This window comes from Streptococcus koreensis (assembly GCF_003627135.1).
Taxonomy (GTDB): Bacteria; Bacillota; Bacilli; order Lactobacillales; family Streptococcaceae; genus Streptococcus; species Streptococcus ilei.
The window spans coordinates 1,761,442-1,876,784 of the sequence record NZ_CP032620.1 but is presented as its reverse complement, the minus strand read 5'-3'; the positions used below and the strand labels follow the sequence as shown (position 1 = coordinate 1,876,784).

Here is a 115,343-nt window from a genome sequence, read left to right as displayed (position 1 = left end):
GACATTCGTGAAGGAGACTCGATTCGTCGGACTGGTAAAATCATGGAAGTCCCTGCTGGGGACGCCTTGATTGGTCGGGTTGTCAATCCTCTTGGTCAGCCAGTGGATGGCTTGGGAGAAATCGTAACTGATACCTTCCGTCCAGTTGAAACACCAGCTCCTGGTGTTATGCAACGGAAATCTGTATCAGAGCCTCTTCAAACGGGCTTGAAAGCCATTGATGCCCTTGTTCCGATTGGACGAGGCCAACGGGAATTGATCATCGGAGACCGTCAAACAGGAAAAACCTCAATTGCCATCGATACTATCTTGAACCAAAAGGATCAAGATATGATCTGTATCTATGTAGCAATTGGACAAAAAGAATCAACGGTTCGGACACAAGTAGAAACACTTCGTAAGTATGGAGCCATGGATTACACCATTGTGGTGACGGCATCAGCCTCACAACCATCTCCACTCTTGTTCCTTGCACCTTATGCAGGGGTTGCTATGGCCGAAGAGTTCATGTACAATGGCAAACACGTTTTAATCGTCTATGATGATTTGTCTAAGCAAGCCGTTGCTTACCGTGAATTGTCCCTTCTTCTTCGTCGTCCGCCAGGACGGGAAGCCTTCCCAGGGGATGTTTTCTACCTTCACAGCCGTTTATTGGAACGTTCTGCGAAAGTATCGGATGAATTGGGTGGTGGTTCCATTACTGCGCTTCCAATCATTGAGACACAAGCAGGGGATATTTCTGCTTATATCGCGACTAACGTGATTTCGATCACAGATGGCCAAATCTTCTTGCAAGATAGCCTCTTTAACTCAGGAATTCGTCCAGCCATTGACGCAGGTTCATCTGTGTCACGGGTTGGTGGATCAGCCCAAATCAAAGCTATGAAGAAGGTTGCGGGGACTCTCCGTATTGACCTAGCTTCTTACCGTGAGTTGGAAGCCTTCACCAAGTTTGGTAGTGACTTGGATGCCGCTACTCAAGCTAAGTTGAACCGTGGTCGCCGGACAGTAGAAGTCTTGAAGCAACCAGTCCATGAACCATTAACTGTCGAAAAACAGGTAGTCATCTTGTATGCTTTGACACATGGATTCTTGGATAGTGTACCTGTTGATGATATCCTTCGCTTTGAAGAGGAATTGTTTGCCTTTGTAGAAGTGCATCATCCAGAAATCTTTGAAACCATTCGTACGACCAAAGATCTTCCAAGTGAAGAAACAATGGATGCAGTGATTACTGACTTTGTCAACCAATCAAGTTTCAAATAGAAATAGGAGTGGCAGATGGCAGTTTCTTTAAATGATATCAAAAATAAAATTGCATCGACAAAGAATACCAGTCAAATTACAAATGCTATGCAGATGGTATCTGCTGCCAAACTTGGGAAGTCTGAGCAAGCTGCCAAGGACTTCCAAATTTACGCATCTAAGGTTCGTAAGCTATTGACCGACCTCTTACATGGACATGAGGCTGAGAATGATAAGTCTAAGTACCATCCATTTTTAAAGAGTCGGCCTGTCAAAAAGTCTGCTTATATTGTCATCACTTCTGACCGTGGACTAGTGGGTGGCTACAACGCCTCTATTCTCAAGTCTGTCATGGAATTGAAGGAAGAATACCATCCAACGGGTGAGGATTTTGAAGTCATCTGTATTGGAAGTATTGGGGCAGATTTCTTTAGAGCAAGAGGCATCCAGCCGGTTTATGAACTACGTGGCCTAGCTGATCAACCAAGCTTTGATGAAGTGCGGAAGATCATTAACAAGACAGTCCAAATGTATCAAAATGAATTGTTTGATGAATTGTATGTCTGTTATAACCACCACGTCAATAGTTTGACCAGTCAATTGCGGGTTGAGCAAATGCTTCCGATCATTGACTTGGACCCCAACGAAGCAGATGAAGATTATATCTTGAATCTGGAGTTGGAATCAGACCGAGATGCGATTTTGGATCAATTGCTTCCACAGTTTGCTGAAAGTATGATTTATGGAGCCATCATTGATGCCAAAACAGCTGAAAATGCTGCCGGTATGATGGCCATGCAAACAGCAACAGACAATGCCAAGAAGGTAATTGATGAATTGACCATTCAATACAACCGAGCTCGTCAGGCAACCATTACGCAAGAAATTACGGAAGTTGTTGCAGGAGCGAGTGCGCTTGAGTAGTTGATTCGATGCACATTTTAACAATACAAAAATAAGCTTGCTTATATGTATGACCAAGCTTAGAAACTTAATAGAATAGGAGAATGACATGAGTTTAGGCAAAATTTCTCAGGTTGTAGGTCCTGTCGTTGACGTAGCTTTTGCTGCGGGCGATAAACTCCCTGAGATTAATAATGCGCTTGTAGTCTATAAAAATGACCAACAAAAATCAAAAGTCGTTCTTGAAGTAGCTCTTGAACTTGGGGATGGTGTCGTTCGCACCATTGCCATGGAATCAACAGATGGCTTGACTCGTGGGATGGAAGTATTGGACACTGGTCGTCCAATCTCTGTGCCTGTCGGAAAAGAAACTCTTGGACGTGTTTTCAACGTCTTGGGAGATACCATTGACTTGGAAGAAGCATTTCCAGAAGATGCTCCTCGTGAATCCATTCATAAAAAAGCTCCATCCTTTGATGAGCTTTCTACTTCAGAAGAAATTCTTGAAACAGGGATCAAGGTCATTGACCTCTTGGCCCCTTACCTGAAAGGTGGGAAGGTCGGCCTCTTCGGTGGTGCCGGAGTTGGGAAGACCGTCTTAATTCAAGAATTGATCCACAACATTGCCCAAGAGCACGGTGGGATCTCCGTCTTTACCGGGGTTGGTGAACGGACCCGTGAGGGGAATGACTTGTACTGGGAAATGAAGGAATCTGGCGTTATCGAAAAAACAGCCATGGTCTTTGGACAAATGAACGAACCACCAGGAGCACGGATGCGTGTAGCCTTGACTGGTTTGACCATTGCGGAATACTTCCGTGATGTGGAAGGTCAAGACGTTCTCTTGTTTATCGATAATATCTTCCGTTTCACCCAAGCCGGATCAGAAGTATCAGCCCTTTTGGGACGGATGCCTTCTGCCGTGGGTTATCAACCGACCTTGGCAACTGAAATGGGTCAATTGCAAGAACGGATTACCTCAACCAAGAAAGGTTCTGTTACATCGATCCAGGCCATCTACGTGCCAGCCGATGACTACACAGACCCTGCACCAGCAACAGCTTTCGCCCATTTGGACTCTACGACCAACTTGGAGCGTAAATTGGTTCAATTAGGGATTTACCCTGCCGTGGACCCATTGGCATCAAGCTCGCGTGCCCTTTCCCCAGATATCGTCGGAGAAGAGCACTATGCAGTGGCTTCTGAGGTCAAACGCGTCCTTCAACGTTACCACGAATTGCAAGATATCATTGCTATCTTGGGGATGGATGAATTGTCTGATGATGAAAAGACCTTGGTGGCTCGTGCCCGTCGTGTCCAATTCTTCTTGTCTCAAAACTTTAACGTGGCGGAACAATTTACTGGTCAACCAGGTTCTTATGTACCGGTTGCTGAAACTGTTCGTGGCTTTAAGGAAATTTTGGATGGGAAGCATGACCACTTGCCAGAGGATGCTTTCCGTGGTGTCGGTTCGATCGAAGATGTGATCGCCAAAGCTGAAAAAATGGGATTCTAAGAAGAGGTGAAAGATGAGTCAAATGAACGTCCAAATCGTTACACCGGATGGACTGGTTTATGATCATCATGCCGCATTTGTATCTGTCAAGACAATTGATGGTGAATTAGGGATTTTACCTCATCATATCAATACCATTGCGGTTTTGGCTGTAGACCAAGTCAAGGTTCGTCGTGTCGACGATGACAAACATATTGATTGGATTGCAGTCAATGGTGGGATTATCGAAGTAGCGGATAATGTCATTACCATTGTAGCGGATTCAGCTGAACGCGCCCGAGACATTGATATTAGCCGGGCTGAGCGTGCAAAATTGCGTGCGGAAAAGGCTCTTGAAGAAGCCAAAGATCAACATTCTGTTGATATGGAGCGTCGTGCAAAAATTGCCCTTCAACGAGCTATTAACCGGATTAATGTCGGAAATCGATTATAAATACAAAAAGAAGTTGATTGGATCGACTTCTTTTTTTCGCATCTTAAGAATATGAAAGGAAACTTTGTCTTATGGTATAATAGAGGTATGATTCAAATGATTTTTACTTTTTGCAGTCACCTATTATTTATTTCTTTTGCCTACCACCTTCTTTCAACAGTGGTTCAGTGGGAGCGTTTTTTAAAGGTAAGTGCTGATACAGCCGTGAAAATTCGTCTTCTTATTCTATTGATCAGCATTAGTTTAGGGTATTTGACCAGTAGCTTCTTTATCAGTGTTTATGAATTCAGTCGGCAGTTGTTTAACGGGAACTTTTAGCTTCTTTTTTGATGAATTTATGGTATGATAGTAGTCGTGACTGAATGAAATGGAGTAATAACGAGTATGGATAAAATTATTGTAAACGGTGGTCAAAATCGCCTAGTTGGAACTGTGAAGATTGAAGGAGCAAAGAATGCCGTCCTTCCCCTTTTAGCAGCAACTGTTTTGGCCAGTGAAGGAACAACGACTTTGACCAATGTTCCTGTTTTATCTGATGTCTTTACCATGAATAATGTCGTTCGTGGCTTGAACACTCAAGTGACGTTTGATGAAGAGACCAATACAGTAGTCGTTGATGCAACTCAACCTTTAACAGAAGAAGCGCCTTACAAATATGTCAGCAAGATGCGGGCTTCGATCGTCGTATTAGGTCCTGTCTTGGCTCGGAATGGTCATGCCAAAGTTTCCATGCCGGGTGGATGTACCATTGGTAGTCGTCCAATCGATTTGCACTTGAAGGGATTGGAAGCCATGGGGGCCAAGATCACTCAAACTGCGGGCTATATTGAAGCAAAAGCAGATCGTCTTCATGGAGCGCATATCTATATGGATTTCCCATCCGTAGGTGCGACGCAAAACATCATGATGGCAGCAACTTTGGCAGATGGAACTACGGTTATCGAAAATGCAGCCCGCGAACCTGAGATTGTGGACTTGGCCTCTCTTTTGAATAAGATGGGTGCTAAGGTGCGTGGAGCAGGCACAGAAACCTTGACGATTGTTGGGGTGGATCGCTTGCATGGCGCGGTTCACAATGTTGTTCAAGACCGGATTGAGGCAGGTACCTTTATGGTTGGTGCAGCCATGACAGGTGGAGACGTTTTAATCGAGGATGCTATCTGGGAACACAACCGCCCTCTTCTTTCTAAGATGCAAGAAATGGGTGTTGAAGTAACGGAAGAAGAAAATGGTATTCGCATTCGCTCAGATGTCTCTAAATTGAAACCAGTGACGGTAAAAACCCTTCCTTATCCAGGCTTCCCGACTGATATGCAAGCCCAATTCACTGCTTTGATGGCCATGGCCTCTGGTGAATCGACTATGATTGAAACAGTCTTTGAAAATCGTTTCCAACACTTGGAAGAGATGCGTCGGATGGGCTTACACTCAGACATTATGAGAGATACAGCCCGCATCCAAGGTGGAGCTAGCTTACAAGGGGCTGAAGTGATGTCGACAGACTTGCGTGCTAGTGCGACCTTGATTTTAATGGGGCTTGTAGCTGAGGGAGAAACCAAAGTTAGCAAGTTAACACACCTTGACCGTGGATATTTTAAATTCCATGAGAAATTGGTGGCTCTTGGAGCAGATGTACGTCGTGTGAAGGAAGATGATGATGAAAACTAAATTAAAAGCAATTGGAAAACAATTGGGAATCGTCCTATTGGTTCTTACTATTTTAGCGATTGTCTTCGCTCTTGGCTTGGTCATTGGATATGGTATCATTGGTAATGGGAAGGATCCTTGGTCTATTCTCTCGCCAGATACATGGAAGGAAATCCTTCAGAAATTTACAGGTAAGTAACTATTTATCAAAAGAGGAGCTTGAGATCGTGATCCCAGGCTCTTTCCAATTCAGTAGAAATAGAGGAAACCATTGTGGCAAACAATCAAAAGAAACCACTTAAAATGAAAAAATCGGGACAAACCTTACTAGGCTTGGTGGTGGCTGCAGCTCTCTCGATCGGCGGGTATTATTTTAGTCATCCCCAGCCAGTCGCTAGTCACTCTCAAGTTCAAACGGTTGTCACTTCGAGTCAACAAGCAACACCGAGTAAGGAACTAGCAGAGAGTGTTCTGACGGATGGTGTTCGTACGAAACTAGGAAAGAACATTCAATGGAACGAAGCGGGCGCTTTCATTATTAACCAGAACAAAACCAATCTGGATGCAGATGTTGCGAGTCTCCCTTATGCAGATACGAAGACAAAGACTGTAAAAGGACGAGAAATCCCAACAGTTGCCAACGCTTTGATGACCAAGGCGACTCGTCAATACCAAAAGAGAGAGCAGACAGATGTAGATTGGACGCCAGCTGGATGGCACCAAGTAACCAATTTAGCTGGGGAATATGACCATGCGGTTGATCGGGGACACCTTCTCGGCTATGCCTTGATTGGCAAGCTTGATGGCTTTGATGCCTCAACGAGCAATCCAAAAAATATAGCGGTTCAAACAGCTTGGGCGAATCAAGCGCGTGATAGTTTTTCGACAGGACAAAATTACTATGAGACCCTTGTTCGGAAGGCCTTAGACAATAATAAGCGGGTTCGTTATCGGGTGACTCTCCACTATGCATCGGATGATGATTTGGTACCAGTCGGCAGTCAAATTGAAGCAAAATCTAGTGATGGTAGTCTAGAGTTTAATGTTTTTGTTCCAAATGTTCAGAGTGGGATTAGTTTGGATTATCGTACGGGAAAAGTAACAGTGCATCGTTAAGCTAAACGGAAAAGAAGAAGCAAGATAAGAAGGATTCGGTTGGCTTTGTAGTCAACTGAATCTTTTTCTTTTCATGACTGCAATCTTTAGTTTATTTTAAGAAAATTAAGGTATACTATGCTCTTCTAGACCTAAACAGAGGTCTTTCCAAGAAAAGGAGGAGCTTATGAGAACTATTATAGCCATGATTCGTTTTCTAATAAGGGCCATTTGGAGTCTTGTTTGGGGCTTGTTTTGGACCCTGGCCCTCAGTTTTGCCCTAGTAGTTGGTGTTCTGTTCTTTAGTGGCAAAACCGGTAGCGGGATAGACGGCGTCAGTCGTGCGGCCCAAACGGTTGTCACGCAGGTGGATGCTTACTTTCATCGAACTGGTCCTATGCTAAGTCAAGGGAGCCCATCTGCTCAAGAAGGCCTAGCAACTGATGGCCATACCTCTACAGGAGCAAGGTGGGATCAGGCAACTGCAAAAGTTTATCTAGATCCTGCGATGGATGAGACCTTTACCCTTGCTTATGAGGAAGCGCTTGAGTCTTGGAATCAGACAGGGGCCTTCACTTTCCAACTTGTCACCAGTGAAGAAGAGGCGGATATCCTCCTAACAGAGATGGATGATAGCACGGTTTCTGCAGCAGGTGAAGCAGAATCCCAGACCAATGTTTTAACTCATCGATTCAAACGTGTGATTGTTCGTTTGAATCGCTATTACCTATTAAATAAGCAGTACAACTATTCCCATCAACGGATTGTGAATACAGCTGAGCATGAACTAGGCCATGCCATTGGTTTGGACCATAATGAGGAAGAGTCCGTCATGCAGTCGGCTGGTTCCTTTTATAGCATCCAAGCGAGGGATATTGAAGCTGTTCGTCAACTATATAAGGAGTCAGAATGATCAAACGGATACTGTATCTTATTCGAACCTTTCCAGAACAAGTGGCACTCTTTGTGTTTAACTCTGGAATCTTTCTTTGGATATCCCAAAAAGGGCAAGTAATTTCCCATGAATTAGGCATTCAACAGGCTTGGGAAAATTATGCTCCTGAGGGAGTCCGTCAATTTTTCGGGAACAATAGGGAAGCTGTTCAAGCTTTCTTCTCCCATTCGGCCATTACTTGGCTGATTGGCTCCATGATTATCCTGCTTGTGATTCGCTTTGTGAAGGGCGTCATCAAATGGGGCTTGTTTTTGCTAGTGATTGGCATCGGGCTTTTCCTAGCCTATCAGTACAGTCAAATGGCTTCCAATGTCTCAGCGATTTAAAAAGTGAAGAAAGGTCAAGCGCGTCTAGCGTTTGGCCTTTTCTTCAATTGTCAATTTGTCAAAAGTAAGGTACAATGAAACTATGATTATTTTACAAGCCAACAAAATTGAACGCTCTTTTGCAGGGGAGGTTCTTTTTGATAATATCAGCCTGCAAGTGGATGAACGGGATCGAATTGCTCTGGTCGGAAAGAACGGCGCAGGCAAGTCTACGCTCTTGAAAATCTTGGTGGGAGAAGAAGAGCCGACCTCAGGAGAAATCAATAAAAAACGCGACCTTTCTCTCTCTTATCTGGCCCAGGATAGCCTCTTTGAGTCGTCTAATACCATCTACGATGAGATGCTCCATGTCTTTGACGATCTTCGTAAGACGGAAAGAACCTTACGGCAGATGGAGCTCGAGATGGGGGAAAAAACTGGAGCCGATTTGGAGAAACTCATGCAGGATTATGACCGGCTCTCGGAAGAATTCCGTCAGGCTGGTGGCTTTACCTATGAGGCAGATATCCGTGCCATTTTAAACGGCTTCAAGTTCGATGAATCTATGTGGCAGATGAAGATTGAAGAGCTGTCTGGAGGGCAAAATACCCGTTTAGCTCTGGCCAAGATGCTCTTGGAAAAGCCAAATCTTTTGGTACTGGATGAGCCGACCAACCACTTGGATATTGAGACCATCGCCTGGTTGGAAAATTACTTGGTCAATTATAGTGGGGCCCTTCTCATTGTCAGTCACGACCGGTATTTTCTAGATAAGGTAGCAACCATTACTCTGGACTTGACCAAGCATTCTTTGGACCGCTATGTCGGCAATTACTCCAGCTTTGTCGAGCAAAAAGAGCAAAAACTCCTGACCGAAGCCAAGAACTACGAGAAGCAACAAAAAGAAATCGCTGCTCTCGAAGACTTTGTTAATCGCAATTTAGTGCGGGCTTCGACCACCAAGCGGGCCCAGTCTCGTCGCAAGCAGTTGGAAAAAATGGAGCGTCTAGACAAGCCCGAAGCTGGGACCAAGTCTGCCCATATGACCTTCCATTCTGATAAGACCTCTGGCAATGTCGTTTTGACAGTAGAAGAGGCAGCTGTCGGCTATGACGATCAAGTCCTATCAGAGCCCATCAATCTGGATATCCGCAAGATGAATGCGGTCGCTATTGTAGGACCAAATGGGATCGGGAAATCGACTCTTATCAAGTCCATCGTTGGACAGATTCCTTTTATCAAAGGAGAAGCCCGTTTTGGGGCCAATGTCGAGGTAGGCTACTATGACCAGATTCAGAGTAAGCTAACCCCTCACAACAGTGTTTTGGATGAACTCTGGAATGACTTTAAGCTAACACCAGAAGTGGAAATTCGCAATCGCCTGGGAGCCTTCCTTTTCTCTGGGGACGATGTCAAGAAAACCGTCGGCATGCTGTCAGGTGGAGAGCGGGCGCGCCTGCTCTTGGCTAAACTATCCATGGAGAATAACAACTTTTTGATTCTCGATGAGCCGACCAACCACTTGGACATCGATAGCAAGGAAGTGCTGGAAAATGCCTTGATTGATTTTGACGGGACTCTTCTCTTTGTCAGCCACGACCGCTACTTTATCAATCGGGTAGCCACCCAAGTCTTAGAACTCTCAGAAGAGGGTTCAACTCTTTACCTAGGAGACTATGATTATTATCTGGAGAAAAAAGCAGAGTTAGAGGCCCTTGCCGCAGCGCAAGCAGAAGCTGTGCCCGCTGCTTCAATGGAAGAAGTCACCAGCAATGATTATCACTTACAAAAGCAAAACCAAAAGGAACTCCGTAAAATCACTCGTCGCATTGAGCAATTGGAAGCGGAGATGGAAGAGCTGGATCAAAAAATTCAAGCCATTACCGAAAGCATGCATAGCACCAATGATGCGGAAGATTTAGTTCAATTGCAAAGCAATCTGGATCAATTGACCATCCAACAGGAAGCGGTCATGGAAGAGTGGGCAGAACTGGCGGAGAGAGTGTAGTTTTCTAATTTGCCTAAGGAGAACATTGTGATGACTGAAAATGATTGGTTTATGAATCAGATTAAAGGTGTGGCCGATATAATTGGTACAACTTTGCGCCTACAGATTCAGAATTTAGATTTGGGGCAGTATGAGGATGAGGAAGGAAGACTCATCAACGGGAATCACTATCTTCAGCAAGTTTTAGAAGAGCAGCGCTTTGCAGAGGCCATTTCTTTTGTTGAAGAGCAGATGAAACGCCTACCTCTTCATCAGTATGATCTATTGGTTGATTGGCTGATTTCTTACTTAAGACAATTAGATTTTACAGTTAAAGAAAATCAAGGATTCTACGAAGGATACTTGCAAGAGTTAGAAAGGTACTTAAAGGAATTTAAGTGGTAATCAAATGGAAGATTTAGGCAAAGTTTTTCGTGAATTTCGAATGGGTAAAAATTATTCATTGAAAGAAGCTGCAGGAGAAGCCTGCTCGACGTCTCAGTTATCCCGCTTTGAATTGGGCGAGTCGGATTTAGCTGTCTCGCGTTTCTTTGAGATATTAGATAATATCCATGTGACGATTGAGAATTTTATGGATAAGGCCAGAAATTTTCAACACCATGAACATGTGGCCTTGATGGCCCAGATCATTCCTCTTTACTATTCAAATGATATTACTGGTTTTCAAAGGCTTCAAGAAGAACAACTTGAAAAGGCTAAAAGTTCGACCAATCCCCTCTATTTTGAATTGAACTGGATCTTGTTACAAGGGCTGATTTGCCAGAGAGATGCCAGCTACACGATGAAGCAAAGTGAACTGGAAAGGGTGGCGGATTATCTCTTTCAAACGGAAGAGTGGACCATGTATGAGTTGATCCTCTTTGGCAATCTTTATAGCTATTATGATGTGGATTATGTCACTCGGTTTGGTAGAGAAGTGATGGAGCGTGAAGATTTCTACAAGGAAATTGGTCGCCATCGAAAACTGGTCTTGATTCTAGCTCTGAATTGTTACCAGCATTGTTTAGAACACCGTTCTTTTGAAAATGCTAGTTATTTTGAAGCCTATGTTGAAAAGATTATCGGCAAGGGAATTAAACTCTACGAACGCAATGTCTTTCATTACCTCAAGGGATTTGCCCTCTATCAGAAGGGACAAAAGAAAGAAGGCTGTCAGCAAATGCAGGAAGCCATGAATATTTTTGATGTGTTGGGACTACCAGAGCAGGTAGCTTACTATCAAGAACACTTTGATAAATTTGTAATAGATGAATGTTCCTAAATAAGCAAGAGATAAAGGAGATTTTATGAATCGACATGCGGTCCAATTAATTAGTCGTGGAGCGATTAACAAAATTGGAAATATGCTTTATGATTATGGGAATAGTGTCTGGCTGGCCTCAATGGGGACTATAGGAAAGACGGTATTAGGAATCTATCAGATTTCTGAGTTAGTGACAGGGATTCTCGTGAATCCTTTTGGAGGAGTGATTTCAGACCGTTTTTCTCGTCGCAAGATTTTGATGACGACCGACTTGGTGTGTGGACTCCTTTGTTTGGCGATTTCTTTTATCAGAAATGATCGTTGGATGATTGCGGCCCTGATTTTTGCCAATATTGTTCAGGTCATTGCCTTTGGTTTTTCTCGACCTGCCAATAAAGCCATTATTACAGAGGTGGTAGAGAAAGAAGAGATTGTAACCTACAATGCGCACTTGGAGTTGGTCTTACAGGTTGTTAGTGTCAGTTCACCTGTCTTTTCTTTCCTAGTTCTACAATTTGCCAGTCTCCATGCGACCCTCTTACTAGATGCGCTGACCTTTTTCATTGCCTTTGTCCTAGTGGCATTCCTTCCGAAAGAAGAAGCTAAGGTTCAAGAAAAGAAACAGTTTACGGTGAAAGATATTTTTTCTGATATCAAGGAGGGGTTAGACTATATCTGGCATCAGAAAGACATCTTCTTTCTCCTCTTGGTGGCTTCCGGCGTTAATTTCTTTTTTGCAGCTTTTGAGTTTTTACTTCCCTTTTCGAATCGACTTTACGGAGTCAAGGGGGCTTATGCGACTATTTTAACACTGGGTGCAATTGGGTCTATTCTAGGAGCACTTGTTGCCAATAAAATTGCATCAAGTATGAAAATTCTCCTGTTTTTACTGATTATGGCGGGGGTCGGAGTGTTCATGATGGGCTTGCCTCTTCCGCCTTATTTTTCCTTTTCGGGAAATCTGGTCTGTGAATTTTTTGTGACCATTTTCGACATCCACGTTTTTAGTCAAGTGCAAACCAAGGTGGAAGATGATTATCTGGGGAGAGTCTTGAGCACGATTTATACTTTGGCTGTTCTTTTTATGCCCATCGCCAAAGGTTTGATGACTTGGTTACCAAGTGTCCAAGTAGAATCCTTTCTCCTGATTGGAGCTGGAGTTATTCTCTTTTCACTCTTTGCTCAGCTAGTAGCTAAGCAGTTTCAATCAAAAGAACAGTAGGTATCCTTTTATAAAATTGCAATCTATTATTTTTCCCAAATAAGGGACAAAATGAAAACCTCTTTCATGAACTGATACAATAGTTTCAGAAAATGAAGGAGGTTTTTTTATGAAGCGACATGCAGTCCAGTTAATTTCTCGTGGTGCGATCAATAGAATGGGAAATATGCTCTATGATTATGGGAATAGTGTCTGGCTGGCCTCGATGGGGACGGTAGGAAAGACAGTATTGGGGATTTATCAGATTTCTGAACTTGTGACCTCCATTCTAGTTAATCCATTTGGAGGCGTGATCTCAGATCGTTTTTCCCGTCGCAAGATTTTGATGACGACCGACATGGTTTGTGGGCTTCTTTGTTTGGGCATTTCTTTTATCAGGAACGATCGTTGGATGATTGCAGCCCTGATTGTTGCCAATATTGTCCAAGCCATTGCCTTCGCTTTTTCTAGAACTGCCAATAAAGCCATTATTACAGAACTTGTAGAGAAAGACGAGATTGTGACTTATAATGCCCACTTGGAGTTGGTCTTACAGGTTATTGGTGTCACTTCTCCCGTGTTCTCTTTTCTTATTTTACAATTTGCCAGTCTCCATGCGACCCTCTTACTGGATGCACTGACCTTTTTCATTGCTTTTGTACTGGTTGCTTTACTGCCGAAAGAAGAAAAGGTTCAAGAAAAGAAAGGGTTTACGGCAAAGGATATTTTTTCTGATATAAAGGATGGATTGCACTACATCTGGCAGCAGAAAGACATTTTCTTTCTCTTGTTGGTTGCTTCCAGTGTCAATTTCTTTTTTGCAGCTTTTGAGTTTTTACTTCCCTTTTCCAATCGACTTTACGGAGTCAAGGGGGCTTATGCGACCATCTTAACCTTGGGAGCTATCGGGTCCATTATCGGAGCCTTGATCGCCAATAAATTTAAATCAAGCATGGAGATGCTTCTCTTCTTATTGATTTTAACAGGAGTAGGAGTATTCATGATGGGCTTACCTCTTCCTCCTCTCCTTTCCTTTTCTGGAAATTTAGTCTGTGAACTCTTTATGACGATTTTTAATATCCACTTTTTTACCCAAGTGCAAACCAAGGTGGAAGGAGACTATCTAGGCAGGGTCTTAAGCACCATTTTTACCCTGGCCATTCTCTTTATGCCCATTGCCAAAGGCTTGATGACTTGGTTGCCAAGCGTCCGAGTAGAATCCTTTCTCCTGATTGGCGCTGGCGTCATTCTCTTTTCCTTCCTAGCCCAACTAGTAGCCAAGCAGCTACCATCAAAAAGTCATTAGATCAGCATGAAAAAAAGCACCGACTGGTGCTTTTTTTGATCTAGACAAACTATTTTACAGAAAACAACCGAAGCGATGCTAAAAAATCAATCGGTGCTTTTGTTTTCGATTTGTTCGATTTTTTCTTCTTTTTCGCTCGACATCTTTTGTCCTAGTTGTTTTTTCGCAGATTTTAATTCATGTTTTAATGAGAAATTTTTTGGAAGGCTGACTAAGAAAGTCACTAGCGAACCGAGAAGGACACAGATCAGAATCAAAATGATGAGAGGGAGTTTAAATTGGACCAGCAAAAAGTTCACAGTCACCGTTTGCATATTGGCCAAGGAAATAATTGCAATGAGCAGTACAGAAATCAGTAGTGTAACATATTGTAGTTTTCGTTTATTCATTTTGTCTCCTTATTCTTCTAATTCAGCCTTGCTTTTCACATCAGCGTATTCTTCTGCTTTTTCAAGGCTTAAGATATCATTGTAAGTCGCTAGGTCGATGTCTTGTCCATATTTTTTCTTTAGAGCAGTTGTCACCAAGCGATAGGCTAAATTGGCGTTACGAGAGAGGATAGGGCCGTGGAAGTAGCTCCCAAAGACGTTTTTGTAATGAACGCCTTCGCACCCATCTTCCTTGTTGTTCCCATTTCCATAGACGACCTTGCCCAGCGGTTTTTCATCCTCTGCCAAGAAGGTCCGACCCTGGTGGTTTTCAAAACCATAGTAGGTTTCATTGAACTCTTCGTTATGGATCTTGATGTCGCCAATATAGCGGTTGTTTTCTTGGTTGAGAGTGTAATGCCCCATAATACCAAGACCTTCAATGCGTTTGCCAGAAGCTTCAATGTAGTACTGACCTAGAAGCTGAAAGCCACCACAGATAGCAAGGACTACACCATCGTCATGAATAAAGCGCTCGAGGTCTTCTTTTTTATCTGGTAGATCTTCTGATACAATGGTCTGTTCGTAGTCTTGACCTCCACCGAAAAAGGCAATATCGTAGACTTCTGGATCAAAGCGGTCTTTGAGAGAAACGATATCCACAGTGACATGAGCACCAAGCTTCTCCGCAACGTACTTGAGCATGAGGATATTTCCATTGTCCCCATAGGTATTCATCAGATTCCCATAAAGATGGGCGATTCTCAATTCGAATTGGTAGGTTTCCTGATCAGGGGATTGTAGTGAAGTGTAGGTCATTAATTCATCTCCTTTCCAATCAGGTGTTCTTGAGCTAGAAGTTCACGGAATTCTAGCATGGCCGTATAGGTGGCTAAAATATAGGCGTGAGGGGTTTCCTGTTGCTGGATGCGTTGGAAGACCTCTTTTAATTCAGCTATTTCTGTAATCTTTTCAGCAGGATAGCCTGTAACCCGAAGTCGCCGAGCAATTTCAGAGTGGCGCACCCCTCCAGCATTGATCTCTGGAATGTCCATTTGAGTGATTTGTTCAAAGTCCGCATCCCAGATCCAGCTGGTGTCTATTCCGTCAGCATAGTTGGCATTGAGAAGCACGGACAAGCTGAATGGATAAGGTGCTAGCTTGATCATTTCAATAGCCTGCGTCGCACCGACTGGATTTTTGATCAGGACCAAGGTACATTCCTTGTCCCCAATCTTAAAGGTTTCTTGACGACCAAAGACAGCCTTACTCTTGTCGAAACCACGCTTAATGACGTCTGGACTTACTTCAAAATAATGGGCAACAGCAACTGCAGCGAGGGCATTATAAATATTATAGAGGCCCCCAATATTGATGTGGTAGTTTGTCCCGTTGATCTTAAAGTGAGAAGAAGTATTGGTTAGCTCGGTCAATTCATCGACAGCGACTGTCAAAGGAGGACGGTGGAAGCCACAGTGTTCACAGAGGTAATCCCCCAAATTCGCATAGGTATTCAACTGGTAGGTCAAGATGCCATGACATTCTGGACAGACAATTCCTTCTGTATTGTAATGGGCCAACTTGGGAGCAGTTTTTTCTATATCAAAGCCAAAATATTGAACGGTATTTGGTAGGGGAAGGGTATGGAATAGAGGACTATCCCCATTCATCAGAACAGTCGCCTGTGGCGCTTTTTTAATCCCATCCAAGATCATCCGATAAGTCGTGTAGATTTCCCCATAGCGGTCCATTTGATCCCGGAAAATATTGGTGATTACAAACAAGGTCGGAGTGATGTAGTCACAAATTCGAGACAGGCTGGCTTCATCGATTTCAAGAACAGCGATAGGACGACCAGAAGAACCCTTTGCGTTCAAGAAAGTAGTCGTAATCCCTGAAATCATATTGGCTCCACTAGGATTGGTCACGATAGGTCCGAAAGCCTCCTGAAGGATTCCAACAGTGAGAGCTGTTGTCAGTGTTTTCCCATTCGTACCAGTGACAACTACAATTTCGTAGTTCTGGGCCAGGTGTTGTAAAATGTCTTTATCAATTTGAAGGGCGATTTTTCCAGGAAGGGTAGAGCCACGTCCAAGCATGCGCAAGAGGTGACTACTCATTTTTCCGGCAATAAGCCCCATACTAGTCTTAATCTTCATAATTCATATTTTATCACAAAAACCAATAGAAGGTTACAGAAAAATCTGTTGAAACATGATATAATGATGTAGAGTAGTTTGAACGCGCTATCCTTTGCTAGAATCCTTACTTTTGCTAGTAAGCATCCACAATGGTTAGCTGCGCGAAAAGCCTAGAAGAGAAGTGGTAGGTATGAGATTGTGAACATCCAACAATTGTCAAATCCCCAGTATTGGGCCAGTTTATTTCCCACTCCCTGGAGTGTGATTATCAACCTTATTGACATTGCCCTGGTAGCCTGGTTATTGTATTATTTTATAAAAGCCATTGTCGGCACTAAAATTATGATTTTAGTCCGTGGTGTCTTGGCCTTTTTCTTATTTGAGTTAGTTGCCAATATGATTGGTCTGACGACCATTTCTTGGTTGATTAACCAAATCATCACCTACGGGGTCATTGCTGCGGTAGTGATTTTCTCCCCAGAAATTCGGACGGGATTAGAACGATTAGGTCGAGCAACTGAATTTTTCTCAACCAACCAGATTAGTCCAGAAGAAAAATTGGTTCAATCTTATGTAAAAGCCGTTGAGTATATGAGTCCTCGGAAGATTGGTGCCTTGGTTGCGATTCAAGGGAGTAGAACCCTTCAAGAATATATTTCTACGGGGATTCCCCTCGATGCAGATGTTTCGGGTGAACTGCTGATTAATATTTTCATCCCCAACACCCCGCTTCACGATGGGGCAGTGATTGTCACCAATGATAAAATTGCTGTATCTTGTGCTTATCTCCCCTTAACAGAAAGCACGGGAATTTCAAAAGAGTTCGGTACGCGACACCGGGCTGCAATCGGCTTGTCTGAGGTAAGTGATGCCTTCACCTTTGTTGTTTCGGAAGAAACGGGTGGTATCTCCATTGCGAGAAATGGGAGCTTTAGACACGACCTCAGTATCGAAGAATTCGAACAAGAATTGCGTTCCTTCATTATTCCAGAAGATCAAGGAAAAAAAGATTTGAAATCAAGAATTTTTGGAGGACGTATCAAATGATTCCAAAAAGAAAAATTGTCTATATTGTGACATCAGTCTTTTTCTCAAGTCTCTTATTCATCATTGCCACCTCTGTTAATTTCCAGAATAACAGTAGTGCGCGTCAAGTGAGCTCTGAAACTTACACGAACACCTTAACCAATATTCCGATTGATGTAAAATATAACGATAGTAAATATTTTGTTAGCGGGATTAGTTCAGAAGTAACAGTTTTTCTGAAGGGATCTAACCGTGTCGCCTTAGCATCAGAAATGCAGGCTAGTACTCGTAAATTTAAAGTGGTAGCTGATCTTAGCAATCTGAAAGAGGGCCAGCATGAAATCACCTTAAAGGTCGAAGACCTGCCTTCAGGATTGACTGCAACCATCGAACCTCAGAAAGTTACTGCAAAAATTGGTAAGAAAAAAACGAAAAAGTTTGATGTTTCCGTCACGGTACCGGACAAACAAATTGCCCCAGGGTGGAGTCTCTCATATGTTACGTTTTCTGAAGATAAGGTCTCTGTAACTAGCGACCAGGATACTTTAGCCAAAGTTGATCATGTAGAAGCCATCTTCCCTGAAGGAGATCTTTTAAGCAATACCTACACAGCAACCGTCTCCTTGAAGGCAGTAGATAGCGAGGGAAATGATTTACCAGTTATTATCTCTCCATCAGAACTATACATGAAGGTTGAGTTGAAACAGACAAGTTCTAGCTCTTCCTCATCTAGTTCCTCATCAAATAATAGCAATTAATAAAGAATCATCGAAAGGATTATCATAATGGGTAAATATTTTGGAACGGACGGAGTCCGTGGAGAAGCAAACGTCGAATTGACGCCAGAGTTGGCCTTTAAGCTCGGTCGATACGGAGGTTACGTTCTCAGCCAACATGAGAAAGAAACTCCCCTTGTTTTCGTAGGACGAGATACCCGTATTTCTGGTGAAATGTTAGAAAGTGCTCTCGTAGCAGGTCTCCTATCTGTAGGGATTAAAGTTTATAAACTCGGTGTCATCGCGACACCAGGTGTAGCTTATTTGGTTCGTTCTGAAGGTGCAAGTGCTGGGGTCATGATTTCTGCCAGTCATAATCCAGCCTTAGACAATGGGATTAAATTCTTTGGGAATGATGGCTATAAATTAGACGATGACCGTGAACTAGAGATTGAAGCCTTATTGGATGCGGAGTCTGATACTCTTCCTCGTCCTAGTGCGGAAGGTCTTGGAACGGTAATGGACTATCCTGAAGGACTTCGTAAGTATCAAGAATACTTAGTTTCAACTGGAACCCAGCTTGAAGGAATGCACGTGGCTCTGGATGCTGCGAATGGTTCAGCATCTACAAGTGCCCGCCAAGTCTTTGCTGACTTAGGAGCACGTTTAACAGTTATTGGAGAAAGCCCAAATGGTCTCAATATCAATGACCAGGTAGGCTCTACCCATCCTGAGGCTTTGCAGGAGGCTGTTCGAGAGTCTGGTGCAGCCATTGGTTTAGCTTTTGATGGTGATAGTGACCGTTTGATTGCGGTTGATGAAAATGGGGACCTAGTCGATGGTGATAAAATCATGTACATCATTGGGACCTACCTTTCTGATAAAGGCCTCTTAAAAGATAACACCATCGTAACGACGGTCATGTCCAATCTAGGATTCCATAAAGCCTTGGATGCTAAAGGTATTCATAAGGTTGTAACTGCGGTAGGAGACCGCTATGTAGTTGAAGAGATGCGGAAGTCCGGATATAATCTTGGTGGAGAGCAATCTGGTCACGTGATTGTTATGGACTACAATACTACTGGAGATGGCCAGATGAGTGCTGTTCAATTGACTAAGATTATGCAAGAAACTGGACGAACCTTATCAGACCTTGCATCAGAAGTGACCATCTATCCTCAAAAATTGGTCAATATCCGTGTTGAAAATAGCATGAAAGATAAGGCGATGGAAGTTCCTGCTATTCATGCAATTATTGAAAAAATGGAAGCTGAAATGGCTGGGAATGGCCGCATCTTAGTGCGTCCAAGTGGTACCGAGCCACTGCTTCGTGTTATGGCAGAAGCTCCGACTGATGACGAAGTGGATTACTATGTGGATACAATTGCCGCTGTGGTCAAAGATGAAATTGGTCTTGAAGATTAAATAAAGAAGTAAACTCTCCAAGTGAGAGTTAAGGAGGTCAATATGAAATATTTACGTCGAATGATGTGGTCACTAGCCCTTGTTGCCACAGTCCTCTTTTCGAATGCTTTTGTGCAAACGATTCAAGCGTCAGAAGTCCTGTCTTATACACAAACAGCAAGCCTAACCAAGGACAATCAAGTAGTAACCAGTGGAACTACAGTCTTATCAAATGAAAAATTGTCAGCTACCATCAATGTAGCCTTTCCAGATACACAATCCATTCAAGCAGGAGATACCCTGACCTTGTCTTTGCCGAAAGAATTAACCTTCTATACAGCTCTAGAATTTGATGTGGTGGAAGAAGGTCAAACAAATGGTCAGACAGTTGGGAAAGCTGTTGTCAATACAGCAAACAAGACCGTAACCGTTACTTTTAACGATTACTTTGCTTCCCACCCACTCAATAAACGCGTAGCTTTGCGTTTTGATGTGAAGGTGGATACAGAGGTTGTTACAAAAACATCCCCATTGACTTTTAAAATTGGCAATACAGATTTTTCATTAAACTACGAAAAAACAGATGGTCAAGCTGGTGACTATGAAATGAAATATGGCTACCAAGACCAAAAGGATCCAACGATTGTAAAATGGCGGATTATCTTAAATGCTCGTCAAGATATTCTTCGTGGCATGGTCATTAAAGATCAATTTGGAGATGGCTTGACACTGGTAGAAGGTAGTTTCCGTGCGGTTCGCTTTAGTCCAGTAGATGGTGGAATTAGAAACGAAGCCCATATTTTAAGTCTGCCAGTTTTAGATAATTTCAGTAAAAAAGCTGTCTTCGACAAGAATGCAGCTGGTCAGATCACAGGATTTACTATTGAATTTGGAGATAACTACAATTGGCCAATGTATATTGAATACTCTACTAGAGTGGCTCCGGGTACAAAAGTAGGCGATCTAGTTCATAATACTTTGACATGGAAAGCAACCAATTTCCCTGAGCCTCGTAGCTTAACACGCGAAGTAAGATTAGAATCGGGGTCTGGCGAAGGATTGGGTGAGAAAGAACAAACCCCACCGACACCAAGTTCAAGTTCTTCATCAAGTTCAAGTTCTTCGTCAAGTTCTAGCTCTTCGTCAAGTTCATCGTCTTCATCAAGTTCTAGCTCTTCGTCAAGTTCATCGTCTTCATCAAGTTCTAGCTCTTCGTCAAGTTCATCGTCTTCATCAAGTTCTAGCTCTTCGTCAAGTTCATCATCTTCGTTAAGTTCTAGTACTTCATCAAACTCATCATCAACTTCTGTCAAAGAAGAAGAAACTCCAAAAACTGGGAAGAAAAAAGTTCTTCCAAGTACAGGTGAAAAGATGACGCCTGTTATCTTCCTTGTCGGTATCTTGGGATGTGCAGTTGCTATTACAGTATTTCGCTCTAAGAAGTTAACAAAATAATCCTCGTTTTTAAAAGGCTGGAAATTACTCCAGTCTTTTTTAATTGGATGCTAGAAATAAATATGCAAAAGTATGGTTGTAAAAAACACCTGCCATAAATTAGCTATCTTTCTTGTAAAAGGTGGATGTTTGAAAAATGCCCTTTTTCGTGGTAAAATAGGGCTAATGAATTTATTGTAATAGAGGTAAAAAACGTGGCTTTTGGAGATAACGGAAAACGCAAAAAAACATTTTTTGAAAAATTGACTATGCTAGTCATTGTGATTATGTTAATTGTAACGGTTGGAGCAATTTTTGCTGCAGCATTTGGTGCACTATCCTACTAAGAGGATTCCAAGTAGCACTTGGTAATAAAAGGAAAACGTTAAATTATGAGTATGTTTTTAGATACAGCCAAAATCAAGGTCAAGGCTGGGAATGGTGGAGATGGCATGGTCGCCTTCCGTCGTGAAAAGTATGTTCCCAATGGCGGACCTTGGGGAGGTGATGGAGGACGCGGAGGCAATGTTATCTTCGTTGTAGACGAAGGCTTGCGCACGCTGATGGACTTCCGCTATAACCGACATTTTAAAGCTCAAAATGGTGAGAAGGGGATGACCAAAGGGATGCACGGACGGGGAGCAGAAGACCTCTATGTGCGAGTACCGCAAGGGACAACTGTCCGAGATGCGGAGACTGGTAAGGTCATTACCGACTTGGTTGAAAATGGGCAAGAATATATTGTAGCCCATGGCGGACGTGGAGGACGCGGAAATATCCGTTTTGCAACTCCTAAAAATCCAGCGCCTGAGATTTCAGAAAATGGGGAACCAGGTCAGGAACGCGAACTCGAATTAGAACTCAAGGTCTTAGCAGATGTTGGTTTGGTTGGCTTCCCATCAGTAGGGAAATCAACTCTTCTCAGTGTGATTACTTCTGCTAAGCCAAAAATTGGAGCTTATCATTTTACAACCATTGTTCCGAATTTGGGCATGGTTCGGACACCATCAGGTGAGTCCTTTGCAGTTGCAGACCTTCCTGGATTGATCGAAGGGGCTAGCCAAGGTGTCGGTCTGGGTACCCAATTCCTTCGCCACATCGAGCGTACCCGTGTTATCTTGCATGTCATCGATATGTCAGCGAGTGAAGGACGCGATCCTTATGAAGATTACGTTCAAATCAACAAGGAGCTTGAAACCTATAATCTTCGCTTGATGGAGCGACCACAGATTATTGTCGCTAATAAAATGGATATGCCAGAGAGCCAAGAAAACTTGAAAGAGTTCAAGAAAAAATTGGCTGCCAATTACGACGAATTTGATGAATTGCCACAGATCTTCCCAATCTCTAGTTTGGCCCATCAAGGCTTGGACAATTTGTTGGAAGCAACAGCAGACTTGTTAGATAAAACACCAGAATTCCTCTTGTATTCAGAAGAAGATATGGCGCAAGAAGAAGTCTACTATGGCTTTGATGAGGATCAACCAGCCTTCGAAATCAATCGAGATGATGATGCTTCTTGGATCTTGTCTGGTGATAAGTTAGAAAAACTCTTCAATATGACCAATTTTGATCGGGATGAGTCTGTCATGAAATTTGCGCGTCAATTGCGTGGAATGGGTGTCGATGAAGCTCTTCGAGCACGTGGTGCTAAAGACGGCGATATCGTTCGAATCGGTAAATTCGAATTTGAATTTGTTGACTAGTTAGAGATAAAGAGGAGAAGAAGATGGGAGATAAACCTATATCTTTTCGTGATAAAGACGGAAATTTTGTCTCTGCTGCAGACGTTTGGAATGCAGAAAAATTGGAAGAACTCTTTAATAAGTTGAATCCCAATCGTAAGTTACGCTTAGAACGGGAAAAGCTAGCAGCCTCCAGTGAAAATTAGGAATGAGGAGAAGAAAATGGCAAAAACAATTCACACAGATAAAGCACCAGCAGCAATTGGTCCTTATGTTCAAGGAAAAATAGTGGGCAATCTCTTATTTGCAAGTGGGCAAGTTCCCCTTTCACCAGAAACAGGTGAAATTGTTGGTGAAACCATTCAAGAACAAACCCAACAAGTCTTGAAGAATATTTCTGCTATCCTTGAAGAAGCTGGAACGGACTTTGATCACGTGGTGAAAACAACCTGTTTCTTAAGTGATATGAATGATTTTGTACCTTTTAATGAGGTTTATAAGACAGCATTTTCAAGTGAATTTCCAGCACGTTCTGCAGTAGAAGTGGCTCGCTTGCCACGCGATGTCAAAATCGAAATCGAAGTGATTGCAGAAGTATAGTCTCAATAGAAGGAATGCATTCGGGTAAAAGGAATGTTGGAGTGAGAGCCATCGACTGACCAACTGGAAAGATGATGCCCTCCTCCTTTTTTGTAAGGAAAAGGTGATTAGGATGACAGATACAGAAAAAACAATTCAACTGGTCATTGTAACAGGAATGAGTGGAGCAGGGAAGACCGTAGCCATTCAGTCCTTTGAAGATATGGGCTATTTCACCATTGATAATATGCCTCCAGCTCTCTTGCCAAAATTTATAGAGCTGATTCAACTCTCGATGGACAATAACAAGTTGGCTCTCGTCGTGGATATGCGTAGTCGGTCTTTCTTTGCAGAAATTCGCTCCATTTTGGACGAATTAGAGAATCACGAAGGAATTGATTTTAAAATTCTCTTTTTGGATGCGACCGATAGTGAATTGGTTGCTCGCTACAAAGAAACCCGTCGTAGTCATCCACTGGCTGCTGATGGGCGCGTCTTGGATGGGATTACTCTAGAACGTGAACTTTTGGCTCCGCTTAAAAACATGAGTCAAAATGTCATTGATACGACGGAATTAACTCCCCGTAATCTTCGTAAAGTGATTGCTGAACAATTCTCCAGACAAGATAGTCAGCCCGAATTTCGAATTGAAGTCATGTCCTTTGGTTTTAAGTATGGTTTGCCTTTAGATGCGGACTTGGTCTTTGATGTTCGTTTTCTACCTAATCCTTACTACCAACCAGAGCTACGGAATCAAACAGGGCTAGATGATGATGTCTATAACTATGTCATGGATCACAAAGAATCAGAGGAGTTTTATCGTCATCTTTACGAGTTGATTGCTCCCATCTTGCCAGCATACAAACGAGAAGGAAAGTCCGTTTTGACGATTGCAGTTGGTTGCACAGGTGGCCAACACCGTTCAGTCGCCTTTGCGGCACGGCTCGGACGTGATTTAGCTAAAGATTGGACGGTTAATATGAGTCATCGCGACAAAGACCGACGGAAAGAAACGGTGAATCGTTCATGAGAAAACCAAAAATGACCGTCATCGGAGGCGGTACAGGGATTTCTGTCATCTTGAATAGCCTACGGAAAAAGGATGTTGAAATTACGGCCATTGTGACAGTGGCGGATGATGGTGGTAGCTCTGGAGAACTTCGAAAAAATATTCATCAATTGACACCGCCAGGCGACTTGCGAAATGTTCTAGTAGCCATGTCTGACATGCCTCGTTTTTATGAAAAAGTCTTTCAATATCGTTTTGCGGAAGACGATGGGCCACTAGCTGGTCATCCTCTAGGGAATTTGATTATTGCTGGGATTTCTGAAATGCAGGGCTCGACCTATAATGCCATGCAATTGCTTACGAAATTTTTCCATACGACAGGAAAAATCTATCCTTCCAGCGATACACCGTTGACCCTTCATGCCGTATTTATGGATGGGTCAGAAGTCGCTGGTGAGAGTGAAATCGCCCATCATGAGGGCATGATTGATTATGTCTATGTCACCAATACCTATAATGATGAGACGCCGAAAGCGAGTCGAAAAGTAGTAGATGCGATTTTAGAAAGCGATATGGTGATTTTAGGACCTGGTTCTCTCTTTACATCGATCCTTCCTAATCTAATGATTGAGGAAATTGGACAAGCCTTGCTTGAGACAAAAGCAGAGGTCGCTTATGTCTGCAACATCATGACCCAACGTGGGGAGACAGAACACTTTACTGACAGTGACCATGTATCCGTCCTTCATAAACACTTGAAGAAGCCTTTTATTGATACTGTTTTGGTCAATATTGAAAAAGTACCTCAAGAATATATGGACACGAATCGATTTGATGAATATCTGGTTCAAGTAGAACACGATTTTGCAGGTTTAAAATCTCAAGTGCCCCGAGTTATTTCAACCAATTTCCTACGCTTGGAAAATGGCGGAGCCTTCCATGATGGAGAAGCTGTTGTGGATGAACTGATGCAAATGGTACAGGTGATTAAATGAGTTTTACCATTAAAGTAAAAGAAGAGCTCTTGACCCTTCACCGCTTTGAGAAAAGTGAGTTATCTGCTCTGATTAAGATGTCAGGTAGTTTGGGCTTGAGTATGGGGGGCTTAAGTTTGTCTCTGACAACGGAGAATGCTAAGATTGCCCGCCATATCTATGAATTAATTGTAGAGTTTTATCAGGTTAAATCCGATATTCGTCACCACCAAAAAACCAATTTGAAAAAGAATCGCGTCTATACTGTTTCTATTGATGAAAAAGTCGAAGACATTCTTGCAGACCTGCATTTGGCTGATTCTTTCTTTGGTATTGAGACTGGGATTGACCCGAGAATCTTGGAAGAAGATGAAGCAAGTCGCGCTTATCTGAGAGGAGCTTTCTTAGCAAGTGGGACCATCAAGGATCCAGAATCAGGACGCTATCAATTAGAGATTAGTTCGGTTTATTCTGACCATGCCCAGGATTTGGCCAACCTGATGCAACACTTCTTGTTAGATGCCAAGACCATCGAACGCAAAAAAGGAGTTGTCACCTATTTGCAGCGGGCGGAGGATATTATTGATTTCCTCATCTTGGTAGAAGCGAAGCAGGCCTTGGAAGAATTTGAGTCTGTCAAGGTCATGCGAGAGGCGCGCAATGATCTTAATCGAGCTAACAATGCTGAAATGGCCAATATCGCGCGGACGGTTACAGCTAGTATGAAGACCATCAACAATATCGTCAAAATCATGGATACTATTGGATTAGGTGGCCTTCCTGTCGAGCTTCAGGAAGTTGCTTATGTTCGAATTCAGAATCCCGATTATTCCATTCAGCAAATTGCAGATGCCTTGAAAACGCCCTTGACCAAAAGTGGCGTCAATCATCGCTTGCGGAAAATCAATAAGATTGCAGAAGAATTGGATAATTTGTAAGAAAAATCCTTTGAATCATGATTCAAAGGATTTTTCTTATAAGCTAGTCGAGTGGACTGGTTGAACTTTCTTATCTGGATAAATGTAATTAATGGCGTTATTCACTGCTGTAGGAGCTTCGCCTAAGCCGGTTGCAATTAAATCAATTTTCCCATCATAGAAGCAACAATCGCCACAAGCATAGATTCCTTCACGACTGGTCTCCTGTTTGCGATTCACGAGGATTTTATGACGTTGGAGATCCAAGCCCCATTCTTTTAATTTGCCGACTGACGATTTGAAGCCGTAGTTGACAAAGAGTTCATCGATAGGGACTAATTGGGTTTCATCTGATTTGACCTTGGTGATTTCCAGGTGGCTGGCACGGCCATTTTCTCCGATTAAGCGACTAGGAACATAAGGAGTTTGAATAGAGACAGAAGAAGCCTTTAATTCCTCAACGCTATGTTCGAGAGCTCGGAAATTATCACGACGATGGACCAGAGTTGTCGGTGCGATTTTTTCAAAGGCCAGGGCCCAATCGACTGCTGAATCTCCTCCACCTAGAATAGCAACTTGTTTGCCAGTATATTGTTGGATATTTGAAACATGGTAGTGGACGTTCTCAAATTCTTCAGCTCCATCCACTTCTAATGGACGTGGTTTGAAGGCACCACCGCCCATAGCAATAATGACAGCACGACTGAAATGTTGGTCTTTATTGGTTTCAATTAGGAAGTGATCCTCGTTTTTATGAATATCCAAAACAGTTTCATTCAAACAAATTTCAGTCTCGAATGTGTTTAATTGATTGATCAACCGTTTGGACAATTCTTCCCCTGTTAGGTTGGTAAAACCAGGGACATCCAAAATTGTCTTTTCAGGATAGAGAATAGCAGGTTGACCACCTAGTTGAGGGAGGGAATCAATCAATTTTACTTTTACTTGACGCAGATGGCCATAGAAGGCAGCAAAGAGCCCTACAGGGCCACCGCCGATAATGGTAATGTCATAGATTTCAGACATGAGTTCTCCTTTGTGATGTGTAACTAATCCTATTGTATCATAATTCGGAGTTAAATAGAAAGTGGAGGATAATACAAGAATTAAAAAGGATGAATCAAGGGATTAAGATATATTTTTTAAAAATAATGTTCGGTTTATTTACAAGTGTTCGATATTCTGATAGAATAAATTATTATTATTTTTTTATAAGGAGATTATTCAAAAATGCAATTTGATTTTTGGGTTAAAGTTGCGACCGAATTTATTGCAACAGCTTTATTGATTATTTTAGGAAATGGTGCCGTTGCAAACGTTGAATTGAAGGGTACCAAAGGGCATCAAAGTGGATGGCTCGTGATTGCAATCGGGTACGGAATTGGTGTTATGATGCCAGCCTTGATGTTTGGTAATGTATCAGGAAACCATATCAACCCTGCTTTTACGATTGGACTTGCAGTTAGTGGCCTCTTCCCTTGGGAAAATGTTTTATACTACATCGTTGCTCAAGTTCTTGGAGCCATGTTTGGACAATTGGTTGTCGTTGCGACTCACCGTCCATATTACCTTCAAACTGAAAATCCAAACAATATCTTGGGAACTTTCTCAACGATTTCTAGCTTGGATAAAGGAACTCCTGAATCACGTAAAGCAGCAACCATCAATGGTTTCGTCAATGAGTTTGCAGGGTCATTCGTTCTTTTCTTTGGGGCACTTGGCTTGACAAAACACTTCTTCGGTGCTGAGGTTGCTGGTCTAGCTCAAAGAGCAGCGACTGAGCAAGGAGGGATTTTTGATGCTTCTTCAACAGCTGCAAAATTGGCTTTGTCACAAGCACATGCTCCTGGTCTAGGAATTGCTCACTTGGCACTTGGATTCCTCGTTATGGCTTTGGTGACATCACTTGGTGGTCCTACAGGACCTGGTTTGAACCCTGCACGTGACCTTGGTCCACGTTTGGTTCACGCCTTCCTTCCAAAATCTGTCTTAGGTGAACACAAGGGAGATTCAAAATGGTGGTACGCTTGGGTACCAGTTGTAGCACCAATCTTGGCTGCAATCGTTGCCATTGCTCTCTTTAACTTCCTTTATATGTAAGACTAGAACACTTTTCGTAGACATTACGGAAAGTGTTTTTTATCTTTTAATGAGGAAACAGTTTTTTCTAAAGGGAGTAGGGATGAAAGAAAAGAATTTAATAGAAGATAATAGAAGAGCTGATTATTTTAGTTTTCTATATTATTTGCATGAGAAGAAAGTGTTTCATTCGGAGTCACTGGCTGTTCTTTGTCAGTATCTAGTAGGATTGGAATCAGTTAATATCGAGTAACTAAGGGATGTGCGCTGGATAGAAACTCAAATTTTGCGTCATCTGGTCTATCATTTTGATGAGAATGATCTAAGTAAAATTAGTAATCTCCCAATGGATTATTGGGAGGAAGTAGAAGCATTTGAACAAGTAGTATCAAAACTTTATAATCGTTATGAATGAAAGGAATTCAGAAAAGAATGAATCCTCGAATAGATTTGATAAACGTTTAGAGAGTTGCCAGAGATGAATTCCTTTAACTTTTTCTTGACAATCTTTAGAATTCCGTGTAGAATAGAATAGATCTTGAACTTGAAGGGAGTGAAAAACATGTCAAAAACAGTAGTACGTAAGAATGAATCTCTTGACGATGCTCTTCGTCGTTTCAAACGCGCGGTTACTAAAGCTGGTACTCTTCAAGAAACACGCAAACGTGAATTCTATGAAAAACCTTCTGTAAAACGTAAACGTAAATCAGAAGCAGCTCGTAAACGTAAAAAATTCTAATTGAAGACAAGAACAGACCTCGGTCTGTTTTTTGTTTCTCTAGAAAAATCGAAGACAAAAAAACCGACCTTCAAATTAGAAGATCGGGTCTTTTTATCTGATTATTTGTTTGCAAGCAAGTCGCGGATCTCAGCAAGCAACTCTTCTTGAGTAGGACCAGCAACTTCTTCTTCAGCAGCTTCTTCCTTTTTACCAAGGTTTTGAGCTTTTTCAGCGGCTTTCACTACGAAGAAAAGAACAGTACCGATAACAAGGAAGTTGATAACAGCGCTCAAGAAGCTACCGTATGCAACACCGTTCCATGTCAATTCAGCAATATTTTTAACATGAGCAGCTTCCAAAGCTGGGTTCAAAATAAGTGGAGTGATGATATCGTTCACAAATGATGTTACGATAGCTCCAAATGCAGCCCCGATGATAACTGCAACAGCAAGGTCAACAACGTTCCCACGAAGGAGAAAAGCTTTCAATTCTTTTAACATATCCTAAATATGTCCTTTCATAATAAATTTTTTACAGACCATAGTATAACCAAAAAGTTTGTTGAATTCAATGATTATGCTCAAATTTTTTAAAAAAGTTGATTTAAGCAAACTGTTGATTTTAGAAACTATGGAAAGATGTGGAAAAATAGGATGAAAATCAATCTGAATGATTTACAATTGACAAAAATTAGTTTAAAATAGTTAATGATATTCTATGGTAAAATGGAGGCACTGTTTATGGTTGACAAACAACTGATTTCAGAAATTAAAAACAGTGTGAATATTGTAGATGTAATCGGAGAAGTTGTTCAATTGACAAAGGCAGGACGAAACTTTTTAGGTCTCTGCCCTTTTCATGGTGAAAAGACGCCTTCTTTTAATGTCGTCGAGGATAAACAGTTCTATCATTGTTTTGGTTGTGGCAAATCAGGCGATGTTTTTAAGTTTATCGAAGACTATCGTGGTATCTCCTTCATGGAAGCTGTTCAAATTGTTGGAGATCAGGCAGGCATTCAGGTGCAAGCTCTTGCTCCCTCTCAGTCCAGGGGACAACAAGCGGATGGAAAACAACCCTTTTATGAGATTCATCAAGAGGCAGCCAAATTCTATCATGCAATCCTGATGACGACAAAGATGGGAGAGGATGCTCGGCAATACCTTTATGATCGAGGGCTTGATGATGAGATGCTTCGGCATTTTCAAATAGGCCTAGCACCAGCAGAAGGGAATTATCTGTATCAGAGTGTTTCCGGAAAGTTTTCAGAAAACATTATGGCCGAGTCGGGACTGTTTCATATTAGTGATATGGGAACTATGTATGATGCTTTTCAAGATCGCATTATGTTTCCCTTATCGGATGATACTGGCCGAGTTATTGCTTTTTCTGGTCGACTTTGGCGTGAACAAGCCGAAGGGACCAAGCCTCAGGGGAAATATAAGAACAGCCGTAGTACGCTCCTTTTTAACAAGAGTTATGAGTTGTACCATTTGGATAAGGCCAAGCAGGTCGCTAAGAAGAACCATGAACTTTACCTGATGGAAGGATTCATGGATGTCATTGCAGCCTACCGGGCTGGGATTGAGAATGCGGTTGCTTCCATGGGGACAGCTCTGACCCGTGAACATGTAGCCCATCTCAGCAAATTTACCAAAAAGGTTATCTTGGCCTATGATGGAGATAAAGCGGGAAGGCTAGCGACAGCAAAGGCTTTAGAGGTTCTGGAAAAACTGGAAGTAGAGGTTGTCCAGATTCCTGATCGGATGGACCCTGATGAGTATCTCAAAAAGAATTCACCGCAAGCTTTAGCAGACTTATTGGAAAAAACGCGTCTTAGCCGCATAGAATTTCTCATGGATTATTGGAAGCCAGATAATATTGAAAATTTGCAGGCGCAGATTGAATTTGTTGAAAAAATGGCTCCTTTAATTGCTCAGACGCCATCTGTAACGGCACAAAACACCTACATTTATAAATTAGCCGACCTCTTGGTTGATTTTGATTATTTGCAGGTGGAACAAACGGTTAATGCTAGTCGTCTTCAGATGCGTAGTCAGCGTCAAGATCAAGGTCCAATCCAGACACAAGCTCCAGTTGCTAGTCCAACTGTTGTACAGAAGCAGTTGCCTCGCCTGGTTCGGGCTGAGAATCATCTTCTCCATCGGATGAACGCTTTTCCTTATGTTTTGAATGAATATCGTCTTCGGACAGATTTTTCGTTTGATACCCCTGCCTTGCAAACCTTGTACCAACTTCTTTGCCAAAATGGAGAAGTGACATCGCAGGATTTGTCAGAGCAGACAGAGGAAGTCCAACGAGCCTGGTATCTGATGTTAGAAGAGAATTTACCGGATGAAATAGCGGAGAATGAGCTGGAAGAAGTGGAAGAAACGATAAATCGTGAGCTTCTCCGTAAAGAAAGTCAACAAATAGGAAAAAAAGTCCGAGAAGCCTCTCACAGTGGAGATGCGGATCAGGCTTTATTGGAACTCGAGCGTCTAATCGCTCAAAAAAGAAGAATGGAGTAGGAATGGCGAAAGAACAAAAAGATATCACAACTTTAGATGTCCAAATTGCAGAGTTTATTCGTAGTCATAAGAAAAGTGGTACTGCAACAGATGATGAAATCAATGATCAATTGGTCATTCCTTTTACCTTGGATGCCGATGGAATTGATGATTTGTTGCAACGGATTCAAGATGCTGGGATTTCCATCACGGATAAGGAAGGAAATCCAAGCGCGCGTGTCCTGAACACCGAAGAGGAAGAACCAGAGTTGACGGATGAGGAATTGCTTGGAAGCAACTCTGCCAAAGTCAATGACCCTGTTCGAATGTATTTGAAAGAAATTGGGGTCGTTCCTCTTTTAACCAATGAAGAAGAGCAAGAATTGGCCATCTTAGTGGAACAAGGGGATTTGGAAGCTAAGCAACGTTTGGCAGAAGCCAACCTTCGTTTGGTTGTTTCCATTGCGAAGCGCTATGTTGGTCGTGGGATGCAATTCTTGGATTTGATCCAAGAAGGAAATATGGGCTTGATGAAGGCAGTTGATAAGTTTGACTATACAAAAGGGTTCAAATTTTCTACCTATGCCACTTGGTGGATCCGTCAGGCTATCACTCGTGCCATTGCAGACCAAGCCCGTACCATTCGGATTCCTGTTCACATGGTGGAAACCATTAACAAATTGGTTCGGGAGCAACGCAATCTCTTGCAAGAATTGGGACAAGATCCAACACCAGAACAAATCGCTGAACGCATGGATATGACGCCAGATAAGGTCCGTGAAATCTTGAAAATTGCCCAAGAACCCGTTTCTCTCGAAACCCCAATTGGGGAAGAAGATGATAGCCATTTGGGAGATTTCATCGAAGACGAAGTGATCGAAAATCCAGTAGACTATACTACTCGTGTGGTTCTACGTGAACAATTGGATGAAGTCCTCGATACTTTGACAGATCGGGAAGAAAACGTCCTTCGTCTCCGTTTCGGTTTGGATGATGGAAAAATGCGGACCTTGGAAGATGTGGGCAAAGTCTTTAACGTGACCCGTGAACGGATTCGTCAAATTGAAGCCAAAGCCCTCCGCAAACTGCGCCACCCAAGCAGAAGCAAACCATTGCGTGATTTTATAGAGGATTAAAAAGGTCCGGGGGACCTTTTTAACCCGAGCCGAGAAACTCGGAAGCGAGGAAGATCCTGTGGACCTTTTTAACGGTCGCCTAGAAATAAAAAAGCGACCCAGGTCCGGGGGACCTTTTTAACCCGAGCCGAGAGATTCGGGAGCGAGGAAGGTCCGGGCGGTCTTTTATAGAGTTTCCTTAATATTTGGGTTTCCGTAAAAAAAGAAATTCTTCATAGGGATGAACCCGACGAAGAAGGAGTAAAGAATGAGTTATACGACAGAAGAAATCGAACAAATTAAAAACCGTATTCTTGAAAACCTAGAGCAAGTCATCGATCCGGAATTAGGTATTGATATTGTCAATCTTGGTTTGGTCTACGAAATTCGGTTTGATGGTAAAACTGGTGAAACAGAAATCGATATGACCCTAACCACCATGGGTTGTCCATTGGCAGACTTGCTGACGGATCAGATTTATGATGCCTTAACAGGAATGGAAGAAGTGACTAAGGTCGATGTAAAATTGGTCTGGTATCCAGCTTGGACGGTTGAAAAGATGAGCCGCTATGCGCGGATTGCATTGGGAATTAAATAAAATTGATTTAAAGGAGGGACAGATGTTCCTCTTTTTTTATGAAGATGGTTTGGATGTCAAATAGTACGAACATTCTATCTTCTTTTACGATTATATCTTGCAATCACTTCTTAGTAAGGTTATAATAGAATCATTATTAAATTAAGGAGAAGATTATGAATCAGTACCCTTTGGTCTACTTAGACCATGTTCAAAAAGTGTATGGTAAACATATTGCCTTAGGTGATGTGAGTGTCAATATTCAACCGGGTCGTATCATTGGTTTGTTAGGACCAAACGGAAGTGGGAAAACTACCATTATTAAATTAGTGAATGGGCTTTTGCAACCAACTTCTGGTAATGTCTACATCCATGGCCAAGTACCGTCTGCAAAAACCAAACAGGTCGTTTCTTATTTACCAGATACAACTTATTTGGATGAAAATATGAAGATTTCAGAAACAATCCGTTTCTTCCAAGACTTCTATAAGGATTTCAATGCTCAACGTGCTTATCAATTGTTGAATGATTTACATTTGCACCCAGAGCAAAAATTGAAACAACTCTCTAAAGGGAATAAGGAAAAAGTTCAATTAATTTTGGTCATGAGCCGTGAAGCAGATTTGTACATTCTTGATGAACCTATTGGTGGAGTGGACCCTGCTGCGCGTGATTACATTCTTAGAACCATCATTCAAAATCGTCGTCCAAACTCATCTGTATTGATTTCAACCCACTTGATTGCGGACGTTGAACAAGTCTTGGATGAAGCGCTCTTTATCAATCAAGGTCGTATTCTGTTGCATGAAAACACAACTGTTCTTCGCAACCAATACGGTAAATCGATTGATGAGATCTTCCGTGAACAATTTAGAATGTATTAGGAGGTTCTTATGTTTGGGAAATTAATGAAATATGAATTAAAAGCAACCTATAAGTGGTATCTCATTATTTCGGGTGTGCTTGCTATTCTCTCCATTTTTGCTGGTTTATTAGCTTCTAGTGTTATAACTGGGGCATCAACTTTCACAGAAAATACAGCCTTAACTATTGGGAGTATTGTTGTTTTGGTCATTTTTGCGGGCTACATTGGCTTGACCTTGACCAACTATATCATTATTATTCGTCGTTTTTACAACAATATTTTTGGTCGTGAAGGTTATTTGACCTGGACCTTGCCAACTGGATCTCATACTGTTTTACTTGTAAAAGTAACATCTGCTTTGATTTGGAGTATCTTCTGTTTTATTAGCTTGATTCTTTCTTTGCTTATTTTCTTAGGAGTGATTGGCCTCGCTCAACAACAGAATATTTTTGATTTGCTTGGTCCATTGTTCGAACATATTGGGTCATCTCTTATTTGGCAAAGCTTGCTATTTCAAGTGTTAGCGACTATTTCAGGTATTTTAATGCTCTACTGTGCCATCTCACTGGGTCAGCTCTTCATTAACAGTCGTATCGTGATGGCCTTCGTCTTTGGATTTATCCTTTGGGTTGTACTAAGTATCATTGGAAGATTGTTCCCTTCTATATCTATTTCAGAACTTTCAAGAACTGCAACTATGTCTTCTGATACTCTTAGTGATATCTTGGTTGTTAACTTTATTCCTGCCTATATCTATGAAGTGGTGAAAATTGTAGCGATGTATTTCACGGTACATTATGTAACAAAATTCAAACTAAACTTGCAATAAAAGTGAAAGAGGAAGGAATTCCTCTTTTTCTTTTGCCATTTTACCCAAAAAATGATACACTTGAGTATATCATTTTGGGGTCGTTACGGATTCGACAGGCATTATGAGGCATATTTTGCGACTCGTGTGGCGACGTAAACGCTCAGTTAAATATAACTGCAAAAAATAACACTTCTTACGCTCTAGCTGCCTAAAAACCAGCAGGCGTGACCCGATTCGGATTGCTCGTGTCTGATGACAGGTCTTAATTTTAGCGAGATACGATCAAACTTTGTCTAGCAGTTTGATAAGAGATTGATAGACTCGCAGTTCCTAGGCTTGAGTTATGTGTCGAGGAGCTGTTAAATCAATACATAACCTATGGTTGTAGACAAATATGTTGGCAGATGTTTGGACGTGGGTTCGACTCCCACCGGCTCCATTTTTTATATGCAAGAGGCTGGGACAAATGTCCTAGCCTCTTAACTGTCTTTGGTTTGTCGAGCAAGACTTAGTGGTTGAGTGGGTTCTACTACGCTGAATTCATCAGCTTTTACAGCCCTACTCAACTGTGAGGAGGTGGGACGACGAAATCGAATTCTAACGAATGACCGATTTCTGTCCCACTCTCTTTTTATTTCTTTAAAATCCATCAAGCAATGATATCTTGTGAGCGATTCCTAAATTTTTTGTTGACAGAAGGGGCGCTTTTCCGTATAATGGATACTAGTTTGGAAGATTACTCAAGAGGCTTAAGAGGCCGTGTTGGAAACGCGGTAGGCGTGTAACAGCGTGCGTGGGTTCGAATCCCATGTCTTCCGTATAAGAAAGAAAAGCAGATCAGTCGGTCTGTTTTTTTTGTTAGGCAGGATTGGCAATGGGTAAGAGTGTCTTCTTTGCCGGATTTCCTGTATAATAGAAGGAAAGAACGGATGAAAAGGAGAACAAGGTGATTACACAGCTGGACACAAAATCAGTCTACACCTTTATGGACAGTTTAGTCTCTATTCGAGACTATATTCATCGTGCCAAAGAAATGGGTTACCAACAAATTGGTCTCATGGACATCGATAATTTATATGGGGCTTACGAGTTTTTAGAAGAGTGTCAAAAAGCTGGTATGGGGGCTGTCCTAGGTCTTGATTTGGAAGTCGAGATACCGGCGGGTCCTTTGTCTATCCGTTTGGTTGCATTAGGAACCAAAGGCTACAAACACTTAATTAAAATTTCCAGCATGAAAATGATGGGGACAACAGATTGGTCAGCCTTTCAACACTTATTGGATGATATAGCCATCATCGTTCCCTATTTTGAAGGGATTGAGTATTTAGACTTAGGCCAAGACTTTGCGATTGGTGTCTTTCCGGATACTCCAGCGAAACAGTTTTCTCGTCCTGTTTTCCCACTCCATACGGTCCGATATTTTTCTACGAGTGATTTGGAGAGTCTTCAGATGCTTCACGCCATTCGTAATAATTGCAGTCTGAAGGAAGTAGGAGCTATTGACACCTCTATGATGTTCCTGCCACCTGAAGAGTTGGAGCGGGCATTTTCACATAATTTTCCGGATAGTATTCCTTATCTAGAAAAGACTCTTGCTGCCGTTCATTATGAGATTGATACGCAATTAAAGCTTCCCCGTTTTAATCCAGAGAAACCTGCAGTCGAGGAATTGCGTGAGTTGGCTGAGGAGGGCTTGAGAAGCAAGGGGCTGGACCAGACGGTTTACCAAGAGCGTTTGCATCATGAATTGGCTGTCATCCATCAGATGGGCTTTGATGACTACTTCTTGATTGTCTGGGATTTATTACGCTTTGGTCGAAGTCAGGGTTACTATATGGGGATGGGACGTGGATCAGCAGTTGGTAGTCTAGTAGCCTATGCCTTGGATATTACAGGGATTGATCCAGTCAAGAACAATCTCCTCTTTGAGCGTTTTTTGAACTTAGAGCGCTATACCATGCCAGATATTGATATTGATATTCCAGATGTCTATCGTCCCAAATTTATCCAGTATGTTAAAAATCGCTACCGCAGTCCTCATGTGGCTCAAATTGTGACCTTCTCAACTTTTGGAGCGAAACAAGCCATTCGAGATGTGTTTAAGAGATTTGGAACCCCAGAGTATGAGTTAACCAACCTTACCAAGCGGATTGGCTTACGGGACACCTTAGCCTCTGCTTATGAAAAGAATTTAGCCTTCCGTCAAGCCATCCAAAGTCGTCCGGAATACCGTAAGGGTTTTGAAATTGCGAAGAGGATTGAAGGGCAACCGCGTCAGACGTCGATTCATGCGGCAGGTGTCGTCATGAGTGGAGAAGACCTCACCAATCAAATTCCGATCAAGATGGGTGAGGAGATGAATCTGACCCAATATGATGCCCATGGTGTTGAGGCAAATGGCTTGCTCAAGATGGACTTCTTAGGACTACGAAATTTAACCTTTGCTCAACGGATGCAGGAAGCAGTGAAGGAAAAATATCAAAAGGATATTAAAATCGAGGATATTCCTCTAGAAGATCCAGAAACGATTGCTTTATTTGCTGCGGGTAATACCAAGGGAATCTTCCAGTTTGAGCAAGCAGGAGCTATCCGTTTATTAAGACGGGTTCAACCCAACTGTTTTGAAGAAATTGTTGCGACGACTTCTTTGAACCGGCCAGGGGCTAGTGACTATATCGATAATTTCGTCAAACGCAAGCATGGCAAAGAGAAGGTCGATATGATTGATCCTAGTTTGGAAGGGATTCTAGCACCAACTTATGGCATCATGCTCTATCAGGAACAAGTCATGCAGGTGGCCCAGACCTTTGCTGGCTTTAGTCTAGGAAAGGCCGATATTCTCAGACGGGCCATGGGGAAAAAGAACGTGGCAGAAATGCATCGGATGGAAGATGACTTTATCAAGGGGGCTGTCGCGCTTGGGCATAGTGCAGAAAAAGCCAAGAAAGTCTTTGCCATTATGGAAAAATTTGCTGGCTATGGCTTTAACCGTTCCCATGCCTATGCCTACTCAGCCTTGGCCTTCCAATTGGCTTACTTTAAAGTCCATTATCCAGATGTCTTCTTTGACATTATGCTCAACTACTCTAGCAGTGATTACTTGACCGATGCGTTGCAATTCAACTTCCAAGTGGCTCCTTTGACCATTAATACCATTCCTTATAAAGATAAGTTCCAAGATCAGAAGATTTATCTAGGAATGAAGAATATCAAAGGTCTTCCAAAAGATCTAGCCTTTTGGATTATTGACCAACGCCCCTTTGAGAGTATTGAAGATTTTATCTTGCGCTTGCCAAGTCAGTACCACAAACTTCCTCTTTTGACGCCACTGGTAGAATTGGGCTTGTTTGACTGCTTTGAAAAGAATCGAAGAAAAGTCCTTCAGAACCTTCCTAATCTATTTGTCTTTGCGGATGAGTTGGGTAGTTTATTTGGCGAAGCTAATTATTCCTGGATGGATGCTGAGGACTACAGCAAGGCTGAGAAGTATGAAATGGAGCAAAGGGTCATAGGGGTCGGTCTCAGTCCTCATCCTCTGGTGGAAATTCTATCCGCAAGTAGCCAACCAGTACGGCCGATCGCTTCTTTAAGCGAAGGAGAACAGGCCACCATCCTAGTCGAAGTCCAATCAATCCGGACGATTCGAACAAAAAATGGGGAAAATATGGCCTTTTTACAAGTTTCCGATCTCCAAAAGAAGATGGATGTCACTCTTTTTCCGGATACTTATCGCCAGTATAGTTCAAAAATAAGAGAGAAGGGCTATTACTATCTCAAGGGGAAAATCCAGTCTAGAGATGGTCGACTCCAAATGATTTTGATGGAAGCAGAAGAAGCCACCAATCAGCGTTTTTGGATTCAATTGTTTGATCACCAGGAGGACCGGGCAGTCTTAGATGTTTTAAAAGCCTATCCGGGTCCCTATCCTGTTGTTATTCGCTATGAAGAGGAGAAAAAGACCATTCAATTAAAAGGAGTTTCCGTCCAGAAAAACGAGAAGTTAGAAAATGAGCTGGCAAGTATTGCTATGAAAACGATTTATCGATAAAATCTACGGAAAATAGGAGAAATTTGAGCCTCTTTGTGTTATAATCATTTAGAATGTAAAAGAAAAAAAAGGAGCAAATATCGAAATGAAACGTATTGCTGTTTTAACCAGTGGAGGAGATGCCCCTGGAATGAATGCTGCTATCCGTGCAGTTGTTCGCCAAGCAATTTCTGAAGGAATGGAAGTATTTGGTATCTATAATGGATACGCTGGTATGGTTGCTGGCGATATCCATCAATTGGATGCTTCATCAGTTGGGGATATTATTTCTCGTGGTGGAACAATGCTTCACTCAGCTCGCTATCCTGAATTTGCTGAACGCGAAGGTCAATTAAAAGGGATTGAGCAGTTGAAGAAACATGGAATCGAAGGTGTCGTCGTTATCGGTGGTGATGGATCATACCACGGAGCGATGCGTTTGACAGAACATGGCTTCCCAGCTGTAGGACTTCCTGGTACAATTGATAATGATATCGTTGGTACAGATTTTACAATTGGATTTGATACAGCTGTTACAACTGTAATGGATGCGATTGATAAGATCCGGGATACATCGTCTAGTCACCATCGTACCTTTGTAATCGAGGTAATGGGACGTCATGCAGGGGATATCGCCCTTTGGTCAGGTATTGCTTCAGGAGCTGATGAGATCATCATTCCAGAAGAAGGCTTCAAAATCGAAGATGTCGTTGAAAGCATCAAGATGGGCTACGAGAAAGGTCGTACACACAACATCATCGTCCTTGCAGAAGGTGTGATGTCTGCTGCTGAATTCGGTAAAGCCTTGAAAGATGCCGGAGATACAAGTGATCTTCGTGTAACAGAACTTGGACATATCCAACGTGGTGGTTCACCAACTGCGCGTGACCGTGTCCTTGCTTCACGTTTGGGTGCACATGCTGTTAAGTTGTTGAAAGCTGGTATCGGTGGTGTAGCTGTTGGTATCCGCAATGAACAAATGGTGGAAAACCCAATTCTTGGTAGTGCAGAAGAAGGTGCTCTCTTCAGCTTGACTGAAGACGGCAAAATCAAGGTGAACAACCCTCACAAGGCTGACTTGAACCTTGCAGAGTTGAACCGTAGCTTATCTTCTATCTAATAGTTATTTGTTAAAATTTGTCTAAATAGACAGTGTATTTTAAAAGGAGTCACAAAAATCATGAACAAACGTGTAAAAATCGTTGCAACCTTAGGTCCTGCGGTAGAAATCCGTGGTGGTAAAAAATTTGGTGATGATGGATATTGGGGTGAAAAACTTGATGTTGAAGCTTCAGCACAAAACATTGCTCAATTGATTGAAGCAGGAGCTAACACTTTCCGTTTCAACTTCTCACACGGTGACCACCAAGAACAAGGTGACCGTATGGCAACCGTTAAACGTGCAGAAGAAATCGCTGGTAAAAAAGTTGGTTTCCTTCTTGATACAAAAGGTCCAGAAATCCGTACAGAGTTGTTCGAAGGCGATGCTAAAGAGTACTCATACAAGACTGGTGAAAAAATCCGTGTTGCAACTAAACAAGGAATCAAATCAACTCGTGAAGTGATTGCTTTGAACGTTGCTGGTGGTCTTGATATCTACGATGATGTTGAAGTTGGTCATCAAGTCTTGGTTGACGATGGTAAATTGGGTCTTCGTATTTTCGCTAAAGACGATGATACTCGTGAATTTGAAGTGGTTGTTGAAAATGACGGTATTATTGCTAAGCAGAAAGGTGTGAATATCCCTAATACGAAGATTCCTTTCCCAGCTCTTGCTGAACGCGATAACGACGATATCCGCTTCGGTTTGGAACAAGGTATCAACTTCATCGCGATCTCATTCGTACGTACTGCGAAAGACGTGAACGAAGTTCGTGCAATCTGTGAAGAAACTGGTAACGGTCACGTTCAATTGTTCGCTAAAATCGAAAACCAACAAGGTATCGATAACTTGGATGAAATCATTGAAGCTGCTGACGGTATCATGATCGCTCGTGGTGACATGGGTATCGAAGTACCATTCGAAATGGTTCCAGTATACCAAAAAATGATCATCACAAAAGTGAACGCTGCTGGTAAAGTTGTTATCACTGCAACAAACATGCTTGAAACAATGACTGAAAAACCACGTGCAACTCGTTCAGAAGTATCAGACGTATTTAACGCTGTTATCGACGGAACTGACGCGACTATGCTTTCAGGTGAGTCTGCAAACGGTAAATACCCACTTGAGTCAGTAACAACAATGGCTACAATTGACAAGAATGCACAAACTCTTCTTAACGAATACGGACGTTTGAACTCAGATACTTTCGAACGTAACTCTAAGACAGAAGTTATGGCATCAGCTGTTAAAGATGCAACAAACTCAATGGATATCAAATTGGTCGTTACTCTTACTAAGACTGGTCACACTGCACGTTTGATTTCTAAATACCGTCCAAATGCTGATATCTTGGCATTGACATTTGATGAATTGACTGAACGTGGATTGATGTTGAACTGGGGAGTTATCCCAATGTTGACAGATGCTCCATCATCAACTGACGATATGTTCGAAATCGCAGAACGTAAAGCAGTAGAAGCAGGTCTTGTACAATCTGGTGACGATATCGTTATCGTTGCAGGTGTGCCACTTGGTGAAGCTGTTCGTACAAACACTATGCGTATCCGTACAGTACGTTAATCTAACTAACCAACCTTGTTCTCTAAGTGTAAAATCTTGGAGACAAGGTTTTTTTCGTCCAAGTTTCTGACGATTTAGGAATGTGGGCCTTTTTTATTGTCTAATAAAATGGTATAATGGAAGGAACTGAAAGGGGGGATAGGAATGTCAAAAAGGGATTTGATTCGGAATATTATCATCATTGGAATATTGGGCTTGGTACTCATTACTTTGCGCCTATTTGTTTTTCAACCATTGTGGGTATCTGATCAAATGGCCAATGCCTCCGTTAAGAAAGATGATTTAGTATTAGCGACTAAGAAGGGAAAAATTGATCGGACAGATTTGGTCCTCTACCATGTAAAAGAGAAACAATATCTTGGACGTGTCATTGCGATAGAGAGCGATGAGGTCAGCTATGTGGATGATGTCTTTTATTTGAATGGTTTAGCTACAGCAGAGCCGTATTTGGATAAAATGAAGACCAAACATTTGGCGGCCCCAAGTGGCGATTATTTTACAAATGATTTTTTCTCTAGAGAACTTAAAGGAACCAAGGCAGGGAAAGTACCAAGTAATAGTTATTTAGTCCTAAACGATGATCGCAACAATACAAAAGATAGCCGTGAATTTGGTTATATTCAAGCAGATCAGATTGAGGGTGTTGTCGATTTCAGATTGTACCCTCTAAATAAATTTGGTTTTATTAAAGAAGAAGAATAGTCCATGAGGACTATTTTTTCTTACAAAAAAGCTACTGCAGAAAGGAATTGCAGTAGCTTTTTGTTCTAGTTTAGATTGAGGGAGAGGGATCTATTTTTCCTGTTTACTTGTAATTTGGTGAAAGACCTTTTGCCAGTGTTCGTGACGTCGCCAGAGACTGGTATGGATCTGGTTATGCAATTCATAGCGAATCAACTTAGTCTTTTGACTAATGGATTCGATTTCGAAATTCTTAAAGGGAATTTGATGCTCTTCCTGCAAACGAACCAGGTCCTCTTTGTGGCTTTCTTGGCCGAATTCATTAATGAGGGTGAAGTTGTCTGCTAGGAGGGTTGAATATTCCTGCTGAGCCTGTAGGCGTTCTTCGTAGGTCTTTAACTTGAGAAGGACATTGTCCAGGATCTCATCTTCTGGGATAGAACTTGGCTCCACATGCACATCGATGTCAAAGACACCAAATTGTTCTTTGAGAAGGCGCTCGACCTCTTCAGTAATGGCATGACTCTCATAAACAGAAAGGTCAGGATTCATTTCGATGACAACATCCAGGTAAATATTGCTTCCGTAGGTCCGTCCCCGTTGGGATTTGACCCGGCTGACCTTTGGCAATTCCAGAATAGCCGCCTTGTATTTATCCAGGAGACTTTCATCAAAACCATCAGAGAGACTGAAGGAGGATTCGATGAAAATATCGTAGGCGGTTTTTAGGATAAAGAAGGTGATGACAATGGCCACCAATTGGTCCATAATGGGGTAGTTGAGAGCGCTAGCCCCAATCGCAACAGAAGTTCCCAAGGAAGTGACTACGTCAGAGAGGTTATCTTTGGCAGCTGCCTTGAGGGCCTTGGATTGGGCTTTCTTAGCTAAATTGCGGTTATGAAGATAGACCGCAAACATAACCAGGGCCGAGCCGACTCCGACGATAGCTCCTAAAGGATCGATGACAGTGGTTTCTCTACTGAGGATTTTCTGAACGGTATCTCGTAGGACATCAAAGCCCACATAAAACATGATGATAGAAGTCACCAGGCTAGCTAGATCTTCGATCTTCCAATGACCGAACCGGTGGTCACGGTCAGCTGGCTGGCGGGCTAAGCGAATGCCAATGAGAAGGGCGACGTTGCTGATAATATCGGATAAGTTATTAAAACCATCCGCGACCAAACTGGAGGAGTGAAGAAGATGGCCTGTTGCTAATTTGGCAGCGGAAAGAATCAGGTAGGCGACAATACTGATCAGGGCTCCACGTTCGGCTAGTTTTAAATTACTTTGTGATTGATTCACTTAGACCTCCTCCAGACTTCTGTATATTTCCAACTAAGGGACAAACTTGGATCGTTGTTAATGAGGAAAAATTCGTTCTTCTTAAGGCTTTATTATAGCTTTTTTGAGTGCAAAATTCAAATGATGCCAACTGTTTCCAAAAGGAGAAAGGGTGAAAATGTGGTATAATAGAACGATTGAATGAATGAGGAGTATGAGATGAATCCTTTATTGAATGGTATGAATGATCGCCAGGCAGAGGCGGTCCAAACGACAGAAGGCCCCCTCTTGATTATGGCGGGAGCTGGTTCTGGTAAGACACGTGTCCTGACCCACCGGATCGCTTACTTGATCGATGAAAAAATGGTCAATCCTTGGAATATTTTGGCCATTACCTTTACCAATAAAGCCGCTCGGGAGATGAAGGAGAGGGCCTATCAGTTAAACCCAGCGACTCAAGATTGCTTGATTGCCACCTTCCACTCCATGTGTGTGCGTATTCTCCGTCGAGATGCGGATCATATTGGCTACAATCGCAACTTCACCATTGTCGATCCAGGTGAGCAACGGACCTTGATGAAGCGGATCTTGAAGTCCTTGAACTTGGATCCTAAGAAATGGAATGAACGGACCATCTTGGGGACTATTTCCAATGCCAAAAATGACCTGATTGATGAAGTAGCCTATGCTGCCCAAGCTGGAGATATGTATACCCAGATCGTCGCCAAGTGCTATGAGGCTTACCAAAAGGAACTCCGGCAGTCAGAAGCGGTAGACTTTGATGATTTGATTATGCTGACCCTGCGTCTTTTTGATCAAAATCCTGATGTTTTGACCTATTACCAGCAGAAGTTCCAATACATCCATGTGGATGAGTATCAAGATACCAACCATGCCCAATACCAGTTGGTCAAACTCTTGGCTTCACGCTTTAAAAATATCTGTGTCGTTGGGGATGCCGACCAGTCTATTTATGGCTGGCGGGGAGCGGATATGCAGAATATCCTGGACTTTGAGAAGGATTATCCTGATGCCAAGGTCGTTTTGTTGGAGGAAAATTATCGTTCCACTAAAACCATCCTACAAGCAGCCAATGATGTCATTAAAAACAATAAAAATCGTCGTCCTAAGAATCTTTGGACCCAAAATGCTGACGGGGAAGAGATTGTCTATTACCGGGCCAATGACGAGCAGGATGAAGCGGTCTTTGTTGCTAAAACCATTGAAGAGCTGAGTCGCGAAGCGGGCTACAAGCACCGTGATTTTGCCGTTCTCTACCGGACCAATGCCCAGTCACGGACTATTGAAGAAGCCTTGCTCAAGTCCAACATTCCCTACACCATGGTGGGGGGGACCAAGTTCTACAGCCGGAAGGAAATTCGGGATATCATTGCTTATCTGAACTTGATTGCCAACCTCAGTGACAATATCAGTTTTGAGCGTATTATCAATGAACCCAAGCGGGGAATCGGGCCGGGTACAGTGGATAAGATTCGTGACTTTGCCCAAATGCAAGAGTCCTCACTCCTGGATGCTTCAGCCAATATCATGCTCTCTGGCATCAAAGGAAAGGCAGCCCAAGCTATCTGGGACTTTGCCAATCTCATTCTTGATTTGAGAGAAAGATTGGACCAGCTGACCATTACAGAGTTGGTCGAAGAAGTCCTTGACAAGACAGGTTACATGACGGCTCTAACCAATCAGGGGAATTTAGAAAGTCAGGCCCGCATCGAGAATATCCAAGAGTTCCTGTCTGTTACTAAGAATTTTGATGAAAACGGGGAAACCCTCGAAGACGAGACAGGTGTGGAGACCTTGAGTCGTTTCTTGAACGATTTGGCTTTGATTGCCGATACAGATGATGGGGCCCAAGAAACTTCAGAAGTCACCTTGATGACTCTTCACGCGGCTAAGGGATTGGAGTTTCCAGTCGTCTTCTTGATTGGAATGGAGGAAAATGTCTTTCCTCTTAGTCGTGCAGCAGAGGATCCAGACGAGTTGGAGGAAGAACGTCGTCTGGCTTATGTGGGGATAACACGGGCAGAGAAGGTTCTCTTCTTGACCAATGCTAACTCTCGTTTGCTCTTTGGACGGACCAGCTACAACCGCCCGACACGCTTTATCAATGAAATTAGCTCGGATTTATTGACCTACCAGGGCTTGGCCCGTCCAGCCAACACCAGCTTTAAGGCTTCTTATAGCAATGGAGGCGGAACGACCTTTGGAAAAGGCATGAGCCTGTCACAAGCCCTTCAAGAGCGCAAAAGACAAGCAGCCCCAAGTGCTCTCACGTCATCAAGCCTCCCTTTTGGCAATAGCAACCGTTCTAGTACCAAAGAGAGCGTCGCTTGGTCTATTGGCGACATTGCCCTTCATAAGAAATGGGGGGAAGGGACTGTCCTAGAAGTCTCTGGTAGTGGCAATACCCAAGAGCTCAAGATTAACTTCCCAGAAGTGGGTCTCAAGAAACTCTTGGCCAGTGTAGCGCCGATTGAGAAGAAATAAGTGGAGACCAGTAAGGTAAGTCCACTGTTTCAGATTATAAACAAGCAACATCTCTTCAGAAATCTAAAGTTATTACTGAATGAGACTATTGAAAAAAGATATTTTGGAACTAGTGCAAAATAGATTGAGACTTTTCGCCGTGAGGAAAGCACCAGAAACGCATTAGTTTCTGGTGCTCGGTAGATTTGAGACGGAAGGCTCAAATCTAAGGTATGGAATCCCAAAGGGAGTCGCTACCGTCCGTCCTCACTTAAGGAAAGTCTCAATAGAGAAATGAATATTCAGTTAAAACCAGCAAGCCTCGTTTGCTGGTTTTGATTTTACTGGTGGCATGATATAATATACTAAGAATAGAGAAAGAGGCAAACTATGAACGAAATCAAGTGTCCCAACTGTGGGGAAGTCTTTACAGTCAATGAAAGTCAATACAGCGAACTCTTGTCACAGGTACGGACAGCTGAGTTTGACAAAGAAATTCATGAGCGGATTCGGCAAGAGCTGGCTTTAGCTGAGCAAAAGGCCCTCAATGAGCAACAAGAGAAGTTAGCCAAGAAGGATCAAGAAATTGCCCAGTTACAGAACCAGATTCAACAGTTTGATACTGAAAAAGAATTGGCCAAAAAAGAGGTGGAGCAAACGGCTAGCCAAAGTCTGCTAGAGAAAGAAAAAGAAGTGCAAGCACTGGAGAATCAGTTGGCCACTTTGCGCTTGGAGCATGAGAATCAACTGCAAAAGACGCTCTCTGATCTAGAGAAAGAAAGAGATCAGGTCAAAAATCAGCTCCTTTTACAAGAAAAAGAAAACGAGCTTTCTCTTGCTTCGGTGAAACAAAACTATGAAGCCCAACTTAAGGCAGCAAATGAGCAAGTTGAGTTTTACAAGAATTTCAAGGCCCAACAGTCGACCAAGGCCATCGGTGAAAGTTTGGAACAGTTTGCGGAAAGTGAATTCAACAAGGTTCGCAGTTTTGCCTTCCCAAATGCCTATTTTGAAAAGGACAACAAGGTCTCTGCGCGTGGGTCTAAAGGCGACTTTATCTTCCGTGAATGTGATGAAAATGGAGTGGAGATTATCTCCATTATGTTCGAGATGAAGAATGAAGCCGACGGGACCGAGAAGAAGCATAAGAATGCCGATTTCTACAAGGAGTTGGACAAGGACCGCCGTGAGAAGAACTGTGAGTATGCTGTATTAGTATCGATGTTAGAAGCCGATAATGACTACTTTAACACTGGGATTGTTGATGTTAGTCATGAGTATGAGAAGATGTATGTAGTGCGTCCTCAGTTCTTTATCCAGTTGATTGGTCTCTTGCGTAATGCGGCTCTTAACTCTCTAAAATACAAGCAAGAACTAGCACTTATCCGTGAGCAAAATATTGACATCACCCACTTTGAAGAAGATCTAGATGCCTTCAAGGTTGCCTTTGCTAAGAACTACAATTCAGCCTCCGTCAACTTCGGTAAGGCCATCGATGAAATCGACAAAGCCATCAAGCGGATGGAAGAAGTCAAGAAATTCTTGACCACATCAGAAAATCAACTCCGCCTCGCTAATAATAAGTTGGATGATGTATCAGTCAAAAAATTGACCCGCAAAAATCCAACCATGAAAGCTAAATTTGATGCTCTGAAAGGGGAGTAGAAAGCAGTGGAAAATGAATTATTAGTATTGAATACTGAAGAAGTATATGATTCTGAAAATTTAAACTATGACGAATTAGAAGAACTATTGGAACAGCAATTTACAATGGAGTTTTCTAATCTCGAAAAATTAGAACTAGAATGTAAAGAGATTAGTTCACCAGATAAACTAGGAGATGTTATTTTAGATGAAATCTGGGATCAATTTGCGAATCAAATTGGTTTAGATATGACAAGTGACACGCTTCTTAAACAGTATAATGATAAGTATCCTAATGGTTATACAAAAAAAGAGGCTACTAAAATAATGAAAGATAAAAGGTATACTGATGCAAATAATGCTATGAAAGTAAAGCAAAAATCTGGAAATTTAAAGGATGAATATACTGGAAAAACATTAAAAATTAACGATAAAGCCAATCTAGATCACGTCGTACCAAGAAAACAGATTTTCGAAAACCCATGGAGAAAAATAGCAGATATTGAAACTTCTGATTTAGCTAATAAATCAGAAAATTTGGCAGGAACTAATGAATCTCTTAATAAAAGTAAAGGAGCAAAATCCAATAGTGAATATATAAAGAATAGAGAAGTGAGGGAGAAAAATCTAAAAGAGCAAGTTGAAAGAGCTAATAAAAAAATTGACAAGAAGGATATTTCGGATGCAGAAAAACAAAGTCTTAAAGCTGAGAATGAAAAAAGGTTAAATGATAAATTAGCAGCGGATTCAAAGAAGATGCTTAAGGCTGAGAAAAGAGCAAAGAAGGTTATTAATAAGGATATTGCAAAGAAAGCCTCTGTCAGAATGGCCAATAAAGCTGGGAAAGATGCTATAAAAGCTATGTTTGTTGCTGCACTATTTGGAATGTTAAAAGAAATAATGAATGCTTTAGTTCGATTTTTCAAATCTAAAAAGCGATCTTTTAATATATTTCTGGAACAAATGAAAAACTCGCTTCATTCATTCTTTAAGAGGATTAAAGATTTTATCAAAGTTGGTGTAGATAGTTTTGTTGGGAGTATTGTGGGAGAGATTATTGGAGCAATTAATCAAAAATTAAAAAGGCTTCCAAACATGGTCAAACAATTATTTGGATCAATTAGAGAAAGTATATCTTATTTATCGAATCCTGAAAACCAGTCCCACACTACTGAAATTAAAATTGCTCATATCTCTAAAATTATTACTTCTGGTTTGGTAGCTATAGGAGCAATGTTTTTAGGAGAAATTCTTGAAAAGTATTTATTAACGATACCAGGTATGGGATTTGAAATAATGTTTTTAGGTACTTTGGCAAATGTTTTGGGAATGTTCTTTGCAAGTGTACTGACAGGAATATTGGCTGTCGTTATCATTAATAGACTTGATCAATTTATTTCAAGAAAGTTAATTGAAGAGAATAAAAAGCAACAAGCTGATAAGAAAAACGAATTGTTACAAATTCAAGATATTCAGATTTTTGTTGCAGAAGAAAATGTTGTTGTTAAACGTAATAATATTTTTAATAAGATGACTAAAAATCATCAAAAATTGCGGGAATTACTGAGTAATATTCAAGAAGAGTTTATTATTTCTGAAATTGATTTTAAACAACGATTACTAAATACTGAAGTATACTTTGATGAAAAGCATAATGAACTAAAAGAAATGCAAGAAATTTTAAATGATTTATTATAGGAGAAAGTTATGTCAGATGAATTGGAAATTCAAGTTTTAGCGAAATCTGAAAAATTTAATGATAAAAAACAGGAATTAAAAGATTTTAGCGAGAAGATTCCTAAACAATCAAATCTACCAACAGTACCACAAGAGGATCCTTTTTTAGGATTTATAGGTATGGAGTATGATGTTAAAGGCAAGGATTTAAATGCTCTTTCTGATGCTGTTCAAAATAGAATGATTGAACAAAACAAGCATATTAAAAAGATTATTCAGGAATTTAATACTATTTATGAAACATTTCAGATATTAGATGATGAATATATTCAGAGAATATCAAACTCTTTGCTTGCAGCAAAAGAAGCTAATAATATTGCTTTACAAGGGTTAGAGGAGACTAAGTCCTATCAAGAAAGTAATAAAAATTTATTAAATGATATTTTCAAACAAAATAAAGATATAATAAATACTTTGAAGAGCCATCATAATAAGTTAGAAGAAATAGAACATTTTGAAGAGAAGCAAAGTCAAATTCAGATTGATATTGATAATTTAAAAGTAGATTTAAATAAATTAGCAAAAATTGAAAATGGTTTTTATGATTTACAGGTACAAGTAGAAGAAAAACAGAGTATTTTAAAAAATGAAATGGATGATTTGTATCGTAGAGTAAAAGAAGAAAAAGATCATTTAAATCAATGGGTTGAAGATTTTCAAATAAAATTAGAAAAAAGTCAAAGAGAGATTAAATTTTTAAAAAATGGTTTCTATACCCTGGGAGTAGTTGTGGTGATAATAGTAATATTTCTGTTATTTAAGGTAGTGTAGATGATTAGTGAAACTTATTTAAAATTGTTAAAATCGGAAGTGAAAAAAATTGACGAATTAACGAATAGTACATATGAATTTGAAATAATTCTTCAAGATATTGTAGATAATGTTAAAAATTCAGAGCTAGAATTTGTAAAACGTTTAGGAAATTTGTCAAATAATGCAATGTTTCCAACTATGAAGGATAAACAATCTAATATATTAGAAATTTTGTATAAATATTTAGGTGCTAGAGTTATTGATACTAATTATGCTATATTAAAAGAAACCAATACAAAATCATTTGAGATATTATCGAATGAATTAAATTCTTTAATAGGCTTAGAAAATGTAAAAGAAGAGATAGAAGGCCTAGTAATATTTAATAAAATTCAAAAAGTTAGAGAAAACCTTGGTCTAAAAAAGACAAATAGAACAATGCATATGGCATTTTTGGGGAATCCAGGAACGGCCAAGACGACTGTTGCTAGAATTGTTGGGAACATGTATCGTTCACTAGGTCTTTTAAGTAAGGGGCATTTTATTGAAGCGAGTAGAACTGATTTAATAGCTGAATATCAAGGCCAAACTGCTATAAAAGTTAAGAGGATTATCCAAAAAGCCATAGGAGGGGTTTTATTTATAGACGAAGCTTATAGCATAACAGAGAACGATAAAAGCGACAGTTATGGTAGAGAATGTTTAACTGAGTTAACGAAAGCACTAGAAGACTATAGAAGTGATTTAGTAGTGATTGTAGCAGGTTATGAAGATCAAATGAACCAATTCTTTAACTCTAACCCTGGACTAAAGTCTAGATTTAACTATTTTATACATTTTAAAGACTATTCAGTAGAGGAATTACTAGAAATATTTCTTTATATTTGTTCGGAAAATGATTATTTGATTTCTAAAGAAGCTCAAGACAAAGTGAAGGATATTTTTCAAAAGTCTATTAATGAAAAGGATAATTTGAAATCAAATGGAAGATTAGCAAGAAATATTTTTGATTCTGTCGTAATGAATCAGGCAAAAAGATTGGCAAGATATCAGTCATTTTCTAAAGAAACTCTTCAGTTAATTACTAGTGAAGATATTTTCATAGAAAATCAAGACTAACATAAAAAACTCTGGAAATATTTTTCCAGAGTTTTTATTCTATTTAAATCGCAAAGAGATCGTTTAGGTTTTCTGCCATGGTTGGATGGGTAAAGATCTGTTTTGCGATGTAAGTATAAGGGATCTTGTTGTCCATCGCCATGGTGATCAGGTTGATAAGTTCGCCTGCAGCTTCTCCAAAGAGAGTTGCTCCAAGGATTTCTTTGGTTTCTGGGTTGACCACGGCTTTGAAAGCACCTCGGAGGTCTGCATTGACATGGCCACGAGGCATGGCAGCAACTGGTAATTCTTTAACAGCAACTGGAAGCCCTTTGTCACGTGCTTCTTGCTCAGTCAAGCCGACTTGGGCAAGTGGAGGAGCAATGAAGAGTGTTGTCGCATAATTGTTACGAGTTTCGAGATTGTAGCTACCATCGCCTGTAAGGTAGTTGAAGACGATGCGGAAATCATCGAGTGACATGTAGGTGAATTGAGGGCCACCATTGACATCCCCAACTGCAAAGACACCAGGGACGTTGGTTTCCAAATGGCTGTTGACTTGGATTGCCCCACGATCAGTGACTTGGATATCTGTGTTTTCAAGACCAAGTCCAGCTGTGTTTGGCTTACGACCTGTTGCGTAGAGAAGGATATCAAACTCAAATTCTCCCTTATCCGTTACAACGGTTAAGCTGTTTTGGCCATCTTTGATTTCTTGGGTATGAACGCCTTGCAAGAATTGAATGCCATCTTCTTCAAGGTAGCCTTTTGCAAGAGCTGCAATGCTTGGCTCAATCCGTGGCAAGAATGCTTCAGAAGCATCCAGTACTGTTACTTGGCTACCCAAGGTATTGTAGAGATGGGCAAATTCCAATCCGATTGGTCCACCGCCAAGAACACCCAGGCGTTTTGGCAGATTTTCCAAACGTTGAATACCGGTTGAATCCACAGCGAATTTGCTTTCAGCTAGTCCCGGGATTGGAAGGATAGTTGGCACTGCACCAGTATTGATAATAATGGTTTCTGCTGTCAATTCTTCCTTTTCCTCACCGGCTTGAATTTCGATGACCTTGTTGGAAACGAAACGAGCTGTTGCATCGATAATGTCTACACCAGTTCCAGCAATAGTTGCGTAGTTCTTGCCGTTGAGACGAGTGGTGACCGCATTCTTTTCGCTCATGGCTTGTTCAAAATCCAAGCCTTTTTCCGCTGCGACAATCAAGGTCTTGGTTGGGATACAAGCGATATTGATACAAGTACCACCATACATAGACTTGCTCTTTTCAATTAGAGCGACTTTTTTCCCTTGGCTTGATAATTTCGCTGCGAGTGTTTTACCAGCTTTACCAAATCCAATAACAATAACATCATACGTTAACATATGTTACACCTTCTTTCGTTTTCTATTGTATCAAACCCATTTTAAAAAGTCTGAAATCTGCTACGGGATTTTTAGGAGCTCATGGGAATGGGGAATCAGGGACAAGGAGATCCTTTTCATGGTATAATAAAGGGTCGGTGACCGTCATGGTCACACATGAGTTAGAAAGAGTAATTCAAATGGACGGAATTATTAATGTAAAAAAAGAAGCGGGAATGACTTCACATGATGTGGTCTTTAAACTGCGAAAAATCTTAGGAACCAAGAAAATCGGCCATGGGGGAACTCTGGATCCGGATGTGGTGGGGGTTCTTCCGATTGCAGTTGTTCAAGGCGCCAGATGCGAAAGACGGTAAGGCAAAACTCGTTGCTCAAGCCCATGCCATAAAGGATATCGTGTTTAATCAAGAAGTGAACGACTACTTCGACACCACCGAACCTGAAAATAAGCTAGCTCGAATCATGTTCTCTTATTACGGAGCCCTTAATGCTCAGTTAAAAGGAGACGAAACTCGTGCCCGTAGTTTGTTTGAAAGCATAGCTCATGAAAATCCAGAACTCTTTTATGTTCAGGAAGCTCAGAGATGTTTAGAAGTTGAAAACTGATGTCAGAACGTACTACTTTACCGATTGGGAGTGTTGTTCGAGTGAGAGAAGGTGTGGAACCTGTCATGATTGTTAATCATTGTTCAGATACTAAAAAGCAGAGGCAAAAATGAAACTAGGACCATTTGGATTGAGCTTATCAATAGTGGGGTAAAACATGGAAATACAATTAAAATTACGTGGAAACTCAGAAGGATTTATCCTTGAGTCAAAATTACCTGATGATGAACATTGGACTGAAAGAATTGAAATCGTTCAAGAAGAGGAAGGTTATCGTCTATATGCAAAAGATGTAGAAATTCTTGTCTTGAAAGAATCAGAATATATTTCTAAAAAGAAAAGAATAGTCGCAAGAGGGTTAAATAAGGATTTGATATATTATGAAGAAAAAAGATTTGAACATTTATGGGAACAAGCATACTGGCATGGAGTTTTTCAATTCAATTTAAATAACTATGAAATGAGGTGTGTAGGTTCAGGTAGTAAAGGAGATATTTTACCTGTCACAAAAGCTGGCATTCCGATTGCCGTTTATGCTGCAAGTAATATTGCAATTGCTGGAAAGAGAAACTTTTCTCTCTATACTGAAAATATTGACGAAATTGACAGTTTACTGATGTTTTATATAGTTGATTATATTAGGGGATATGACTTTTTAGATATTGATTCTTTATCTGCAAGATATCGTTACTTTTATCAATTCAGTGATCGCTCAGCTCTAACGAAGGAACATTTAGATATGCTTCCAGAGGCTAGAAAACCTTCTAAATTAGAGGCGTTTATCATCTATTTTTTATCAGCTTTGCTTGTTGTGGTTATCAGTTTGGTATCATTACGCTCTTGGTTCTTATTTATAGTATTACTACTGATACATTCTATTTATAATATCATAAAGAATTGGAGAAATAGAGATGAATAGTAGGGTATTTACCTATAGATTTATTATTGATGCTACATTAAAAGAAATCTTAAAAAAGTGCCAATAGCTTGATCAAAGGCATGAGAGAATGGTTTAAATGATACTGGAACGAGTTAATATAACTTTATTGACCACAACTGAAGAGAGGAAAATAGAAAGCAAGACATGAACGGTATTATCAACTTAAAAAAAGAAGCAGGCATGACCTCGCATGATGCGGTTTTTAAGCTACGTAAGATTTTAGGAACTAAAAAAATCGGTCATGGTGGGACCTTGGATCCGGAGGTTGTGGGTGTTTTACCTATTGCTGTGGGAAAGGCGACTCGCATGGTAGAGTTCATGCAGGATGAGGGGAAGGTCTACGAGGGGGAAATCACTCTGGGATATTCAACAACGACCGAGGATGCTAGTGGGGAAGTCGTAGAGCGGACCCCAGTGGAAGCCCCTTTAGATGCAACAGAGGTGGACCGCATGATTGCCCAGATGGTGGGAGAAATGGAGCAGATACCGCCTATGTACTCAGCAGTCAAGGTCAACGGACGTAAGCTCTATGAATATGCGCGGGCAGGAGAAGTAGTGGAACGCCCTGTCCGACAGGTGACGATTTATGACTTTACGCGCATCGGTGAGATTAGCTACGAGGAAGGACTAGCCCGTTTTCGCTTCAGGGTCAAATGCAGCAAGGGGACCTATATCCGGACCTTGTCGGTGGAATTGGGTCAAAAGTTGGGTTATGCAGCCCATATGTCTCATCTGACCCGAACCAGTGCTGCCGGTTTGTCACTGGATGATGCCCTGACCTTAGAAGAAGTAGCTGAAAAAGTAGGGCAAGGAGATTTGAGCTTCCTTCATCCACTTGAGATTGGTACCGGGGATCTGGAAAAAGTAGAGCTGACAGTTGAAGAAGTTGGCGAAGTCCAAGTGGGACGCTTTATTCCAGTTGAGAGCGAAGCCAGAGAGTTAGCTGCGTTTTACCAAGGGAAATTGGTAGCCATTATGGAAAAAAGGGAAGAACTTTACAAACCTCGCAAGGTTTTTCTGACAGAAAGTGTGTTACAATAAATTTATGAACATTTGTTATGTAACTAGTGAAAAAGAAATAAAAGCTCAAGCAGATACTGTTCTTGTCTTGGGCTATTTTGACGGTCTCCATCGAGGACATCAGGAGCTCTTTCGGACAGCTCGTACCATTGCTGATGATCAAGGACTTCGAGTAGCTGTTTTGACCTTTCCAGAATCTCCAAAGCTGGCTTTTGCCCGTTACCAACCAGAACTACTCCTCCACCTCCAAAACCCAGAGGAGCGCTTTAAACGAATGGAAGAACTGGGAGTCGATGATCTATATCTTATCGATTTTACCAGTGATTTTGCGGCTCATACGGCCCAAGAATTCGTTGCGGCCTACCTAACTGCACTTCGGGCGCGTGTCTTAGTGGCAGGCTTTGATTATAGCTTTGGTAGCGATAAGAAAGTAGCTAGTGATCTAGAAACCTATTTTAAGGGTCAAGTCATCGTCGTTCCACCTGTCCTAGACCAGGGCGAAAAAATCAGCTCAACCCGTATTCGGCAGGCGATTGCATCAGGCCAGGTTAAAGAAGCAGCTGATCTTTTAGGTTATCCCTTATCCAGTCGTGGCATTGTAGTCCATGGGGATGCACGAGGTCGTACCATTGGTTTTCCAACAGCCAATCTGGCGCCGATCGATCGCACCCATCTCCCTCAAGATGGTGTTTATGTCGTCGAAGTTGAGGTGCTAGGGAAACGTCACCGGGGGATGGCTTCTGTAGGGAAAAACTCGACCTTTGATGGGACGGAACTTCGCTTTGAAGCCAATATCTTTGATTTTTCAAAAGATATTTATGGACATACGATTCGGATTTTTTGGTTAGACAAGATTCGAGAAATGGTCAAATTTGATAGTGTAGAAGCACTCATCGAGCAACTGCATCAGGACGAAATCCTGGCTCGTCAATGGACCAGATAATCTTTGTTAGAAATTCTCCCTTAAGGGGAGAATTTTCTTTGTCTAAATTCAAAAATCACTATGCAAGCACGGAATAATTTTGTATAATAGAGTTAGCTAAGTGTGTCCAGAAAAAGAAGAGAAGAACATGATTACATTATTTTTGTCTCCGAGTTGTACATCCTGTCGGAAGGCACGGGCTTGGTTAGAAAAACATGAGGTTCCTTTTAAGGAACACAATATTATGACGAGTCCTTTAACAACTGAGGAGTTGCGTAATATTTTAGCTCTAACTGAGAACGGTACAGACGATATTATTTCAACTCGTTCTAAGATTTTTCAGAAGCTAAATGTTGATGTAGAGGATTTATCGATTTCTGCTTTGATCAAGTTGATTGAGGAAAATCCTAGTCTTTTGCGTCGCCCAATTATTCTAGATAAAAAACGGATGCAAATTGGTTTTAATGAGGATGAAATCCGTGCATTTCTCCCTCGAGGATATCGTAAGGAAGAGTTAAGATCTGCTACATTAAGAGCGGAGATCCATTAATATGAATAAGAATTATAGTTACCCACTCGATTTATCGTGGAGCACTGAAGAGCTTGCTTCGGTGCTTTCTTTTTTTAATCAGGTTGAACAAGCCTATGAACAAAAGGCAGATGCCCGCATCTACCTAGAAGCCTATAAGGCCTTTAAGAAAGTTGTCCCAAGTATTGGCGAAGAAAAGCGTCTGGGCAAGGAATTTGAAGAGGTCAGTGGCTACTCACTTTACCGCGCAACCAAAGTTGCGAAAGAAAAAGGGGAAGGATGGTTTTCGATTGATCAATAAATTAGAATTTGCTAAGACCATTGTCAAAGAAGCAGGAAGCTATCTAAGAGAACACTTACATGACCAGCTAGCTATTACTGTCAAAACAAATCCGACGGATTTGGTGACTCAGATGGATCAGAAAGTGCAAGCAACCTTAGTCCATAAGATATTAGAAGCTTATCCAGAAGACCAAATTTTCGCTGAAGAAGATGAACTTCGTGCTCCTATTCACTCCGGCAAGGTCTGGGTGATTGATCCCATTGATGGGACCAATAATTTTGTGACCCAAAAAGAAGATTTTGCTGTAATGGTTGCCTATTTTGAAGAAGGGATTGGCCAGTTTGGCTTGATCTATGATGTCATGCGCGACCATCTCTTTTTTGGTGGAAAGGATTTTGGAGTCTTATGCAATGACAAAGAACTGAAACCATTTCAAAATCGGCCTCTTGGGGACTTATTAGTGGCTTCCAATGTCGGCATGCTCAAATCCAACGCTTGGGGCATGGCGGATCTGGGAGCAGAGTGCTTGGGGATTCGAGTCTATGGGAGCGCTGGTATCAGCTTTACCAAGATTCTATCTGGTGGTATTTTAGGCTACTTTAGCTATATCTGGCCTTGGGATTATGCTGCTGCTGCCATTATGGGCGAGTGTCTAGGTTACTCGGTCCTGACCTTGGAAGGGAAAGAACCCAACTATGAGACCTTGGAGCCCATTATGATGGTGCCGACTTGTAAACTAGATGAAATTCAACCTTTTTTGACGAAAGGAAAAAACGCATGACCTTTCCTCAAGGATTTAAAGAAAAGTATACCCAATTACTTGGAGAAGAGGCTGAAGCCTTCTTTCAAACTTTTGATGAACCAGCCGTTTCTGCCTATCGAACCAATCCATTAAAGGCAGTGCAAATTAGAGGCGATGAGCCCATTCCAGGCATGCCTTGGAGTTACTATGGTAAGGTATCGGGGAAATCCATTGCCCATGTCACAGGTTTGGTCTACTCGCAAGAACCAGCTGCCCAAATGGTGGCTCAAGTAGCGCATCCCAGTCCGGGTATGAAGGTCTTGGATCTTGCGGCAGCCCCTGGTGGAAAGACGACTCACCTGCTCTCTTATTTAGGCAATCAAGGCCTCCTCTTTTCTAATGAAATTCACAAGGGACGCTCCAAGATTCTGGTCGAGAATGTCGAACGCTTTGGTGCTCGTAACGTCGTGGTGACCAATGAATCAGCCGAACGTTTGGCAAAGGTTTTCCCAGCCTTTTTCGATCTGATTGTTTTGGATGCACCATGCTCTGGTGAAGGAATGTTTCGGAAGCAGCCAGATGCCATGGACTACTGGAACCCAGATTATCCAGCTCAATGTGCAAGTCTTCAAAGAGAAATCTTAACAGATGCTATCAAGATGCTGGCACCAGGGGGGCAGCTAGTTTATTCGACTTGTACCTGGGCCCCGGAAGAGAACGAAGAGATTGTCTCTTGGCTTTTAGAAGAATATGAGCTAGAGTTGCTACCGATTGAAAAAATTAATGGTATGGTAGAAGGGATTGGACATCCTGAAACGGCCCGTATGTATCCTCATCATTTCAAGGGTGAAGGGCAATTTGTTGCTAAATTCCTTTATCACGGAGAGCCTGAAGTTAAGAAGTTCAAGGAAGGACGTTCCAATCTAACGGCTGAGCAGAAGAAGTTGTGGCAAGCTTTTGCCAAGGACTGTTTAGCTATCGACTTGGAGGGTCTCTACCAATGTTTTGGAGATCAGCTTTATCTCTTACCATCTGGACTTCCTGATTTGAAAAAGGTCAAGATTGCTCGCAATGGCTTGCACCTTGGTACCTTTAAGAAGAATCGCTTTGAACCTAGCTTTGCTCTGGGCCTAGCTCTGAAACCAGATCAAGTGAAAAAATCAGTCAGCTTGTCGGATCCAGACTTTAGTAAGTACGTGGCTGGAGAGACCATTCAGTTGGTGCAAGATTACGCAAATGGATGGTATCAGGTCCTGGCTGGAGGCAATGGTTTGGGCTTTGCAAAAGTAACGGGACGAACGTTAAAAAATTTCTTTCCAAAAGGCTTGAGATTTAGATAAATTATTAGGAAATGCGGTCTTTCTATGTTATAGTGGAAATAGAGTGATTCTTGCTAGAATACTAGAAGATGACCAAGTGTTTAGAGATAACATTTAAACGATATTTGATTTTGATTCAAGGAGACTTACATTGAATAAATGCAAAAAGCTAGTCCTTGGGCTAGCAACAGTAGCACTTGCAGCTTCTCTATCTGCCTGTGCATCTTGGATTGACCGTGGAGAAGCGATTACAGCTGTTGGATCGACAGCCCTACAACCGCTCGTTGAAGGGGTGGTAGATCGTTATGTGGAAGAACATCCCGGTAAGATTGTTAATGTCCAAGGAGGCGGATCTGGTACAGGTCTTTCTCAGGTCCAATCGGGAGCTGTGGATATTGGAAATAGTGACCTCTTTGCGGAGGAAAAAGATGGAATCGATGCTTCTAGCTTGGTAGACCATCAAGTGGCAGTAGCAGGAACAGCCATCATTGCCAATAAGAATATTTCCGTAGACGATTTGACAACTGAACAATTGCGTAAGATTTTTACTGGTGAATATACCAACTGGAAGCAATTGGGTGGTGAGGATCTTGAAATTACCATTGTGAACCGGGCAGTAGGATCCGGTAGCCGTGCCGTATTCGATGACATCATCATGAATGGGAAAGATCCTAAACAGGCTCAGGAACAGGATTCCAATGGAATGGTGAAAAACATTGTTTCCCAGACTCCAGGTGCCATTTCTTATTTGGCTTTTACCTACGTGGATGATAGTGTCAAAACCATGAAGTTAAATGGCTATGAACCAACTAAGGAAAACGTGGTGAATAATAACTGGCCAATTTGGTCCTACGAACACATGTATACCAAGGGAGAGCCAAGTAAATTGGCCAAGAAATTCTTGGATTATATGATGACAGATGAGGTCCAGCAGGAAATCGTTGGTAAGATGGGCTATATCCCAATCAATGATATGAAAGTCAGCCGTGATCTTGACGGTAACATTACGAAGAAATAAGAAGAATTAGGTAAAAAATGAACGAAGTAGCAAAAAAAATGCTCGCAAAGTCCAATAATTCTCGTTTGGAAAAATTTGGTAAAACCATTACCTTCTGTTGTATGAGTTTAATTGTCTTTGTTGTAGCTTTGATTTTGATTTTTGTAGCCCAAAAGGGATTATCGACCTTCTTTGTCAACAAGGTCAATGTCTTTAGTTTCCTTTTCGGATCCACTTGGAATCCGTCAGGGAAAGAATTTGGGGCTTTGCCAATGATCTTGGGTTCCTTCATTGTAACCCTTTTGTCTGCTTTGGTGGCGACACCTTTTGCCATTGGTGCGGCAGTCTTTATGACAGAAGTTTCTCCTAAGGGATCTCGTCTCTTACAACCAGCCATTGAGTTATTGGTAGGGATTCCTTCCGTTGTATATGGATTTATTGGTTTGCAAGTAGTGGTTCCATTTGTTCGTTCCATCTTTGGTGGGACAGGATTTGGGATCTTGTCAGGGGTCTTTGTCCTCTTTGTCATGATTCTCCCAACAGTGACCTTTATGACAACAGACAGCTTACGGGCAGTCCCTCGTCACTACCGGGAAGCGAGTATGGCTATGGGAGCGACTCGCTGGCAAACCATCTGGCATGTCACCTTAAAGGCAGCTCGCTCGGGTATTTTTACGGCAGTTGTCTTTGGGATGGCGCGTGCCTTCGGGGAAGCCTTGGCTATTCAGATGGTAGTCGGAAACTCAGCAGTTGTTCCAACATCTTTAACAACTCCAGCTTCCACCTTGACCTCCATTTTGACCATGGGTATTGGAAATACTGTTATGGGAACAGTTAACAACAACGTTCTCTGGTCACTTGCTTTGGTGCTCTTGCTGATGAGTTTGGCATTCAACAGCGTTATCAAATTGATCACGAAAGAAAGAGGTAAGAAGAACTATGCACGCTAAAAAAATAGATAAGATAGCGACAGGGGTTCTCTATGCTATTGCTGGAATTATTGTCACTATTCTTGCTTCTTTGATTCTCTATATCTTACTTAGAGGGTTGCCGCATGTGTCTTGGACTTTCTTGACCAGCAAATCCTCTTCTTACCAAGCAGGTGGAGGGATTGGGATTCAGCTTTATAATTCCTTCTTCCTCTTAGTCATTACCTTGATTATTTCCTTCCCACTTTCTTTGGGGGCAGGGATCTACTTGTCAGAGTATGCCAAGAAGGGCCCATTGACCAATTTGGTTCGGACCTGTATTGAAATCTTGTCTTCCCTTCCATCAGTTGTAGTCGGTCTCTTTGGCTATTTGGTCTTTGTAGTGCAGTTCCAATATGGCTTCTCGATTATTTCTGGAGCCTTGGCCTTGACGGTCTTTAACTTGCCACAGATGACACGGAACATTGAAGATAGTTTGCAAAACGTCCACCATACACAAAGAGAAGCTGGGCTTGCGCTTGGAATCTCTCGTTGGGAAACCGTGATTCATGTGGTGGTACCAGAAGCCTTGCCAAGTATTATTACGGGTGTCGTACTGGCTTCTGGACGGATTTTCGGGGAAGCAGCGGCCTTGATTTATACAGCTGGACAGTCTGCTCCAGCTTTGGATTGGAGTAACTGGAACCTCTTCAGTGTGACCAGTCCAATCTCTATTTTCCGTCAAGCGGAAACACTAGCGGTCCACATTTGGAAGGTCAATAGTGAAGGAACCATTCCAGATGCTATTGAAGTATCCGCTGGATCTGCAGCCGTTTTGTTGATCTTCATTTTGATATTCAACTTTGGAGCACGTAAGCTCGGTACTTACCTCCATAAGAAATTAACCTCAGCATAAAAGGAGAAGAAATGTCAAAATACAATTGGGATGAGAGACACATCATTACTTTTCCTGAAGAAAAGGTGGTCCTATCTACCAAAGATTTGCATGTCTACTATGGCTCTAATGAATCAATCAAGGGTGTGGATATGCAGTTTGAGAAGAATAAAATCACAGCTTTGATTGGTCCTTCTGGATCAGGGAAGTCCACCTATCTTAGAAGTTTGAACCGGATGAACGATACCATTGATATTGCGCGTGTGACTGGTGAAATCTGGTACGAAGGGATTGATGTCAACCGACCAGATATCAATGTCTATGAAATGAGAAAGCATATCGGGATGGTCTTCCAACGACCAAATCCATTTGCGAAGTCTATCTACCGCAATATTACCTTCCCTCACGAACGGGCAGGAGTCAAAGACAAGAAGGTCTTGGATGAAATCGTAGAAAAATCCTTGAAGCAAGCAGCCCTCTGGGATCAGGTCAAGGATGACTTGCACAAGTCTGCTTTGACGCTCTCAGGAGGTCAACAGCAACGCCTTTGTATTGCCCGTGCCATCTCCGTTAAACCAGAGATTTTGCTCATGGATGAGCCAGCCTCAGCCTTAGACCCGATCGCAACAGCGCAATTAGAAGAAACCATGCTGGAGTTGAAGAAGGATTACACGATTGTCATCGTGACACACAGTATGCAACAAGCAGCGCGTGCTAGTGATTATACCGGTTTCTTCTACCTTGGAAACCTCATCGAGTACGATAAGACTTCGAATATTTTCCAAAATGCGAAACTCCAATCAACCAACGATTATGTGTCTGGTCACTTTGGATAGGAATTGCCAACTTAGAAACAACATAAGGATGAAAACATGACAGAACCAATTTTGCAAGTCAAGGACTTGTCGGTTTATTACAATAAGAAAAAGGCACTGAATAGTGTGTCACTGGATTTCACCCCTAAAGAAATCACGGCTTTAATCGGTCCGTCTGGATCGGGGAAGTCTACCTTGCTTAAAGCCATCAATCGGATGGGCGATTTGAACCATGAGGTGACGACGACAGGAACCGTCATCTACAATGGTCACAATATCTATAGTCCCCGGACTGATACAGTGGAGCTTCGTAAGGAAATCGGAATGGTCTTCCAACAGCCCAATCCTTTCCCTATGTCTATCTACGACAATGTCACCTACGGACTCATGATTAATGGGGTTAAGGACAAGCAAGTCTTGGATGAGGCAGTTGAAACCTCACTGAAAAGTGCTTCCATCTGGGATGAGGTCAAGGATCGCCTGCATGATTCTGCTATCGGACTTTCTGGTGGTCAGCAGCAGCGGGTTTGTGTAGCGCGGGTCCTTGCGACCAGTCCAAAGATTATTCTTTTGGATGAACCAACTTCAGCGCTGGACCCGATTTCAGCTGGTAAGATTGAAGAAACCCTGTATGGACTAAAAGAACGTTACACCATGCTCTTGGTGACTCGCTCCATGCAGCAAGCGAGTCGGATTTCCGATAAAACAGCCTTTTTCTTAGATGGCGATTTGATTGAGTACAATGATACCAATGAAATGTTCTTGAACCCAGCTAAGAAAGAAACAGAAGACTATGTCTCTGGTAAATTTGGATAGGAAGAAAATAAAATGTTACGAGTTCAATTTGAAGAAGATTTAGAAAAATTGCATAACCAATTTTATGCAATGGGAAATGAAGTGTTGACCCAAATCAATCGTACGGTTCGTGCTTTCGTCACACATGACCGTGAATTGGCCCGCCAGGTTATCGAAGATGATGCGGATATCAATGAATACGAAGTGAAATTGGAGCGCAAATCTTTTGAGATTATCGCCCTTCAACAGCCAGTTTCGCAAGACCTTCGCGTGGTCATGACGGTCTTAAAAGCAGTCTCTGACTTAGAGCGGATGGGTGACCATGCGGTTTCAATCGCGAAAGCAACTATTCGAATGAAGGGGGAAGTCCGCATCCAATCTGTTGAAGAAGAGATCAGCAAGATGGGACGTGAAGTTAAAGACTTTGTTGAAGCGACACTGGATGTTTACCTCAAAGGTGATGTAGATTTGGCCTATGAAGTAGCTAGCCGAGACGAAGTGATCAACCATTACTTTGATAGCATTCAAGAATTAGCAACAGAAGAAATTCGGAAGAATCCAGAGTCCATCGTTACCGGACGGGATTATTTCCAAGTGATCAACTTCTTGGAACGCATCGGAGATTATGCAAAAAACATCTGTGAATGGGTTGTCTACTTCGAAACAGGAAAAATTGTGGAATTATAAGAAAATAAAGTCTGAGGTCATCATCTCAGACTTTATTTTCTTAGAGACCTGGTTTTGCCTCCTCTTACCTTACAGACCATAGGATTTATGTTAGAATAGAAGATGAGAATAAATGAAGAAGGAGATACTCATGCAAGCAGTTGCACATTTTATTGATACATTTGTACCTGAGCACTATGATCTATTCTTAGATTTGAACCGCTCAAACAAGACTTTCTCAGGGAAAGTGACCATTACAGGAGAGGCAAAGGATACTCGCATCTCTCTTCACCAAAAGGATTTGACCATCGAATCTGCACAAGTAGATGGGCAAGATTGTGCCTTTACAGTCAAGGATGAGGAAGAAGCGGTCTTTGTTGAAGTTCCTGCTACAGGTAAAGTAAACCTTACACTTTCTTATGAAGGAAAAATTACCGATAATATGACAGGGATCTATCCGTCTTACTATACAGTAGATGGTGTCAAAAAGGAAGTGATTTCTACTCAATTTGAAAGTCACTTTGCGCGTGAAGCCTTCCCAAGTGTGGATGAACCAGAAGCCAAAGCGACTTTTGATTTGGCTGTGAAGTTTGACCAAGAAGAGGGGGAAATCGTTCTTTCTAACATGCCTGAAATCGATGTCGAAAGTCGGAAAGAAACAGGTATTTGGAAGTTTGATACAACTCCTCGTATGTCTTCTTATCTTTTGGCCTTTGCGGCAGGAGATTTGCAGGGTGTGACAGCTAAGACCAAGAATGGAACCCTAGTCGGTGTCTACTCTACCAAAGCTCACCCATTAGAAAACTTGGACTTCTCATTAGATATTGCTGTTCGTGCCATTGAATTCTACGAAGACTATTATGGAGTGGCTTACCCAATCCCTCAATCCCTTCATATTGCCCTTCCAGACTTCTCTTCAGGAGCTATGGAAAACTGGGGCTTGGTAACCTACCGCGAAGTTTACCTCCTTGTAGATGAGAATTCGACAGCCCAAAGCCGTCAAACAGTAGCCTTGGTGGTGGCTCACGAATTGGCTCACCAATGGTTCGGAAACCTCGTAACGATGAAGTGGTGGGATGACCTCTGGTTGAATGAAAGCTTTGCCAATATGATGGAATATGTCTGCTTGGATGCCATCGAACCAAGCTGGAACATTTTTGAAGACTTCCAAACGACAGGTGTACCTGCTGCCTTGAAACGCGATGCGACTGATGGCGTTCAATCCGTCCATGTGGAAGTGAAACACCCAGACGAGATCAACACCCTCTTTGACCCAGCGATTGTTTATGCTAAGGGTAGCCGTCTTATGCACATGCTTCGTCGCTGGTTAGGCGATGACGCTTTCCGCAAGGGCTTGAAAATCTACTTTGAAAAGCACCAATATGGAAATACCATTGGGCAAGATCTTTGGGAAGCCTTGGGTCAAGCTTCTGGTCGGGATGTAGCAGCCTTTATGGATTCTTGGTTGGAGCAACCTGGCTATCCAGTTGTTTCAGCTTCTGTAGAGAATGATACCTTGATCATCCGTCAAGACCAGTTCTTTATCGGAGAAAAAGAAGAAAAAGGTCGCAAGTGGGTTGTTCCGCTAAATAGCAACTGGTCAGGTATTCCAGATACTTTGGAAACAGAAGTCTTAGAAATTCCAAACTACAGTGCCTTGAAAGCAGCTAATAGCGGTGCTCTTCGCTTTAATACAGAAAATACGGCCCACTATATCAGTGACTACCGTGGGGAATTGTTGGAAGACATCCTTGCGGACCTTGCTAACTTAGATAGCACTTCAAAATTACAAGTGGTTCAAGAACGTCGTCTGTTAGCTGAAAGTGGGCAAATTTCCTATGCAAGCCTCTTGCCAGTGATCGAGCATTTGACAGAAGAAAATTCCTTCTTGGTAGTTTCTGCTGTTTCGAGCGTCTTGACTGGAATCAGTCTCTTTGTGAATGAAGGAACGGAAACAGAAGTTGCCTTCCATGAGCTGTTGAAACGGATGAACCGCTACAACTTTGAACGCTTGGGACTAGAAGCTAAGCCAGGTGAAGCAGAAGAAGACGAAAAAGTTCGTCAGCTCATGATTGCCAATATGATTAAGGCTAATGATGAAGCTGCACAAGCCCAAGCGAGTGTCCTCTTTGAAGCACATGCATCTGATCTAGAAAAACTTCCAGCTGCCATTCGTCTGCAAATCTTGATCAACCAAATCAAGCATCAGGAAACCAAGGCACTTAGCCAACAATACCTAGATACCTATGTGAAGACAGTGGATGGAAACTTTAAGCGCCAGTTAGCGGCAGCTCTTTCTTACACCAAAGATGCGGAAACCTTGGAAGCTCTATTGAAGGAGTGGAAGAACAAGGATGTGGTGAAACCGCAAGACTTGGCTATGAGCTGGTACTTCAATTTCTTGCATCATGACTTTACCCAAGGAAGAACCTGGACTTGGGCACGTGAGAACTGGGATTGGATCAAGAAGGCACTCGGTGGTGATATGAGCTTTGATAAGTTTGTTATCTACCCAGCCAACTGTTTCAAGACCCTTGAACGCTTGAATGAATACAAGGCCTTCTTTGAACCTCAATTAGAAGATATGGCGATTAGCCGCAATATCAAGATGGGAATCAAGGAAATCGCCGCTCGTATCGATCTTATCGAGCGTGAGAAAGCAGCTGTTGAAGCAGCCCTTCTAGCAACAAAATAATGAAAAAAGCTCCTAGAGAGTGCTATGCAGATCTGCAAGCCTCTCTAAGAGTTTTTATTTTGCTTTTTTGAAATAAGGGAGATGCTTGAGATTTCGATAAAGAATGACCGCGAAAATAGTTGTCAACGTAATCTTAATCAAATCTGGCACCACAAAAGGTAAGACGACAAATTTTATTGCGAAATCTAAAGATTTATGGGCAATGAGCATAAACCCTAAGGCACCCCCAATAAAGAGAACGACTTCTCCTAAAGCGTTAGCAAGAAAAATACGAATGGGCTGTCCCTTTTGACCAGCAAAGATAGAAGTAACCAAAGCACGAAGGGGAAAGAAGAAAAGGAATCCGGCAGTGGGACCGTAGAAGGAGCTGATGCCTCCGTGACCACCTGCAAAGACGGGAAGTCCAATGGCACCTAAGAGGAGGTAAATGAGAACGGAAAGGGTAGCTTCTTTTGGACGATAGATGCTGGCGATTAATCCAATGGCTAAAGTCTGAAGCGTGATAGGAATGGGTCCAAGTGGGATTGTAAAAGGTGATAGGGCAGCAATCAGAGCTGCTCCAAGAGCAATTAATGTCATTGATTCAATTTTTTTCAAAACAGTAAACCTCGATTTATTTTTATGGTAACTATTCTACAAAAAAGAAGGAACCCTGTCAAGTCTTCTTTTCAGCTGTTACAAATGTCTCCTTGATCATTTTAGGAAAGTTTAAGAAAAAATTTAGCCACGGTTAAGGAAGGGTCGGTAAACTATCCTTATCTAAACAAAGGCCTTGTTTAAATAAAAAAAAATAAGGAAATGAAAGAATGCAAGCTTCGAATGAACAAAAGCAAGAAAGAACTGAAAAAATGATTGTTCTTAAGAAAAGTCCTAAGTGGTGGGCAACTGTCGCAGCAACAGGAGGACTCATCGTAGGAATGACAAGTGGATTTGGATTGGGAATGTTGGCGACAGCCAATACGACTCCCCAACGTCAACAAGCAACAGTCTCTACACAAAACACTAACCAACCTAACCAAAATCCTCAAGGACAAAATGGACATTCTAACTCACAAGGTTTTAATGGACAAAATGGTGGACCAGGGCAAGGTGAGATGAATGGTCAACCGCCACAAGGTGGGGGACCTCAAGCTCAACCAGACAGCCAACAAAATGGGAAATCCAATAAAAAGTCCTCCAAGAAGTCCTCTTCGAAAAAATCGTCAAGCAATACAAAACATTCATCAAAGGATGAGACAGGGACAGCGGGCTAAGAAAAAGTTGAAATCGCTATCTGAAAGCTACTGTATGAAGCCTTGTCATGTTATAATAGAGTAGAAAATACTCATCATCCCTGTGGAATAATGAGAAGGAGAAAGTAAACATGATTAAGATTTTATTAGTCGAAGATGACCTTGGTTTGTCTAATTCAGTATTTGATTTTTTAGATGATTTTGCAGATGTCATGCAAGTCTTTGATGGGGATGAAGGTTTGTATGAGGCTGAAAGTGGGATCTATGACCTAATTTTACTGGACCTCATGCTTCCTGGCAAAGATGGTTTCCAAGTTCTAAAAGAATTGAGAGATAAGGGGGTCTCCACTCCGGTATTGATTATGACAGCCAAAGAGAGCTTGGACGATAAGGGCCATGGTTTTGAGTTGGGAGCAGATGACTATCTGACCAAGCCTTTCTACCTAGAAGAGTTGAAAATGCGAATCCAAGCATTGTTGAAGCGCGCTGGTAAGGTCAATGAAAATACTCTTTCTTATGGGAATGTGACCGTTAATCTCTCGACTAACTCTACGCTTGTTGAAGGGAAAGAAGTAGAACTATTAGGAAAAGAATTTGATCTTTTGGTCTATTTCCTTCAAAATCAAAATGTCATCCTGCCAAAAACACAAATCTTTGATCGACTTTGGGGATTTGATAGCGATACGACCATTTCGGTTGTCGAAGTGTATGTTTCTAAGATTCGGAAGAAATTAAAAGGTACAGACTTTGCAAAAAATCTCCAAACATTGCGTAGCGTGGGGTATATTCTGAAAGATGCTCAATAAAATTAAAAAAACTGTCAATGCGGATGACTTTTCTTATTTCATCCGCTATTTCGGACTCTTTACCTTGATTTTCTCAACCATGACCTTGATTATTATTCAGGTGATGCGTTCCAGTCTTTATACAACGGTTGACGAAAATTTAAAAATGCTCAGTAAAGATCGCTATTCGATTATCAGTTTGGCAAACCGTACAGGCAATGGGATGGGAAGAGACGAAACTGCTGATGACGGCCCAGAAGATGATGAACTTGGTCCCGAGGATGGCCCTAGACCATCGGTTACTTCCAATAGCACAGCTATCCTTTTGAATGATAAATTTGAAAATGTGACGACGGATAATGGTTTCCTAGATCTAAAAACAGTAACTTTTAGTCGCAGTTATTTAAACAAAATCAAGCAGATTCAAATTACCAATCATTATAAGCAGAAGGAAAGTTACCGGGCTTATTTGGTAGATATTGATCCCGATGATTATATCGACGGGGTGAAATATGCCGTGATCATGACCAATATCAGTCAGTTGGAACAGACCAGTGAAAAACATGAGAGTCAAATTGCCTTGGTCATGATTTGTTTCTGGGGCATTTCCCTCTTTGCAAGTATCTTCCTGGCTAAGATGAGTGTGAAACCTCTCTTAGAGAGCATGAACCGGCAGAAGGCCTTCGTCGAAAATGCCTCTCATGAATTGCGGACGCCTTTAGCGGTTTTGCAAAATCGTTTGGAAACCTTATTCCGCAAACCAGAGGCAACGATTATGGAATCTAGTGAGAATATCGCCTCCTCTTTGGATGAAGTTCGCAATATGCGCTTATTGACGACCAATCTCTTAAACTTAGCCCGTCGAGATGATGGGATTAAACCGGAGTTTTGCGAGATCACACCATCCTTTTTTGATCAAACTTTTGCCAATTATGAAATCATTGCGGAGGAAAACGAAAAAATCTTCGAATATGAGAATCTGGTGGATAGGAGTCTGGTGACTGATAAGGTCCTATTGAAACAACTGATGACCATTTTGTATGATAATGCCCTCAAATATACGGAGGAAGAAGGGAAAATACGCTTTGTCGCCCAATTCAAGGATCGTTATCTCTATCTTCGAGTAGAGGACAATGGTCCAGGAATTGCTGATGAAGATAAAAAACGGATTTTTGATCGTTTCTATCGAGTGGATAAAGCGCGAACCCGTCAAAAGGGTGGTTTTGGTTTAGGCTTATCCTTAGCCAAGCAAATCGTAGAAGCCTTCAATGGTACCATTAGTGTTCGAGATAACAAACCTAAAGGTTCTATTTTCGAGGTAAAACTAGCAACTAAGTCAGAAAGTAAAAAGAGATCCAGTTCTAAATCAACGAAGAACAAGTAAGAGAGTGGGACAGAAATCCTAGCCTCTCAATTGTCTTTGGATTGTCGAGCAAGATGCAGTGGTTGAGTGCTCAAAGCACTGCTTTGAGGTGGCGGATAGAACTTGCGAAGCAAGTATCCTAAGTCTTTGTTCGCTTTTTAAGCTTCAAAGATGCCCTATGTTGACGGAAACTATGTTTCCTTTATCTGCAACCTTCAACAGTCTCCCAGACTGTTGAAGCTGTGCGGAGGTGGGACGACGAAATCGAATTCTAACGAATGACCGATTTCTGTCCCACTCTCTTTTTCATCCATTTCAATTAATCGCTATTTTGATCTGACTAGTGTATAATAGTAAAAAAAGAAAGAGGTGTCTTATGGCTTCAAAAATGTTACACACTTGTTTACGTGTGGAGAATTTAGAAAAATCAATTGCCTTTTATGCAGATGCATTTGGCTTTAAGGAATTGCGCCGCAAAGATTTTCCTGAATACAAATTTACGATCGTTTATCTTGGTTTAGAAGGGGATGACTATGAGTTGGAATTAACTTACAACTATGATCATGGTCCCTATGTAATTGGAGATGGTTTTGCTCACGTAGCCTTGAGTACACCAGATCTTGAAGCCCTTCATGCCGAGCATAAGGAAAAAGGTTATCAAGTAACAGATCCAAAAGGTTTGCCAGGAACACTTCCAAACTATTACTTTATTGTGGACCCAGATGGCTACAAAGTAGAAGTGATTCGTGAAAAGTCCCTATAATCAGCAATCACATCACATAGGATAAAGAGCAGGTGAGAACTGACCTGTTCTTTTTTGTTTTTGAAATTGGCTATTACTAAATGACAGGGGATAGGGTAGTCCCCTAATTTCCTATTGTTTTTTAGGATTTAATTTCTAGATTTGAGAGTTTTCTACTGTTTTTTGGTGATAAAATTGCTATAATAAGAATATGAAGAATTCCTACTTGAAAATGTTTATCCTCGTTCTTCTTAACCTCCTTTTTATCGGAGGAATCTATCTGGCTTATCAGAAGATTGAGGAAGCCCGCGCCATCAAAAATTATAATCAACAGCTTTCTAAAGTCATTCAGGAAGAAGCAGCAGTTGAAAAAGACAAAGATACCAGCCTTCAAAAAGGAATGGTTGGTCAATCTTATGTTGCTGCTTACTACCCGAAAAATAATGAAGAACCCATCGCAGTAGTTAAAGAGAGAATTTTGGCTGACGTTGGCTCTCTTCCTCAAGAAGAGAAGAAGAACCAGCAAGCAAAAGAGCTCTTGTTCTACCATACCGAACGCTCAGAAGACCCATTTGTAGGGGTTCATCCTTATCAGGTGAAGAAGACCCAGTACAAGTGGAAAAACGGCAAGTTCATTAAAGAAGGGATTGACAAACTACCTCTCCTCTATCTAACGGATGAGGGGACGGTCTTCCAATTTTCCCAATTGTTTACGGATGCAAATCTAGCCAAAGAAACTCTCTTAACAGAATTGCGTGCCCAGCTGGTCTTCCTTCAGTTAGGGGAAGATAGAATTGAAGAGCTGATGCAAACCGTCTCAGCAAGTGATATGGCAAGCTGGCAGTTCACCTATAATAAAGGTGTGCTTTCCATCACACTTTCAGTAGATATTGAAGGTATGGAAACTTTTGATGTTCCTCTTTCCAAACTCTATGATGTGATTGATTCTGCTCGTCTGAATCCTGAAGATCTTCAATCTTATGAGGCCTACCAAACTCAACGTCATGCTAAGATGGTTGCCTTAACATTTGATGATGGTCCGGATCCAACGACGACCCCTCAAGCCCTAGATATCTTGAACAAGTACCATGTTAAAGCGACTTTCTTTATGCTTGGGAAAAATGTCTCGGCCTATCCTGAAGTGGCTAAACGGGTACGTCAGGAAGGACATGAAATCGGGATCCATACCTGGAATCACCCTGTCTTAACCAAGTTGCCTTTGGAATCTGCCCAAAAAGAAATCATGGATACTAAGGAAGTCATTCAAAAGGTCACTGGGGTGCAAACGAAAATTACTCGTCCGCCTTATGGTTCGATTAATAGTGCCATTCAATATGCAGTGGATCAGGCCTTTATCATGTGGGATGTGGATACTCTGGATTGGAAGACTCATAATACACAAGCCATCTTGGCAGAAGTGAAAAAACAAGTCAAACCAGGATCAATCATCCTGATGCACGATATTCACCAAACATCTATCAATGCCCTTCCAGCTGTTATTGAATACCTTCAATCGCAAGGCTACACTATCGTGACGGTTGATGAACTCTTAGACCACCAAGTGGAAAGTCATCGCCTCTATTACAATCGTAATTAAAAAGAGAGTGGGACAGAAATCGGTCATTCGTTAGAATTCGATTTCGTCGTCCCACCTCCGCACAGTTGAGTAGGGCTGTAAAAGCTGATGAAATCAGCGTAGTAGAGCCCACTCAACCACTGCGTCTTGCTCGACAATCCAAAGACAATTGAGAGGCTAGGACTTTTGTCCCAGCCTCTTCTTATTCCTCGCCTATATAAAGTTGAGCTCCCTTGAGAATCAAAGGACGAACGGGGGTTAATTTTTTTAAACTTTTCAACTCTTCTGGATGGCTGACCAAGGTAATGACATAGCCCTCTTTGCCCATGCGTCCGGTCCGCCCAGATCGGTGGATGTAGGTTTCGGCATCTCGAGGGACTTCATAGTTTACGACACATTCTAGGGAGTCGATATCAATTCCTCGTGCCACCAAATCGGTTGCCAGAAGGAGTGTCAACTGGTGGTCCTTAAAGCGTTCCAGAATGACTTTACGGAACTTGACATTAACGTCACTAGCAAGTGAGACAGCGCTAACTTCCCGGTATTGGAGTTTTTCTTCGGCGCTTCCCAGGTCTGACAAGCTGTTGAAGAAAACGAGCCCACGAAAGTCTTCGACATTGGAGAGTTTTCTGAGGAGTTCGACTTTTTCTCGCTTATCCACTTCCATATAGAAGTGCTGGATATTGTCCAAGTTTTGTCCTTCCACTTGAATGGTTAGGGTATTGGGTTCGATTTGTTCTGGATCAAACTTGGTCGTTGCACTCATATAGATAAATTGATGATCTCGGGGTGCGTAGTGGCAAATCTTATCGACAAAGTGATACTGAGAGTCACTAAAAAGTTGGTCAAATTCATCCAGGATGATGGTATCGACATTCATCATCTTGATTTTTTTTAACTTGATCAATTCAAAAATACGGCCAGGAGTTCCAATGAGAATTTCGGGCCCCTTTTTGAGGCGTTCGATTTGCCGCTTCTGACTAGAGCCAGAGAGGAACAGTTGGGCACTGAGTCCTAGAGGTTCCGCCCATTGTTTGGCAACATCAAAGATTTGTCCTGCCAACTCTGTGTTGGGAGAGAGGATCAACAATTGTTGCGCTTTTTTAGGTTTTAGCTTGAGAAGACTAGGGAAGAGATAGGCCAGGGTCTTTCCGGTTCCTGTCGGGCTGACTCCAAGCACGTTCTCCCCTTGAGTAATAGGCTCAAAGAGGCGTTCTTGGATTTCAGTGAGTTGCTCAAAGCCAAGGGTTTGAAGTTGCTCTTGCCAGAGTGGTGGAAATGCTAGTGTCATATTAGTTTTCGTCCTTAAAGTGTATTCCAGCATCTTGGCGCATAGCGTAGAGGGCTTGGTGGACCATCTGTCCAGTTTGGAGCCAAGTCTGGTAAAGAGTCGGATTGCCTTCTGTCATCATGCTAGCAAAGGCCTGGGCTTCTTCTAGCATGTTATGAGAGGCAGGAGTGATTGGGAGCTGGTAGCTGTTTCCAGAATGGTCTTGAAAAAGAGCCTGGCTAACGGCTTCGATCCCACTAATGAAGAGGGTGCCGTCTGTCGTATAGATTTCAGCAGGTAGATTACTGGTCACATCTTTGCCGGCTTGAATGCCAACGACAAAGTCAGAATAAACCAAGCTGCCATGTCCGTTCAAATCGATTGAATTAGGCAATTGCCGCGCCTGATAGGTTACTGATTCAGGTTGACCAAAGAGGCCAATTGCAAAGTAGAGAGGATAGACACCCAAATCCATAAGGGCACCACCTGCAAATTGATCGGAAAAAATATTGGGAATATTCCCTTTTAAGAACTCAGGCATCTTAGAAGAGTATTTGGCATAGGTCATGTGGCCACCCAAGATGGTTTTGTCTTTGAGAAAGTCTTGGATGGTCTCAAAGGCTTTTTCATGATAGTTGCGAGTAGCTTCAAAGAGATAGACCTGGTGTTCATTAGCTAATTTGACCAGTTCTTTCCATTCCTTGGGAGTGGTGACGGCCGGTTTTTCAAGGATGACATGTTTCTTAGCCAGGAGGGCTAATTTAGCCTGAGGATAATGAAGCGAATTGGGACTAGCAATGTAGATAACATCCAGGTCACTATCTAAAAAGGCAATCAGGTCATCATAGAGGGCCACTTGTCCATAGGGTTGAGAGAAGCTACGAGCTTTCTCCAAGGTCCGTGAATAGACCGCACTTAACTTATATTGGGCAGTTTTGTTAGCTGCATCTAAGAAAGAGTGGGAAATGGCACTGGTGCCGATGATACCGAGTTTTAGCATGGCAGCTCCTTTCAATCAGGTATTTACTGGTTTCATTATATCATGTTTCATCCTAAAAAGATGGAATGGGCCTTTCTAATTGGGATGGAGGATAGGAGGGAAGACCTTCTGGAAAGTTAATGGAAATCCATAGAAAAAAAGTTTAAGTCGTGGTCAAGAGACCGCTTTTGTGATAGAATAAATAGGATTATAGAAAATGGAGAAGATGATGCGAAACAGACCAATTATTATCGGTGTAACAGGTGGTTCTGGTGGGGGGAAAACCAGTGTTTCTCGTGCAATTTTATCCCACTTCCCAGATGAAAAGATTGCTATGATTGAACACGACTCTTATTATAAGGATCAAAGTCATTTAACCTTTGAAGAGCGGATTCAGACCAACTACGACCATCCCTTTGCCTTTGATACCGATCTCATGATCGAGCAAATCAATGAGTTGTTGGCTGGCCGTCCAGTGGATATCCCAACTTACGACTACGCAGCGCATACGCGTAGCGCTAAGACTTATCGCCAGGAGCCTCAGGATGTTTTTATCGTTGAGGGGATTTTGGTCTTGGAGGACAAGCGTCTTCGTGACTTGATGGATATCAAGATTTTCGTTGATACCGATGATGATGTGCGGATCATTCGCCGGATTAAGCGGGATATGGAAGAGCGTGGTCGGAGTTTGGACAGTGTCATCGATCAGTACTTAGGAGTGGTGAAACCGATGTACCACCAGTTCATCGAGCCAACCAAGCGCTATGCGGATGTCATCATTCCAGAAGGTGTGACCAATACCGTAGCCATTGATTTGATTACGACCAAGATTGAAAAGATCTTGAGCGAATCACGTGAAGGATAAAAATAATAAGTGATGAGAGGTTAGAAAGTAGTGTTCCAGCCTCTTTTCCATGACAAATAGGGAGAAAAATGAAAAAGTTAAGAAGGGAGTTTCACTCCAGAAGTAAGGCCTTTGCCTGCCTACTGACCATGTGTGCAGGCTTTTCAGATGCCTACACCTTTATCGAAAGAGGAGGGACCTTAACGGCGGGCCAAACTGGGAACGTTGTCTTTCTATCCGTTGGTTTAATTGGCCATGAAATCGCGGATGTGGAGGTCAAACTAGCAACCATGTTGGCCTTTATGATCGGGATTTTCTTGATGACCGTCTTTCAACGCTTCTTTAGTCATTCCGTTTGGCGACTCAGTACCTTGGTGCCCATGGTTTTGACGACCTTAGTGGCAGGATTTCTTCCCAAAGAAGTGCCCAATGTCTATATTGTGCCATTCTTTGGGCTGAGCTTGGGGATTGTAGCCATTTCCTTTGGAGAAGTAGATGGTTACACCTACAACTATTCCTTTATGACAGGGAATCTCAAGAAGACCATGGTCGCTTACGGGAATTTTGTACGGGATCGAAAGATAGAGTTTTTCTGGGAATCTCTCTTTATGACTTCCTTGATTGGAAGTTTTGTGGGTGGAGCTATTCTATCTACCTTCCTCATCCAATATTACGGACTTCGGACCATCTGGTTTGTTTCCCTTGTTCTGACCCTTTTTCTCTCTTATCGGGCGATTCAGTATGTTCGGAGAGACGCTTAGATGAATTTTTACAAAGTCAGGGACCTTGCTCCCTGGCTTTTTTATTGAGAACAATTGCTTGGTACTTCTGATGTCAAGCTGGGTTTTTATCAAGTCTTGCTCCGTGGTAAATACTTAATTTTCTAGCCAAAGTTTGGTATAATAAAGGTTATGAATACGCAAGAAAAAGAATCACATTACCAACTCTTACTAGCCCAGTTAGAAACTCTTTTAGAGGGTGAGAGCAATGTTTTGGCCAATTTAGCCAATGCCAGTGCTCTGCTCAATCAGGTTCTACCTCATTCAGTCTTTGCAGGTTTTTATCTTTATGATCAAAAAGAGCTGATTTTAGGCCCCTTTCAAGGACAGGTTTCTTGTGTCCACATTGCCTTAGGAAAGGGCGTCTGTGGAGAAGCAGCAGAGAAAAGAGAAACGCTGGTGATTGAGGATGTGACCCAGCATGCCAATTATATCTCTTGTGACAGTCGGGCTATGAGTGAGATTGTGGTTCCCATGGTCTTGAAAGACCAGTTGCTGGGAGTGTTGGATCTAGATTCGGACCGAGTGGGAGATTATGACGATCTAGATCGCCTTTATTTGGAACGTTTTGTAGCTATCTTGCTTGAAAAAACAAATTGGAATTTTAGGATGTTTGGAGTAGTAGACTAATGTATCAAGCCCTCTATCGTAAATACCGTAGCCAGACCTTTGGCCAACTTGTAGGGCAGGAGGTTATTGCGACGACTCTTCGACAAGCTGTCGAACAGGGGAAAATTAGCCATGCCTATCTCTTTTCTGGACCTCGTGGGACGGGGAAGACCAGTGTGGCAAAAATCTTTGCCAAGGCGATGAACTGCCCCAACCAAAAAGGGGGAGAACCTTGTAATGATTGCTATATCTGTGAAGCCATTACCAATGGCAGTTTAGAGGATGTCATTGAGATTGACGCGGCCTCTAATAATGGAGTGGATGAGATCCGTGATATTCGTGACAAATCCACCTATGCGCCTAGTTTGGCCCCTCATAAGGTCTATATCATTGACGAGGTGCACATGCTCTCGACAGGCGCTTTTAATGCCCTTCTCAAGACCTTGGAAGAACCAACAGAAAATGTTGTCTTTATTTTAGCAACAACGGAATTGCATAAGATTCCAGCAACTATTCTTTCGCGGGTTCAACGCTTTGAATTCAAATCCATCAAGACTCCGGCTATCCAAGACCACCTAAAAGCTGTTTTGGACAAAGAAGGGATTGATTACGAAGAAGAAGCTGTAGCCATTATTGCCCGTCGGGCCGAAGGTGGGATGCGGGATGCCTTGTCCATTTTGGACCAAGCCCTCAGTCTGACAGGTGAAGCCCAATTGACCACGGCGACAGCAGAAGAAATCACAGGCTCCATCAGTCAAGAAGCATTAGATCTCTATGTTGCAGCCTTGTCAGCTCAAGATGCAACGGCTGCCTTGGACCAGTTAAACCTGATCTTTGATAATGGGAAAAATATGGCCCGCTTTGTGACGGACCTCTTGCAGTATTTGCGGGATCTCTTAATCGTTCAGACAGGTGGGGAAAATCTCCATGTCAGTGAGCGTTTTAACCAGAATCTAGCCATTCCGCAAGTCACCCTTTTTGCTTGGATTGACCTCGCGACGAAGAGCTTAGCGGATATCAAAAATAGCCTACAACCGAAGATTTACACAGAGATGATGACCATTCGCCTAGCAGAATACAAGGTTGAGAGCCCTTCGGCTAGCCCAGTAGCTCTTCCAACAGATTTCTTGGCGCAAGTAGACCAGCTCAAAAGAGAAGTCGAGTCTCTGAAAAATCAGTTGTCCCAAGTAGCGAGTGGTGCTCCTGTAGCTAAGTCCGCCCCAGCTCGTCCTCAGAAGTCTAGCAAGGGCTATCGAGTGGACCGTAATAAGCTTCAAGCTATCTTACAAGAAGCGGTTGAAAATCCAGATTTAGCCCGTAACAATCTCATTCGCTTACAAAACGCATGGGGGGAAATTATTGAAAGCCTAGCAGGGGCAGATAAGGCTTTGCTGGTTGGTTCCCAACCGGTTGCGGCCAATGAACGTCATGCGATTTTAGCCTTTGAGTCTGCCTTTAATGCTGAACAGACCATGAAGCGAGATAACCTCAATACCATGTTTGGTAATATTTTAAGCAATGCGGCAGGTTTTTCTCCGGAGATTCTGGCGATTTCCATGGAGGAATGGACCCAAGTTCGGGCGGAATTCTCTAAGAAAGCGCGTGGTCACAAGGAAGAGGTCGAAGTGGCAGAAGAGTCTGTCATTCCGGAGGGATTTGATTTCCTCTCTAATAAAATTACGGTCCAAGAAGACTAGCCTGTGCTTTTTCCAGAGAATCGTGGTAGAATAACAATATGAATAAACGTCAATTTTGGACTATGGCTATCTTTACAGCCTTAGAAACCTATTTTTTTAATGATGCTGTGATGAGAGAAAGCTACCTGGCAGCAGTTTTTTGGGCTCTCTTGATATTGAGAAATTTACAAGTCAGTTATATCTTAGGGAAGTTGGTCGAAAGTATCGATCAACAGCTCAATCAGAAAAAACGAGATAAGTATAAAAAATAAGCACCAAGCGGTGCTTATTTTTTTGAGCATTTAGTTCTGTTTTATAAATCCCACTGCTTGAGGGAAATTTCTCCACTGTTGAGCCAGCGTTCTTGGCCGTCCGTCAGTTGGACTAGTAGTTGTCCACTGTCTGAGATATCCTTGGCCAGGCCTTGGTAGCTGGTCTGATTTTGTTCGAAGCGGACTTCCTTACCTAGGACTAGTGAGCGCTGCTTGTAGAGGTAGATGAGCTCCTCTTCTGGTGTGTTGAAAAATTCCTTCCAAATCTCAGCAATCAGTTCATTGCGGCTAATGGGCGGTTGGGAGTCAAAGAGGGAACCTGCCTTGTCCTTCAGTTCCGTAGGGAATTTGGTGATGGAAAAATTGAGACCGACTCCAATGATGACATCTGTAATAAGGCCTGTTTCAATGGAGCTAATGGCTTCAGTCAGAATGCCACCAACTTTTTTCCCCTTGTAGTAGATGTCATTGACCCACTTGATATCGATATCCAATAAGGCCAGATTTTTCAGGGCCTTGTAGATAGCAGCTGCGACCATGAGGGTATAGGCGGGAGCTTGATCAAAGGGGAGGTTGGGCTTGAGGTGGAGGGACATGTAGATACCCCCTTGAGAAGGACTGAAGTAGTCACGCCCAAAACGTCCCTTTCCAGCCATTTGGTAAGGAGCCAGATACAGAGTAGAGGAGTGTCCCCCAGCTTCCATGGCATTCTTGGCATCCAGCTGAGTGGATTGGCACTGGGGATTATAGGAGACTGTTAGGGGGCATTGCTCCTCGATAACTTGGGGGATTAGGAGATCTCCAGAAAGGATCTTATAGCCTCGATTTTTGATGGACTCAATCTCGATGCCTTCTTTTTCTAAACGCTGAATGGCCTTCCAGATTGATGTGCGAGACAGTCCCATTTCTTGGGCTAGTTGCTCGCCATTGACATAATCTTGAGCTTGGGCTAAGGTTTGGTATAAAATTTCGTGTGTTTTCATAGCTTCTTAACGTGTGCTTTCACGGATGGTAAGACGAGTGGCCAGAGTATGCATAGTTGGAATACCTGAATCTCCTCTTTGAAGGTCTTGTAAGAGACTGTGAATAGCCTGTTTCCCCATTTCTTCTGTGTAGACAGTGACGGTAGAAAGTGGCGGATAGACATGCTTAGCAATCGAGGTATCATTAAAGGAGATGAGACTGACCCGATCTGGAACAGGAATACTGGCTTCTTGAAGGGCACGGAGAGCCCCAACAGCCAAGGCATCGCTGGCCATGAAAAAGGCTGACGGAAGTCGATTTCCCAATTCATCAATCAATTCTTTCATCATATCATAGCCAGAGTCACTTGAGAAGTGACCTACACGGATATAATCTGGTTGATAGAGTTCTTTCTCTTCTAGAAAGTACTTAAAACTCATGTAACGGGGATCTGTTTGAAGAGGACGATTATCAGCGGTCGTTTCTTGGCCAACAAGGAGACCAATCTGGTTGTGGCCAGATTCTATCAAGTAAGCTAACGCTTGGTAGACGGATGTTTCAAAATCTGTCATAACACAGGTATGTCCATATACTAAAGTATTAGAGTCCACAAAGACGAGTTTTTTCTGATAGGATTCAAGTTGACGGATGGTTTCTGGGCTAAATTTACCTAGAGCGATAATTCCATCAGCTTTTTCAAGAGGTCCCCAATCTTCTAAGTTAAAGACACGGAAGATATCATGCCCGAGTTCTTGGGCTTGTTTTTCAATCCCAACTCGAATAGAGTAGTAATAAAGGTCCTCTAACTCTTCCTCTTCGGTCACCCATTCTAAAATAGCAATCCGGTAGCGTTTGCTTTGAAGAGGGTTATTTTTTCGATGTTTCTTTTGGTAATGGAGTTTCTCAGCCGTTTCGAAGATCAGTTTCCGAGTTGCATCACTAACTGATAGGTTTTGATCCTGGTTGAGGACGCGAGAGACCGTTGCCTGAGAAACGCCTGCTTTTTCTGCAATGTCTTTAATCGTTGCCATGGTTCATCCTTTATTGATTTCTACTTCCAGTATACTCTAAATACTAGTAAAAAGAAATAAATTTTTACTAAATTTTATGTTTACTTCGATATTGGCTAGGGGTGAGTTGGCTATAGGACTTAAAAGCCTTTGAAAAATAAAGGGGGTCTGAAAAGCCAACGGAGTAGGCAACAATCTTGATGCTTTCGTCTGTATTGGTCAGTAACTGCTGGGCACGTTGCATGCGGACCGAGTGCAAGAATTCCTTGGGAGAGATCTGGTGAAACTCCTTAAAAACAGTTGTTAGGTAGGAGCGATGGACATTGAGGTCATCAGCGATCTCTTGAATACTCAAATGATCTTTATTGTAATGCGTCTCAATCACATGCTTGCAGGTCAGGTAGAGTTGATAGGTTGGAGATGGATGGGTCCGATGGATATCAGGAGCCACTTCACTGATGAGAAAGAGCAATTCATAAATCTGAGAGAGAAGGTGGAGTTGGTAGTGTGAGGTCATCTTAGATGCCTCAGCCTTGTGGACAAGCTGCTCCATAAACTGGCCAATTCTATCTGTGTCCACCTCTGTTTTCTTTAGAAAGCCTTTTTCATGCAGGGTTGAAAAACGCATGAAATCACTTACTTTGGTGCCGCTGATACCAATCCAGTAGTAGGACCAAGGATCTTCGGCGTCTGCCTGGTAGTAGGTCACTTTATTTTTGGGGAGAAGGAAGAGATCTCCAGCTTCTAAGTGGATTTCTTTTTTATTGATGTGAAAGACGCCTTTTCCCTTGGTGATAAAATGTAGAACAAAATTGTCGCGGACGCTAGGTCCGAATTCGTAATTCTTTGGGCAATCTTCGTAGCCATAAAAATCAAGGGCTAGATCAATAGTGTCGGTTTGGTATTCAGAAAAGACTAACATGGCTGAACCTCCTACCTAACATTTTACCATATATGGCCAACAAAATTCTATTTTCGAAAGCGTTTACATCAAGTAAAATAAAGACATGTGAAAAAAGAAAGATATTGGAACTGCATTTAAAAACACATAGTGATATTTTGCAGGAACCAATGGGAGGAAGATATGGCAATTCGCATTGAGCAGAATTTGTTCTATATAGAGAGTAAGGGATTTAGTCTCATCCTTGAAAATCGTGATGGCTATCTGATGCTCAAGCATTTGGGACGACCAATTCCGTCCTATCATTTTTCCAATACCGTGTATGAGAAGGACCATGCTTTCTCTGGAAATCCAACACCTGACAATCGGACCTTTAGCTTGGATAGCCAGCGACAAATCTTGGGACAGCACGGACTTGGAGATTTTCGAAAGCCGTCGATTCAGATCCAGCACGGTACTACAGAGGTAACCGATTTCCTCTATGTTGGAGCAAACATCTATTCTGGCAGTGTCGAGGCGAGCGGTCTTCCTAACCCTCACTCGGTAGACAAAGCTGAAACCTTGGCCCTGGTCTTTGAAGATGATCAAGCGGCCCTGCGGTTGACTCTCTACTACACCGCTTACGAGGATCGGGCAACAATCACAAGTTTCGCAAAGATTGAAAACTGTAGTGACGAAACGGTTGTGATTCACAAGGCTCTTAGTGTGTTGGCCGATCTGCCTGCCGGTGACTACGACATCCTCACTCTACAAGGAGCCTATGCGAGAGAAAAAACAGTCCGCCGTCAGCAAGTGGAGCAAGGAATCTTCTCCATCAGCTCTAACCGTGGTGCTTCAGGACACGCCCAGACCCCGGCTCTGATTCTTGCTGATCATGAAGTGACAGAAGATGCGGGTTCTGCTCTTGCCTTCCAACTACTCTACAGTGGAAATTTTGAAGCTTTTGTTCAGAAAAATCAACTCAATGAAGTTCGGGTTGGACTAGGGATCAATCCTGAAAACTTCGCCTGGGAATTGGCACCAGATCAGAGCTTTGATACCCCAGTGGCCATGATCACATACTCCCATCAGGGATTGACCGGTCTTAGCCAAGAGAGCCAAGCGTTTGTTCAAAACCATATTATTCCAGCTCCGTTTGCTTATAAAGAACGTCCGATCCTCATCAATAACTGGGAAGCAACCTACTTTGATTTCAAAAAAGACAAATTATTGGAGCTAGCAGATGAAGCTCAAAAAGTGGGGATTGAACTCTTCGTTCTTGATGATGGCTGGTTTGGCAATCGGTATGATGACAATCGGGCCCTCGGTGACTGGACCGTCAATGAAGAAAAATTAGGAGGAAGCCTAGCAGAATTGATCCAGGGTATCCATGACAAGGGACTACAATTTGGCCTTTGGGTGGAGCCGGAAATGATTTCTGTTGATAGTGACCTCTATCGGGCTCATCCGGACTGGGCTATTCAAGTCCCAGGCTACGAACACACCTATTCACGGAATCAACTGGTACTCGATTTCTCAAATAGAGAAGTAGTGGACTATATCAAGCAGGTCTTGGATGACTTACTTGGAAACCATGAGATCGACTATATCAAATGGGACATGAACCGCAATATCACCAAGCTTGGAAATGGGAAAACCTACCTTGAAACCAAGACGCAATCTCATGCGTATATCTTGGGTCTCTATGAAGTGGTTTCCTACTTGACGGAGAAATACGACCAGGTTCTCTTTGAGTCTTGCTCCGGTGGTGGTGGTCGTAATGACCTTGGTATGTTGCGTTACTTCCCACAGGTCTGGGCGAGTGACAATACGGATGCCATGGCCAGACTTCCCATCCAGTATGGATCTAGCTATCTCTATCCAACCATTTCCATGGGGGCTCACGTATCAGCTGTGCCAAATCATCAGATGGGGCGGATCACACCGCTTGAAACGCGTGGGCATGTAGCCATGATGGGAAACCTGGGCTATGAATTGGATCTGACCAGCCTTTCTCAAGAAGAGTTGGCTACCATCAGTGCTCAAGTCGCTCACTACAAAACAATTCGACCAGTTGTCCAATTCGGACAACACTACCGCTTAATGAACCCTAGTCAAGGTGCCAATCAAGCAGCTGTCCAGTTTACTTATCAAGACCGCACGGTTGTAACCTATGTAAGGGTCTTATCAACAGTTGAAGAGATCGAGCCGACCTTGAAACTCAAAGGATTGGAAGAAGAGGCGCTCTATAGCTTAGAAGGGACGAACCAAGTCTATTCAGGAGCTGAGCTCATGTATGCGGGCTTAACCGTCGTTCTTCCTCAGGGAGATTTTCTCTCTAAACAATATGTTTTTGTCAAAAAATAAAAGGAGACAGCCAAATGAAATGGTATAAAAAAATCGGACTTCTTGCTACTACAGGCATAGCCTTGTTTGGGCTCGGTGCTTGCTCCAACGATGGTAAATCTGCGGATGGCACAGTGACCATCGAGTATTTCAACCAGAAAAAAGAAATGACCAAAACCTTGGAAGAAATCGCTCGTGATTTTGAAAAGGAAAACCCTAAGGTCAAGGTCAAAGTTGTCAATGTGCCGAACGCTGGTGAAGTATTGAAGACACGTGTCCTTGCAGGAGATGTGCCGGATGTGGTCAATATTTACCCACAGTCCATCGAACTGCAAGAATGGGCAAAAGCAGGTGTCTTTGAAGATTTGAGCAACAAGGACTATCTGAAACGCGTAAAAAATGGCTATGCTGAAAAATATGCAGTGAACGGAAAAGTTTACAACGTTCCTTTCACAGCTAATGCTTATGGCATCTATTACAATAAGGATAAATTCGAAGAACTGGGCTTGAAGGTTCCGGAAAACTGGGATGAATTTGAACAGTTAGTCAAAGACATCGTTGCTAAAGGACAAACACCATTTGGAATTGCAGGTGCAGATGCTTGGACACTTAATGGTTACAATCAATTAGCCTTTGCAACAGCGACAGGTGGAGGTGACGAAGCCAATCAATACCTTCGTTATTCTCAACCAAATGCCATTAAATTATCTGATCCGATTATGAAAGATGACATCAAGGTCATGGATATCCTTCGCATTAATGGTTCTAAGCAAAAGAACTGGGAAGGTGCCGGCTATACAGACGTTATCGGAGCCTTCGCACGTGGGGATGTCCTCATGACACCAAATGGGTCTTGGGCGATCACAGCGATTAATGAACAAAAACCGACATTTAAGGTTGGAACCTTCATGATTCCAGGGAAAGAAAAGGGACAAAGCTTAACGGTTGGTGCGGGAGACTTGGCATGGTCTATCTCAGCTACCACCAAACATCCCAAAGAAGCCAATGCCTTTGTGGAATACATGACCCGTCCAGAAGTCATGCAAAAATACTACGATGTGGACGGATCTCCAACAGCGATCGAAGGGGTCAAACAAGCAGGAGAAGATTCACCGCTTGCTGGTATGACCAAATATGCCTTTACGGATCGTCACTTGGTCTGGTTGCAACAATACTGGACCAGTGAAGCAGACTTCCATACCTTGACCATGAACTATGTCTTGACCGGTGATAAACAAGGAATGGTCAATGATTTGAATGCCTTCTTTAACCCGATGAAAGCGGATGTGGATTAGGAGTAGAGAGACTATGAAAAAAGTATTACAAAAATATTGGGCATGGGCTTTTGTGGCCATCCCCCTCTTGTTACAAGCAATTTTCTTCTATGTGCCGATGTTTCAAGGAGCCTTTTACAGTTTTACCAACTGGACAGGATTGACTTATAACTACAAATTTGTCGGCTTAAACAACTTTAAGCTCCTCTTCATGGATCCAAAATTCATGAATGCGATTGGCTTTACGGTGATCATCACGATTGCCATGGTGGTTGGGGAGATTGCTCTTGGGATCTTCATTGCGCGTGTCTTGAACTCTAAAATCAAAGGCCAAACCTTCTTCCGTGCTTGGTTCTTCTTCCCTGCCGTTTTGTCTGGTTTGACAGTGGCTTTGATCTTCAAGCAAGTCTTCAACTACGGCCTACCAGCGATTGGGAATGCCCTTCACATTGAGTTTCTCCAAACCAGTCTACTCGGGACTAAGTGGGGAGCGATCTTTGCGGCTGTCTTTGTCCTTCTTTGGCAAGGGGTGGCTATGCCCATCATTATCTTCCTAGCTGGTTTGCAATCCATTCCAACTGAGATTACAGAAGCAGCAAGGATTGATGGCGCGACTAGTAAGCAAGTCTTCTGGAACATTGAATTGCCTTACTTGCTACCAAGTGTCTCTATGGTCTTTATCCTAGCCCTAAAAGGTGGGCTAACCGCCTTTGACCAAGTCTTTGCCATGACCGGTGGTGGTCCAAACAATGCCACAACCTCACTTGGGCTCTTGGTTTATAACTATGCCTTTAAAAACAACCAATTCGGTTATGCCAATGCCATTGCCGTAATCTTGTTCTTCTTGATTGTAGTGATTTCGATCATCCAATTGAGAGTATCTAAGAAATTTGAAATTTAAGAGGAGAAGCACGATGAAACAAGATGAAAGAAAAGCCATGATTGGCAAATACATTCTATTGATTCTAGGATCGGTTCTGATTTTAGTGCCGCTCCTTGCCACCCTCTTTAGTTCCTTCAAACCCACCAAGGATATTGTAGATAATTTCTTTGGCTTTCCAACCAACTTCACATGGGACAACTTTAGCCGTCTCTTGGCTGATGGCATCGGAGGCTATTACTGGAACTCAGTCGTTATCACGGTCTTGTCTCTCCTTGCTGTGATGATCTTTATCCCGATGGCAGCCTACTCTATTGCTCGCAATATGAGTAAGAGAAAAGCCTTTACCATCATGTATACCCTCTTAATCCTTGGAATCTTCGTACCCTTCCAAGTAATCATGATCCCGATTACCGTTATGATGAGCAAACTCGGTTTGGCCAACACCTTTGGTTTGATCTTGCTCTACTTGACCTATGCGATTCCACAGACCCTCTTTCTCTATGTGGGCTATATCAAGATCTCTATTCCAGAAAGTTTGGATGAAGCAGCAGAGATCGATGGTGCGAATAAATTTACAACCTATTTCCGCATCATCTTCCCAATGATGAAACCCATGCATGCGACAACCATGATCATCAATGCCCTTTGGTTCTGGAATGACTTCATGTTGCCACTCCTTGTTTTGAACCGGGATTCCAAAATGTGGACCTTGCCTCTGTTCCAATACAACTACGCAGGCCAATATTTCAACGACTACGGACCAAGCTTTGCTTCTTACGTGGTCGGCATTATCAGTATCACCATTGTCTATCTCTTCTTCCAACGCCATATCATCGCAGGAATGAGCAACGGCGCAGTGAAATAAGATACAAAGGGACGATTCAGCTTGCTGAAAATTTCTGTAGAAAAATAGGAAATCGACGTAGTGTGCTTGCACACAAGAAGATTTATCTTTTTTCCTAAGAAATTAGTCCCGTGTTCAATTCCAGATACAAAGGGACGATTCAGCTTGCTGAAAATTTCTGTAGCACCCTAGGGCATCCACATCCGTAAACGACTGAAGTAGTAACGGCTGTGGAAATATAGGGAATCTGAATAAGAAGCCTTGGCTTCTTGGAGGATTCATCTTTTTCACACAGAGCTTAGGGCGTGTTCAATTTCGTATACAAAGGGACGATTCAGCTTGCTGATTTCAATCGTATCCTAGAAAGCAATTCTAAAATAGAAAAACTCAAGAAAGCCAGGTCTCTTCAGACTTGGCTTTCAAATAAAGGAAAGGAAACCATTATGCCAATTCAAAATAAAACCATGTTAATTACTTACTCAGACAGCTTGGGAAATAACCTCAAGGACCTCTATGAAAATCTGGAGAAATATTTTGGAGATGCAGTAGGTGGGGTTCACCTCTTGCCATTTTTCCCCTCTACAGGAGACCGAGGCTTTGCGCCTGTGGACTATGATCAAGTAGATCCAGCCTTTGGAGATTGGGAAGATGTCAAACGCCTGGGCGAAAAGTACTATCTCATGTTTGACTTTATGATCAATCACATTTCCCGTCAGTCTAAATACTACAAAGATTATCAAGAGAAGCATGACCAAAGTGCTTACAAGGATCTTTTCCTCAACTGGGACAAGTTCTGGCCGGAGAATCGTCCAACTCAAGCGGATGTTGACTTGATTTATAAGCGCAAGGATCGAGCTCCCAAGCAAGAAATTACCTTTGCGGATGGGACAACTGAGCATCTCTGGAATACCTTCGGGGAAGAGCAGATTGACCTGGACGTGACCAAGGAAGTGACCATGGACTTTATTCGCAAGACCATCGAACATTTGGCGAGCAATGGTTGTGACCTCATTCGTTTAGATGCTTTTGCCTATGCAGTCAAGAAGTTGGACACCAATGATTTCTTTGTGGAGCCAGATATTTGGGACTTGCTGGACAAGGTGCGCGATATGGCAGCCAGTTATGGAGCTGAGCTCCTGCCAGAGATCCATGAGCACTATTCCATCCAGTTTAAGATTGCCGATCACGGCTATTATGTCTATGACTTTGCCCTTCCAATGGTGACCCTCTATACCCTCTATAGCTCAAAAGTGGAACGCCTTGCTAAGTGGTTGAAGATGAGTCCGATGAAGCAATTCACGACACTCGACACTCATGACGGAATTGGGGTGGTCGATGTCAAGGATATCTTGACAGATGAAGAGATTGACTATGCTTCAAATGAGCTCTACAAGGTAGGAGCGAATGTGAAACGCAAATATTCAACAGCAGAATACAATAACTTGGACATCTACCAAATCAACTCAACTTATTATTCAGCCCTTGGAGATGACGATCGCAAGTATTTCCTAGCCCGTTTGATTCAAGCCTTTGCGCCAGGCATTCCACAAGTTTATTATGTTGGATTTTTAGCTGGAAAGAATGATTTGGAACTCTTAGAAAACACAAAAGAAGGACGCAATATCAACCGTCATTACTACAGCAATGAAGAAATTGCTCAAGAAGTAGAGCGTCCAGTCGTACAATCTCTTCTCAAGCTCTTTAGCTTCCGGAACCATTCCTCAGCTTTTGACTTAGAAGGAAGGATCGAGGTGGAAACACCTGATGAACATACCATTGTCATCACTCGTCAAAACAAAGACCAGACTGTCACAGCAAGAGCCCGAATCAATCTCGCTGATGGCACTTACCAAGTGACAGAAAACGGTCAAGAAATCGTATTTTAAAAAATAAGAAACTAGATAAGGATAAGTGAAGAAACGCTTATCCTTTTTTAAGTTTAGAATATGTAACCGTTTACACAACTATAAAATAGTGGTACAATATCCATGAAGAAAGGAGGTCGCTTTATGAAAAAAATCATTTATCCATCTGCGGCCCTATTAACGGCTTTTGCTCTATTATCGGTCCAAACAGCAAAGGCAGACACAGCTCAAGCACCGGATCAAGGCAATGAACCGGCAGCAACAGTAGAGGAGGTTGTGGCTTCTCCAGCTCCAGAAACCTCCACAGAAAATCAGGGAGGGGTGTCAGATACGTCAACTGTGACTGATCGTGAAGCAGTCACAGCAGCTTCCCCAACGGAAACAACAAGGGAGACGGCATCTCCTCAAGTGGAAAAACTGCTTGAAGACATGCCTCTCAAGCAAAAGGTTACGCAAATGATCATGCCGGACTTCCGTAAGTGGCAGGAGGCAGGTCAGGAGTCGCCACAAGATCTCACTAAGGTCAATGCTGAAGTGGCAGAGGCTATTGATAAGTATGACTTTGGAGGTGTCATTCTTTTCGCTGAGAATGTGAAAGAAACCAAGCAGACCCTAGCTCTGACCCAAGATATGCAAAAGGCAGCTATTGAAAACAAGGCCAATAACGGGAAGATTCCGCTATTGTTAGCGATTGACCAAGAAGGGGGCATCGTCTATCGATTGGGTAGCGGTACAGCTCTCCCCGGAAATATGGCCATTGGAGCGACCAATGATCCCAAGTTAGCGACAGAAGCTGGACAAATTATTGGTCGAGAGCTTTCTGCACTAGGTTTGAATGTGGACTTCGCTCCGGTGTTAGATACCAATAACAATCCTCAAAACCCTGTCATTGGGCTTCGTTCCTTCTCCTCTGATCCAAACCGGGTTGCTTACTTAGGTATTCCGATGATGAAAGGGATTCAAGACTACAATGTCGCTGTAGCTGCTAAGCATTTCCCAGGTCATGGAGATACAGCAGTCGATTCCCATACGGGTCTCCCATTGGTGGATAAATCTCTTGCCGAACTTGAAAAATTGGAACTCCTTCCATTCAAAAAAGCCATGGATGCTGGCGTAGACCTCTTGATGACGGCTCATATCCAATACCCACAGATTGAAAAAGATCAGGTTGTGTCAAAAGAAACTGGTGAGAAAATTTATGTTCCAGCGACACTCTCTGATGATATTTTAACGGGCTTGGTACGGAAGAAATACGGCTATAAGGGTGTGATTGTTTCTGATGCCATGGGAATGGATGCTATCGCTAAGAACTTCGGTGAAGTCGAGGCTGTAAAAATGGCCATCAAGGCAGGAGTTGATTTGGTTTTGATGCCAACGACCCTTCGCAGTAAAACCGATTTAAGCAAGATTGATACCATTGTCGATGAAGTGGTGCGTGCGGTGCAAACGGGTGACATTTCAGAAGAACGTTTAAATGAGTCGGTTCGTCGGATCCTCACCCTCAAAGAAAAACGCGGGGTCCTGAATTTTGATCCAAGTGCTCGGACGGCTGAAAAAGCAGAAGAAGCAGTCGGCTCTACCCTCAATCGTGACTTGGAACGCAAGATTGCGGCAGCAGCGGTGACGGTTGTAAAAAATGAAGACCATACCTTACCATTTAAGGTTCAAAAAGGAGATCATGTCCTCCTCTTAGGAGCGTTTGAAAATGAAGTCCCTGGACTAAATTTGGGCATTCGTCGCTTAATCGCGGATGGAGTGCTTCCAAAAGATACCTCCTTTGTGGCGAAGAACTTCACCAAAGAATCCACCCTTGATAGTCTAAAAGAAGACCTCGAAAAAGCCACTCACATCGTAGTGATTTCAGAGATCGGTTATGAAGGGCAACTGGATAAAGATTTCTGGCGAACCAAGATCCCAACTGAAATCGTCCATTATGCCAACACCAACCACAAGAAGGCAGCTGTCCTTTCCATCTCTAAACCTTATGATGTAGCCAACTATCCAGCAGCCAAAGCTATTCTAGCAGTCTATGGAAATAAGGGAATGGATCCGACAGAATCCCTCAAACCAGACAATGCCTTCGGTCCTAATATTCCTGCAGGAGTGGAAGTCATCTTCAATGGCAAGGAACACCTAGGTACCTTGCCGGTGGATATTCCAAAAATTGTAGATGGAAAAATGTCGGAAACAGAGTATGCTTACCGTATTGGTCATGGTCTCTTCTATCCAGCACCTGCTCCATTACCAACACCAGAAGCCCAAGACCCAACTTCACCAGTTCTAGATCCAACCCATCAGACAAAACCAGTAGTGGCTGGAAACACAGAAACACAGGTCCTTCTTAGCAAGCAAGAAAACGCAAGCTCTCTTGATGGTCCACAAGTTCGTCCGGTCTCTGTATCACATGACACTGCTCAGGCTCCTGCAAGTGTATCTGCTAGTCCTGCTTCATCGGTATTGCCAAAGACCGGTCAAACCGAGAACCTCCTAGCCCTTATGGGTGTCAGCCTCTTAACCTTCCTTGGATCTTTTGTCTATCCAAGAAAGAAAAACTAAGGAATGAAGAATCTCAATTGGGTCACTCCCAATTGAGATTTTTTTGGTAAAACTTTACTAAAATTAATTTGAAATAGAAAAATTTAAGAGATTGAAGTAGCGCGGGAAATCTCTATTGTAGGTTTTTTTAATCCAATATTAAAAATAAATAAAATTTTACTAAAAATACTTGAAGTTTTACATTTAATTGTTTATAATACAAGTATAAAAACGTTTACAAAACTAAAAGGAGTTTCTCATGACTACATCAATCACGTCTCAAGATTTACAAGAAAAGTTTCAGGCTGTCTTTGGCGAGAAGGCTGATCATACCTTCTTTTCACCAGGACGGATTAATTTGATCGGTGAACACACAGACTACAACGGAGGGCATGTCTTCCCAGCAGCCATTACGCTTGGTACCTACGGGGCAGCAAGAAAGCGTGAGGACAAGATTTTGCGTTTCTTCTCAGGAAATTTTGAAGACAAGGGGATTATTGAAGTCCCACTGGATCATCTTCGTTTTGAAAAAGAGCACAACTGGACCAACTATCCAAAAGGTGTGCTCCATTTCTTGCAAGAAGCGGGACACGTCATTGATAGCGGCATGGACGTCTATGTCTACGGCAATATTCCTAATGGATCAGGCCTCTCCTCTTCAGCTTCCTTAGAGCTCTTGATTGGCGTCATCGCTGAGAAACTATTTGATCTTCAGTTAGACCGCTTAGATCTGGTTAAGATCGGGAAACAAACCGAAAATCACTTCATCGGGGTTAATTCTGGTATCATGGACCAATTTGCCATCGGTATGGGGGCTGATCAACGGGCTATTTATCTCGATACCAACACCCTAGAATATGATTTGGTACCGCTGGATCTCAAAGACAATGTCGTGGTCATCATGAATACCAACAAACGCCGGGAATTAGCTGATTCCAAATACAATGAACGCCGTGCAGAATGTGAAACCGCCGTCTCTGAACTCCAAGATAAACTAGACATCCAAACCTTAGGGGAATTGGATCTCTGGGCTTTTGATGCTTACAGCTACTTGATCAAGGATGAAAATCGCATCAAACGGGCTCGTCATGCTGTACTTGAGAACCAACGGACCCTCCAAGCACGCAAGGCGCTTGAAGCAGGTGATTTGGAAGGCTTTGGCCGTCTCATGAATGCTTCCCACGTATCTTTGGAGCATGACTACCAAGTGACTGGTCTAGAATTGGATACCTTAGTGCATACAGCTTGGGAACAAGAAGGAGTGCTTGGTGCTCGTATGACGGGAGCAGGCTTTGGTGGGTGTGCCATCGCCCTTGTCAACAAAGATAAGGTTGAGGCTTTTGAAGAAGCTGTCGGCAAACGTTATGAGGAAGTCGTTGGCTATGCGCCAAGCTTCTATATTGCAGAGGTTGCGGCAGGAACACGGGTGCTCGATTAAAAAGGAGATAGGATGACAGAACAGGTATTAGATGCATTTGTCACAGCTGTTATTGCGGCAAGTGACTACCAAGAGATGGATCGGATCTATCTAAAAAATCGTGTCATGAGTCGCATCGGAGAAGAAGGGCTAGACGCACCAGTTCATAACTCAGATGTGATCTCACTCAAAGAGCAGCTGGTGGAAATCGCTGTTGCCAATAGCAAGATCCAAGATAGCATGGCCACAAAGGACAGCTTGGGAGCGGAGTTGATGGATTGGATCACCCCAAGTCCTAGTCAGGTCAACCGCTATTTCTGGGAGACTTACGGTCAGTCCAAGGAAGACGCGATTGCTGATTTCTACGCCCTCTCTAAGCGCAATGATTACATCAAGGTCAAGGCGATTGCACAAAACATTGCTTTTGAGGCAGAAACTCCCTATGGCTCCCTTGAAATCACCATCAATCTGTCAAAACCTGAAAAAGATCCTAAAGACATCGCAGCGGCGAAGCTGGCTAAAGCTAGTCATTATCCAGCCTGCCAACTGTGCTTTGAAAATGAAGGCTATCAAGGTCGCCTAGACCATCCTGCCCGTGCCAATCATCGGATCATCCGCTTTGACATGGACGGTCATGATTGGGGCTTTCAATATTCCCCTTATGCCTACTTTAATGAACACTGCATTTTCCTCGATAGCCAACATGTCCCTATGGCCATTAGCCGCAAAACCTTTGAGCGACTCTTGACCATTGTCGAAACTTTTCCAGGCTATTTTGCAGGCTCCAATGCTGATCTACCCATTGTAGGGGGATCCATCCTGACTCATGACCATTACCAAGGCGGACGCCACACCTTCCCTATGGAGCTGGCAGAGCTTGACCAAACCTTTACCATTCCTGGCTTCGAAGAGGTTCAAGTGGGCATCGTTCGTTGGCCAATGTCAGTCTTGCGTCTACAGTCAGATAACAAGGAAGAGCTGATTAACTTGGCAGACCATATTTTAGAAAGCTGGCGAGGTTACTCGGATCCAGCTGTGCAAGTCCTAGCCACATCTAACGGTCAACCCCATCATACCATTACCCCCATTGCACGAATCCGTGATGGGCATTATGAACTGGACTTGGTGCTCCGTGACAACCAAACCTCACCAGAGCATCCAGATGGCATTTACCACCCGCATGCGGATGTGCAACACATCAAAAAAGAAAATATCGGCCTGATCGAAGTCATGGGCTTGGCGATTTTGCCACCTCGTCTCAAGGAAGAGCTCAAGCAGGTTCAAGACTATCTGCTTGGACGTGAAAACACTGTAGCGACCTACCACCAAGAATGGGCAGATGACTTGAAAGCTACTCACCCATCCATCATAGACGAAGCAGAGGCAGAAGCTATTGTTCGTGAATCAGTCGGTCAGATCTTTGCGCGCGTGCTCGAAGATGCCGGTGTCTACAAGCGAACAGCTGAAGGGCAAGCAGCCTTTAGACGCTTTGTCGCGACACTTTAAGTGTGGAGAAGAGGCAGAAATTTGGTACAATAAGAGAGAAGACAAAGAAGCGAAAGGAAAACAAATGGCAATACTCGTACTCGGAGGAGCTGGCTATATCGGTTCCCACATGGTAGACCGTTTGGTCAATGAAGGACAGGAAAAAGTCGTCGTGGTCGATAGCCTGGTCACAGGCCACCGTGCAGCGGTGCATCCAGATGCCGTCTTTTACCAAGGAGACCTAGTGGATCAAGACTTCATGCGCATGGTTTTTAAGGAACATGCAGATATTGATGCGGTCATCCACTTTGCGGCCTACTCACTGGTCGCTGAGTCTATGGCAGATCCATTGAAATATTTTGACAACAATACAGCTGGCATGGTCAAACTCTTGGAAGTCATGCATGAATGTGGGGTTCACTACATCGTCTTTTCTTCAACCGCAGCCACCTACGGCATTCCAGAAGAAATTCCGATCCTTGAAACCACTCCGCAAAAACCGATTAATCCCTATGGCGAAAGCAAGCTCATGATGGAAACCATTATGCGCTGGGCCGATCAAGCCTATGGTATCAAGTATGTCCCCCTTCGTTACTTTAATGTAGCGGGTGCCAAACCAGATGGATCCATTGGTGAAGACCATGGACCAGAGACCCATCTCCTGCCAATCGTCTTACAAGTGGCTCAAGGCAAACGTGAAAAGATCGCCATTTTTGGAGATGACTACAAGACACCAGATGGCACCAATGTTCGGGACTACGTCCATCCATTTGATTTAGCTGATGCCCATCTACTAGCTGTGGAGTATCTGCGTAATGGCAATCCATCTACCGCCTTTAATCTGGGCTCATCGACAGGATTTTCTAATCTTCAAATCGTTGAAGCAGCCCGCAAGGTGACGGGACATCCGATTCCGCTTGAGATTGCAGACCGCAGACCAGGAGATCCAGATACCCTGATCGCATCTTCTGAGAAGGCGCGTGCGATCCTCGGATGGCAACCAAAATTTGATAATATCGAAACCATCATCCAAACAGCCTGGGCATGGCATTCCAGCCACCCAGATGGGTACAATGATCGGTAAGGAGGGGACTGCGTCCATCATTTTTGAGGGTTTTCTTATAACATCTATATCTACAGTTGATCTTGCCAAATGACTGGTTTCAGACGTCAGTCATTTCCTAAATCATCATAAAATAGTGAGGGATTCAAAATGAATAAAACTGTAAAAACAGTAGCCATCTTATTGTCAGCTGGTCTTCTCTTAGTTGGTTGTGCGTCAAAAGAGAAACCAAAATCTACCGCTCAAACGTCCACTAAAGCGACGACGAAAGCGACAACTGAGTCATCAACTAAAGCAAAGACCAAAAATTCATCAACTGATGAGGTTAAAGAAGAGGACTCAAGAGTAGGTGCCCAAAAAACGGTTCTCGAAACCAGTGATGAAGCAGGTAAGTCAACCGTAACCTTGTATTACAAGGGAGATACTTTATTAGTACAAGAAAAGGTTGATGATTATAATATTTCAAAAATGGATGGAGATAACCCTCTTGAAGAAATGAAAGAAGCCGTTGCCATAAGCCAAGAAAAATTCAAAGATCTGATAGGTAACGGATTTGAACTGACATCAGAATACAAAGACGGTATCTTCTATATCTACAATACAATTGATTACACGAAAATCGATTTGCAAAAGCTAAAAGAAATCGTTCCAGGCTTTAATCCTCTAAATGACAGTACAGTTAGTTATTCTGTGACGAAAGAAAGTCTCATTAACAGTGGTATGGTCGAAAAATAATGTTTTGATATTCTAAGCGGTTCTGCACCCCAAAAAGTTAGACAGAAAAACTAACTTTTGGGGTGTTTTGTTATGAAGGTCTCTTTGTTTGTTAGAGCAGGAGGATATCGGAGAAATTTAATGGGACTGGGGGGAAAGACTTGCTCAACCCAATTACCAAAAGGGATCGCAGGAGGAGATGTGGGGGCAGGACAACGAAGCAATCCTATACAACAGTGCTTCTGTCCAGCTCCCTATTTTGACTTTATCCGCAGACGCCCTTTGTATCTTGATTTAGTCATGGAACTTCCTGGATTGCTGAAATCATCCACTGGATAATTTCACCTAACGTCCGTCCTCAAGGTCGTCAAGAATCTCTTGATCAATTGGGGAAGTTGATCTTATAAAATTTTAGGAAAGGCTTTGTCAAGTGTTGACAGGCCTTTTTTTGAGTGCTATAGTAAAATCGTAAACGCTTACACAGTAGAACGAAGTAGATGAAAAGAGGGGCAAGTTAGATGCCTTATAAAAAGAGGAGAAAAAACAAATGGCAGGACCAGTGATAGTTGGAGAGCACTACCGAATCTCCGTGTTAACGGAATCTTTGGTGCGCTTGGAATATTCAGAGAATGGTGTTTTTGAGGATGGACAGACGCAAGTTGTGCAAGATAGAGATTTTGGACCAGTTTCTTGTGAGATCACAGAGACCGAAGAGGTCCTCGATCTGCATACGGAGCATCTCCACCTTCATTTTGAAAAGGGACCTTTTGCACCGGATCGGCTTTTTATCGAACTCAAGGGCCAGTATGCAGTCTATGGTAGCCGATGGCACTATGGGGATCGGCCTGAGACCTTAAAGGGGACCAGTCGGACGCTCGATGAGGTCGATGGAGCTATGGAGTTGGAAGATGGGATTTTAAGCAAAGCAGGCTATGCTCTTTTGGACGATTCTGCTTCTTATTTGTATGATGTCGAAAGCGGATTTAGAGCACGGTCATGCCCAGAAGTGGATTTGTATTTCTTCGGTTATGGGCGCGATTATCTAGGGGCCTTGAAAGATTTTTACCATCTGACGGGACAGCCACCCCTCTTGCCACGATATGCTCTGGGAAACTGGTGGAGCCGGTATTGGCCTTATACCAGTCAGGAATACACAGATTTGATGGATCGTTTCAAGGCTGAAGGGGTACCTCTAGCTGTCAGCGTGATCGATATGGACTGGCACAAGACGGAGATTCCTGCTCGCTTTGGAAGTGGTTGGACGGGCTATAGTTGGAACCGGGACTTGATTCCTGATCCAGCTGCCTTCTTACATGGTTTGCATAAGCGTGGTTTAAAGGTGACCTTAAATGTCCATCCAGCCGATGGCATTCGCGCCTTTGAAGATGCTTACCCCATGGTCGCAAAACGCTTGGGATTAGATGCGGAAAAAGAAGAAGCGGCTAGCTTTGACTTTTACAGTCCAGCCTTTCGCGAAGCTTATTTCGAAGATGTCCACCATCCCTTGGAAAATCAAGGAGTCGACTTTTGGTGGATTGATTGGCAACAGGGAAGTCATGGCAAGATGGATCCACTTTGGTTGTTAAATCACTATCATTATCTAGACAATTGTCGAACAGGTCAAGCTGGTCTCATCTTATCACGTTATGGGGGACCTGGAAGCCACAGGTATCCAATCGGTTTTTCAGGGGATACCATTGTGACTTGGGAATCCCTAGCCTTTCAACCCTATTTTACCAGCACAGCTTCAAATATCGGCTACACGTGGTGGAGTCACGATATTGGTGGCCATATGCGGGGTTACTATGATGAAGACTTGGCTCTTCGCTGGTTGCAGTTTGGGGTCTTCAGCCCGATCAATCGTCTCCATAGTTCTTTTAATGCCTTTAACAGCAAGGAACCGTGGTTTTACTCGCCTGAGACCTGTCGCTTGATGAAGCGGTATTTGCGCCTGCGCCACAGCTTACTACCTTATCTTTACACCATGAATGTGGCGACGCATGAAGAAGGACTGCCTTTGGTTCAACCCCTTTATTACCATTATCCAAACCAAGAAGAGGCTTATGAGGCTAAAAATCAATATTTCTTTGGCAGTGAACTCATGGTGGCGCCAATTACAGAGAATCTGGATCCTGTCTATCATAGTGCTTCTGTGAGTGTTTGGTTCCCAGACGGAGTATGGTATGATTTCTTCCATGATTGGAAGTACGAAGGAAAAGGCAAACTCACAGTCTTTAGAGCTAGCCAGGATATTCCGGTCTTTGCGCGTGCAGGAGCCATTATCCCTATGGATGCACAACCGCAGACAGGGGTAGAGCTTCCAGAAATGCTGGACTGGCATCTCTTCCCAGGTGACAATCGTTCCTTCGTACTCGTTGAAGGAGAAGGAGCTAGCAAGGTTGAAACCCGCCTAACTGTCAATTGGGATGAAAGAAAGATTAGGCTGGATTTAACAGGTGATATAGCCTTGCTTCCTGAAAAGAGACAGCACCAGTTCTTCCTCCATACCTTTGAGACAGCCCCTATCTTAGTGGACAATCAGAGTCAGGAAATTGCGATGGGTGAGTTGCAATCGCGTCCTACTGCCAAAGAAGATCGGATGTTTGAGCTCTTGAAATCTGCCAACTTGGCCTACGATAGGAAGAATGAATTATTTGCGGCTTGTTCAACAGCCAAGGATTGGAAACAGTTGATGAAGATCATCACACCTTTAGAGGAAGGGTTGCGTCAACGTTTCTTTGAAGTGATTTATTCCAGTGAAGAGAATGAAGACTTGTAAATTCTTGCAATTTCACCCTTATTTTTGTAAGATGAAAGTGATTTCATAAGCATAAAGGAGAAGGAAAATGGAACAAAAATGGTGGCATAATGCCGTAATTTACCAAGTATATCCCAAAAGTTTCAAGGATAGTAATGGGGATGGGATCGGAGATCTCAAAGGGATCACAAGCAAGCTAGACTACTTAGAAAAATTAGGGATCACAGCCATCTGGCTTTCACCGGTCTACAAAAGTCCCATGGATGATAACGGCTATGACATCTCAGATTACGAGGATATTGCCTCCATTTTTGGAACGATGGAAGATATGGAAGAATTGATCGCAGAAGGGCATAAGCGCAAGATCAAAATCATCATGGACTTGGTGGTCAACCATACCTCTGATGAGCATGCTTGGTTTATCGAAGCGCGTGAAAATCCAGACAGTCCAAAGCGGGATTTCTATATTTGGCGGGATGAGCCAAATGGCATTATATCTGCTTTTAGTGGCTCTGCTTGGGAATTTGATGAGACCTCAGGTCAATACTACCTGCACAACTTTAGTAAGAAGCAACCAGACCTCAACTGGGAAAACGAGGAGCTTCGTCATCAGATTTATGACATGATGAATTTCTGGATTGACAAGGGCATTGGTGGTTTCCGTATGGATGTCATCGATATGATCGGCAAGATCCCAGATCAGGAAATCATCAGCAATGGTCCCATGCTCCATCCTTACTTGAAGGAAATGAATCAAGCCACCTTTGGCGATAAGGATCTGCTCACCGTAGGAGAAACTTGGGGGGCGACACCTGAGATTGCTAAGCAATATTCTAATCCAAAAAATCAAGAATTGTCCATGGTCTTCCAATTTGAACACATCGGTCTTCAATACCAACCGGGTCAACCAAAATGGCACTACGCTAAGGAATTGGATGTGCCAAAATTGAAAGAAATTTTCACCAAGTGGCAGACGGAATTAGGAAAAGACGAAGGCTGGAATTCCCTCTTTTGGAACAACCACGATCTCCCACGCATCGTGTCAACTTGGGGGGATGATGGCGACTATCGGGTCAAATCTGCTAAGGCTTTGGCCATTCTGCTTCACTTGATGAAGGGAACTCCTTATATCTATCAAGGGGAAGAAATCGGGATGACCAATTATCCATTTAAGACCCTCGAGGATGTAGAAGATATTGAGTCAATCAACTATGCCCATGAAGCCTTAGAAAAAGGAGTGCCACTTGAAGTGATCATGGATCAGATCCGTCATATTGGTCGGGACAATGCACGGACACCGATGCAGTGGAATCATGAAGCAGAAGCTGGCTTTACGACAGGTCGTCCCTGGCTTGCGGTCAACCCAAACTACAAAGAGATTAATGTAGAAGCTGCCTTAGCAGATCCAGACTCCATTTTCTATACCTACCAAGCTCTCGTTGCCTTACGAAAAGAGCAGCCTTGGCTTGTGACGGCTCATTATGAATTGGTGGACGCAGTAGACAAGGTCTTTGCCTATAAGCGGGTAGAAGGAGAGCAAGTCTATTTGGTTGTGGTCAATCTCTCAAGCCAAGAGCAAGAGTTACCGCTGGTTAATGGAGTTGAGAAGGTCATCATTTCCAATACCAAGGTAGAGCAAGTACTTGAATCCGGAAAATTAGCCCCTTGGGATGCCTTCTGTGTCAAGTTGGCCTAATGAAGGTAAGAAAAGAGAGTGGCACAGAAATCGGTCATTCGTTAGAATTCGATTTCGTCGTCCCACCTCCGCACAGCTTCAACAGTCTGGGAGACTGTTGAAGGTTGCAGATAAAGGAAACATAGTTTCCGTCAACATAGGGCATCTTTGAAGCTTAAAAAGCGAATAAAGACTTAGGATACTTGCTTCGCAAGTTCTATCCGCCACCTCAAAGCAGTGCTTTGAGCACTCAACAACTGCGTCTTGCTCGACAATCCAAAGACAATTGAGAGGCTGGGACTTTTGTCCCAGCCTCTTTTTCATATATATAATTTCAAATCAAAATCGTTGACAGATGTAATATCTAGTATTACAATGTTATGATAATGATTACACTCTTATAAAAAGTGGGATAAGAATCTTAGCTTTTAAGAAGATGGTGAGGAAGAACATGATTGAATACAAAAATGTAGTCCTGCGCTACACGGATACTGACATTTTAAAAGATGTCAATCTCCGTATTGAGCAGGGAGAATTTATGGTCTTGGTAGGACCTTCAGGATCTGGAAAAACCACCATGCTCAAGATGATCAATCGGCTTTTGGAACCGACAGATGGCAATATCTATATGGATGAAAAACGCATCAAGGACTATGATGAACGAGAGTTACGTCTCAGTACCGGTTATGTCCTTCAGGCCATCGCTCTATTTCCAAACCTAACTGTCGCTGAGAATATTGCTCTCATTCCTGAAATGAAGGGCTGGAGCAAGGAACAAATTGCCTCTAAAACAGAAGAACTCTTGGACAAGGTGGGTCTGCCCGCTACAGATTATGCTCATCGCTTACCAAGCGAGTTATCAGGTGGGGAGCAACAGCGGATTGGTATTGTGCGGGCCATCATTGCAGAACCAAAGATTCTATTGATGGACGAGCCCTTCTCAGCTTTAGATGCTATTTCTCGCAAGCAGCTACAGGCTCTTACCAAAGACTTGCACAAAGAATTTGGTATGACGACTATTTTCGTTACTCATGATACGGACGAGGCATTGAAATTAGGCGATCGGATTGCGGTTCTACAAGAAGGAGAGATTGTACAGGTGGCGAATGCTGAGACCATTCTAGCCCAGCCAGTCAACGACTTTGTTGCGGATTTATTTGGAGGTGTTCACCATGTCTAAACTACTTGCAACCTTCCAAGAACGCTTTGGAGACTGGGTCACTGCACTGGGACAACATTTGCAACTGTCATTACTGACCTTGCTCCTTGCTATCTTTCTAGCTGTTCCACTGGCTATTTATTTAAGTAGTCGCAAGAGAGCGAGCAACTGGGTCCTACAGTTAGCTGGAATCTTCCAGACCATTCCTTCCATGGCCCTTTTGGGGCTCTTCATTCCCATCATGGGGATTGGGACGCTTCCGGCCTTGACAGCTCTGGTTATCTACGCCCTTTTCCCCATCCTTCAAAATACCATTACCGGTTTGCAAGGGATTGACCCAAGCCTCGAAGAAGCAGGGATCGCCTTTGGGATGACCAAGTGGGAACGACTCAAGAAGTTTGAGATTCCCTTGGCCATGCCCGTCATCATGTCTGGGATTCGGACAGCAGCTGTGATGATTATCGGGACGGCTACCCTTGCTGCCTTGATTGGAGCAGGGGGACTTGGTTCCTTTATCCTTCTGGGAATTGACCGCAATAATGCCAGTCTGATTTTGATTGGGGCCTTGTCTTCTGCCTTCTTAGCCATCGCTTTTAACCTGCTTCTTAAATGGATGGAAAAGGCCAAATTGCGGACCATCTTTGCGGCCTTTGCTGTGATGGTTATTGGATTAGGAGCTTCTTATACACCAAGTCTTCTTCCCAAACCGAAAAAAGAAAACCTGGTCATCGCTGGTAAGTTAGGTCCAGAACCTGAAATTCTAGCCAATATGTACAAGATTTTGATCGAAGAAAACACGGATATGACAGTGACCGTCAAACCAAATTTTGGAAAGACCACCTTCCTCTATGAAGCTCTGAAAAAAGGGGATATCGCTATCTATCCAGAGTTTACAGGGACCGTGACCGAAAGTCTCCTCAAGCCGGCGCCGCAAGTCAGTCATGATCCAGAAACAGTCTATCAAGCGGCCCGAGATGGGATCAAGAAACAAGACGACCTGGCCTTCCTCAAACCCATGGCTTATCAGAATACCTATGCTGTCGCAGTGCCTAAGAAAATTGCCCAAGAGTATGGCCTCAAGACCATTTCCGATTTGAAAAAGGTGGAAGGAGAACTCAAGGCAGGATTTACGCTAGAGTTTAATGATCGAGAGGATGGGAACAAGGGCTTGAAAAAGGTCTATGGTCTTAATCTACAAGTCTCCACCATGGAGCCAGCCCTTCGCTACCAGGCTATCCAGTCCGGTGATATCCAGATAACAGATGCCTACTCAACGGATGCCGAGCTTGCTCGCTATGACCTCGTGGTCCTCGAAGATGACAAGCAACTCTTCCCTCCTTATCAAGGGGCCCCACTGATGAAAGCTGAATTACTCGAAAAACATCCAGAATTGGAGTCTGTTCTTAATAAACTGGCTGGAAAAATCACAGCAGATCAAATGAGCCAGCTCAACTACCAAGTGGGTGTGGAAGGTAAGTCAGCTAATCAAGTAGCGCGTGATTTTTTGATTCAGGAAGAGATGACCAAGAAATAGATTTTTAAAGGAGTATTAGCTTAATTTATGAGTATGAAAAAAAGGATCAAAAGATCCTTTTTTTCATACTAAGGCTAACAAGATAGTAAGTACCAGAGCGATTCCAATCCGAATGACATGATGGGCTAGATGGAAGTTTTCTTTGTGCTTGCCATTCCAATAGGCTCCATAGCAAATCAAGCTAACTCCGATCAGCCAAATGAATAAAGCAACAATTGGCAAAAGGAAGTAGAGGATGAGAGAGAAGGTCGCAAGGCCACTTCCGATGAGGAGAAATGTATTTCCTAGAGTGTGATTCCCTTTTTTAACTTCAGTAAGAGAAGCCAATAAGTGAAGAAGAGCAAAAGCAAGGGCTAAGAAGGCTGTAAAAAAGCCGAGAAGAATGGGGAGGAGCATAAGATTCCCTTTCTAACTAGAATAATAATATATTTTTATTTAGTTGTCATTTCCATGACGTCTAAATAAAAGCTAACAACTTCTTGCTCGTTATAAGATTTCCCTTTTTTCAACCACCAGGTCAAGGTTTCAATGAAGTTGGTGATGACAAAGTGTTTGAGGTAAGAAGTGGGGATCCTAGGATGGGATGTTTTTAAATCATCCGCCACCATCGGCAAGACATGGGTTTCTAATTCCTTATGGAGCTGACGGAGGAAGTAGTCATTTTTTGATAGGAGAAGGCTGGTTACATGATCTTTGTTTTTCCTGAAATGGAGAAAAATATGAGCCAAGTAATCTTCTGCCGAGACATGAGCTTCACGTTCAAACAAATGATGAAAGAGATAATGGCAGAGTTCGTCTAGCAAGAGTTCCTTGCTCGGGTAGTGGCTGTAAAAAGTAGAGCGACCAACATCCGCTAGGTCGATGATATCTTGGACAGTGGTTGCTTCGTAGCCTTTCTCATTTAATAGCTGTAAGAAGGCTGTATAGATGGATTTTTTTGTTTTGGTGATGCGACGGTCAATCTTTGTCATATAGACACTTTGAACAAAGTGTTCAGTATCTTACAAACTGAACAGAATGCTCCTATCCTTTCTTTCCATTGTAGGAGATAATAATAGTAAGGGAATGATTCTATTCCAATTATACCATATACCAGAGGAGGTAAAAAATTGAGTTCTAAATGTGCCATTTGGCTAGCCTTTCTCTTAAATTTTAGCTTTGCCATTATCGAATTTATCTTTGGTGGACTCTTTGGCTCCAGTGCTGTTCTCGCTGATTCTGTCCATGACTTGGGGGATGCTCTAGCCATTGGCCTCTCGGCCTTTCTAGAAACGATCTCCAATCGTCAAGAAGATAGTCGCTATACCCTAGGCTACAAGCGTTTTAGCTTATTAGGGGCTTTAGTAACGGCAGTCATTCTGATGACCGGGGCTGGTATGGTGATTTTAGAAAATGTAAGCAAGCTTTTCCACCCTCAGCCCGTCAATGACGAAGGGCTTCTTTGGTTGGGAATTATTGCTATCAGTGTCAATGTGCTGGCGAGTCTGGTCATTCGCAAGGGACAAACCAAGAATGAATCCATTCTCAGCCTGCATTTTTTGGAAGATACCTTGGGTTGGTTGGCCGTCATCCTGATGGCCATTGTCCTCCGATTTACTGACTGGTATATCCTAGATCCCCTCTTGTCTCTTGCTATTTCCTTCTTTATTCTGTCCAAAGCCATTCCACGTTTTTGGAGCACCGTTAAGATTTTCTTGGATGCTGTGCCAGAAGGGGTAGATATCAAGCAAGTTAAGAATGATTTAGAGCAGTTGGACCATGTCGCTAGTATCAATCAGCTTAATCTTTGGACCATGGATGGACTAGAGAAAAATGCTATTGTTCATGTTTGTCTCAAACGTATGGAGCAGATGGTGGTCTGTAAAGAAGAGATCCGTGCCTTGCTCAAAGAGAGGGGATTTCAAAATGTCACCATCGAAGTGGATGAAGACCTAGCAACTCACCGCGCCCACAAGCGAAATATCGAAGAGCTGGAAGCCAGTCAAAGTCATGGACATGATCACCACCACCATCACCATCATTAATGGAAATCGATCATTCCTTTGTTGAGGATATTTTAGAAATCATCGATTTAATATATTGACTCCTGATTCAAATTGTGATAGACTACTCATATTTATGAAAGGATCGAGTATATGTTACAACTACAACGTATTTCAAAAGTGTATTATACGGGGAATCAAGAGTTTCACGCTTTGAAGGATATCTCGATTCGTTTCCGTGAAAATGAGTTCGTCTCGATTCTCGGACAATCGGGTTCAGGGAAAACCACCCTCTTAAATATCATCGGTGGACTCGACCAATACACATCGGGTGATTTACTCATCCAAGGAAAATCAACCAAGCAATTTAAAGACCGCGATTGGGATAGCTACAGAAACCACACCATCGGATTCGTCTTCCAATCCTATAATCTGATTGGTCACCAAACGGCACTCTCAAACGTCGAGATTGCGATGACGCTCTCTGGCGTTTCTAAATCGGAACGTAAGAAGCGTGCCATCGAAGCACTTGAACGCGTTGGCCTAAAAGATCATTTATATAAGAAACCAAGCCAAATGTCTGGCGGACAAATGCAACGGATTGCGATTGCGCGTGCCCTTGTCAATAATCCTAAAGTCGTTTTAGCCGATGAGCCAACAGGAGCGCTCGATTCTGAGACTTCTGTTCAAATCATGGAGTTATTAAAAGACATCGCCAAGGAACGTCTAGTGATCATGGTGACGCATAACCCAGAACTGGCGAAAACCTACTCTACACGTATCGTACAAGTATTAGATGGAAATATCTTAAGCGACTCGAATCCATACGAACCAACCGAAGAACCCAAACAAGGCGACATTCATTTCACAAAGACAAAGATGAGCTTTCTGACGGCTTTGGCCCTTTCGTTTAATAACCTATTGACGAAAAAAGGTCGGACATTTCTGACTGCCTTTGCTGGTTCCATCGGGATTATCGGGATTGCCCTTATTCTAGCCCTCTCGAACGGTGTGAGCGACTACGTAAAAAAGGTGCAAGAAGACACTCTCGTCTCTTTGCCATTGACAATTAGCGAGCAGAACCAGAGTAATCTTATGGCAACCTCACCAGACTTGAGCGAAAAGCCGTATAGGGATAAAAACGAACTAGGTGTCAATACGCTTTTAACGAATCTATTGAAAAAACAAATAGGGAAAAATGACCTCGCTTCCTTCAAGACTTACTTGGATAAACACGCTTCCAAAGTCTCAACCCTTACAAAAGACATTCGTTACCAATACAATTTACAACCGTACATTTACGCTAGTGACACCTCCAACGGTCCAAAGAGTATTCTTCCGTCTAACCTCGCGGACGAAGTCGATACGGCCAACCAAACAATTAAAGGCTATTTGCAAAACATCGACTACTGGAGCCAACTGTCAAGCGACCAGGAGATGCTAAATGCGCAATATGATGTGCTAGAAGGTCGCCTTCCGAAGGATAAATCTGAAATCGTCCTGATCGTGGATGAAGAGAACCAAATCAGTGACCTTCTCCTTTATAGCTTACGCATCAAAGACCCTAGCGAATTAAACGATGCGAAGAAACTGGATGAACTCAAATCACAAACCTATCAGTATAGGGATTTCATTGGAAAAACTTTCAAAGCTGTTGTCAACACGAACCGCTTCGTTAAAGAAAACAACCAATGGATAAATAAAATTAACGACGAAGCCTATATGAAGACGCAAATCGAGAATGGCCTCGAGCTTAAAATTGTCGGCGTTCTTCGTCAGAAAGAAGGCACCAGTTCTGGGGTGAACTCTCCTTCTGGTGGGGTAGCTTATACAAGCGCCCTTATCGATGACACTTCTGAACAAATTCAAAACAGTGACATCGTGAAGGAGCAAGAAGCTAACCCAACTATCAATGTATTTACTGGAAAAGAATTTGCCAAAGATCCAAAACCATTCAATTCGGCTGATTTAACCGAAGAAGAAAAAATCCAGTTGGTCAAATTGACGCCTGAACAACAAGCACAATACATCCAACAATACAACGAAAACTCGGCTGCCACTTACGAGGAAAATCTCGCGAAATTGGGTGTCATCGACAAATCCAAACCGGCTGCCATCGAGTTCTACACCTCTTCCTTCCAACAAAAACAAGAGTTGAAGGACTTCATTAACGCCTATAACACGGCCAAAAAAGACGCCGGTGAAGACGATAAAGTGCTCTCCTACTCCGATGATATTCAAACCATCATGTCTTCGATTACGACAATGGTGGGCGTGATTACAACCGTACTTGTTGGTTTCGTAGCCATCTCGCTCATCGTATCATCAATTATGATTGCAATTATTACCTACATCTCGGTTCTCGAGCGTACCAAAGAAATCGGAATTCTACGTGCAATGGGGGCTTCGAAGAAAGACATCCGTCGCATCTTCACAGCCGAAACAGCCATCGAAGGATTTATCTCCGGGGTGCTCGGTATCGCCATTACACTCCTTGCGACGATTCCAATCAATGCAGTTGTTTCTAAAATGACCAACGTGGAAAACGTGGCACAATTACCATGGGAAGCAGCACTTATCCTCATCGGTATTTCGATTGTATTAACGATGTTGGCAGGTCTCATCCCTTCGCGCATCGCCGCGAAGAAAGACCCAGTGGAATCTTTGCGTAGCGAATAGAAGCCGTAATCCAAAAAGTGGATAGAAAAATGTTTCTTTATCCACTTTTTCATTTGTCATTTTGGAGAATATAACAAAACTCTTTCATCCCCAACCTGTCAATGATGAGGGAATCCTCTGGCTAGGAATTATTGCGGTTACGATCAATGTGCTAGCGAGTTTAGTGGTTTGTAATGGAAAAACAAAGAACGAGTCTATTCTTAGTCTGCATTTTCTGGAAGATACCCTTGGTTGGGTCGCCGTCATCCTGATGGCCATTGTCCTCCGATTTACGGATTGGTATATCTTAGATCCTCTCTTGTCTCTTGCTATCTCCTTCATTATTCTGTCCAAAGCTATTCCGCGTTTTTGGTCTACACTCAAGATTTTCTTGAATGCTGTGCCAGAAGGGGTAGATATTGAGCAAGTAACGAGTGATTTGGAGCAATTGGAGCATGTGGCCAGTGTGAATCAGCTTAATCTCTGGACCATGGATAGTTTGGAAAAAAACGCTATTGTCCATGTTTGTCTAAAAGAGATTGAACAGATGGAGAGTTGTAAAGAAGCCATACGTGGCTTGCTCAAAGATCGTGGCTTTCAAAACGTCACCATTGAGGTGGATGAAGACCTAGCAACTCACCGCGCCCACAAGCGCAATATCGAAGAGCTGGAAGCAGAAAGTGAGCAGGAACACCAGCATTAAGGTTTGTTTTTAAACTCTTAGAGGCTTCTCTAGGAGTTTTTTTACACTAAACTCTCTAAAGTATGCCTTTTCGTGCTAAAATAGAACAAACGTGGAACAAGGAGTAATTATGAGTAAAAGAGCTGTGTTGATGATGACCTTTGGTTCACCAGAAGAGATTACCTATGAAGGAGTAGCGGAATTTTTCACAAACATACGCCGTGGGGTTCGTCCTGAACCACATGAAATTCAGACTTTATATGACAATTACGTACGAATTGGCGGAACTCCACTCCAAAGGATAACTAGAGAAGAAGTGGATTTGGTTGCTTCTGCTCTTGGAGAACACGCATCCGTATACTTTGCTAATAAATTTTCCCGCCCTTTTATTACTGATGTAATCAAAGAGATGGAGAATGACGGAATTGAAGAATGTTTGTGCTTGATTTTAGAGCCCCATTATTCTTACTATTCTGTCATGGGATATGAGAAATTTTTAGAAAGTGAGCAGATTAGGTTCCAAATTATCAAGGAGTGGTACCAAGAACCTTCACTTCTCCACTATTGGGCTGATGAGATTCGAAATATTTTAGATCAAATTAGAGATGACAGATATAAGGTGATTTTTTCAGCTCATAGTGTCCCAGTTTTGGCACTTGATTTTGGCGATCCTTATATCGATCAGATTTATGACAATACTCGCTTGATTGTGGAAATTTTAGGCCTTGAAGAAGACCAGTATACCAATACATGGCAGAGTGAAAGTGATATTGGTATTCCTTGGATTAAGCCGGATGTCTTAGAATACCTTCGTGATGAGAAGGAACACCCTGACCACTATATTTTTGTCCCGATAGCTTTTATTAGTGAGCATATTGAGGTTCTTTTTGATAATGATGTGGAGTGTAAGGAGCTTTGTCATGAGCTTGGTGTGACCTATCACCGTCCTCCTATGCCAAATAGTGATTCTCGATTGATTAAAGCCCTTCTTTCAACCATTCAGTCACATATAGACGGTGACTATCGTTACTATCAACCTCAACTAGAGACTTTTGATGAGTTGGAAGCCCCTTCAACCACAGGAAAGATTTTAGAAGAGTCAGAAGATATTCAGATGCCTGATTTCGTCAAAAAATTGATTGCTAAAAAAGGTCGAGAGAATGTCAAGATGCCATATCTAGTTAAGAAAATGCTAGAAAAGAAGTATGGGAAAAAATATGATTAAATGATGGAGCTTTAAAACAGGAAGTGGGCTAGAGCTCGATAAAAAGTGTATATTATAGGTAAGTAAGCAATAGAAAGTAGGTTGTGCCTATGAAGAAAACAGTCTATACAAAAGCTGGACAAGTTGGTCTAGTAGAAGTGGAGCGTCCGCAGATCGAAGCACCAGATGATGTCATTCTCCGTATTGTGCGTACCTGTGTCTGTGGCTCTGATCTCTGGAGCTACCGCAATCCAGATATTGAAGCAGGCCACCAAAATAGTGGTCACGAAGCCATCGGAATCGTCGAAGAAATTGGTGAGGCCATTACAACGGTCAAACCGGGTGACTTTGTGATCGCCCCTTTCACCCATGGCTGTGGGGAGTGTGATGCTTGTCGTGCGGGCTATGACGGGACTTGTGACCGCCATATTGGGACCAACTGGTCTGACGGGGTGCAAGCGGAGTACATGCGCTTCGACTATGCCAACTGGGCTCTCGTCAAAATCCCGGGGCAACCGTCTGATTATACTGAAGCCATGCTCAAATCCTTCTTGACGCTAGCAGATGTTATGCCGACGGGTTACCATGCGGCGCGTGTCGCAGATGTGAAACCAGGTGACAAAGTCGTGGTCATCGGGGATGGAGCTGTGGGTCAATGTGCTGTGATTGCTGCTAAGATGCGAGGAGCATCGCAAATTGTCCTCATGAGCCGTCACGAAGACCGCCAACAAATGGCTTTGGAAGTTGGTGCAACAGCTGTTGTAGCAGAGCGGGGTGAAGAAGGAATTGCCAAGGTTCGTGAAATCCTTGGAGGAGGAGCAGATGCCGCCCTCGAGTGTGTTGGTACTGCAGCAGCTGTCGATCAAGCCCTTGGGGTCCTTCACAATGGGGGGCGTTTAGGTTTTGTAGGTGTGCCTCACTATAATAATCGTGCGCTTGGATCAACCTTTGCCCAAAACATTTCCGTGGCAGGTGGAGCAGCCTCTGTCACTACCTATGACAAGCAGTTCTTGCTCAAGGCTGTCCTTGATGGCGACATCAATCCAGGACGCGTCTTCACCCATAGCTATAGCTTGGACGAAATTGATCAAGCCTATAAAGATATGGATGAACGCAAGACAATTAAGGCTATGATTGTGATTGAATAACGAAAAGAGAGTGGGACAGAAATCGGTAATTCGTTAGAATTCGATTTCGTTGTCCCACCTCCGCACAGTTGAGTAGGGCTGTAAAAGCTGATGAAATCAGCGTAGTAGAGCCCACTCAACCACTGCGTCTTGCTCGACAATCCAAAGACAATTGAGAGGCTAGGACTTTTGTCCCAGCCTCTTTTTAGTTAAATGAACTCTTATTTCAAATCTGACATCACTTGCTTCTTGGTGAAGGTGCGCTCTTGTTTGTTGGCAAGTGCCTTGATGCGTGCATCTAAAAGAATAGCACGGCCTTCAGCGCTTCGGGTATAGATGAGGTCATACTTACCTAAGCTTTTTCGAATCTGCTCAAGAAAGGCTTGCGCATCCTCTTTCCGTTTGTCAAAGAGGCTTGGTACAGCGAAATATTCTGTCTGATCGGACACTTTTTCCTGTGCTTTCAGGATGTAACGTTGATTTTCAATTGGTGCGAAAAATTCGATCATGGTTTGCGAAAAGAGTTCCTTCTCCCGCATGGTTCCGCCCTTCAAATAAATCAGCGTGTTGATAGCATCCTTTCTGTCTCGTACTACTTGGATGCGGGTTTCCTGTGTTTGAATCTGTCCCGAAAGAAGCAGGACTTTGTGAATAGCTTGGCCAAAGACTTCTAAGCGTTTGTAAGGACTCTTATAGAGATAGTAGCGAAGCCAAGCAAGGAGTGAGAGAACAGCTAAGAAGAAGAGAAGAATCAGAGAAGCTGAATTCCTTCCTCCTCTATGTGAATAGTAAATAAGGTTGGCGAAAGCATCGGTCAAAGCGCCGGCCGTAAGCCACCGTGCCAGCTTTCTAGCATCGAAAAATAGAGCCAGAGGTAGGAAGTGTTTGTCCACTTGGACCTCATTTGCAATCTCCATATTCTCTAAAATAGGAAGGGCTTTTTGCCAGCTATCTCTGAGTTCTTGACGATGGGTGGAGCGCTCTAAGGTCTCTTCATTCAGTTTTTCTAAGTGTTTTTTAGTATAGCGGATCTGATCAAAGGCCAAACGTTCAATGCCGGATTCGATGAAAGGTTCCTTGTAATGGAGGCCTAAAAATTGCTTCATCCGTCTCTCTAAGAGCTCTAAATCAGGACTATATTGTTTCAGCTGATCAGTGATAGCTTCAATTTCTTCCTTTTCAAGATCTGACTTTTCATACCATCTCTTTAGGGAAAGATTGATAGAGACTAAATGCCAGATATTACTGGTCTTATTTGGCTCTTCGGGCCACACTCGGATGGCACGACCTCGCATTTGATTACTGAGCATAAAACTCCCGACAAAGCTAGCTAGAATCAGGGAGTTGACACAAGGAGCATCCCAGCCTTCTCCTAGAAGAGACTTGGTTCCAATCACGACTTGGATGAGCCCCTCTTGGAAGAGTTGGGTTACAGCTGTCACTAAATCATGTTGAGAGCCAACCAAGCGAACCTTGAGAAAATCATCAGGGGATAATTGGCCGACACTTTGGTAAGTCAGCCGATTCGCTCCTAGAAGCTCTTCTAGTCTTGGCTTAGCAACTGTCGGGATGATGACGATACTACCTGTTAGGACAGCGATGGCAGGTGGAGTAGTTAGCTCTAGGCTTTCTCTGCGAATGGATTCAAAATACGAGAGCACTCCCAATTGAGTGAATTGGGCGTCCTTGTCCCCTAGATGAACTTCAAAGTCTTGACGAATGTAGTCTGTTAAGACCAGTTGGCGCAGTTGGCTTCCAAGAGCCTGATATTCTGCCTTGAAAATCTCTCGAACCGCATTGAGTTTTCCCAGGGATTGGTTCAGCAGGAGATCCTGTTTTTTGTTGCGGACCAGTTTGACTTGTTTTCGATCGATCAAGCTCGCTGCTTTTAATTCATGGAGGAGTTGCTTTTCGTATTCTTCTGGTAGATTGTACCAGTGAGGCACCTGAAAGAGCAGACCTTGCAGGAGAATTTCAAGCCAGTCTAGGGTGAAAGCAGGAAGTTTTTTTGCTCCTAGAAGATCCTGGAAACGTTGGGGAAAGGCGATTCCCTTGCTCCGAAGAAAGATCAGGGTAGCAGAGAGATACTTGGGCTCATTGAGCAATTCATCATCACTGATCTGACCAGATAAAGCTTGGCAGGTTTGCAGGTATTGACAAAAGAGGGGGTCTGAAGTCAGTTGCTGCAAGAGGGCATTCTTTTGTTGGCTAAAGGCATCCAACTGAGCCTGCTCTTCCTTGGTTGGAAAGGCAAAGTAGACATAGTCTTGATGGGGACAAAGGGTCTCTTCCTTGACCAATTCGGGAACCGTAATTTCCTCATCAATCTCGCCACACATGCGGATATAGCGTTCCCAAAGGGCAGGGTCCCCTTCATAGGGAGGGGTAGCAGTGAGGGAGATCATCTTTAAGTCAGGGAAGGCTTGACGAAAGGCTTCCAAGCTCTTCCACCATTCATTGCGAAGGTGGTGACATTCATCCAAACAAAGGGTCCCGAGTGAAATCGTTTTAAAGGTAGAAAAAATATCAAAGCCTTTAAAATCAAAGGTTTCAATCTCTGCCTGGTCATCGGTATCCTCAACTTGTGATTGGCCGACGATTTGATTCATGGCACTGTGTAGGGCCTGATAGGTAGCCACTGTAATCAGCTTAGGATGTTTGAGGTCCTGAGAAATCAATTGCTCCGCTTGGCTTTCATTCGTCAAGAAGGCCTGGACAATCCGATCGACCCATTGTTGACGAATCGTGACCGTAGGTGCCAAAATCAAGGTTGGCTGGCCAAAGCGCCGGATAAATTCGATACCTAAGGTTGTTTTTCCAGAGCCAGGAGCCGCTACCAAATGTAGGTGCCCATCCGCCATAAAAGTGTCACTCTTATCGAGAACGCGTTTTTGATAGTGTCTCCATTGACCTGTAAAAGCTAGTTCTTGTAACATTGGTTTCCTCCCTTGTACTGTCCCCATTATATCATAGTTGAAGGTATTCAGTTAAGAAGGGGAGTTGCCATGGAAGGGAAATCGTCCTTTTCGCTATCTCTTCTTGACACCGGCTAGATGGACTTATATAATGTTACAAACAAGTTTGGAGGTAGCTGATGATCCATAAACATGAAATTCCTATTTTAGAGTTTGACGACAACCCACAGGCAGTCATTATGCCGACTCATGAGGGGTTAGACCTGCATTTGCCTGAAAAATGCGTTTATGCTTTCTTAGAGGATGAGATTGATCGCTTTGCCAAAGCTGCTGGGGCCAAACAAGTAGCTTCTTTTATCTCAGCTACCAAGACCTATCCAGTTTATGTCATGGAGCACCAAGGAGAGGAAATCTGCTTGGCCCAAGCGCCGGTTGGATCTGCACCTGCTGCCCAATTCATGGATTGGTTGATTGGCTATGGGGTGAAGAAGATGATTTCGGCAGGTAGCTGTGGCGTCTTGGTGGACATGGAAGAAAATGCCTTTTTAATCCCGACCAAGGCCTTGCGAGATGAGGGAGCTAGTTACCATTATGTGGCACCCTCCCGTTATATCGAAGTGGATAGTCGAGCACTGACTGCCATTGAAAGGGTCCTAAAACAAGCGTCCATTCCCTATCAAGAGGTCATGACTTGGACGACGGACGGCTTTTATAGAGAAACGCCTGACAAGGTAGCCTATCGCATTGAAGAAGGGTGTAGCGTTGTGGAGATGGAGTGCGCCTCATTGGCAGCAGTAGCCCAGCTTCGTGATGCGGTTTGGGGCTTGCTCCTATTTACCGCAGATTCTCTTGCAGACCTGGAAAATTATGACCAGCGTGATTGGGGATCTGAAGCATTCGATAAAGCCTTAGAATTGTGCCTAGAAATGGTTCATCACTTGTAGGTCTATTCACTTTTTATGGTACAATGAAGCTATGTTAGTCAAATTATTTTTTAAACAATGGCAGTCCAAGATGAAAAGTCTGTCTCCAGCAAGGAGGATCTTTTTCAGCTTTTTCTTGGTTATCTTAATTGGCTCCCTCTTATTGAGTCTGCCTTTTGTCCAGCAAGCAAGCTCAACAGCAGGTTATGTCGACCACCTTTTTACTGCAGTCTCCATGGTCTGTGTGACAGGGCTCTTTACCCAATCAGTAGCCTCTACCTACAATGCCTGGGGGCAGTTAATCTGTATGCTCTTGATTCAGATCGGTGGCCTGGGAATCTTGACCTTTATCGGACTTTTCTTTATGGAAAGTCGTCAAAAGCTCAGCTACAAGGACCGACAGACCATCCGGGACAGCTTTAGCTTTAGCAATAACCAGAGCTTGGCCCGTTTTGTCCGTTCTATTTTCATAACCACCTTTACCATCGAAGGACTGGGGGCCTTGCTCCTCATGATTCGCTTCATTCCTCGCTTCGGCTGGGGGCATGGAATCTTTAACTCCATCTTTGTCGCGATTTCAGCTTTTTGTAATGCGGGCTTCGATAATTTTGGGGGCGATAGTATGATG

At 42.8% G+C, this 115,343-nt stretch carries 104 protein-coding genes, 1 tRNA gene, 1 other RNA gene and 3 pseudogenes (2 of these 109 only partly in view); 93 read left to right on the top strand and 16 right to left on the bottom strand.

All coding sequences use genetic code 11. From position 1 onward, the window contains the following. The 15 genes from atpA to D7D50_RS09325 form a co-directional block, all read left to right on the top strand. Positions 1–1,266 carry the 3' portion of a F0F1 ATP synthase subunit alpha gene (gene atpA, locus D7D50_RS09395; protein WP_023022746.1) on the top strand. 240 nt of this gene lie to the left of the window's left edge, so 1,266 of the gene's 1,506 nt are visible here — the last part of the coding sequence; its start codon lies beyond the left edge, outside the window; the stop codon is at positions 1,264–1,266. 15 nt (positions 1,267–1,281) lie between these two features. Next, positions 1,282–2,169, top strand: a complete 888-nt coding sequence (locus tag D7D50_RS09390) for a F0F1 ATP synthase subunit gamma (protein WP_023022747.1) — start codon at positions 1,282–1,284, stop codon at positions 2,167–2,169. Positions 2,170–2,257: 88 nt separating this feature from the next. After that, positions 2,258–3,664: a F0F1 ATP synthase subunit beta gene (gene atpD / locus D7D50_RS09385; protein ID WP_031573407.1), complete on the top strand. Its 1,407-nt coding sequence runs from the start codon at positions 2,258–2,260 to the stop codon at positions 3,662–3,664. Positions 3,665–3,677: 13 nt separating this feature from the next. Then, on the top strand, positions 3,678–4,097 hold the full coding sequence (locus tag D7D50_RS09380) for a F0F1 ATP synthase subunit epsilon (RefSeq protein WP_120702141.1): 420 nt from the start codon (positions 3,678–3,680) through the stop codon (positions 4,095–4,097). Positions 4,098–4,184: 87 nt separating this feature from the next. Then, positions 4,185–4,415, top strand: coding sequence for a DUF1146 family protein (locus tag D7D50_RS09375; RefSeq protein ID WP_117744055.1), 231 nt, complete (start codon positions 4,185–4,187; stop codon positions 4,413–4,415). Between the two features lie 66 nt (positions 4,416–4,481). Further along, the gene (murA, locus tag D7D50_RS09370; RefSeq protein ID WP_023026629.1) at positions 4,482–5,765 is read left to right on the top strand and encodes a UDP-N-acetylglucosamine 1-carboxyvinyltransferase; all 1,284 of its coding nucleotides are present in this window, start codon (positions 4,482–4,484) and stop codon (positions 5,763–5,765) included. After that, a complete protein-coding gene (locus D7D50_RS09365; RefSeq protein WP_023022752.1) occupies positions 5,755–5,943 on the top strand; it encodes a DNA-directed RNA polymerase subunit beta in 189 nt (62 codons plus the stop codon). Before murA ends, D7D50_RS09365 begins: the two co-directional genes overlap by 11 nt. Positions 5,944–6,047: 104 nt before the next feature. After that, positions 6,048–6,860, top strand: a complete 813-nt coding sequence (locus D7D50_RS09360; RefSeq protein WP_174705370.1) for a DNA/RNA non-specific endonuclease — start codon at positions 6,048–6,050, stop codon at positions 6,858–6,860. 166 nt (positions 6,861–7,026) lie between these two features. After that, positions 7,027–7,752, top strand: coding sequence for a matrixin family metalloprotease (locus D7D50_RS09355; RefSeq protein WP_117744057.1), 726 nt, complete (start codon positions 7,027–7,029; stop codon positions 7,750–7,752). After that, the gene (locus D7D50_RS09350; RefSeq protein WP_117744058.1) at positions 7,749–8,120 is read left to right on the top strand and encodes a hypothetical protein; all 372 of its coding nucleotides are present in this window, start codon (positions 7,749–7,751) and stop codon (positions 8,118–8,120) included. Before D7D50_RS09355 ends, D7D50_RS09350 begins: the two co-directional genes overlap by 4 nt. Positions 8,121–8,202: 82 nt before the next feature. Next, positions 8,203–10,107, top strand: coding sequence for an ABC-F family ATP-binding cassette domain-containing protein (locus D7D50_RS09345; protein ID WP_120702139.1), 1,905 nt, complete (start codon positions 8,203–8,205; stop codon positions 10,105–10,107). Positions 10,108–10,137: 30 nt separating this feature from the next. After that, on the top strand, positions 10,138–10,491 hold the full coding sequence (locus D7D50_RS09340) for a hypothetical protein (RefSeq protein ID WP_117744060.1): 354 nt from the start codon (positions 10,138–10,140) through the stop codon (positions 10,489–10,491). 4 nt (positions 10,492–10,495) lie between these two features. Then, positions 10,496–11,368 (top strand): XRE/MutR family transcriptional regulator, encoded by an 873-nt coding sequence (locus D7D50_RS09335; protein WP_120702137.1) that lies wholly within the window; start codon positions 10,496–10,498, stop codon positions 11,366–11,368. A 25-nt stretch (positions 11,369–11,393) separates the two neighbouring features. Further along, complete coding sequence (locus tag D7D50_RS09330; RefSeq protein ID WP_120702135.1) at positions 11,394–12,572, top strand: MFS transporter; 1,179 nt, start codon at positions 11,394–11,396, stop codon at positions 12,570–12,572. Between the two features lie 109 nt (positions 12,573–12,681). After that, on the top strand, positions 12,682–13,857 hold the full coding sequence (locus tag D7D50_RS09325; RefSeq protein WP_120702133.1) for an MFS transporter: 1,176 nt from the start codon (positions 12,682–12,684) through the stop codon (positions 13,855–13,857). A gap of 86 nt (positions 13,858–13,943) precedes the next feature. Here the strand turns inward: D7D50_RS09325 and D7D50_RS09320 are convergent, their stop codons facing one another. Genes D7D50_RS09320 through murT form a run of 3 tightly spaced genes read right to left on the bottom strand, consistent with a single transcriptional unit; the run spans position 13,944 to position 16,384 of the window. Beyond that, positions 13,944–14,246, bottom strand: a complete 303-nt coding sequence (locus tag D7D50_RS09320) for a lipopolysaccharide assembly protein LapA domain-containing protein (protein WP_023026638.1) — start codon at positions 14,244–14,246, stop codon at positions 13,944–13,946. Between the two features lie 9 nt (positions 14,247–14,255). Continuing rightward, entirely contained in the window at positions 14,256–15,044 is a 789-nt protein-coding gene (gene gatD, locus D7D50_RS09315; protein ID WP_120702132.1) for a lipid II isoglutaminyl synthase subunit GatD, read from the bottom strand. Further along, on the bottom strand, positions 15,044–16,384 hold the full coding sequence (gene murT / locus D7D50_RS09310) for a lipid II isoglutaminyl synthase subunit MurT (protein WP_117744065.1): 1,341 nt from the start codon (positions 16,382–16,384) through the stop codon (positions 15,044–15,046). The genes gatD and murT overlap by 1 nt, the downstream gene beginning before the upstream one ends. Before the next feature lie 180 nt (positions 16,385–16,564). Here murT and cdaA point away from each other — a divergent pair, with 180 nt between their 5' ends. From cdaA to whiA, 11 genes are all read left to right on the top strand, one after another. Further along, the gene (cdaA, locus tag D7D50_RS09305) at positions 16,565–17,413 is read left to right on the top strand and encodes a diadenylate cyclase CdaA (protein WP_023026641.1); all 849 of its coding nucleotides are present in this window, start codon (positions 16,565–16,567) and stop codon (positions 17,411–17,413) included. Then, positions 17,410–18,150: a CdaR family protein gene (locus tag D7D50_RS09300; protein WP_120702130.1), complete on the top strand. Its 741-nt coding sequence runs from the start codon at positions 17,410–17,412 to the stop codon at positions 18,148–18,150. The genes cdaA and D7D50_RS09300 overlap by 4 nt, the downstream gene beginning before the upstream one ends. Positions 18,151–18,177: 27 nt before the next feature. Beyond that, positions 18,178–19,533 carry a phosphoglucosamine mutase gene (gene glmM, locus D7D50_RS09295; RefSeq protein ID WP_120702128.1) on the top strand — a complete coding sequence of 452 codons (1,356 nt, stop codon included), beginning with the start codon at positions 18,178–18,180 and terminating at the stop codon, positions 19,531–19,533. 42 nt (positions 19,534–19,575) lie between these two features. After that, a complete protein-coding gene (locus D7D50_RS09290; protein ID WP_023026643.1) occupies positions 19,576–20,967 on the top strand; it encodes an LPXTG cell wall anchor domain-containing protein in 1,392 nt (463 codons plus the stop codon). Positions 20,968–21,161: 194 nt separating this feature from the next. After that, a complete protein-coding gene (locus tag D7D50_RS09285) occupies positions 21,162–21,293 on the top strand; it encodes a DUF4044 domain-containing protein (RefSeq protein ID WP_023022768.1) in 132 nt (43 codons plus the stop codon). A gap of 45 nt (positions 21,294–21,338) precedes the next feature. Then, complete coding sequence (gene obgE / locus D7D50_RS09280; RefSeq protein ID WP_120702126.1) at positions 21,339–22,652, top strand: GTPase ObgE; 1,314 nt, start codon at positions 21,339–21,341, stop codon at positions 22,650–22,652. A 23-nt stretch (positions 22,653–22,675) separates the two neighbouring features. Next, on the top strand, positions 22,676–22,837 hold the full coding sequence (locus D7D50_RS10170) for a hypothetical protein (RefSeq protein ID WP_023022771.1): 162 nt from the start codon (positions 22,676–22,678) through the stop codon (positions 22,835–22,837). A 16-nt stretch (positions 22,838–22,853) separates the two neighbouring features. Then, entirely contained in the window at positions 22,854–23,231 is a 378-nt protein-coding gene (locus D7D50_RS09270) for a RidA family protein (RefSeq protein WP_023022773.1), read from the top strand. A gap of 112 nt (positions 23,232–23,343) precedes the next feature. Beyond that, positions 23,344–24,240: an RNase adapter RapZ gene (gene rapZ, locus D7D50_RS09265; RefSeq protein WP_120702124.1), complete on the top strand. Its 897-nt coding sequence runs from the start codon at positions 23,344–23,346 to the stop codon at positions 24,238–24,240. Next, positions 24,237–25,214 (top strand): YvcK family protein, encoded by a 978-nt coding sequence (locus D7D50_RS09260; protein WP_023022779.1) that lies wholly within the window; start codon positions 24,237–24,239, stop codon positions 25,212–25,214. The genes rapZ and D7D50_RS09260 overlap by 4 nt, the downstream gene beginning before the upstream one ends. Further along, positions 25,211–26,131 (top strand): DNA-binding protein WhiA, encoded by a 921-nt coding sequence (gene whiA, locus D7D50_RS09255; RefSeq protein WP_023026645.1) that lies wholly within the window; start codon positions 25,211–25,213, stop codon positions 26,129–26,131. Before D7D50_RS09260 ends, whiA begins: the two co-directional genes overlap by 4 nt. 36 nt (positions 26,132–26,167) lie before the next feature. On the opposite strand, the gene D7D50_RS09250 is transcribed toward whiA, so the two are convergent. Next, on the bottom strand, positions 26,168–27,136 hold the full coding sequence (locus D7D50_RS09250; protein ID WP_023022783.1) for an NAD(P)/FAD-dependent oxidoreductase: 969 nt from the start codon (positions 27,134–27,136) through the stop codon (positions 26,168–26,170). Between the two features lie 204 nt (positions 27,137–27,340). Between D7D50_RS09250 and gla the strand changes: the two genes are divergently transcribed. From gla to rpsU, 3 genes and pseudogenes are all read left to right on the top strand, one after another. Continuing rightward, on the top strand, positions 27,341–28,210 hold the full coding sequence (gla, locus tag D7D50_RS09245; protein ID WP_023022785.1) for an aquaglyceroporin Gla: 870 nt from the start codon (positions 27,341–27,343) through the stop codon (positions 28,208–28,210). A gap of 82 nt (positions 28,211–28,292) precedes the next feature. Beyond that, a pseudogene (locus D7D50_RS10275) lies at positions 28,293–28,604 on the top strand (hypothetical protein). A gap of 147 nt (positions 28,605–28,751) precedes the next feature. Next, positions 28,752–28,928: a 30S ribosomal protein S21 gene (gene rpsU / locus D7D50_RS09235; RefSeq protein ID WP_000048054.1), complete on the top strand. Its 177-nt coding sequence runs from the start codon at positions 28,752–28,754 to the stop codon at positions 28,926–28,928. A 101-nt stretch (positions 28,929–29,029) separates the two neighbouring features. On the opposite strand, the gene mscL is transcribed toward rpsU, so the two are convergent. Next, positions 29,030–29,410 carry a large conductance mechanosensitive channel protein MscL gene (gene mscL, locus D7D50_RS09230; protein WP_023022790.1) on the bottom strand — a complete coding sequence of 127 codons (381 nt, stop codon included), beginning with the start codon at positions 29,408–29,410 and terminating at the stop codon, positions 29,030–29,032. Between the two features lie 240 nt (positions 29,411–29,650). Between mscL and dnaG the strand changes: the two genes are divergently transcribed. From dnaG to lepB, 11 genes are all read left to right on the top strand, one after another. Then, positions 29,651–31,438 carry a DNA primase gene (gene dnaG / locus D7D50_RS09225; protein WP_120702123.1) on the top strand — a complete coding sequence of 596 codons (1,788 nt, stop codon included), beginning with the start codon at positions 29,651–29,653 and terminating at the stop codon, positions 31,436–31,438. Positions 31,439–31,440: 2 nt separating this feature from the next. Next, positions 31,441–32,553, top strand: a complete 1,113-nt coding sequence (rpoD, locus tag D7D50_RS09220; protein WP_006596591.1) for an RNA polymerase sigma factor RpoD — start codon at positions 31,441–31,443, stop codon at positions 32,551–32,553. 247 nt (positions 32,554–32,800) lie between these two features. Then, complete coding sequence (locus tag D7D50_RS09215; protein ID WP_120702121.1) at positions 32,801–33,130, top strand: metal-sulfur cluster assembly factor; 330 nt, start codon at positions 32,801–32,803, stop codon at positions 33,128–33,130. 155 nt (positions 33,131–33,285) lie between these two features. Next, positions 33,286–33,993: an ABC transporter ATP-binding protein gene (locus D7D50_RS09210; RefSeq protein WP_023022796.1), complete on the top strand. Its 708-nt coding sequence runs from the start codon at positions 33,286–33,288 to the stop codon at positions 33,991–33,993. 9 nt (positions 33,994–34,002) lie between these two features. Next, positions 34,003–34,803 carry an ABC transporter ATP-binding protein gene (locus D7D50_RS09205; RefSeq protein WP_120702119.1) on the top strand — a complete coding sequence of 267 codons (801 nt, stop codon included), beginning with the start codon at positions 34,003–34,005 and terminating at the stop codon, positions 34,801–34,803. Positions 34,804–34,879: 76 nt separating this feature from the next. Further along, positions 34,880–35,227, top strand: a transfer-messenger RNA (tmRNA) gene (gene ssrA, locus D7D50_RS09200). A 288-nt stretch (positions 35,228–35,515) separates the two neighbouring features. Further along, positions 35,516–35,603 (top strand) — tRNA-Ser (locus D7D50_RS09190). Positions 35,604–35,731: 128 nt separating this feature from the next. After that, positions 35,732–38,833 (top strand): DNA polymerase III subunit alpha, encoded by a 3,102-nt coding sequence (locus tag D7D50_RS09185; RefSeq protein WP_120702117.1) that lies wholly within the window; start codon positions 35,732–35,734, stop codon positions 38,831–38,833. A gap of 85 nt (positions 38,834–38,918) precedes the next feature. Next, positions 38,919–39,932: a 6-phosphofructokinase gene (pfkA, locus tag D7D50_RS09180; protein ID WP_023022802.1), complete on the top strand. Its 1,014-nt coding sequence runs from the start codon at positions 38,919–38,921 to the stop codon at positions 39,930–39,932. Between the two features lie 60 nt (positions 39,933–39,992). Then, a complete protein-coding gene (gene pyk, locus D7D50_RS09175) occupies positions 39,993–41,498 on the top strand; it encodes a pyruvate kinase (RefSeq protein ID WP_023022804.1) in 1,506 nt (501 codons plus the stop codon). Positions 41,499–41,642: 144 nt separating this feature from the next. Next, positions 41,643–42,200 (top strand): signal peptidase I, encoded by a 558-nt coding sequence (gene lepB, locus D7D50_RS09170; RefSeq protein WP_120702115.1) that lies wholly within the window; start codon positions 41,643–41,645, stop codon positions 42,198–42,200. Positions 42,201–42,290: 90 nt separating this feature from the next. Here the strand turns inward: lepB and D7D50_RS09165 are convergent, their stop codons facing one another. Then, positions 42,291–43,484, bottom strand: coding sequence for a cation diffusion facilitator family transporter (locus tag D7D50_RS09165; protein ID WP_120702113.1), 1,194 nt, complete (start codon positions 43,482–43,484; stop codon positions 42,291–42,293). Positions 43,485–43,682: 198 nt separating this feature from the next. On the opposite strand from D7D50_RS09165, the gene pcrA reads away from it, so the two are divergent. The 5 genes from pcrA (at position 43,683) to D7D50_RS09140 (ending at position 51,200) form a co-directional block, all read left to right on the top strand. Beyond that, complete coding sequence (gene pcrA, locus D7D50_RS09160; protein ID WP_120702370.1) at positions 43,683–45,968, top strand: DNA helicase PcrA; 2,286 nt, start codon at positions 43,683–43,685, stop codon at positions 45,966–45,968. A gap of 369 nt (positions 45,969–46,337) precedes the next feature. Continuing rightward, on the top strand, positions 46,338–47,612 hold the full coding sequence (locus tag D7D50_RS09155) for a DUF2130 domain-containing protein (protein WP_120702111.1): 1,275 nt from the start codon (positions 46,338–46,340) through the stop codon (positions 47,610–47,612). 6 nt (positions 47,613–47,618) lie between these two features. Further along, positions 47,619–49,289, top strand: coding sequence for a PTS sugar transporter subunit IIC (locus tag D7D50_RS09150; RefSeq protein WP_120702109.1), 1,671 nt, complete (start codon positions 47,619–47,621; stop codon positions 49,287–49,289). A gap of 9 nt (positions 49,290–49,298) precedes the next feature. After that, a complete protein-coding gene (locus tag D7D50_RS09145; protein WP_120702107.1) occupies positions 49,299–50,099 on the top strand; it encodes a hypothetical protein in 801 nt (266 codons plus the stop codon). Next, complete coding sequence (locus D7D50_RS09140) at positions 50,100–51,200, top strand: AAA family ATPase (protein WP_120702105.1); 1,101 nt, start codon at positions 50,100–50,102, stop codon at positions 51,198–51,200. It begins immediately after the preceding gene. Between the two features lie 43 nt (positions 51,201–51,243). Here the strand turns inward: D7D50_RS09140 and D7D50_RS09135 are convergent, their stop codons facing one another. Next, a complete protein-coding gene (locus D7D50_RS09135) occupies positions 51,244–52,560 on the bottom strand; it encodes an FAD-containing oxidoreductase (RefSeq protein WP_120702103.1) in 1,317 nt (438 codons plus the stop codon). Between the two features lie 179 nt (positions 52,561–52,739). On the opposite strand from D7D50_RS09135, the pseudogene truB (D7D50_RS09130) reads away from it, so the two are divergent. From truB (D7D50_RS09130) to D7D50_RS09055, 17 genes and pseudogenes are all read left to right on the top strand, one after another. Further along, positions 52,740–52,901, top strand: a pseudogene (gene truB / locus D7D50_RS09130) (tRNA pseudouridine(55) synthase TruB); the annotation flags it as partial. Continuing rightward, on the top strand, positions 52,837–53,166 hold the full coding sequence (locus D7D50_RS09125) for a hypothetical protein (RefSeq protein ID WP_227877740.1): 330 nt from the start codon (positions 52,837–52,839) through the stop codon (positions 53,164–53,166). The pseudogene truB (D7D50_RS09130) and the gene D7D50_RS09125, both read left to right, overlap by 65 nt. After that, positions 53,166–53,279, top strand: a complete 114-nt coding sequence (locus tag D7D50_RS10365; protein ID WP_324250045.1) for a DUF4176 domain-containing protein — start codon at positions 53,166–53,168, stop codon at positions 53,277–53,279. The genes D7D50_RS09125 and D7D50_RS10365 overlap by 1 nt, the downstream gene beginning before the upstream one ends. Positions 53,280–53,323: 44 nt before the next feature. Continuing rightward, positions 53,324–54,085, top strand: a complete 762-nt coding sequence (locus tag D7D50_RS09120; protein WP_120702099.1) for a hypothetical protein — start codon at positions 53,324–53,326, stop codon at positions 54,083–54,085. A 165-nt stretch (positions 54,086–54,250) separates the two neighbouring features. Continuing rightward, on the top strand, positions 54,251–55,147 hold the full coding sequence (gene truB / locus D7D50_RS09115) for a tRNA pseudouridine(55) synthase TruB (protein WP_120702098.1): 897 nt from the start codon (positions 54,251–54,253) through the stop codon (positions 55,145–55,147). A gap of 4 nt (positions 55,148–55,151) precedes the next feature. Beyond that, on the top strand, positions 55,152–56,069 hold the full coding sequence (locus D7D50_RS09110; RefSeq protein WP_120702096.1) for a bifunctional riboflavin kinase/FAD synthetase: 918 nt from the start codon (positions 55,152–55,154) through the stop codon (positions 56,067–56,069). Positions 56,070–56,196: 127 nt separating this feature from the next. After that, positions 56,197–56,598: a Spx/MgsR family RNA polymerase-binding regulatory protein gene (locus tag D7D50_RS09105; RefSeq protein WP_040803090.1), complete on the top strand. Its 402-nt coding sequence runs from the start codon at positions 56,197–56,199 to the stop codon at positions 56,596–56,598. Between the two features lies 1 nt (position 56,599). Further along, positions 56,600–56,878, top strand: a complete 279-nt coding sequence (locus tag D7D50_RS09100; RefSeq protein ID WP_023026658.1) for a UPF0223 family protein — start codon at positions 56,600–56,602, stop codon at positions 56,876–56,878. Continuing rightward, positions 56,868–57,641, top strand: a complete 774-nt coding sequence (locus D7D50_RS09095; protein ID WP_120702094.1) for an inositol monophosphatase family protein — start codon at positions 56,868–56,870, stop codon at positions 57,639–57,641. Before D7D50_RS09100 ends, D7D50_RS09095 begins: the two co-directional genes overlap by 11 nt. Then, positions 57,638–58,942 carry an RsmF rRNA methyltransferase first C-terminal domain-containing protein gene (locus tag D7D50_RS09090; protein WP_120702092.1) on the top strand — a complete coding sequence of 435 codons (1,305 nt, stop codon included), beginning with the start codon at positions 57,638–57,640 and terminating at the stop codon, positions 58,940–58,942. The genes D7D50_RS09095 and D7D50_RS09090 overlap by 4 nt, the downstream gene beginning before the upstream one ends. Before the next feature lie 130 nt (positions 58,943–59,072). Continuing rightward, positions 59,073–59,939 carry a phosphate ABC transporter substrate-binding protein PstS family protein gene (locus D7D50_RS09085; protein WP_120702090.1) on the top strand — a complete coding sequence of 289 codons (867 nt, stop codon included), beginning with the start codon at positions 59,073–59,075 and terminating at the stop codon, positions 59,937–59,939. Between the two features lie 17 nt (positions 59,940–59,956). After that, entirely contained in the window at positions 59,957–60,868 is a 912-nt protein-coding gene (gene pstC, locus D7D50_RS09080) for a phosphate ABC transporter permease subunit PstC (protein WP_023022834.1), read from the top strand. Further along, the gene (gene pstA / locus D7D50_RS09075; RefSeq protein WP_023022836.1) at positions 60,858–61,742 is read left to right on the top strand and encodes a phosphate ABC transporter permease PstA; all 885 of its coding nucleotides are present in this window, start codon (positions 60,858–60,860) and stop codon (positions 61,740–61,742) included. Before pstC ends, pstA begins: the two co-directional genes overlap by 11 nt. Before the next feature lie 11 nt (positions 61,743–61,753). Further along, positions 61,754–62,557 carry a phosphate ABC transporter ATP-binding protein PstB gene (pstB, locus tag D7D50_RS09070; RefSeq protein ID WP_120702088.1) on the top strand — a complete coding sequence of 268 codons (804 nt, stop codon included), beginning with the start codon at positions 61,754–61,756 and terminating at the stop codon, positions 62,555–62,557. A gap of 36 nt (positions 62,558–62,593) precedes the next feature. Beyond that, positions 62,594–63,352, top strand: coding sequence for a phosphate ABC transporter ATP-binding protein PstB (pstB, locus tag D7D50_RS09065; protein ID WP_120702086.1), 759 nt, complete (start codon positions 62,594–62,596; stop codon positions 63,350–63,352). A gap of 12 nt (positions 63,353–63,364) precedes the next feature. Continuing rightward, complete coding sequence (gene phoU / locus D7D50_RS09060) at positions 63,365–64,018, top strand: phosphate signaling complex protein PhoU (RefSeq protein ID WP_023022840.1); 654 nt, start codon at positions 63,365–63,367, stop codon at positions 64,016–64,018. A 130-nt stretch (positions 64,019–64,148) separates the two neighbouring features. After that, positions 64,149–66,692: a M1 family metallopeptidase gene (locus D7D50_RS09055; RefSeq protein WP_120702084.1), complete on the top strand. Its 2,544-nt coding sequence runs from the start codon at positions 64,149–64,151 to the stop codon at positions 66,690–66,692. Positions 66,693–66,746: 54 nt separating this feature from the next. Here D7D50_RS09055 and D7D50_RS09050 read toward each other — a convergent pair whose 3' ends face one another. Beyond that, complete coding sequence (locus D7D50_RS09050) at positions 66,747–67,289, bottom strand: biotin transporter BioY (protein WP_120702082.1); 543 nt, start codon at positions 67,287–67,289, stop codon at positions 66,747–66,749. 209 nt (positions 67,290–67,498) lie between these two features. Here D7D50_RS09050 and D7D50_RS09045 point away from each other — a divergent pair, with 209 nt between their 5' ends. The 5 genes from D7D50_RS09045 (at position 67,499) to D7D50_RS09025 (ending at position 72,411) form a co-directional block, all read left to right on the top strand. Beyond that, positions 67,499–67,945, top strand: coding sequence for a hypothetical protein (locus D7D50_RS09045; protein WP_120702081.1), 447 nt, complete (start codon positions 67,499–67,501; stop codon positions 67,943–67,945). A gap of 110 nt (positions 67,946–68,055) precedes the next feature. Next, the gene (locus D7D50_RS09040; RefSeq protein ID WP_117744091.1) at positions 68,056–68,730 is read left to right on the top strand and encodes a response regulator transcription factor; all 675 of its coding nucleotides are present in this window, start codon (positions 68,056–68,058) and stop codon (positions 68,728–68,730) included. Further along, positions 68,720–70,093 carry a sensor histidine kinase gene (locus tag D7D50_RS09035; RefSeq protein ID WP_120702079.1) on the top strand — a complete coding sequence of 458 codons (1,374 nt, stop codon included), beginning with the start codon at positions 68,720–68,722 and terminating at the stop codon, positions 70,091–70,093. Before D7D50_RS09040 ends, D7D50_RS09035 begins: the two co-directional genes overlap by 11 nt. A gap of 355 nt (positions 70,094–70,448) precedes the next feature. Further along, positions 70,449–70,835, top strand: coding sequence for a lactoylglutathione lyase (gloA, locus tag D7D50_RS09030; RefSeq protein WP_023022851.1), 387 nt, complete (start codon positions 70,449–70,451; stop codon positions 70,833–70,835). Positions 70,836–71,025: 190 nt separating this feature from the next. Next, positions 71,026–72,411 carry a polysaccharide deacetylase family protein gene (locus tag D7D50_RS09025; protein WP_120702077.1) on the top strand — a complete coding sequence of 462 codons (1,386 nt, stop codon included), beginning with the start codon at positions 71,026–71,028 and terminating at the stop codon, positions 72,409–72,411. A gap of 181 nt (positions 72,412–72,592) precedes the next feature. Here the strand turns inward: D7D50_RS09025 and D7D50_RS09020 are convergent, their stop codons facing one another. Both D7D50_RS09020 and D7D50_RS09015 read right to left on the bottom strand, forming a co-directional pair. Next, the gene (locus D7D50_RS09020; protein WP_120702075.1) at positions 72,593–73,681 is read right to left on the bottom strand and encodes a DEAD/DEAH box helicase; all 1,089 of its coding nucleotides are present in this window, start codon (positions 73,679–73,681) and stop codon (positions 72,593–72,595) included. A 1-nt stretch (position 73,682) separates the two neighbouring features. Next, the gene (locus tag D7D50_RS09015) at positions 73,683–74,660 is read right to left on the bottom strand and encodes a Gfo/Idh/MocA family protein (RefSeq protein WP_120702073.1); all 978 of its coding nucleotides are present in this window, start codon (positions 74,658–74,660) and stop codon (positions 73,683–73,685) included. A 208-nt stretch (positions 74,661–74,868) separates the two neighbouring features. On the opposite strand from D7D50_RS09015, the gene udk reads away from it, so the two are divergent. The 5 genes from udk to D7D50_RS08990 all read left to right on the top strand — a co-directional run bounded on the left by udk (position 74,869) and on the right by D7D50_RS08990 (position 78,819). Then, entirely contained in the window at positions 74,869–75,504 is a 636-nt protein-coding gene (gene udk / locus D7D50_RS09010; protein ID WP_023026667.1) for a uridine kinase, read from the top strand. A 68-nt stretch (positions 75,505–75,572) separates the two neighbouring features. Then, positions 75,573–76,244 (top strand): YoaK family protein, encoded by a 672-nt coding sequence (locus D7D50_RS09005; RefSeq protein WP_120702071.1) that lies wholly within the window; start codon positions 75,573–75,575, stop codon positions 76,242–76,244. Positions 76,245–76,394: 150 nt separating this feature from the next. After that, positions 76,395–76,892 (top strand): GAF domain-containing protein, encoded by a 498-nt coding sequence (locus D7D50_RS09000; RefSeq protein WP_120702069.1) that lies wholly within the window; start codon positions 76,395–76,397, stop codon positions 76,890–76,892. After that, positions 76,892–78,568: a DNA polymerase III subunit gamma/tau gene (gene dnaX, locus D7D50_RS08995; protein WP_120702067.1), complete on the top strand. Its 1,677-nt coding sequence runs from the start codon at positions 76,892–76,894 to the stop codon at positions 78,566–78,568. Before D7D50_RS09000 ends, dnaX begins: the two co-directional genes overlap by 1 nt. A gap of 38 nt (positions 78,569–78,606) precedes the next feature. Further along, positions 78,607–78,819: a DUF3272 family protein gene (locus D7D50_RS08990; RefSeq protein ID WP_120702065.1), complete on the top strand. Its 213-nt coding sequence runs from the start codon at positions 78,607–78,609 to the stop codon at positions 78,817–78,819. Positions 78,820–78,860: 41 nt separating this feature from the next. Here D7D50_RS08990 and birA read toward each other — a convergent pair whose 3' ends face one another. The 3 genes from birA to D7D50_RS08975 form a co-directional block, all read right to left on the bottom strand. After that, a complete protein-coding gene (gene birA, locus D7D50_RS08985) occupies positions 78,861–79,802 on the bottom strand; it encodes a bifunctional biotin--[acetyl-CoA-carboxylase] ligase/biotin operon repressor BirA (protein ID WP_120702063.1) in 942 nt (313 codons plus the stop codon). Between the two features lie 6 nt (positions 79,803–79,808). Then, on the bottom strand, positions 79,809–80,813 hold the full coding sequence (locus tag D7D50_RS08980) for a LacI family DNA-binding transcriptional regulator (protein WP_120702061.1): 1,005 nt from the start codon (positions 80,811–80,813) through the stop codon (positions 79,809–79,811). 67 nt (positions 80,814–80,880) lie between these two features. Continuing rightward, positions 80,881–81,714: an AraC family transcriptional regulator gene (locus D7D50_RS08975; protein ID WP_120702059.1), complete on the bottom strand. Its 834-nt coding sequence runs from the start codon at positions 81,712–81,714 to the stop codon at positions 80,881–80,883. A gap of 162 nt (positions 81,715–81,876) precedes the next feature. Between D7D50_RS08975 and D7D50_RS08970 the strand changes: the two genes are divergently transcribed. The 14 genes from D7D50_RS08970 (at position 81,877) to D7D50_RS08905 (ending at position 103,224) form a co-directional block, all read left to right on the top strand. Continuing rightward, positions 81,877–84,039, top strand: a complete 2,163-nt coding sequence (locus tag D7D50_RS08970; protein ID WP_023026675.1) for an alpha-galactosidase — start codon at positions 81,877–81,879, stop codon at positions 84,037–84,039. 14 nt (positions 84,040–84,053) lie between these two features. Further along, positions 84,054–85,313: an extracellular solute-binding protein gene (locus D7D50_RS08965; protein ID WP_120702057.1), complete on the top strand. Its 1,260-nt coding sequence runs from the start codon at positions 84,054–84,056 to the stop codon at positions 85,311–85,313. A 13-nt stretch (positions 85,314–85,326) separates the two neighbouring features. Next, the gene (locus D7D50_RS08960) at positions 85,327–86,193 is read left to right on the top strand and encodes a carbohydrate ABC transporter permease (protein WP_162614526.1); all 867 of its coding nucleotides are present in this window, start codon (positions 85,327–85,329) and stop codon (positions 86,191–86,193) included. 13 nt (positions 86,194–86,206) lie between these two features. Continuing rightward, positions 86,207–87,040 (top strand): carbohydrate ABC transporter permease, encoded by an 834-nt coding sequence (locus tag D7D50_RS08955; protein WP_061590743.1) that lies wholly within the window; start codon positions 86,207–86,209, stop codon positions 87,038–87,040. Between the two features lie 422 nt (positions 87,041–87,462). Next, complete coding sequence (gtfA, locus tag D7D50_RS08950) at positions 87,463–88,905, top strand: sucrose phosphorylase (protein WP_120702368.1); 1,443 nt, start codon at positions 87,463–87,465, stop codon at positions 88,903–88,905. Between the two features lie 123 nt (positions 88,906–89,028). Beyond that, positions 89,029–91,440, top strand: coding sequence for a glycoside hydrolase family 3 N-terminal domain-containing protein (locus D7D50_RS08945; protein WP_120702053.1), 2,412 nt, complete (start codon positions 89,029–89,031; stop codon positions 91,438–91,440). A 238-nt stretch (positions 91,441–91,678) separates the two neighbouring features. Next, positions 91,679–92,857, top strand: a complete 1,179-nt coding sequence (locus D7D50_RS08940) for a galactokinase (protein ID WP_418856466.1) — start codon at positions 91,679–91,681, stop codon at positions 92,855–92,857. 12 nt (positions 92,858–92,869) lie between these two features. Further along, on the top strand, positions 92,870–94,342 hold the full coding sequence (gene galT, locus D7D50_RS08935) for a UDP-glucose--hexose-1-phosphate uridylyltransferase (RefSeq protein ID WP_120702051.1): 1,473 nt from the start codon (positions 92,870–92,872) through the stop codon (positions 94,340–94,342). 64 nt (positions 94,343–94,406) lie between these two features. Continuing rightward, positions 94,407–95,405 (top strand): UDP-glucose 4-epimerase GalE, encoded by a 999-nt coding sequence (galE, locus tag D7D50_RS08930; protein ID WP_120702049.1) that lies wholly within the window; start codon positions 94,407–94,409, stop codon positions 95,403–95,405. Between the two features lie 129 nt (positions 95,406–95,534). Then, entirely contained in the window at positions 95,535–96,119 is a 585-nt protein-coding gene (locus D7D50_RS08925) for a DUF1307 domain-containing protein (protein WP_120702047.1), read from the top strand. Between the two features lie 526 nt (positions 96,120–96,645). Further along, the gene (locus tag D7D50_RS08920) at positions 96,646–98,877 is read left to right on the top strand and encodes a glycoside hydrolase family 31 protein (RefSeq protein WP_023022900.1); all 2,232 of its coding nucleotides are present in this window, start codon (positions 96,646–96,648) and stop codon (positions 98,875–98,877) included. Between the two features lie 67 nt (positions 98,878–98,944). Further along, positions 98,945–100,552 (top strand): alpha-glucosidase, encoded by a 1,608-nt coding sequence (locus tag D7D50_RS08915; protein ID WP_023022902.1) that lies wholly within the window; start codon positions 98,945–98,947, stop codon positions 100,550–100,552. Between the two features lie 430 nt (positions 100,553–100,982). Continuing rightward, positions 100,983–101,711: an ABC transporter ATP-binding protein gene (locus tag D7D50_RS08910; RefSeq protein WP_023022904.1), complete on the top strand. Its 729-nt coding sequence runs from the start codon at positions 100,983–100,985 to the stop codon at positions 101,709–101,711. After that, the gene (locus D7D50_RS08905) at positions 101,704–103,224 is read left to right on the top strand and encodes an ABC transporter permease/substrate-binding protein (RefSeq protein ID WP_120702045.1); all 1,521 of its coding nucleotides are present in this window, start codon (positions 101,704–101,706) and stop codon (positions 103,222–103,224) included. The genes D7D50_RS08910 and D7D50_RS08905 overlap by 8 nt, the downstream gene beginning before the upstream one ends. A 63-nt stretch (positions 103,225–103,287) precedes the next feature. Here the strand turns inward: D7D50_RS08905 and D7D50_RS08900 are convergent, their stop codons facing one another. Together D7D50_RS08900 and D7D50_RS08895 are read right to left on the bottom strand one after the other, a co-directional pair. Continuing rightward, a complete protein-coding gene (locus D7D50_RS08900; RefSeq protein ID WP_120702043.1) occupies positions 103,288–103,620 on the bottom strand; it encodes a glucuronide permease in 333 nt (110 codons plus the stop codon). Positions 103,621–103,655: 35 nt separating this feature from the next. After that, the gene (locus tag D7D50_RS08895; RefSeq protein ID WP_120702042.1) at positions 103,656–104,195 is read right to left on the bottom strand and encodes a TetR/AcrR family transcriptional regulator; all 540 of its coding nucleotides are present in this window, start codon (positions 104,193–104,195) and stop codon (positions 103,656–103,658) included. A gap of 138 nt (positions 104,196–104,333) precedes the next feature. Between D7D50_RS08895 and D7D50_RS08890 the strand changes: the two genes are divergently transcribed. The 5 genes and pseudogenes from D7D50_RS08890 to D7D50_RS08870 all read left to right on the top strand — a co-directional run bounded on the left by D7D50_RS08890 (position 104,334) and on the right by D7D50_RS08870 (position 110,898). Beyond that, positions 104,334–105,248, top strand: a complete 915-nt coding sequence (locus D7D50_RS08890; protein WP_120702041.1) for a cation diffusion facilitator family transporter — start codon at positions 104,334–104,336, stop codon at positions 105,246–105,248. A gap of 111 nt (positions 105,249–105,359) precedes the next feature. Then, positions 105,360–107,885, top strand: a complete 2,526-nt coding sequence (locus D7D50_RS08885) for an ABC transporter ATP-binding protein/permease (RefSeq protein WP_120702040.1) — start codon at positions 105,360–105,362, stop codon at positions 107,883–107,885. 55 nt (positions 107,886–107,940) lie between these two features. Beyond that, positions 107,941–108,567: pseudogene (locus D7D50_RS08880) on the top strand (cation diffusion facilitator family transporter); the annotation flags it as partial. A gap of 109 nt (positions 108,568–108,676) precedes the next feature. Then, positions 108,677–109,771 (top strand): ferrochelatase, encoded by a 1,095-nt coding sequence (hemH, locus tag D7D50_RS08875; protein WP_023026691.1) that lies wholly within the window; start codon positions 108,677–108,679, stop codon positions 109,769–109,771. 89 nt (positions 109,772–109,860) lie between these two features. Next, positions 109,861–110,898 carry a zinc-binding dehydrogenase gene (locus D7D50_RS08870; RefSeq protein ID WP_120702039.1) on the top strand — a complete coding sequence of 346 codons (1,038 nt, stop codon included), beginning with the start codon at positions 109,861–109,863 and terminating at the stop codon, positions 110,896–110,898. Between the two features lie 200 nt (positions 110,899–111,098). Here the strand turns inward: D7D50_RS08870 and D7D50_RS08860 are convergent, their stop codons facing one another. Beyond that, on the bottom strand, positions 111,099–113,813 hold the full coding sequence (locus tag D7D50_RS08860) for a DEAD/DEAH box helicase family protein (protein WP_120702038.1): 2,715 nt from the start codon (positions 113,811–113,813) through the stop codon (positions 111,099–111,101). A gap of 158 nt (positions 113,814–113,971) precedes the next feature. On the opposite strand from D7D50_RS08860, the gene D7D50_RS08855 reads away from it, so the two are divergent. Together D7D50_RS08855 and D7D50_RS08850 are read left to right on the top strand one after the other, a co-directional pair. After that, a complete protein-coding gene (locus D7D50_RS08855; RefSeq protein ID WP_120702037.1) occupies positions 113,972–114,736 on the top strand; it encodes a nucleoside phosphorylase in 765 nt (254 codons plus the stop codon). Between the two features lie 31 nt (positions 114,737–114,767). Next, positions 114,768–115,343: the beginning of a TrkH family potassium uptake protein gene (locus D7D50_RS08850; protein ID WP_120702036.1), read on the top strand. 807 nt of this gene lie beyond the right edge of the window; only the first 576 of its 1,383 coding nucleotides appear in the window; the start codon lies at positions 114,768–114,770; its stop codon lies off the right edge, out of view.

Excerpts from the sequence above, each read along its gene's own strand:
- D7D50_RS09055 (WP_120702084.1), top strand. The coding sequence starts at position 64,149 with ATGCAAGCAGTTGCACATTTTATTGATACATTTGTACCTGAGCACTAT.
- D7D50_RS09100 (WP_023026658.1), top strand. The coding sequence starts at position 56,600 with ATGAATAAGAATTATAGTTACCCACTCGATTTATCGTGGAGCACTGAA.
- D7D50_RS08895 (WP_120702042.1), bottom strand. The coding sequence starts at position 104,195 with ATGACAAAGATTGACCGTCGCATCACCAAAACAAAAAAATCCATCTAT.
- D7D50_RS09035 (WP_120702079.1), top strand. The coding sequence starts at position 68,720 with ATGCTCAATAAAATTAAAAAAACTGTCAATGCGGATGACTTTTCTTAT.
- D7D50_RS09205 (WP_120702119.1), top strand. The coding sequence starts at position 34,003 with ATGTTTGGGAAATTAATGAAATATGAATTAAAAGCAACCTATAAGTGG.
- D7D50_RS09380 (WP_120702141.1), top strand. The coding sequence starts at position 3,678 with ATGAGTCAAATGAACGTCCAAATCGTTACACCGGATGGACTGGTTTAT.
- phoU (WP_023022840.1), top strand. The coding sequence starts at position 63,365 with ATGTTACGAGTTCAATTTGAAGAAGATTTAGAAAAATTGCATAACCAA.
- D7D50_RS09390 (WP_023022747.1), top strand. The coding sequence starts at position 1,282 with ATGGCAGTTTCTTTAAATGATATCAAAAATAAAATTGCATCGACAAAG.
- D7D50_RS09120 (WP_120702099.1), top strand. The coding sequence starts at position 53,324 with ATGGAAATACAATTAAAATTACGTGGAAACTCAGAAGGATTTATCCTT.
- dnaG (WP_120702123.1), top strand. The coding sequence starts at position 29,651 with ATGGTTGACAAACAACTGATTTCAGAAATTAAAAACAGTGTGAATATT.
- D7D50_RS08945 (WP_120702053.1), top strand. The coding sequence starts at position 89,029 with ATGAAAAAAATCATTTATCCATCTGCGGCCCTATTAACGGCTTTTGCT.
- truB (WP_120702098.1), top strand. The coding sequence starts at position 54,251 with ATGAACGGTATTATCAACTTAAAAAAAGAAGCAGGCATGACCTCGCAT.
- D7D50_RS09215 (WP_120702121.1), top strand. The coding sequence starts at position 32,801 with ATGAGTTATACGACAGAAGAAATCGAACAAATTAAAAACCGTATTCTT.
- D7D50_RS09365 (WP_023022752.1), top strand. The coding sequence starts at position 5,755 with ATGAAAACTAAATTAAAAGCAATTGGAAAACAATTGGGAATCGTCCTA.
- D7D50_RS09110 (WP_120702096.1), top strand. The coding sequence starts at position 55,152 with ATGAACATTTGTTATGTAACTAGTGAAAAAGAAATAAAAGCTCAAGCA.
- pcrA (WP_120702370.1), top strand. The coding sequence starts at position 43,683 with ATGAATCCTTTATTGAATGGTATGAATGATCGCCAGGCAGAGGCGGTC.
- pstC (WP_023022834.1), top strand. The coding sequence starts at position 59,957 with ATGAACGAAGTAGCAAAAAAAATGCTCGCAAAGTCCAATAATTCTCGT.
- pyk (WP_023022804.1), top strand. The coding sequence starts at position 39,993 with ATGAACAAACGTGTAAAAATCGTTGCAACCTTAGGTCCTGCGGTAGAA.
- rapZ (WP_120702124.1), top strand. The coding sequence starts at position 23,344 with ATGACAGATACAGAAAAAACAATTCAACTGGTCATTGTAACAGGAATG.
- D7D50_RS09350 (WP_117744058.1), top strand. The coding sequence starts at position 7,749 with ATGATCAAACGGATACTGTATCTTATTCGAACCTTTCCAGAACAAGTG.
- D7D50_RS10365 (WP_324250045.1), top strand. The coding sequence starts at position 53,166 with ATGTCAGAACGTACTACTTTACCGATTGGGAGTGTTGTTCGAGTGAGA.
- D7D50_RS09015 (WP_120702073.1), bottom strand. The coding sequence starts at position 74,660 with ATGCTAAAACTCGGTATCATCGGCACCAGTGCCATTTCCCACTCTTTC.
- pfkA (WP_023022802.1), top strand. The coding sequence starts at position 38,919 with ATGAAACGTATTGCTGTTTTAACCAGTGGAGGAGATGCCCCTGGAATG.
- D7D50_RS08910 (WP_023022904.1), top strand. The coding sequence starts at position 100,983 with ATGATTGAATACAAAAATGTAGTCCTGCGCTACACGGATACTGACATT.
- D7D50_RS09105 (WP_040803090.1), top strand. The coding sequence starts at position 56,197 with ATGATTACATTATTTTTGTCTCCGAGTTGTACATCCTGTCGGAAGGCA.
- D7D50_RS09090 (WP_120702092.1), top strand. The coding sequence starts at position 57,638 with ATGACCTTTCCTCAAGGATTTAAAGAAAAGTATACCCAATTACTTGGA.
- D7D50_RS08960 (WP_162614526.1), top strand. The coding sequence starts at position 85,327 with ATGAAAAAAGTATTACAAAAATATTGGGCATGGGCTTTTGTGGCCATC.
- D7D50_RS08955 (WP_061590743.1), top strand. The coding sequence starts at position 86,207 with ATGAAACAAGATGAAAGAAAAGCCATGATTGGCAAATACATTCTATTG.
- D7D50_RS09335 (WP_120702137.1), top strand. The coding sequence starts at position 10,496 with ATGGAAGATTTAGGCAAAGTTTTTCGTGAATTTCGAATGGGTAAAAAT.
- D7D50_RS08940 (WP_418856466.1), top strand. The coding sequence starts at position 91,679 with ATGACTACATCAATCACGTCTCAAGATTTACAAGAAAAGTTTCAGGCT.
- birA (WP_120702063.1), bottom strand. The coding sequence starts at position 79,802 with ATGAAAACACACGAAATTTTATACCAAACCTTAGCCCAAGCTCAAGAT.
- D7D50_RS09300 (WP_120702130.1), top strand. The coding sequence starts at position 17,410 with ATGATTCCAAAAAGAAAAATTGTCTATATTGTGACATCAGTCTTTTTC.
- D7D50_RS09360 (WP_174705370.1), top strand. The coding sequence starts at position 6,048 with ATGAAAAAATCGGGACAAACCTTACTAGGCTTGGTGGTGGCTGCAGCT.
- whiA (WP_023026645.1), top strand. The coding sequence starts at position 25,211 with ATGAGTTTTACCATTAAAGTAAAAGAAGAGCTCTTGACCCTTCACCGC.
- mscL (WP_023022790.1), bottom strand. The coding sequence starts at position 29,410 with ATGTTAAAAGAATTGAAAGCTTTTCTCCTTCGTGGGAACGTTGTTGAC.
- D7D50_RS09025 (WP_120702077.1), top strand. The coding sequence starts at position 71,026 with ATGAAGAATTCCTACTTGAAAATGTTTATCCTCGTTCTTCTTAACCTC.
- D7D50_RS08885 (WP_120702040.1), top strand. The coding sequence starts at position 105,360 with ATGTTACAACTACAACGTATTTCAAAAGTGTATTATACGGGGAATCAA.
- D7D50_RS09125 (WP_227877740.1), top strand. The coding sequence starts at position 52,837 with ATGGGGGAACTCTGGATCCGGATGTGGTGGGGGTTCTTCCGATTGCAG.
- atpD (WP_031573407.1), top strand. The coding sequence starts at position 2,258 with ATGAGTTTAGGCAAAATTTCTCAGGTTGTAGGTCCTGTCGTTGACGTA.
- D7D50_RS09355 (WP_117744057.1), top strand. The coding sequence starts at position 7,027 with ATGAGAACTATTATAGCCATGATTCGTTTTCTAATAAGGGCCATTTGG.
- D7D50_RS08860 (WP_120702038.1), bottom strand. The coding sequence starts at position 113,813 with ATGTTACAAGAACTAGCTTTTACAGGTCAATGGAGACACTATCAAAAA.
- D7D50_RS09040 (WP_117744091.1), top strand. The coding sequence starts at position 68,056 with ATGATTAAGATTTTATTAGTCGAAGATGACCTTGGTTTGTCTAATTCA.
- D7D50_RS08915 (WP_023022902.1), top strand. The coding sequence starts at position 98,945 with ATGGAACAAAAATGGTGGCATAATGCCGTAATTTACCAAGTATATCCC.
- pstB (WP_120702086.1), top strand. The coding sequence starts at position 62,594 with ATGACAGAACCAATTTTGCAAGTCAAGGACTTGTCGGTTTATTACAAT.
- gloA (WP_023022851.1), top strand. The coding sequence starts at position 70,449 with ATGGCTTCAAAAATGTTACACACTTGTTTACGTGTGGAGAATTTAGAA.
- D7D50_RS08980 (WP_120702061.1), bottom strand. The coding sequence starts at position 80,813 with ATGGCAACGATTAAAGACATTGCAGAAAAAGCAGGCGTTTCTCAGGCA.
- dnaX (WP_120702067.1), top strand. The coding sequence starts at position 76,892 with ATGTATCAAGCCCTCTATCGTAAATACCGTAGCCAGACCTTTGGCCAA.
- D7D50_RS08975 (WP_120702059.1), bottom strand. The coding sequence starts at position 81,714 with ATGTTAGTCTTTTCTGAATACCAAACCGACACTATTGATCTAGCCCTT.
- D7D50_RS09260 (WP_023022779.1), top strand. The coding sequence starts at position 24,237 with ATGAGAAAACCAAAAATGACCGTCATCGGAGGCGGTACAGGGATTTCT.
- rpsU (WP_000048054.1), top strand. The coding sequence starts at position 28,752 with ATGTCAAAAACAGTAGTACGTAAGAATGAATCTCTTGACGATGCTCTT.
- rpoD (WP_006596591.1), top strand. The coding sequence starts at position 31,441 with ATGGCGAAAGAACAAAAAGATATCACAACTTTAGATGTCCAAATTGCA.
- D7D50_RS09250 (WP_023022783.1), bottom strand. The coding sequence starts at position 27,136 with ATGTCTGAAATCTATGACATTACCATTATCGGCGGTGGCCCTGTAGGG.
- pstB (WP_120702088.1), top strand. The coding sequence starts at position 61,754 with ATGTCAAAATACAATTGGGATGAGAGACACATCATTACTTTTCCTGAA.
- D7D50_RS09155 (WP_120702111.1), top strand. The coding sequence starts at position 46,338 with ATGAACGAAATCAAGTGTCCCAACTGTGGGGAAGTCTTTACAGTCAAT.
- D7D50_RS10170 (WP_023022771.1), top strand. The coding sequence starts at position 22,676 with ATGGGAGATAAACCTATATCTTTTCGTGATAAAGACGGAAATTTTGTC.
- D7D50_RS09290 (WP_023026643.1), top strand. The coding sequence starts at position 19,576 with ATGAAATATTTACGTCGAATGATGTGGTCACTAGCCCTTGTTGCCACA.
- D7D50_RS09000 (WP_120702069.1), top strand. The coding sequence starts at position 76,395 with ATGAATACGCAAGAAAAAGAATCACATTACCAACTCTTACTAGCCCAG.
- gtfA (WP_120702368.1), top strand. The coding sequence starts at position 87,463 with ATGCCAATTCAAAATAAAACCATGTTAATTACTTACTCAGACAGCTTG.
- udk (WP_023026667.1), top strand. The coding sequence starts at position 74,869 with ATGCGAAACAGACCAATTATTATCGGTGTAACAGGTGGTTCTGGTGGG.
- D7D50_RS09330 (WP_120702135.1), top strand. The coding sequence starts at position 11,394 with ATGAATCGACATGCGGTCCAATTAATTAGTCGTGGAGCGATTAACAAA.
- glmM (WP_120702128.1), top strand. The coding sequence starts at position 18,178 with ATGGGTAAATATTTTGGAACGGACGGAGTCCGTGGAGAAGCAAACGTC.
- D7D50_RS09135 (WP_120702103.1), bottom strand. The coding sequence starts at position 52,560 with ATGTTAACGTATGATGTTATTGTTATTGGATTTGGTAAAGCTGGTAAA.
- galT (WP_120702051.1), top strand. The coding sequence starts at position 92,870 with ATGACAGAACAGGTATTAGATGCATTTGTCACAGCTGTTATTGCGGCA.
- D7D50_RS09005 (WP_120702071.1), top strand. The coding sequence starts at position 75,573 with ATGAAAAAGTTAAGAAGGGAGTTTCACTCCAGAAGTAAGGCCTTTGCC.
- D7D50_RS08990 (WP_120702065.1), top strand. The coding sequence starts at position 78,607 with ATGAATAAACGTCAATTTTGGACTATGGCTATCTTTACAGCCTTAGAA.
- D7D50_RS09270 (WP_023022773.1), top strand. The coding sequence starts at position 22,854 with ATGGCAAAAACAATTCACACAGATAAAGCACCAGCAGCAATTGGTCCT.
- pstA (WP_023022836.1), top strand. The coding sequence starts at position 60,858 with ATGCACGCTAAAAAAATAGATAAGATAGCGACAGGGGTTCTCTATGCT.
- gatD (WP_120702132.1), bottom strand. The coding sequence starts at position 15,044 with ATGACCTACACTTCACTACAATCCCCTGATCAGGAAACCTACCAATTC.
- hemH (WP_023026691.1), top strand. The coding sequence starts at position 108,677 with ATGAGTAAAAGAGCTGTGTTGATGATGACCTTTGGTTCACCAGAAGAG.
- D7D50_RS09020 (WP_120702075.1), bottom strand. The coding sequence starts at position 73,681 with ATGACACTAGCATTTCCACCACTCTGGCAAGAGCAACTTCAAACCCTT.
- D7D50_RS09045 (WP_120702081.1), top strand. The coding sequence starts at position 67,499 with ATGCAAGCTTCGAATGAACAAAAGCAAGAAAGAACTGAAAAAATGATT.
- D7D50_RS08920 (WP_023022900.1), top strand. The coding sequence starts at position 96,646 with ATGGCAGGACCAGTGATAGTTGGAGAGCACTACCGAATCTCCGTGTTA.
- D7D50_RS08855 (WP_120702037.1), top strand. The coding sequence starts at position 113,972 with ATGATCCATAAACATGAAATTCCTATTTTAGAGTTTGACGACAACCCA.
- D7D50_RS08970 (WP_023026675.1), top strand. The coding sequence starts at position 81,877 with ATGGCAATTCGCATTGAGCAGAATTTGTTCTATATAGAGAGTAAGGGA.
- D7D50_RS09320 (WP_023026638.1), bottom strand. The coding sequence starts at position 14,246 with ATGAATAAACGAAAACTACAATATGTTACACTACTGATTTCTGTACTG.
- lepB (WP_120702115.1), top strand. The coding sequence starts at position 41,643 with ATGTCAAAAAGGGATTTGATTCGGAATATTATCATCATTGGAATATTG.
- D7D50_RS08925 (WP_120702047.1), top strand. The coding sequence starts at position 95,535 with ATGAATAAAACTGTAAAAACAGTAGCCATCTTATTGTCAGCTGGTCTT.
- D7D50_RS09375 (WP_117744055.1), top strand. The coding sequence starts at position 4,185 with ATGATTCAAATGATTTTTACTTTTTGCAGTCACCTATTATTTATTTCT.
- D7D50_RS08900 (WP_120702043.1), bottom strand. The coding sequence starts at position 103,620 with ATGCTCCTCCCCATTCTTCTCGGCTTTTTTACAGCCTTCTTAGCCCTT.
- murT (WP_117744065.1), bottom strand. The coding sequence starts at position 16,384 with ATGAAGATTAAGACTAGTATGGGGCTTATTGCCGGAAAAATGAGTAGT.
- D7D50_RS09210 (WP_023022796.1), top strand. The coding sequence starts at position 33,286 with ATGAATCAGTACCCTTTGGTCTACTTAGACCATGTTCAAAAAGTGTAT.
- D7D50_RS09340 (WP_117744060.1), top strand. The coding sequence starts at position 10,138 with ATGACTGAAAATGATTGGTTTATGAATCAGATTAAAGGTGTGGCCGAT.
- galE (WP_120702049.1), top strand. The coding sequence starts at position 94,407 with ATGGCAATACTCGTACTCGGAGGAGCTGGCTATATCGGTTCCCACATG.
- gla (WP_023022785.1), top strand. The coding sequence starts at position 27,341 with ATGCAATTTGATTTTTGGGTTAAAGTTGCGACCGAATTTATTGCAACA.
- D7D50_RS09345 (WP_120702139.1), top strand. The coding sequence starts at position 8,203 with ATGATTATTTTACAAGCCAACAAAATTGAACGCTCTTTTGCAGGGGAG.
- D7D50_RS09145 (WP_120702107.1), top strand. The coding sequence starts at position 49,299 with ATGTCAGATGAATTGGAAATTCAAGTTTTAGCGAAATCTGAAAAATTT.
- D7D50_RS08905 (WP_120702045.1), top strand. The coding sequence starts at position 101,704 with ATGTCTAAACTACTTGCAACCTTCCAAGAACGCTTTGGAGACTGGGTC.
- D7D50_RS09325 (WP_120702133.1), top strand. The coding sequence starts at position 12,682 with ATGAAGCGACATGCAGTCCAGTTAATTTCTCGTGGTGCGATCAATAGA.
- D7D50_RS08870 (WP_120702039.1), top strand. The coding sequence starts at position 109,861 with ATGAAGAAAACAGTCTATACAAAAGCTGGACAAGTTGGTCTAGTAGAA.
- murA (WP_023026629.1), top strand. The coding sequence starts at position 4,482 with ATGGATAAAATTATTGTAAACGGTGGTCAAAATCGCCTAGTTGGAACT.
- D7D50_RS08965 (WP_120702057.1), top strand. The coding sequence starts at position 84,054 with ATGAAATGGTATAAAAAAATCGGACTTCTTGCTACTACAGGCATAGCC.
- D7D50_RS09140 (WP_120702105.1), top strand. The coding sequence starts at position 50,100 with ATGATTAGTGAAACTTATTTAAAATTGTTAAAATCGGAAGTGAAAAAA.
- obgE (WP_120702126.1), top strand. The coding sequence starts at position 21,339 with ATGAGTATGTTTTTAGATACAGCCAAAATCAAGGTCAAGGCTGGGAAT.